115 protein-coding genes (2 of these 115 only partly in view) are annotated in these 108,411 nt (G+C 68.7%); 52 read left to right on the top strand and 63 right to left on the bottom strand.

Going from position 1 to position 108,411, the window contains the following annotated elements:
- From fliG to AC3WJT_RS05855, 6 genes are all read right to left on the bottom strand, one after another.
- Positions 1 to 646, bottom strand: partial view of a flagellar motor switch protein FliG gene (gene fliG / locus AC3WJT_RS05880; RefSeq protein ID WP_492342135.1) — the 5' portion only. It extends 386 nt beyond the left edge of the window; the window shows 646 of its 1,032 coding nt (coding positions 1–646); the start codon lies at positions 644 to 646; its stop codon lies off the left edge, out of view.
- Positions 643 to 2,307 (bottom strand): flagellar basal-body MS-ring/collar protein FliF, encoded by a 1,665-nt coding sequence (gene fliF, locus AC3WJT_RS05875; protein ID WP_492342134.1) that lies wholly within the window; start codon positions 2,305 to 2,307, stop codon positions 643 to 645. The genes fliG and fliF overlap by 4 nt, the downstream gene beginning before the upstream one ends.
- Before the next feature lie 197 nt (positions 2,308 to 2,504).
- Positions 2,505 to 2,786 (bottom strand): CtrA inhibitor SciP, encoded by a 282-nt coding sequence (gene sciP, locus AC3WJT_RS05870; protein WP_492342133.1) that lies wholly within the window; start codon positions 2,784 to 2,786, stop codon positions 2,505 to 2,507.
- Positions 2,787 to 2,951: 165 nt separating this feature from the next.
- Positions 2,952 to 4,358 (bottom strand): flagellar hook-basal body complex protein, encoded by a 1,407-nt coding sequence (locus tag AC3WJT_RS05865; RefSeq protein ID WP_492342132.1) that lies wholly within the window; start codon positions 4,356 to 4,358, stop codon positions 2,952 to 2,954.
- A gap of 35 nt (positions 4,359 to 4,393) precedes the next feature.
- Positions 4,394 to 5,071, bottom strand: coding sequence for a flagellar hook assembly protein FlgD (locus AC3WJT_RS05860; protein WP_492342131.1), 678 nt, complete (start codon positions 5,069 to 5,071; stop codon positions 4,394 to 4,396).
- 8 nt (positions 5,072 to 5,079) lie between these two features.
- The gene (locus AC3WJT_RS05855; protein WP_492342130.1) at positions 5,080 to 6,657 is read right to left on the bottom strand and encodes a flagellar hook-length control protein FliK; all 1,578 of its coding nucleotides are present in this window, start codon (positions 6,655 to 6,657) and stop codon (positions 5,080 to 5,082) included.
- Positions 6,658 to 7,050: 393 nt separating this feature from the next.
- Here AC3WJT_RS05855 and flgK point away from each other — a divergent pair, with 393 nt between their 5' ends.
- From flgK to AC3WJT_RS05840, 3 genes are read left to right on the top strand one after another with little or no spacing between them, the layout of a single operon-like run.
- The gene (flgK, locus tag AC3WJT_RS05850) at positions 7,051 to 9,168 is read left to right on the top strand and encodes a flagellar hook-associated protein FlgK (RefSeq protein WP_492342129.1); all 2,118 of its coding nucleotides are present in this window, start codon (positions 7,051 to 7,053) and stop codon (positions 9,166 to 9,168) included.
- A 3-nt stretch (positions 9,169 to 9,171) separates the two neighbouring features.
- A complete protein-coding gene (locus AC3WJT_RS05845) occupies positions 9,172 to 10,098 on the top strand; it encodes a flagellin (protein ID WP_492342128.1) in 927 nt (308 codons plus the stop codon).
- Positions 10,099 to 10,150: 52 nt separating this feature from the next.
- The gene (locus AC3WJT_RS05840; RefSeq protein WP_492342127.1) at positions 10,151 to 10,570 is read left to right on the top strand and encodes a hypothetical protein; all 420 of its coding nucleotides are present in this window, start codon (positions 10,151 to 10,153) and stop codon (positions 10,568 to 10,570) included.
- A 47-nt stretch (positions 10,571 to 10,617) separates the two neighbouring features.
- On the opposite strand, the gene AC3WJT_RS05835 is transcribed toward AC3WJT_RS05840, so the two are convergent.
- Positions 10,618 to 11,640, bottom strand: a complete 1,023-nt coding sequence (locus AC3WJT_RS05835) for an AraC family transcriptional regulator (protein WP_492342126.1) — start codon at positions 11,638 to 11,640, stop codon at positions 10,618 to 10,620.
- Between the two features lie 86 nt (positions 11,641 to 11,726).
- On the opposite strand from AC3WJT_RS05835, the gene AC3WJT_RS05830 reads away from it, so the two are divergent.
- The 3 genes from AC3WJT_RS05830 to ctrA all read left to right on the top strand — a co-directional run bounded on the left by AC3WJT_RS05830 (position 11,727) and on the right by ctrA (position 14,870).
- Entirely contained in the window at positions 11,727 to 12,539 is an 813-nt protein-coding gene (locus tag AC3WJT_RS05830; RefSeq protein ID WP_492342125.1) for a DUF2306 domain-containing protein, read from the top strand.
- 47 nt (positions 12,540 to 12,586) lie between these two features.
- Positions 12,587 to 13,759, top strand: coding sequence for a tRNA 2-thiouridine(34) synthase MnmA (gene mnmA, locus AC3WJT_RS05825; RefSeq protein WP_492342124.1), 1,173 nt, complete (start codon positions 12,587 to 12,589; stop codon positions 13,757 to 13,759).
- A gap of 415 nt (positions 13,760 to 14,174) precedes the next feature.
- On the top strand, positions 14,175 to 14,870 hold the full coding sequence (ctrA, locus tag AC3WJT_RS05820) for a response regulator transcription factor CtrA (protein WP_492342123.1): 696 nt from the start codon (positions 14,175 to 14,177) through the stop codon (positions 14,868 to 14,870).
- An 80-nt stretch (positions 14,871 to 14,950) separates the two neighbouring features.
- Here ctrA and AC3WJT_RS05815 read toward each other — a convergent pair whose 3' ends face one another.
- Positions 14,951 to 15,577, bottom strand: coding sequence for a beta/gamma crystallin-related protein (locus AC3WJT_RS05815; RefSeq protein ID WP_492342122.1), 627 nt, complete (start codon positions 15,575 to 15,577; stop codon positions 14,951 to 14,953).
- Positions 15,578 to 15,738: 161 nt separating this feature from the next.
- On the opposite strand from AC3WJT_RS05815, the gene AC3WJT_RS05810 reads away from it, so the two are divergent.
- From AC3WJT_RS05810 to AC3WJT_RS05760, 11 genes are all read left to right on the top strand, one after another.
- Positions 15,739 to 18,120 carry a M20/M25/M40 family metallo-hydrolase gene (locus tag AC3WJT_RS05810; RefSeq protein WP_492342121.1) on the top strand — a complete coding sequence of 794 codons (2,382 nt, stop codon included), beginning with the start codon at positions 15,739 to 15,741 and terminating at the stop codon, positions 18,118 to 18,120.
- Between the two features lie 81 nt (positions 18,121 to 18,201).
- On the top strand, positions 18,202 to 18,642 hold the full coding sequence (locus tag AC3WJT_RS05805; RefSeq protein WP_492342120.1) for an ArsI/CadI family heavy metal resistance metalloenzyme: 441 nt from the start codon (positions 18,202 to 18,204) through the stop codon (positions 18,640 to 18,642).
- 152 nt (positions 18,643 to 18,794) lie between these two features.
- A complete protein-coding gene (locus AC3WJT_RS05800) occupies positions 18,795 to 19,145 on the top strand; it encodes an ArsR/SmtB family transcription factor (RefSeq protein ID WP_492342119.1) in 351 nt (116 codons plus the stop codon).
- Positions 19,145 to 19,639 (top strand): arsenate reductase ArsC, encoded by a 495-nt coding sequence (locus AC3WJT_RS05795; protein ID WP_492342118.1) that lies wholly within the window; start codon positions 19,145 to 19,147, stop codon positions 19,637 to 19,639. Before AC3WJT_RS05800 ends, AC3WJT_RS05795 begins: the two co-directional genes overlap by 1 nt.
- A 1-nt stretch (position 19,640) precedes the next feature.
- A complete protein-coding gene (locus tag AC3WJT_RS05790) occupies positions 19,641 to 20,312 on the top strand; it encodes an aquaporin (protein WP_492342117.1) in 672 nt (223 codons plus the stop codon).
- Positions 20,309 to 20,713 carry an arsenate reductase (glutaredoxin) gene (gene arsC, locus AC3WJT_RS05785; RefSeq protein WP_492342116.1) on the top strand — a complete coding sequence of 135 codons (405 nt, stop codon included), beginning with the start codon at positions 20,309 to 20,311 and terminating at the stop codon, positions 20,711 to 20,713. Before AC3WJT_RS05790 ends, arsC begins: the two co-directional genes overlap by 4 nt.
- A 148-nt stretch (positions 20,714 to 20,861) precedes the next feature.
- The gene (locus AC3WJT_RS05780) at positions 20,862 to 22,295 is read left to right on the top strand and encodes a peptidoglycan DD-metalloendopeptidase family protein (RefSeq protein ID WP_492342115.1); all 1,434 of its coding nucleotides are present in this window, start codon (positions 20,862 to 20,864) and stop codon (positions 22,293 to 22,295) included.
- A gap of 193 nt (positions 22,296 to 22,488) precedes the next feature.
- A complete protein-coding gene (prfA, locus tag AC3WJT_RS05775) occupies positions 22,489 to 23,565 on the top strand; it encodes a peptide chain release factor 1 (RefSeq protein WP_492342114.1) in 1,077 nt (358 codons plus the stop codon).
- Between the two features lie 8 nt (positions 23,566 to 23,573).
- Positions 23,574 to 24,338: an MOSC domain-containing protein gene (locus AC3WJT_RS05770; protein ID WP_492342113.1), complete on the top strand. Its 765-nt coding sequence runs from the start codon at positions 23,574 to 23,576 to the stop codon at positions 24,336 to 24,338.
- Positions 24,335 to 25,201 (top strand): peptide chain release factor N(5)-glutamine methyltransferase, encoded by an 867-nt coding sequence (gene prmC / locus AC3WJT_RS05765; RefSeq protein ID WP_492342112.1) that lies wholly within the window; start codon positions 24,335 to 24,337, stop codon positions 25,199 to 25,201. The genes AC3WJT_RS05770 and prmC overlap by 4 nt, the downstream gene beginning before the upstream one ends.
- A gap of 232 nt (positions 25,202 to 25,433) precedes the next feature.
- The gene (locus AC3WJT_RS05760; RefSeq protein WP_492342111.1) at positions 25,434 to 26,384 is read left to right on the top strand and encodes a DUF4167 domain-containing protein; all 951 of its coding nucleotides are present in this window, start codon (positions 25,434 to 25,436) and stop codon (positions 26,382 to 26,384) included.
- 121 nt (positions 26,385 to 26,505) lie between these two features.
- Here the strand turns inward: AC3WJT_RS05760 and AC3WJT_RS05755 are convergent, their stop codons facing one another.
- The 5 genes from AC3WJT_RS05755 to AC3WJT_RS05735 all read right to left on the bottom strand — a co-directional run bounded on the left by AC3WJT_RS05755 (position 26,506) and on the right by AC3WJT_RS05735 (position 30,414).
- Positions 26,506 to 27,339 (bottom strand): alpha/beta fold hydrolase, encoded by an 834-nt coding sequence (locus tag AC3WJT_RS05755; protein WP_492342110.1) that lies wholly within the window; start codon positions 27,337 to 27,339, stop codon positions 26,506 to 26,508.
- Between the two features lie 104 nt (positions 27,340 to 27,443).
- Positions 27,444 to 27,866 carry a GNAT family N-acetyltransferase gene (locus tag AC3WJT_RS05750; RefSeq protein WP_492342109.1) on the bottom strand — a complete coding sequence of 141 codons (423 nt, stop codon included), beginning with the start codon at positions 27,864 to 27,866 and terminating at the stop codon, positions 27,444 to 27,446.
- Positions 27,867 to 27,934: 68 nt separating this feature from the next.
- The gene (locus tag AC3WJT_RS05745; RefSeq protein WP_492342108.1) at positions 27,935 to 28,912 is read right to left on the bottom strand and encodes an NAD(P)H-dependent flavin oxidoreductase; all 978 of its coding nucleotides are present in this window, start codon (positions 28,910 to 28,912) and stop codon (positions 27,935 to 27,937) included.
- 81 nt (positions 28,913 to 28,993) lie between these two features.
- A complete protein-coding gene (locus AC3WJT_RS05740) occupies positions 28,994 to 29,455 on the bottom strand; it encodes a lysozyme inhibitor LprI family protein (protein ID WP_492342107.1) in 462 nt (153 codons plus the stop codon).
- Complete coding sequence (locus AC3WJT_RS05735; RefSeq protein ID WP_492342106.1) at positions 29,452 to 30,414, bottom strand: acetyl-CoA carboxylase carboxyltransferase subunit alpha; 963 nt, start codon at positions 30,412 to 30,414, stop codon at positions 29,452 to 29,454. Before AC3WJT_RS05735 ends, AC3WJT_RS05740 begins: the two co-directional genes overlap by 4 nt.
- Positions 30,415 to 30,570: 156 nt before the next feature.
- Here AC3WJT_RS05735 and AC3WJT_RS05730 point away from each other — a divergent pair, with 156 nt between their 5' ends.
- Positions 30,571 to 31,356, top strand: coding sequence for an SDR family NAD(P)-dependent oxidoreductase (locus AC3WJT_RS05730; RefSeq protein WP_492342105.1), 786 nt, complete (start codon positions 30,571 to 30,573; stop codon positions 31,354 to 31,356).
- 99 nt (positions 31,357 to 31,455) lie between these two features.
- Positions 31,456 to 32,334, top strand: a complete 879-nt coding sequence (locus tag AC3WJT_RS05725) for a dihydrodipicolinate synthase family protein (protein ID WP_492342104.1) — start codon at positions 31,456 to 31,458, stop codon at positions 32,332 to 32,334.
- Here the strand turns inward: AC3WJT_RS05725 and AC3WJT_RS05720 are convergent.
- On the bottom strand, positions 32,331 to 33,140 hold the full coding sequence (locus AC3WJT_RS05720) for an acyl-CoA thioesterase (protein WP_492342103.1): 810 nt from the start codon (positions 33,138 to 33,140) through the stop codon (positions 32,331 to 32,333). The genes AC3WJT_RS05725 and AC3WJT_RS05720 overlap by 4 nt on opposite strands.
- Before the next feature lie 107 nt (positions 33,141 to 33,247).
- Here AC3WJT_RS05720 and AC3WJT_RS05715 point away from each other — a divergent pair, with 107 nt between their 5' ends.
- Both AC3WJT_RS05715 and AC3WJT_RS05710 read left to right on the top strand, forming a co-directional pair.
- Positions 33,248 to 34,618: a cytochrome P450 gene (locus tag AC3WJT_RS05715; RefSeq protein WP_492342102.1), complete on the top strand. Its 1,371-nt coding sequence runs from the start codon at positions 33,248 to 33,250 to the stop codon at positions 34,616 to 34,618.
- A gap of 42 nt (positions 34,619 to 34,660) precedes the next feature.
- Positions 34,661 to 35,476 (top strand): thioesterase family protein, encoded by an 816-nt coding sequence (locus tag AC3WJT_RS05710; RefSeq protein ID WP_492342101.1) that lies wholly within the window; start codon positions 34,661 to 34,663, stop codon positions 35,474 to 35,476.
- A gap of 88 nt (positions 35,477 to 35,564) precedes the next feature.
- On the opposite strand, the gene AC3WJT_RS05705 is transcribed toward AC3WJT_RS05710, so the two are convergent.
- From AC3WJT_RS05705 to AC3WJT_RS05690, 4 genes are all read right to left on the bottom strand, one after another.
- The gene (locus tag AC3WJT_RS05705) at positions 35,565 to 36,623 is read right to left on the bottom strand and encodes an HpcH/HpaI aldolase/citrate lyase family protein (protein WP_492342375.1); all 1,059 of its coding nucleotides are present in this window, start codon (positions 36,621 to 36,623) and stop codon (positions 35,565 to 35,567) included.
- Between the two features lie 183 nt (positions 36,624 to 36,806).
- The gene (locus AC3WJT_RS05700) at positions 36,807 to 37,025 is read right to left on the bottom strand and encodes an alkylphosphonate utilization protein (protein ID WP_492342100.1); all 219 of its coding nucleotides are present in this window, start codon (positions 37,023 to 37,025) and stop codon (positions 36,807 to 36,809) included.
- 53 nt (positions 37,026 to 37,078) lie between these two features.
- The gene (locus AC3WJT_RS05695; protein WP_492342099.1) at positions 37,079 to 37,987 is read right to left on the bottom strand and encodes a site-specific tyrosine recombinase XerD; all 909 of its coding nucleotides are present in this window, start codon (positions 37,985 to 37,987) and stop codon (positions 37,079 to 37,081) included.
- Positions 37,984 to 39,162, bottom strand: coding sequence for a hypothetical protein (locus tag AC3WJT_RS05690; protein ID WP_492342098.1), 1,179 nt, complete (start codon positions 39,160 to 39,162; stop codon positions 37,984 to 37,986). The genes AC3WJT_RS05695 and AC3WJT_RS05690 overlap by 4 nt, the downstream gene beginning before the upstream one ends.
- Positions 39,163 to 39,272: 110 nt before the next feature.
- Between AC3WJT_RS05690 and AC3WJT_RS05685 the strand changes: the two genes are divergently transcribed.
- The 4 genes from AC3WJT_RS05685 to AC3WJT_RS05670 all read left to right on the top strand — a co-directional run bounded on the left by AC3WJT_RS05685 (position 39,273) and on the right by AC3WJT_RS05670 (position 42,694).
- Positions 39,273 to 39,821: a shikimate kinase gene (locus AC3WJT_RS05685; RefSeq protein WP_492342097.1), complete on the top strand. Its 549-nt coding sequence runs from the start codon at positions 39,273 to 39,275 to the stop codon at positions 39,819 to 39,821.
- The gene (gene aroB, locus AC3WJT_RS05680; protein WP_492342096.1) at positions 39,818 to 40,930 is read left to right on the top strand and encodes a 3-dehydroquinate synthase; all 1,113 of its coding nucleotides are present in this window, start codon (positions 39,818 to 39,820) and stop codon (positions 40,928 to 40,930) included. The genes AC3WJT_RS05685 and aroB overlap by 4 nt, the downstream gene beginning before the upstream one ends.
- Positions 40,931 to 40,938: 8 nt before the next feature.
- The gene (locus AC3WJT_RS05675; RefSeq protein ID WP_492342095.1) at positions 40,939 to 42,228 is read left to right on the top strand and encodes an HlyC/CorC family transporter; all 1,290 of its coding nucleotides are present in this window, start codon (positions 40,939 to 40,941) and stop codon (positions 42,226 to 42,228) included.
- A gap of 124 nt (positions 42,229 to 42,352) precedes the next feature.
- Positions 42,353 to 42,694, top strand: coding sequence for a response regulator (locus AC3WJT_RS05670; protein WP_492342374.1), 342 nt, complete (start codon positions 42,353 to 42,355; stop codon positions 42,692 to 42,694).
- Here AC3WJT_RS05670 and AC3WJT_RS05665 read toward each other — a convergent pair.
- Positions 42,691 to 42,963, bottom strand: coding sequence for a BolA family protein (locus AC3WJT_RS05665; protein ID WP_492342094.1), 273 nt, complete (start codon positions 42,961 to 42,963; stop codon positions 42,691 to 42,693). The two genes, AC3WJT_RS05670 and AC3WJT_RS05665, sit on opposite strands and share 4 nt — an antisense overlap.
- A gap of 52 nt (positions 42,964 to 43,015) precedes the next feature.
- Between AC3WJT_RS05665 and AC3WJT_RS05660 the strand changes: the two genes are divergently transcribed.
- On the top strand, positions 43,016 to 43,672 hold the full coding sequence (locus AC3WJT_RS05660) for a J domain-containing protein (protein WP_492342093.1): 657 nt from the start codon (positions 43,016 to 43,018) through the stop codon (positions 43,670 to 43,672).
- Positions 43,673 to 43,819: 147 nt separating this feature from the next.
- Here AC3WJT_RS05660 and AC3WJT_RS05655 read toward each other — a convergent pair whose 3' ends face one another.
- Entirely contained in the window at positions 43,820 to 44,533 is a 714-nt protein-coding gene (locus AC3WJT_RS05655) for a phosphatase PAP2 family protein (RefSeq protein WP_492342092.1), read from the bottom strand.
- Between the two features lie 89 nt (positions 44,534 to 44,622).
- On the opposite strand from AC3WJT_RS05655, the gene cobS reads away from it, so the two are divergent.
- The 10 genes from cobS (at position 44,623) to AC3WJT_RS05605 (ending at position 53,347) form a co-directional block, all read left to right on the top strand.
- Positions 44,623 to 45,627, top strand: a complete 1,005-nt coding sequence (gene cobS, locus AC3WJT_RS05650) for a cobaltochelatase subunit CobS (RefSeq protein WP_492342091.1) — start codon at positions 44,623 to 44,625, stop codon at positions 45,625 to 45,627.
- A gap of 380 nt (positions 45,628 to 46,007) precedes the next feature.
- The gene (locus AC3WJT_RS05645; RefSeq protein WP_492342090.1) at positions 46,008 to 46,943 is read left to right on the top strand and encodes a ribose-phosphate pyrophosphokinase; all 936 of its coding nucleotides are present in this window, start codon (positions 46,008 to 46,010) and stop codon (positions 46,941 to 46,943) included.
- A gap of 111 nt (positions 46,944 to 47,054) precedes the next feature.
- Positions 47,055 to 48,119: a hypothetical protein gene (locus AC3WJT_RS05640; RefSeq protein ID WP_492342089.1), complete on the top strand. Its 1,065-nt coding sequence runs from the start codon at positions 47,055 to 47,057 to the stop codon at positions 48,117 to 48,119.
- A 125-nt stretch (positions 48,120 to 48,244) separates the two neighbouring features.
- Positions 48,245 to 48,853: a 50S ribosomal protein L25/general stress protein Ctc gene (locus tag AC3WJT_RS05635; protein ID WP_492342088.1), complete on the top strand. Its 609-nt coding sequence runs from the start codon at positions 48,245 to 48,247 to the stop codon at positions 48,851 to 48,853.
- A gap of 97 nt (positions 48,854 to 48,950) precedes the next feature.
- Complete coding sequence (pth, locus tag AC3WJT_RS05630; RefSeq protein WP_492342087.1) at positions 48,951 to 49,580, top strand: aminoacyl-tRNA hydrolase; 630 nt, start codon at positions 48,951 to 48,953, stop codon at positions 49,578 to 49,580.
- Positions 49,581 to 49,635: 55 nt separating this feature from the next.
- Entirely contained in the window at positions 49,636 to 50,736 is a 1,101-nt protein-coding gene (gene ychF / locus AC3WJT_RS05625) for a redox-regulated ATPase YchF (RefSeq protein ID WP_492342086.1), read from the top strand.
- Positions 50,737 to 50,777: 41 nt separating this feature from the next.
- Positions 50,778 to 51,164: a DUF6841 family protein gene (locus AC3WJT_RS05620; protein ID WP_492342085.1), complete on the top strand. Its 387-nt coding sequence runs from the start codon at positions 50,778 to 50,780 to the stop codon at positions 51,162 to 51,164.
- Complete coding sequence (locus tag AC3WJT_RS05615) at positions 51,164 to 51,910, top strand: SIR2 family NAD-dependent protein deacylase (RefSeq protein WP_492342084.1); 747 nt, start codon at positions 51,164 to 51,166, stop codon at positions 51,908 to 51,910. The genes AC3WJT_RS05620 and AC3WJT_RS05615 overlap by 1 nt, the downstream gene beginning before the upstream one ends.
- Positions 51,911 to 51,988: 78 nt before the next feature.
- Entirely contained in the window at positions 51,989 to 52,672 is a 684-nt protein-coding gene (locus tag AC3WJT_RS05610) for a dienelactone hydrolase family protein (RefSeq protein WP_492342083.1), read from the top strand.
- Complete coding sequence (locus AC3WJT_RS05605; RefSeq protein ID WP_492342082.1) at positions 52,673 to 53,347, top strand: dienelactone hydrolase family protein; 675 nt, start codon at positions 52,673 to 52,675, stop codon at positions 53,345 to 53,347.
- 34 nt (positions 53,348 to 53,381) lie between these two features.
- On the opposite strand, the gene AC3WJT_RS05600 is transcribed toward AC3WJT_RS05605, so the two are convergent.
- Positions 53,382 to 54,245, bottom strand: a complete 864-nt coding sequence (locus AC3WJT_RS05600; RefSeq protein ID WP_492342081.1) for an S-methyl-5'-thioadenosine phosphorylase — start codon at positions 54,243 to 54,245, stop codon at positions 53,382 to 53,384.
- A 57-nt stretch (positions 54,246 to 54,302) separates the two neighbouring features.
- On the opposite strand from AC3WJT_RS05600, the gene AC3WJT_RS05595 reads away from it, so the two are divergent.
- Positions 54,303 to 55,148 carry a pepsin/retropepsin-like aspartic protease family protein gene (locus AC3WJT_RS05595; protein WP_492342080.1) on the top strand — a complete coding sequence of 282 codons (846 nt, stop codon included), beginning with the start codon at positions 54,303 to 54,305 and terminating at the stop codon, positions 55,146 to 55,148.
- Between the two features lie 53 nt (positions 55,149 to 55,201).
- Here AC3WJT_RS05595 and AC3WJT_RS05590 read toward each other — a convergent pair whose 3' ends face one another.
- Genes AC3WJT_RS05590 through petA form a run of 3 tightly spaced genes read right to left on the bottom strand, consistent with a single transcriptional unit; the run spans position 55,202 to position 57,855 of the window.
- Entirely contained in the window at positions 55,202 to 56,011 is an 810-nt protein-coding gene (locus AC3WJT_RS05590) for a cytochrome c1 (protein ID WP_492342079.1), read from the bottom strand.
- Between the two features lie 6 nt (positions 56,012 to 56,017).
- A complete protein-coding gene (locus AC3WJT_RS05585; RefSeq protein WP_492342078.1) occupies positions 56,018 to 57,301 on the bottom strand; it encodes a cytochrome b in 1,284 nt (427 codons plus the stop codon).
- 5 nt (positions 57,302 to 57,306) lie between these two features.
- Entirely contained in the window at positions 57,307 to 57,855 is a 549-nt protein-coding gene (gene petA / locus AC3WJT_RS05580; protein WP_492342077.1) for a ubiquinol-cytochrome c reductase iron-sulfur subunit, read from the bottom strand.
- A 232-nt stretch (positions 57,856 to 58,087) separates the two neighbouring features.
- On the opposite strand from petA, the gene hemF reads away from it, so the two are divergent.
- On the top strand, positions 58,088 to 58,960 hold the full coding sequence (hemF, locus tag AC3WJT_RS05575) for an oxygen-dependent coproporphyrinogen oxidase (protein ID WP_492342076.1): 873 nt from the start codon (positions 58,088 to 58,090) through the stop codon (positions 58,958 to 58,960).
- 119 nt (positions 58,961 to 59,079) lie between these two features.
- Here the strand turns inward: hemF and AC3WJT_RS05570 are convergent, their stop codons facing one another.
- Genes AC3WJT_RS05570 through AC3WJT_RS05560 form a run of 3 tightly spaced genes read right to left on the bottom strand, consistent with a single transcriptional unit; the run spans position 59,080 to position 61,599 of the window.
- Positions 59,080 to 60,336 (bottom strand): CCA tRNA nucleotidyltransferase, encoded by a 1,257-nt coding sequence (locus AC3WJT_RS05570; protein WP_492342075.1) that lies wholly within the window; start codon positions 60,334 to 60,336, stop codon positions 59,080 to 59,082.
- A 49-nt stretch (positions 60,337 to 60,385) separates the two neighbouring features.
- The gene (locus AC3WJT_RS05565) at positions 60,386 to 61,033 is read right to left on the bottom strand and encodes a CoA pyrophosphatase (RefSeq protein WP_492342074.1); all 648 of its coding nucleotides are present in this window, start codon (positions 61,031 to 61,033) and stop codon (positions 60,386 to 60,388) included.
- Positions 61,030 to 61,599: a DUF1285 domain-containing protein gene (locus AC3WJT_RS05560; RefSeq protein WP_492342073.1), complete on the bottom strand. Its 570-nt coding sequence runs from the start codon at positions 61,597 to 61,599 to the stop codon at positions 61,030 to 61,032. The genes AC3WJT_RS05565 and AC3WJT_RS05560 overlap by 4 nt, the downstream gene beginning before the upstream one ends.
- 147 nt (positions 61,600 to 61,746) lie before the next feature.
- Here AC3WJT_RS05560 and AC3WJT_RS05555 point away from each other — a divergent pair, with 147 nt between their 5' ends.
- The gene (locus tag AC3WJT_RS05555) at positions 61,747 to 61,941 is read left to right on the top strand and encodes a hypothetical protein (protein WP_492342072.1); all 195 of its coding nucleotides are present in this window, start codon (positions 61,747 to 61,749) and stop codon (positions 61,939 to 61,941) included.
- Positions 61,941 to 62,831, top strand: a complete 891-nt coding sequence (locus tag AC3WJT_RS05550; protein WP_492342071.1) for a fatty acid desaturase — start codon at positions 61,941 to 61,943, stop codon at positions 62,829 to 62,831. The genes AC3WJT_RS05555 and AC3WJT_RS05550 overlap by 1 nt, the downstream gene beginning before the upstream one ends.
- Here the strand turns inward: AC3WJT_RS05550 and AC3WJT_RS05545 are convergent.
- Positions 62,828 to 63,319 (bottom strand): GNAT family N-acetyltransferase, encoded by a 492-nt coding sequence (locus tag AC3WJT_RS05545; RefSeq protein WP_492342070.1) that lies wholly within the window; start codon positions 63,317 to 63,319, stop codon positions 62,828 to 62,830. The two genes, AC3WJT_RS05550 and AC3WJT_RS05545, sit on opposite strands and share 4 nt — an antisense overlap.
- Before the next feature lie 212 nt (positions 63,320 to 63,531).
- Between AC3WJT_RS05545 and AC3WJT_RS05540 the strand changes: the two genes are divergently transcribed.
- From AC3WJT_RS05540 to AC3WJT_RS05530, 3 genes are all read left to right on the top strand, one after another.
- A complete protein-coding gene (locus tag AC3WJT_RS05540) occupies positions 63,532 to 64,791 on the top strand; it encodes an MFS transporter (protein WP_492342069.1) in 1,260 nt (419 codons plus the stop codon).
- 60 nt (positions 64,792 to 64,851) lie between these two features.
- Complete coding sequence (locus AC3WJT_RS05535; protein WP_492342068.1) at positions 64,852 to 65,769, top strand: SDR family oxidoreductase; 918 nt, start codon at positions 64,852 to 64,854, stop codon at positions 65,767 to 65,769.
- A 123-nt stretch (positions 65,770 to 65,892) separates the two neighbouring features.
- The gene (locus AC3WJT_RS05530; RefSeq protein WP_492342067.1) at positions 65,893 to 67,089 is read left to right on the top strand and encodes an acetyl-CoA C-acetyltransferase; all 1,197 of its coding nucleotides are present in this window, start codon (positions 65,893 to 65,895) and stop codon (positions 67,087 to 67,089) included.
- Here AC3WJT_RS05530 and AC3WJT_RS05525 read toward each other — a convergent pair.
- The 7 genes from AC3WJT_RS05525 to AC3WJT_RS05495 all read right to left on the bottom strand — a co-directional run bounded on the left by AC3WJT_RS05525 (position 67,086) and on the right by AC3WJT_RS05495 (position 71,714).
- Complete coding sequence (locus tag AC3WJT_RS05525; protein WP_492342066.1) at positions 67,086 to 67,385, bottom strand: hypothetical protein; 300 nt, start codon at positions 67,383 to 67,385, stop codon at positions 67,086 to 67,088. The two genes, AC3WJT_RS05530 and AC3WJT_RS05525, sit on opposite strands and share 4 nt — an antisense overlap.
- Positions 67,373 to 67,684: a hypothetical protein gene (locus tag AC3WJT_RS05520; RefSeq protein ID WP_492342065.1), complete on the bottom strand. Its 312-nt coding sequence runs from the start codon at positions 67,682 to 67,684 to the stop codon at positions 67,373 to 67,375. Before AC3WJT_RS05520 ends, AC3WJT_RS05525 begins: the two co-directional genes overlap by 13 nt.
- Before the next feature lie 78 nt (positions 67,685 to 67,762).
- A complete protein-coding gene (locus tag AC3WJT_RS05515) occupies positions 67,763 to 68,374 on the bottom strand; it encodes a GNAT family N-acetyltransferase (protein WP_492342064.1) in 612 nt (203 codons plus the stop codon).
- The gene (locus AC3WJT_RS05510) at positions 68,371 to 68,853 is read right to left on the bottom strand and encodes a GNAT family N-acetyltransferase (RefSeq protein WP_492342063.1); all 483 of its coding nucleotides are present in this window, start codon (positions 68,851 to 68,853) and stop codon (positions 68,371 to 68,373) included. The genes AC3WJT_RS05515 and AC3WJT_RS05510 overlap by 4 nt, the downstream gene beginning before the upstream one ends.
- 161 nt (positions 68,854 to 69,014) lie before the next feature.
- On the bottom strand, positions 69,015 to 69,983 hold the full coding sequence (locus AC3WJT_RS05505; protein ID WP_492342062.1) for an SDR family NAD(P)-dependent oxidoreductase: 969 nt from the start codon (positions 69,981 to 69,983) through the stop codon (positions 69,015 to 69,017).
- The gene (locus AC3WJT_RS05500) at positions 69,976 to 70,419 is read right to left on the bottom strand and encodes a MarR family winged helix-turn-helix transcriptional regulator (protein WP_492342061.1); all 444 of its coding nucleotides are present in this window, start codon (positions 70,417 to 70,419) and stop codon (positions 69,976 to 69,978) included. Before AC3WJT_RS05500 ends, AC3WJT_RS05505 begins: the two co-directional genes overlap by 8 nt.
- Positions 70,420 to 70,640: 221 nt before the next feature.
- Positions 70,641 to 71,714, bottom strand: a complete 1,074-nt coding sequence (locus AC3WJT_RS05495) for an MBL fold metallo-hydrolase (RefSeq protein WP_492342060.1) — start codon at positions 71,712 to 71,714, stop codon at positions 70,641 to 70,643.
- A 140-nt stretch (positions 71,715 to 71,854) separates the two neighbouring features.
- Here AC3WJT_RS05495 and AC3WJT_RS05490 point away from each other — a divergent pair, with 140 nt between their 5' ends.
- A complete protein-coding gene (locus AC3WJT_RS05490; protein WP_492342059.1) occupies positions 71,855 to 73,201 on the top strand; it encodes a hypothetical protein in 1,347 nt (448 codons plus the stop codon).
- A gap of 88 nt (positions 73,202 to 73,289) precedes the next feature.
- Here AC3WJT_RS05490 and hemN read toward each other — a convergent pair whose 3' ends face one another.
- The 9 genes from hemN to ccoN all read right to left on the bottom strand — a co-directional run bounded on the left by hemN (position 73,290) and on the right by ccoN (position 82,501).
- Positions 73,290 to 74,672 carry an oxygen-independent coproporphyrinogen III oxidase gene (hemN, locus tag AC3WJT_RS05485; RefSeq protein ID WP_492342058.1) on the bottom strand — a complete coding sequence of 461 codons (1,383 nt, stop codon included), beginning with the start codon at positions 74,670 to 74,672 and terminating at the stop codon, positions 73,290 to 73,292.
- 63 nt (positions 74,673 to 74,735) lie between these two features.
- Positions 74,736 to 74,900, bottom strand: a complete 165-nt coding sequence (gene ccoS / locus AC3WJT_RS05480) for a cbb3-type cytochrome oxidase assembly protein CcoS (protein WP_492342057.1) — start codon at positions 74,898 to 74,900, stop codon at positions 74,736 to 74,738.
- A complete protein-coding gene (locus AC3WJT_RS05475; protein WP_492342056.1) occupies positions 74,897 to 77,071 on the bottom strand; it encodes a heavy metal translocating P-type ATPase in 2,175 nt (724 codons plus the stop codon). The genes ccoS and AC3WJT_RS05475 overlap by 4 nt, the downstream gene beginning before the upstream one ends.
- Positions 77,068 to 77,556, bottom strand: coding sequence for a FixH family protein (locus tag AC3WJT_RS05470; RefSeq protein ID WP_492342055.1), 489 nt, complete (start codon positions 77,554 to 77,556; stop codon positions 77,068 to 77,070). Before AC3WJT_RS05470 ends, AC3WJT_RS05475 begins: the two co-directional genes overlap by 4 nt.
- On the bottom strand, positions 77,553 to 79,061 hold the full coding sequence (ccoG, locus tag AC3WJT_RS05465; protein ID WP_492342054.1) for a cytochrome c oxidase accessory protein CcoG: 1,509 nt from the start codon (positions 79,059 to 79,061) through the stop codon (positions 77,553 to 77,555). The genes AC3WJT_RS05470 and ccoG overlap by 4 nt, the downstream gene beginning before the upstream one ends.
- Before the next feature lie 9 nt (positions 79,062 to 79,070).
- Entirely contained in the window at positions 79,071 to 79,940 is an 870-nt protein-coding gene (gene ccoP / locus AC3WJT_RS05460; protein WP_492342053.1) for a cytochrome-c oxidase, cbb3-type subunit III, read from the bottom strand.
- Entirely contained in the window at positions 79,937 to 80,092 is a 156-nt protein-coding gene (locus AC3WJT_RS05455; RefSeq protein ID WP_492342052.1) for a cbb3-type cytochrome c oxidase subunit 3, read from the bottom strand. The genes ccoP and AC3WJT_RS05455 overlap by 4 nt, the downstream gene beginning before the upstream one ends.
- A gap of 11 nt (positions 80,093 to 80,103) precedes the next feature.
- Positions 80,104 to 80,847 carry a cytochrome-c oxidase, cbb3-type subunit II gene (gene ccoO / locus AC3WJT_RS05450; RefSeq protein ID WP_492342051.1) on the bottom strand — a complete coding sequence of 248 codons (744 nt, stop codon included), beginning with the start codon at positions 80,845 to 80,847 and terminating at the stop codon, positions 80,104 to 80,106.
- Between the two features lie 10 nt (positions 80,848 to 80,857).
- Positions 80,858 to 82,501 (bottom strand): cytochrome-c oxidase, cbb3-type subunit I, encoded by a 1,644-nt coding sequence (gene ccoN, locus AC3WJT_RS05445; RefSeq protein ID WP_492342050.1) that lies wholly within the window; start codon positions 82,499 to 82,501, stop codon positions 80,858 to 80,860.
- Positions 82,502 to 82,624: 123 nt separating this feature from the next.
- On the opposite strand from ccoN, the gene AC3WJT_RS05440 reads away from it, so the two are divergent.
- Positions 82,625 to 82,876 (top strand): hypothetical protein, encoded by a 252-nt coding sequence (locus AC3WJT_RS05440; protein ID WP_492342049.1) that lies wholly within the window; start codon positions 82,625 to 82,627, stop codon positions 82,874 to 82,876.
- Here the strand turns inward: AC3WJT_RS05440 and AC3WJT_RS05435 are convergent.
- A complete protein-coding gene (locus AC3WJT_RS05435; RefSeq protein ID WP_492342048.1) occupies positions 82,873 to 83,322 on the bottom strand; it encodes a hypothetical protein in 450 nt (149 codons plus the stop codon). The two genes, AC3WJT_RS05440 and AC3WJT_RS05435, sit on opposite strands and share 4 nt — an antisense overlap.
- A gap of 81 nt (positions 83,323 to 83,403) precedes the next feature.
- Between AC3WJT_RS05435 and AC3WJT_RS05430 the strand changes: the two genes are divergently transcribed.
- The gene (locus AC3WJT_RS05430) at positions 83,404 to 84,147 is read left to right on the top strand and encodes a cyclic nucleotide-binding domain-containing protein (RefSeq protein WP_492342047.1); all 744 of its coding nucleotides are present in this window, start codon (positions 83,404 to 83,406) and stop codon (positions 84,145 to 84,147) included.
- On the opposite strand, the gene AC3WJT_RS05425 is transcribed toward AC3WJT_RS05430, so the two are convergent.
- The 9 genes from AC3WJT_RS05425 to AC3WJT_RS05385 form a co-directional block, all read right to left on the bottom strand.
- Entirely contained in the window at positions 84,144 to 84,791 is a 648-nt protein-coding gene (locus AC3WJT_RS05425; RefSeq protein WP_492342046.1) for an OmpW/AlkL family protein, read from the bottom strand. The two genes, AC3WJT_RS05430 and AC3WJT_RS05425, sit on opposite strands and share 4 nt — an antisense overlap.
- A 213-nt stretch (positions 84,792 to 85,004) precedes the next feature.
- Positions 85,005 to 86,114, bottom strand: a complete 1,110-nt coding sequence (locus AC3WJT_RS05420; RefSeq protein ID WP_492342045.1) for a ferritin-like domain-containing protein — start codon at positions 86,112 to 86,114, stop codon at positions 85,005 to 85,007.
- 96 nt (positions 86,115 to 86,210) lie between these two features.
- Entirely contained in the window at positions 86,211 to 86,336 is a 126-nt protein-coding gene (locus AC3WJT_RS05415; protein WP_492342044.1) for a hypothetical protein, read from the bottom strand.
- Between the two features lie 73 nt (positions 86,337 to 86,409).
- A complete protein-coding gene (locus tag AC3WJT_RS05410) occupies positions 86,410 to 86,763 on the bottom strand; it encodes a response regulator (protein ID WP_492342043.1) in 354 nt (117 codons plus the stop codon).
- A gap of 91 nt (positions 86,764 to 86,854) precedes the next feature.
- Positions 86,855 to 87,463 carry a response regulator FixJ gene (fixJ, locus tag AC3WJT_RS05405; RefSeq protein ID WP_492342042.1) on the bottom strand — a complete coding sequence of 203 codons (609 nt, stop codon included), beginning with the start codon at positions 87,461 to 87,463 and terminating at the stop codon, positions 86,855 to 86,857.
- Entirely contained in the window at positions 87,456 to 88,646 is a 1,191-nt protein-coding gene (locus tag AC3WJT_RS05400) for a sensor histidine kinase (protein WP_492342041.1), read from the bottom strand. Before AC3WJT_RS05400 ends, fixJ begins: the two co-directional genes overlap by 8 nt.
- 56 nt (positions 88,647 to 88,702) lie before the next feature.
- Positions 88,703 to 89,335, bottom strand: coding sequence for a helix-turn-helix domain-containing protein (locus tag AC3WJT_RS05395; RefSeq protein ID WP_492342040.1), 633 nt, complete (start codon positions 89,333 to 89,335; stop codon positions 88,703 to 88,705).
- A gap of 101 nt (positions 89,336 to 89,436) precedes the next feature.
- On the bottom strand, positions 89,437 to 89,802 hold the full coding sequence (locus tag AC3WJT_RS05390; RefSeq protein WP_492342039.1) for a DUF1330 domain-containing protein: 366 nt from the start codon (positions 89,800 to 89,802) through the stop codon (positions 89,437 to 89,439).
- A gap of 120 nt (positions 89,803 to 89,922) precedes the next feature.
- Complete coding sequence (locus AC3WJT_RS05385) at positions 89,923 to 91,419, bottom strand: CoA-acylating methylmalonate-semialdehyde dehydrogenase (RefSeq protein WP_492342038.1); 1,497 nt, start codon at positions 91,417 to 91,419, stop codon at positions 89,923 to 89,925.
- Between the two features lie 136 nt (positions 91,420 to 91,555).
- Here AC3WJT_RS05385 and AC3WJT_RS05380 point away from each other — a divergent pair, with 136 nt between their 5' ends.
- The 3 genes from AC3WJT_RS05380 to AC3WJT_RS05370 are packed head-to-tail and all read left to right on the top strand — an operon-like array spanning position 91,556 to position 94,387.
- Positions 91,556 to 92,245, top strand: a complete 690-nt coding sequence (locus tag AC3WJT_RS05380) for a TetR/AcrR family transcriptional regulator (protein ID WP_492342037.1) — start codon at positions 91,556 to 91,558, stop codon at positions 92,243 to 92,245.
- Complete coding sequence (locus tag AC3WJT_RS05375; RefSeq protein WP_492342036.1) at positions 92,235 to 93,557, top strand: FAD-binding oxidoreductase; 1,323 nt, start codon at positions 92,235 to 92,237, stop codon at positions 93,555 to 93,557. Before AC3WJT_RS05380 ends, AC3WJT_RS05375 begins: the two co-directional genes overlap by 11 nt.
- Positions 93,557 to 94,387, top strand: a complete 831-nt coding sequence (locus AC3WJT_RS05370; RefSeq protein WP_492342035.1) for a DAPG hydrolase family protein — start codon at positions 93,557 to 93,559, stop codon at positions 94,385 to 94,387. The genes AC3WJT_RS05375 and AC3WJT_RS05370 overlap by 1 nt, the downstream gene beginning before the upstream one ends.
- Here the strand turns inward: AC3WJT_RS05370 and AC3WJT_RS05365 are convergent.
- Both AC3WJT_RS05365 and selD read right to left on the bottom strand, forming a co-directional pair.
- Positions 94,377 to 94,736: a hypothetical protein gene (locus tag AC3WJT_RS05365; protein ID WP_492342034.1), complete on the bottom strand. Its 360-nt coding sequence runs from the start codon at positions 94,734 to 94,736 to the stop codon at positions 94,377 to 94,379. The genes AC3WJT_RS05370 and AC3WJT_RS05365 overlap by 11 nt on opposite strands.
- Positions 94,737 to 94,807: 71 nt before the next feature.
- Positions 94,808 to 95,857 carry a selenide, water dikinase SelD gene (gene selD / locus AC3WJT_RS05360; protein ID WP_492342033.1) on the bottom strand — a complete coding sequence of 350 codons (1,050 nt, stop codon included), beginning with the start codon at positions 95,855 to 95,857 and terminating at the stop codon, positions 94,808 to 94,810.
- Positions 95,858 to 95,949: 92 nt separating this feature from the next.
- Here selD and mnmH point away from each other — a divergent pair, with 92 nt between their 5' ends.
- On the top strand, positions 95,950 to 97,014 hold the full coding sequence (gene mnmH, locus AC3WJT_RS05355; RefSeq protein ID WP_492342032.1) for a tRNA 2-selenouridine(34) synthase MnmH: 1,065 nt from the start codon (positions 95,950 to 95,952) through the stop codon (positions 97,012 to 97,014).
- 122 nt (positions 97,015 to 97,136) lie between these two features.
- Here the strand turns inward: mnmH and AC3WJT_RS05350 are convergent, their stop codons facing one another.
- From AC3WJT_RS05350 to AC3WJT_RS05340, 3 genes are all read right to left on the bottom strand, one after another.
- The gene (locus AC3WJT_RS05350; RefSeq protein WP_492342031.1) at positions 97,137 to 98,372 is read right to left on the bottom strand and encodes an acyl-CoA dehydrogenase family protein; all 1,236 of its coding nucleotides are present in this window, start codon (positions 98,370 to 98,372) and stop codon (positions 97,137 to 97,139) included.
- Between the two features lie 33 nt (positions 98,373 to 98,405).
- Entirely contained in the window at positions 98,406 to 99,212 is an 807-nt protein-coding gene (locus AC3WJT_RS05345; RefSeq protein WP_492342030.1) for an SDR family oxidoreductase, read from the bottom strand.
- A 137-nt stretch (positions 99,213 to 99,349) separates the two neighbouring features.
- Positions 99,350 to 100,489 (bottom strand): glutathione S-transferase family protein, encoded by a 1,140-nt coding sequence (locus AC3WJT_RS05340; protein ID WP_492342029.1) that lies wholly within the window; start codon positions 100,487 to 100,489, stop codon positions 99,350 to 99,352.
- A gap of 123 nt (positions 100,490 to 100,612) precedes the next feature.
- Between AC3WJT_RS05340 and AC3WJT_RS05335 the strand changes: the two genes are divergently transcribed.
- Positions 100,613 to 102,040, top strand: a complete 1,428-nt coding sequence (locus AC3WJT_RS05335; protein ID WP_492342028.1) for an aldehyde dehydrogenase family protein — start codon at positions 100,613 to 100,615, stop codon at positions 102,038 to 102,040.
- Entirely contained in the window at positions 102,040 to 102,789 is a 750-nt protein-coding gene (locus AC3WJT_RS05330; protein ID WP_492342027.1) for an enoyl-CoA hydratase/isomerase family protein, read from the top strand. The genes AC3WJT_RS05335 and AC3WJT_RS05330 overlap by 1 nt, the downstream gene beginning before the upstream one ends.
- Before the next feature lies 1 nt (position 102,790).
- Here the strand turns inward: AC3WJT_RS05330 and AC3WJT_RS05325 are convergent, their stop codons facing one another.
- From AC3WJT_RS05325 to AC3WJT_RS05310, 4 genes are all read right to left on the bottom strand, one after another.
- The gene (locus tag AC3WJT_RS05325; protein ID WP_492342026.1) at positions 102,791 to 103,207 is read right to left on the bottom strand and encodes a DUF1801 domain-containing protein; all 417 of its coding nucleotides are present in this window, start codon (positions 103,205 to 103,207) and stop codon (positions 102,791 to 102,793) included.
- A gap of 49 nt (positions 103,208 to 103,256) precedes the next feature.
- Positions 103,257 to 104,594 (bottom strand): MFS transporter, encoded by a 1,338-nt coding sequence (locus AC3WJT_RS05320; RefSeq protein ID WP_492342025.1) that lies wholly within the window; start codon positions 104,592 to 104,594, stop codon positions 103,257 to 103,259.
- Between the two features lie 34 nt (positions 104,595 to 104,628).
- Positions 104,629 to 106,974 carry a TonB-dependent receptor gene (locus AC3WJT_RS05315; protein ID WP_492342373.1) on the bottom strand — a complete coding sequence of 782 codons (2,346 nt, stop codon included), beginning with the start codon at positions 106,972 to 106,974 and terminating at the stop codon, positions 104,629 to 104,631.
- A gap of 132 nt (positions 106,975 to 107,106) precedes the next feature.
- On the bottom strand, positions 107,107 to 108,411 hold the 3' portion of the coding sequence (locus AC3WJT_RS05310) for a tetratricopeptide repeat-containing sulfotransferase family protein (protein WP_492342024.1). Its footprint extends 711 nt past the window's final position; only the last 1,305 of its 2,016 coding nucleotides appear in the window; the start codon falls outside the window, past its right edge — the gene reads right to left on this strand; it ends in the stop codon at positions 107,107 to 107,109.

Below are 108,411 nucleotides of genomic sequence, written 5' to 3'. Positions count from 1 at the left end.
CGAAGTTGTTGAAGATGTCCGCCATCATCTCGTGGCTGTCGCGCTTGGACGTGCGCGCCAGGTTGGACATGAACTCGGTGCGCAGCGTCTGCTCGATCTTGTCGAGGATCTCGCGCTGCACAGGCTCCATCCGCAGCATGCGCTGGACACACTCGAGGGCGAAGTCCTCGGGCAGCGCGGCCAGCACGCGCGAGGCGTGCTCGGCCTTGATCTTCGACAGCACCACCGCGACCGTCTGGGGGTATTCGTTCTTCAGATAGTTGGCGAGCACCGCCTCGTTCACGTTGCCCAGCTTGTCCCACATCGTGCGACCGGCGGGACCGCGGATCTCCTCCATCAGGGAGTCGACCTTCTCCGAGGGCATGAAGGCGCCGAGCAGACGCTGGGTCTGCTCGAAGCTGCCCATGATCGCGCCGCTGGACGACATGCCGGCGACGAACTCGACCAGCAGTTCCTCGACCACCGAGGCCGAGACGGTGCCCAGCGTCGCCATGGCCTGGGAGACTTCCTTGATCTCCTCCTCGTCGAGCGCGCTCCAGATGCCGGTATGGTCTTCGCCGAGCGCGAGCAGGACGATGGCCGCCTTCTCCGGCCCGTTCAGCCTGGCGGTGTCGACGACAGCCTTGGATTTGGCGCGGGGGCTCATGCGGTTTCGTGCAGCCAGGAGCGGAGGATCGAGACGGACTCGTCAGGGTGCTTCTCGACGAAATCCGAGACGCGCTTGACCGAGGAGGCGCGGACCTGCCCCTCGATGCGGGCGATATCGATGCGCTGGTCCATATCCGGCCCGGGCAGGGCCAGCGGCTCGCCGGTCTGCGGATCGACCGCGATCTGCATGGTGCCGCCGTCGGGCGTGCTGACCAGCCGGGTCGTGACCATGCCGCCGCCGGCGCCGGCCAGAGCGGGCATGGTCCCGCCGCCGGCGGCGCCGCCCGTGAGGTTCTTGAGCAGCGGCCGCACGCCGAACAGCATCAGCAGGATGCCGAGGATCGCCAGCACGCCCAGTTCGATGGCGCGCATCAGGTCGTTCTTGTCGAAGCCGGCGAGCAGGCCGTCCTTGGCCGTGACGCCGTCCAGGTTCTGCGCCTCGCGGGCGAAGCGGACGTTGGTCACGCGAACGGTGTCGCCCCGTTCGGCGTCGAAGCCCACGGCGGCCTTCACCAGTTCGTCGAGGCGCTGCATCTCCGCTTCCGTGCGGGGCGTGTAGGCGCCGGGCTTGCCGTCGGCGCCGACAGCGGTCGCGCCGTCGACGGCCACGGCGACCGACATCTTCTTGATCGTCCCGGGCTCGCGGACTTCCGTCGTGATGGTCTTGCTGATCTCGTAGTTTGTGGTCGACTCCTGCCGCCCGCTGTTGGACGAGGCCTGACCCCCGCCGCCGGCCGCGGTCGCGCCGCCGGGAATGTTGCCCGCCGCCGAGACGGTGTCGGCGCCGCCGGCGTCGCTCTCGGTGGCCTGTTCTTCACCCGTCTGCTCGGACCGCACGACCTGACCGTCGGGATCGAAGGTTTCGCGCTGCTCAGTGACGCGGGCCATGTCGATGTCGGCGGTGACCTCGACGCGGGCGCGGCCGGGACCGACGACGCCCTCGACCAGTTCCTTGATCCGGGCGGCGAGCTTCCGCTCGACCTCGCTGCGGCGGTCATCGGCCATCTTGCCGGCCATCGTGCTGTCGCCGCCGGCGGACAGGGTCTTGCCGTGCTGGTCGATCACCGCGACCTGCTCGGCCTTGAGCCCCGGCACGGCGCCCGCGACCAGGTTCTGGACGGCCTGAACCTGCTCGTCGGTCGGCTTGCGGCCGCCGACGCCGATCGTCACCGAGGCCGAGGCGGCCTGGGCGGTTTCCTCGAACAGCTGGCGACGGGGAAGATTGAGGTGCACCCGGACAGAGGTCACCCCGTCCAGCCCATGAATGGTCCGGGCCAGTTCGCCCTCGAGGGCGCGCTGGCGGTTCAGCTGCTGGACAAAGTCGGTCTGGCCCAGGGCCGAGCCCTGGTCGAAGATCTCGTAGCCGACGGAGCCGGAGCTCACGAGCCCCTTGCTGGCGATCATCAGGCGCGTCGAGGCGACCTCGTCGCGCGGCACCATGATCGTCGAGCCGTCACCCTTGGCCTCATACTGGACGCCGGCCTGCTCGAGCGCCTGAACGACCGCCGAGGCTTCCTTCAGATCGAGGTTCGAATAGAGCAGCGCCTTGGGCTGCGTGCCGATGTTCATCGTCAGGGCGACGAGGGCGGCGGCGAGGCCGACCCCGATCCCGGCCAGCGCCGCGAGCCGGCCAAGGCCGAACCCACGCAAGGCGCTCATGAACTTTTCCACCCGGGCCTGCCCCTAACGCAATGGTCGCACAACGCCGAGGTCAATCGGGCTGCTAGGCAGGAATTACCGGGTGCGTGGTAAACGGGGCCTTAAGTTCCCGGTCCTGGCGTTCAAAGGGCGACGGCCGCGTCCGGGCGGGACACGGCCGTCTGTCGCGAGCCTTTCAGGTAGGGGGGCGGAGCGGCTCAGCGATACTGTTGCAGACGGGTCGTCCGCAGGCCGGCAAGGCCGTGACGGTCGATCGACTTCTGCCAGGTCAGAAACTCCTCGTTGGTGAGCCTGTAGCGATTGCAGGCGTCATCAAGGCTGAGCAGACCTCCGCGCACCGCCGCGACCACCTCGGCCTTGCGTCGGATGACCCAACGCTCGGTGTTGGCAGGCGGCAGGTCGGACAGCGTCAGCGGCGCACCGGTTGGACCGATCACGTACTTTTCGCCCCTGTTATTTACACGCTGCTGTTGAAGCATGGCTCTAGGCCTCTCTCACCATCACTGTTGAGGAGAACCGTACGCCACCGGCGATAACGGCGCGTGAATCGCGATAGTAAAAATGTAGGTAACCACTATCGCCCCCAAGTTAATAACCGTGTTTCATCTTGAAACAGCCGAATTAAGACAAGCTGAACTTCAAGATTAGCGCTTGATGTTCAGAAGCTCTTCCAGCATCTGATCGGCCGTTGTGATGATCTTCGACGAGGCCGAGTAGGCCCGTTGCGTGGTGATCAGGCCGGTGAACTCGCTCGAGAGGTCCACCGTCGAGGCTTCAAGCGTCGAGGGTGAGATGAAGCCGGAGCCGCCGCTGCCCGGGGTCTTGAAGTTGTAGGTCCCGCTCTGCTGACTCACCCGGTAGGCATTTCCATTGATGGGGATCAGGCCGTCGGCGTTCGGGAAGGTCGCGATGGCGACCTGGGCGATCTGGCGGGAGATGCCGTTGTCGAAGATCGCGGTGACGAAGCCCTGCTCGTCGATCTCGATGTTGGTCAGGTTGCCGAACGCGGTGCCGTTGGTCGAAACCGACTGAACCAGCGACTGGCTGTCGAACTGGGTCAGACCGCCCGCCGCGCCGCCGAGGTCGAGGCGAATCTCCTGGGCGCCGACGCCCTGGCCGCTGGCCCATTTGAACGCGCCCGCGCCCGGCGCCGCGTCCGCGGAAGCGCCGAAGGCGAGGATCGGGTTGCTGGGATCGGGGAACAGGGTCGTGGCCACGCTGTCGAGTCGACCGTCCGGCGTGAACACGACCAGGCCGGTGGCCAGCTGGCCGTTGAGCAGCCCGGCGCCCGACTCGATGTCGCTGGCCGGGACCGCGCGGATTTCAGCGAACCACTCGTTGGGGTTGGTGCTCTTCAGGAAGTCGACCTGGACCGTGCGCTTGCCGCCCTTGGAGTCCGAGACCGGAACCTGGATCGAGAAGTCCGGCCGCACGCCCGTTCCGAGATCGGGATCGTACATCGCCATGGAGTTGGTGGTGGCGTCATAGGCGCCCACGTCCGCCGACAGGGGCTGGCTGGACTGCAGGTTGGCGTTGACCGTGGCGCGGGTGGTCTGCTCGGCGGCGCCGCCGACCGAGGAGACGTTGATCGACTTCAGGCGCGTGATGTCCGACGGGTCGGTGTTGATCAGGCCTTCATCGTCGACGACCCAGCCCTGCAGGTAGAGACCGGCGTCGTTGCGCAGGTAGCCCAGGTTGTCGAGCTGGAACGAGCCGGCGCGGGTGAACGACCGCACGTCCGAAGCCTGCAGGTCTTCGGCCTTCTCGGTCACCGTGAAGAAGCCCTGGCCGGAAATCGACAGGTCGGTGCTGGAGGTCGTCTGGGTGGGCAGGCCCTGGGTGGTGACGAACCGCCGGGTCTGGGCGGTCACGCCGCCCGCGGCGTAGGAGGCGTTGGCGGCGCGGCTCGTGACCAGCGTCTGGAAATTGGCCTGGCTGCGCTTGTAGCCGACCGTATTCACGTTCGCGATGTTGTCCGAAATCGCCGCGAGCGCGGAAGAGTTCGCAACCAGGCCGGTCACGCCGGCGAGCATGGCGCTGTTGATGCTCATGGGAGGTTATCCTCTTTCTTGATGACTGGGCTGGATCACGACGCGGACTGCACGCCGACGATCGAAGAGACAGGGACTTTGAGTTTGCCGATGCTGACGACGGTTTCGCCGTCGATGGTCTGAACGCCGGTGACGACGCCGCTGGAGCGCGGCGTGGCGGCGATGGTCTCGCCGCCCGAACCGGTCGCCGTGATCTTCAGGGTGTAGGCGCCGCCGTCGGCCAGCTTGTTGCCGGCCGAAGTCACGCCATCCCAGTCGAGGCTGTTCTCGCCGGCTGCGACGCTGGCGTCGGTGCGGCTCCAGACGGTGGAACCGGCCGAATTGACGATCTCGTACTTCACGCTCGTGGCGTTGCGGTCGAGATCGTAGGTCCAGTTCGCCGCGCCGTCGGCGAGCACAGCCTGACTGGTCTCGGCGGTGACCGCCTTGCCGATCAGGTTGACCGATCCCGACAGGCCCCCATCGCTCATGCCGACCAGCATCTTGAGCAGGTCGTTGGTCATGAGCTGCTGCTCGACCCCGGTCATCTGGACGATCTGGGCGGTGAACTCGTTCGAATCGAGCGGCGAGAGCGGATCCTGGTTCTTTAGCTGCGTGGTCAGCAGCGCCAGAAAGGTCTCCTCGCTGCTGGCCAGTCGGTTGCGCGAGCTGTTGAGCTTGTCGTTGAGAGACGCGCCGGCGGCTGTGGCTGTCGGGTCGATGGTGGAGGTCATGACCGGTCTCAGATTCGGATATCGACGCCGGACCGGGTCCGGCGATCGGTGGGGGATGGGGCGGTGGTCAGCGAAAGGTCGATCTCTTCTGCGCCGGCCTGCGCGCGCTGGAAGGCGCGGCCGTTCCAGGCGCGGTCCTGTTGCTGGCCGGCCTCGCGACCGCCGAAGCCGGCGCCCTGTCCGGCGAGATCGAAGGTCAGGCCGTCGTCAGCCACGTCGAAGCCGGCCTGCTCCAGCGCGTGACGCAGGTCCGCCGCGCGGCTGCCGAGATCAGCGGCCGACTGCGGCGAGTCGAAGGACATCGCGGCGGTGAGCTTGCCGTTGCGGTCGATCTCGATCGCGACGTCGACCTTGCCCAGGCCATAGGGATCGAGCTGGATATCGAAGCGGGTGTTCTGGCCATCCAGCTTGCGAACGACGTCGGCGGCGAACCGGGCGACGGTCTCCGACGTGGCGCGAGCGGCGGTCGCCTCCGCCGCCACAGCCGCGGCCTGGGTCGCGGGAATCCGCGCCTCGGCGAGCTGCGCAGGCTGACGCGTCTCCGCGGCTTCCGGTGCATCGACAACGGGCGGATCGCCGGCGGTGTCGGCATCGACTCCGCCGGTCGTGGTCTCCGCCGCGGTGAGCGCGGCCTGCTTGACCGGAGCGGCTTCGGATCTGGCGTCGGCCGGCGCGAAGGTCGCGGGTCCTGCCGCTTCGGTGCGCCGATCATGGCGGGCGGCCGAAGCCGTGCGGCGCGGCTCGCCGTCGACCAGCGTCGCGGGCGCCGGGGCGGGCTTGAGAGCCGCCGTGACCGCGGCAGGAGCCGTGGCCGCGGTGGTCGCCGTGATCGTGGCTGCCGCTGCGGCGGCGGTCTTGTCGACGACCGGCGGCGCAACGGTCTGGACCTGAACGGGCGTCGCGACCGCCATCGGCGCCGACGCGGCGGGCGCCGGCTGCGCCTGGGCGACCTGGGCGGTCGGCGGCGCGGGCGTCGTCACGGCCTTGGCGCCCTCGGGCGACGGGTGCGGCAAGGTCGACGGGGTCGCGGTCGAGGGATCGGGCGCGGCGGGCGGCGCGAACGTCCGGGTAGCGCGGGCGTCCGCAAGCAGCGTGTCCAGCGGTGCGACGGGGCGTGCGGCGTCGGCGACCGGCGCGGCCGCGTCCGTCTCCGTGGCGGCTGGAACGGCCGACATTGCGGGCTCGGATGGGAGAGAGTTCAGCGGCGCAGCGCCGGCTTCAGTCGGCCGCCAGGCCTGGAACCCGGGCACACGGATCTGCCGGGCGGCGAAGTTCACGCCGTCAGCGCCCTCGGGTCCGGTCGTCGGTATCGTCGGGAGGACGGCGATCGGCGCCGTCGCGGAGGTCCCCAGCATCAGGGCGAGGCCCGCGTCCTGGGCCGTGGCGGCCTCCTCCGGGAGCTCGGCGTCAGCCTCCGGCGCGAGGAACCCGCCGCGCGTCGATCCGGCCTCCGCGCCGCCAGGCGCCAGCCCGGCGAGCAGCGCCTCGAAGCCGGTGGCGCTACCCGTCGACGCGGCGCCGCCCGACCCCCTGGGGATCGTAACGCCGGGCAGAACGGACGGCAGACTGGGCGCAGGCACGGTCATGGAGGGCGAGGACGCCTTTGACGTGGAGGGGAAACGCTCGGCGCCTGCTGCGCCCGGATCATTCGGAGGAACCAAAGCAACGGCTGGGCCAGTTTCCCGGAATGGCCATAACCGTTTGTTTTAATTCATGTACCGGGCCGCGCGGCGCAACAGGGCGTTCAGCGTCACGGTCGGAATTTGCCGGGCCGCAATCGACCGCAGGGGCCTGATCTTGCCGCCCGGAACCGTCTGGCGCGGCTCTTGCGCTTGGTTAATTCGAAGATCCGATGGCCGAATGCCAAATGCCAAATATTTCAACAGGTTAGTATTTGTCTACGCGAGCGCGTCCGCGTTCGCCCGGCAAAAAACGCCAGAAAACGCGTCAGGCTTTGCCGGGCGCAAGGCAAAGAACGCATGAGCCTGACCAATATCATGTCGTCGGCGACGACCGGTCTGATGGCCGCGCAGACCGGTCTGCGGACGGTCTCCGACAACATCGCCAACATCAACACCGCCGGCTACGTCCGAAAGGTGGTCAACCAGGCGCCGCTGGTGTCGTCCGGCATGGGCGTCGGCGTCGACATCACCGGCATCAGCCGGGCGGCCGACGCCTTCCTGCAGCGCGCCTCCCTGACCGCCAAGGCCAGTTCCGCCCAGGCGGGGGTGCTGGCCGACGCCTTCGACCGCGCCCAGGCCCTGTTCGGCGACCCTTCCGGCTCAAGCTCCTTCTTCAGCCGCCTGGACGAGGTCTATGCGGCCTTCGCCGCCACGGCGGGCGACGCGGCGTCCTCGATCCAGCGCGGCGCGGCGATCGACAGCGTCACCGACTTCCTCAACGAGGCTTCGCGCATCTCGAGCTCGCTCAAGAGCCTCGGGGCCGAGGCGGACGCCCGCATCGGCGGCGCCGTCGACCGGGCCAACCAGCTGCTCATCCAGATCGACTCGCTCAACACCGACATCAGCCGCGCCCAGGTCGAGGGCCGCGACTCCACGGGCTCGGAGAACATCCAGACCCGGCTGATCGACGAGCTTTCCGGCCTGATCGACGTCAGCATCAGCGGCCGGGCCAACGGCGGCTCGGTGATCCGCGCCTCGGACGGCACGGTGCTGGCCGGCGCCGGCGGCGCGGCGACACTCTCCTATGTGCGCGCGGACGGGGCGTCGGGCGAGATCGCCGTCACCCTGCCCGGCGCCAGCGGCCAGGCTTCGCTGCGCGCGCGGCTGACCTCCGGCGAGATCCGCGGCCTGCTGGACCTGCGCGACCGCGAACTGCCGGCCATCGGCGACCAGCTGTCGGAGTTCGTCACCAAGGCCGTCGACGAACTGAACCGCGCGCACAACGCCTCATCCAGCGTGCCCGCGCCCGCGACCCTGACCGGCCGCAACACGGGCCTGGACCTGCCGACCGCCGTCGCCGGCTTCAGCGGCCAGACGACCATCGGCATCGTCGCGGCCAATGGCTTGCTGCAGCGGCAGGTGGCCGTCGACTTCGATACGGGCACGATGAGCGTCGACGGCGGCGGGCCGACAGCCTTCACGGCCGGCAGCTTCCTCACCACCCTCAACACCGCGCTCGGCGGCTTCGGCTCGGCCAGCTTCAGCAACGGCGCGCTGAGCCTGACGGCCAACGGCGGCGCGGGCATCGCCATCGCCGATGACGCCACCAACCCGGCGACCAAGGCCGGCAAGGGCTTCTCGCACTTCTTCGGGCTGAACGACCTGGTCACCTCGACCGGCTTCCCCTTCTATGACACGGGCCTGGCCGCCACGAGCGCGCACGGCTTCACGGCGGGCGACACGATCAGTCTGCGTGTGGCCGACGCCGACGGCGTGCGGGTCAAGGACGTCACCGTCGCGGCGCCGGCGGGCGGCACGATGGCGGACCTGCTGAACGCCCTGAACTCGAACACCTCGGGCGTGGGCCTCTACGGCGCATTCAACCTCGACGCCGAAGGGTCGATGACCTTCACCGCCAACGCCCGGGGCGCGAGCCTTTCGGTGCTCAACGACGACACCGAGCGCGGCGCCGGCGGTCCCTCGATCTCCGAGCTGTTCGGCGTCGGCCTGGCGCAACGGTCGGCCCGGGCCGAGCGGTTCGAGGTTCGCACCGACATTGCCGCCAACCCGTTGAAGCTTGCCCTCGCCTCGCTCGACCTCAGCCAGGCGAGCGCCGGCAAGCCGGTGCTGGCGGTGGGCGACGGCCGCGGTGCGGCGGGTCTGGCGCAGGCGGGCGAGAGCTTCGCCGGCTTCGACGCCGCCGGCGGCCTGGCCGCCTCGACCATGACCGTCTCGCGCTACGCCTCGGAGCTGGCCGGGGCCATCGCCCGCAAGGCCGACGCCGCCGCCTCGCGCCAGACCATCGCCGAGGCGGTCGCGTCCGAAGCCGACACCCGCCGCAGCTCGGCCGAGGGGGTCAATCTCGATCAGGAGCTGATCAGCATGACCACCTACCAGCAGGCCTTCAACGCCTCCGCTCGCCTCGTCCAGGCGAGCAAGGACATGTACGACATCCTCATGACGATGGTGAGATAAGCCATGAACCGCGTCGCCACCGGCAACAGCTACTCCTCGGTCCTCAACGACCTGATGCGCGCCCAGGTGCGCCAGCAGGAGGCCAACGCCCAGGTCTCCAGCGGCAAGGTCGCCGGCAACCTCAAGGGCTTCGCCCGCCAGGCCGAGACCCTGCTGGCCACGCGCTCGATCCAGACCCGGGTCGACGGCTTCCTGACCCAGGGCAAGACCCTCGGCTCCAAGCTGGAATCGCAGGATCTGGCGCTGAACCAGACCGCCGACGCCGCCGCCGGCGCGCGCCAGGCGATCGCAGAGGCCCTGGCCACCGGCCATGGCGACGCCCTGATGAGCGAACTGTCGAACTGGTTCTCCTCCGCCTCGGACTCCCTGAACGCCCGGTTCGGCGGCCGGTACCTGTTCGCCGGCGGCCAGGTCGACACCCCGCCGGTCAGCGCCGGCGCCATGGCCGAGCTGACCAGCCAGCCGACCGTCGACGCCTTCTTCCAGAACGACAACCTGGTCCCGACCAACCAGCTGGACGAGTCGACGACCATCCAGTCCGGCTTCCTCGCCGACCAGCTGGCCGGCGGCCTGTTCGACGCGTTTCGCCAGGTGCAGGCCTTCGTCGACACCAACGGCGACTTCACCGGCCAGCTGACGACCGCCCAGGAAAGCTTCCTGCAGACGATGCTGGACGATTTCGAGACCGCCCGCAGCGACCTGACCGACGCCACCGCCCGCAACGGCCTGATCCAGAACCGCGTCGACAAGACGATGGAGACCCAGGAGGCCCGCCAGGCGATGCTCGAAACCATGGTCGGCGGCATCACCGACGTCGACATGGCCGAGGCCATCAGCCGCCTGCAACAGGCCCAGACCACCGTCCAGGCCAGCGCCCAGGTGTTCAACACACTGAGCCAGAGCTCCCTGCTGAACCTGCTGCAGTCGTAGGGGCGCGGCCGGGCGGGATTGCCTCCATAGCCCTCCTTCGGAGCGAGAGGAGATGACCTTGCCCCTTGATGCAGAGGACCAGAAGAAGAGCGGCCCGGTGTGGAGGGTCGAACTGGCCTGTGATCACGCCAGCGGGACGTTCCGCATGGCCGATATTCCACACCTCCCCATCGGGACCTATGAGGTGCAGGCCGTCGGCGGCGGGCCCTATCCGGCGTGGTCAAACGTCCGGGCGGATACGCAGAGCGGCCTGCCCTGGTTTCACAAGGTCTGGATCGTGACCGTTGAAGGCGTGAATGCCCATATCAAATGCCTTGGTGTCGAAGAGGGCTATTGCACCCCCGCCGAGGCTCTGGCCGCGGCCCGGCCTCACCGCTTCGAGGTGCGTAACCACCAGATTGTGATCCTGTGCATCCGCGACAGCGGCCAGGACAATCGCGGCGGACTGACCCTCAGGATCACGCCGGTCTGAAGGTTTGAGGGCTCAGACCGATTGCTCCGCAATCGGAACATGTCCCCCTACCCCGCCGCCCTCGCCGGCTGGACGTCGCGGGGGCTTTTGCCGGTCCAGCGTTTGAAGGCGCGGGAGAAGGCGGCGGGTTCGGAGAAGCCGACGAGGTAGGCGGTTTCGTTGACCGAGACCTTGCTGGCCGTGAGATAGCGCAGCGCCATCCGGTGGCGCAGGGCGTCGAGCGTCTGTTCGTAGGTGGCGTCTTCGGCCTTCAGCTTGCGGAACAGGGTCTGGCGGCTGAAGCCCAGGGTGCGGGCGACCGCGTCGGCGCTGACCTCGCCGGTGTGCAGCAGCGGCAGGAGCACCGCCTCGACGCGGCCGCGGACGGTCTTCTGGTCCTCCAGCGCCTGCAGCAGGTCGTCGGCCTTCTGCGTCAACACGCCGAACACGTAGCGGGGCTGCAGCGCCACCGGCCAGGTGGCGATGCGCGGGTCGAGCCGCATGGCGTTCCAGCCGGCGGAGAAGGTCACCGGGCACTGGAAGATACGGTCATACTCGGCGCGGTAGGCCGGCGCAGGGTGGGAGACCTGAACCTCGAGCACGTGCGGCTCTGGCAGGAAGCGGCGCGGGCCGCAGACCAGCCGGGCGAAGGCGCCCTCCGTCAGTTCCGGAAAGACGTCCGGGTCAGCGCGGTTGTCGACCATCCACGGCCGGCCGTCGCGCACAACGATCTCGAAGCGCGGCCCGTCGCTCAGGCCCTCGGTCTCCAGGGTGAGACGGCCGAAGCGCTGCATCTGGGCGAAGGCGTCGCCCATGGTCGCCGAGGCGTTCATGATCAGGCCGACGATCGACATCTCCGCCAGGTCGACCGCCTCGCCGAAATGCAGGCCGAGCGCCGGGTCGCCGCAGAGGTCCTGGGCCGCGCGCATCAGGGCGATGTAGCTCGCGAACGGCAGGCGGGCATCGGGGTCGTCGAGGTCGGCCGGGCGCAGGCCGGCCCGGGCCAGGAGCGCCGTGCGATCAGCGCCCTGCCGGACGGCGAACGCGATCAGGCCAGCGGCGACTCCGGCTGACGTGGTCAGGGTCGACATCTCCACGCTCCCCGGTGTTACGAACGATCATGCGCGCGCTACGCACGGTCATGGCGCCCGCCGGGCTTGTCGACAAGAAGGAGCCCATGACACTGCGGATTCCCGGAACACCCGTCCTGCTCGCCATCGCGGGCGCACTGCTGCCCACCGTCGCGCTGGCGAACAACCTGGAGGCCGGGCCCGGCGATCCGGTCTGGATGCATCTGGGGGCGAACGCGCTGCTCTGGGCGCACATCACCGGCGGGGCGATCGGGATGGTCACCGGCGTCGTGGCGCTGGCCTCGCGCAAGGGCCAGCGGGTCCATCGCGCGGCGGGGTCGGTGTTCTTTCTGGCGATGTTCATGGCCTACGCCATCGGCGCGGGCGTGGCGCCGTTCCTCGACACCGGGCAGCGGCCCAACTTCGTCGCCGGGATCATGGCGCTGTACCTGCTGGTCAGCGGCGCGATGGCGGCGCGGCGACGGGAGGCGACGGCCGGCGCGCCGGAGATCGTCGGGCTGCTCGTCGCGCTGGGCATCACCACCGCCGGCGTCGTCCTGATGCGCATGGGCGCAGCCAGCCCCAGCGGCACGGTCGACGGCTCGCCGCCGCAGGCCTTCTTCCTGTTCACTATCGCCGGGGCCTTCGCCGCCGCCGGGGAACTGCATGTGCTGGTGCGCAAACAGCTGTCCAACGTCTCGCGGATCGCGCGGCACCTGTGGCGGATGTGCTTTTCGCTGTTCATCGCCTCGGGCTCGTTCTTCCTCGGCCAGCAGCAGGTGTTTCCGGAGGCGCTGCAGGACTCGGCCCTGCTGTACGCCGTCGCCCTGTCGCCGCTGCCCGTCATGCTGTTCTGGCTGGGCAAGGTGCGGTTCGACGACTGGCGGCGGCGGCGGGTGAAGGCGGCCGTCGCGGCCTGAGGGGCGTGAGGTCGCAATTTTCGCCCCGACCCTCTACATAGCGCGGCATGACCGCGCTCCTGCCCATCACCGATATCGCCGACGACGTCGTGCGCGCGGCCGTCGGCCTGCCGACCGGCTCGCGGGTGGTGGCGGCCATGTCCGGCGGGGTGGACTCGACGGTCACGGCGGCGCTGCTGGCGAAGGCCGGCTACGACGTCGTCGGCGTGACGCTGCAGCTCTATGACCACGGCGCGGCGATCCAGAAGAAGGGCGCCTGCTGCGCTGGCCAGGACATTCTCGACGCCCGGCAGGCTGCCGAGGCCATCGGCATTCCCCACTACGTCCTCGACTACGAGAGCCGGTTCAAGGAACAGGTGATCGAGGAGTTCGCCGACGCCTATCTGCGCGGCGAGACGCCGATCCCCTGCGTGCGCTGCAATCAGACGGTCAAGTTCCGCGACCTGCTGGACGTGGCCCGCGACCTGGGCGCCGCCGCCATGGCCACCGGCCACTATGTGCGCCGCGAGGACGGTCCGAACGGCCCGACCCTGCACCGCGCGGTCGACGCCAACCGTGACCAGAGCTATTTCCTGTTCGCCACCACGCGCGAGCAGCTGGACTTCCTGCGCTTTCCGCTCGGCGGCCTGCCCAAGCCCGCGGTGCGCGGCGCGGCGGCCGGGATGCAGCTGGCGGCGGCCGACAAGCCCGACAGCCAGGACATCTGCTTCGTGCCCGAGGGCAAGTATCACACCGTCATTGACCGTCTGCGCCCGCATGGCGCCGAGGCCGGCGACATCGTGCACCTCGACGGCCGCACGCTCGGCCGCCACGAGGGCGTAACCCGCTACACCATCGGCCAGCGCCGCGGCCTGAGCATCGGCGGCACGGGCGATCCGCTGTTCGTCGTGCGCATCGATGCCGACGCCCGGCAGGTCATCGTCGGCCCGCGCGAGGCGCTGCTGACCCGCGCCCTGACGCTGAAGGAAGAGAACTGGCTCGGCGACGAGGCGACCATTCTGGACGCCGCCGCCGCCGGCCGCCCCGTGCTGGCCCGGGTCCGCTCGACGCGCGAACCGGTCGCCGGACGACTGGCGATGATCGACGGCGGGGTGGGTGTGGCGCTGGACACGCTGGAAGAAGGCGTGGCCCCCGGCCAGGCCTGCGTCCTGTACGCTCCGGAAGCGCCCAGCCGCGTCCTCGGCGGCGGCTTCATCGCGAGCGCGGTGCGGGCGGGCTGACCGCCAGGCGGCGCGGACGCCAAAGTATGAACAGCCGCGCCGCGGCGGGCGCGTGGCGGCGGCGCCCGGCTTGAGCAAACCGCGTCATCTTGACTCAGTCGCACCCCGAAACCGTCGGAAACGCCGACCCGCCGCCCTGGATCGGACTCCATTCCCCCACTGTCACAAGGCTTCGCGGAATCCCCCCGGATTCACTGGGGATTCCGCGATCACGAAAGAGTCATCCCCGCTGCGACTCGACGCTGCGCGATGGCCGCTTGCCGCCGATTCGCAAATCGGCTTAACGATTCTTTCCAACGGGCGGTTCACCATTAACCAGTCTTAAAGCAGCTTAATTCCAATGTCGGAGTTGAGCTTCGGGAGCGGATTCCGCTCCCCCTGAATTGTTGCCGCGGCCGCCGCGTGGAGGGGATCGATGCGCGTTCTTTTGATTGAGGATGACAGCGCCACAGCGCAGACCATCGAGTTGATGCTGAAGTCCGAGGGCTTCAACGTCTACACGACGGACCTGGGCGAGGAAGGCGTCGATCTGGGCAAGATCTACGACTACGACCTCATCCTGCTGGACCTGAACCTGCCCGACATGAGCGGCATGGACGTCCTGCGGACCCTGCGGAACCACAAGATCAACACCCCGATCATGATCCTGTCGGGCTCGGCCGAGATCGACACCAAGGTCAAGACCCTGGGCGGCGGCGCCGACGACTACATGACCAAGCCGTTCCACAAGGACGAGATGGTCGCCCGGATCCACGCCGTGGTGCGCCGCTCCAAGGGCCACGCCCAGGCGGTCATCCAGACCGGCGAGATCGCCGTGAACCTGGACGCCAAGACGGTGGAAGTTAACAACCTGCGGGTCCACCTGACCGGCAAGGAATACCAGATGCTGGAGCTTCTCTCGCTTCGGAAGGGCACGACCCTGACCAAGGAGATGTTCCTCAACCACCTCTACGGCGGCATGGACGAGCCCGAGCTGAAGATCATCGACGTCTTCATCTGCAAGCTGCGCAAGAAGCTGGCGACGGCCTCCGGCGGCAACCACCACATCGAAACGGTCTGGGGCCGCGGCTACGTGCTGCGCGATCCGCAGGAAGCCGTCGTCGCGGCCTGACACCCGCTTTCAGTCGCCCAAACGTAACAACGCCCGCCGGTTCATCCGGCGGGCGTTGTCGTTTCAGACGGGTCGGACGCCTACCGTCCGATCGGACGGGCCGACGAGATCTGGTTGCTCAGCTGCCAGGCGCCCAGGTCATAGACGCTGTCGCCCATGATCTCGCAGCGGCCGCCGTAGTTGATCTTCGTGCAGACCTGCCAGCGGCCGCGGCCGCGGATCTGGACCGACTTGGCCTTGTCGCCGAACGACCAGGGCGCGAAGCTCGGCGTCGGTCCGCGCAGGGTGATGCTGGAGCCGCGATAGCCGGGCTGGCCGTACAGCGTGATGCTGGCGGACATCCCCGGGCCGCCGGGGCCACCGGGCCCGCCGGGTCCGCCCGGTCCCCACGGACCGCCTGAACCGCCCGGGCCGCCCGGTCCGGGTCCCGGAGGCGGGCTGGTGCGGCAGGTCAGCTGGCCGTTGATGTTGGCGATGTCGCCACGACACTCGTCGAACCGAAGCCGGCTCTGCATCTGCGTGCCGTTGGCGGCGCGGCAGAGGGCCGAAACCACCCGTCCGCCATTGGGGCCGAGCCAGGCGTTGATGTTGGTGCAGGTGGCCCGGTAGCTGCCGGCCGGCGGCTGGACCGACTGGGCCCAGGCGGCGACAGCGCTGGCGGACAGCGCCGTGGCCGCGGCCATTGCGACGATTGTTGCAGTCTTCATGGCGACTCCTGAGCCCGAAAATTCCCGACGGGTCGAAACGCTAACACCGGCCAGCCGGGACCGCGACGCAAAAAAGACCGACGATCGTCGAACCGGTTCCACGTTGCGCGGCGGCCCGTGGCGTGGCTCCCTGCCCGTTCGGCGGTTCGGGGAGGAACGGCATGGGACGGATGATCGCGCTGGCGATGGCGCTGGCGGGCGCCCTGCTTCTCGGCTGGCTGGGAACGAAGACGCCGACGCCCGAAGGCGCGCCCGTCCCGGCCGGCGGCGGCTTCCACACACCGTTTGCAATGGCCGACATCCAGAAGATCGCGGCCCGGCCCCACCCGACCGGATCGGCCGCCAACGCCTCGGTCCGCGACTATCTGATGGGCCGCCTGACGTCGCTGGGCCTGCGGCCGTCGATCCAGACCGGTCTGGGCGTCCGCAATGAGTCGCCCTGGATCCTCGCCGGGCAGATGGAGAACATCGTCGGCGTCCTGCCCGGACGGGATCGCGGCCTGCCTGCCCTGGCCCTGATGGCCCACTACGACAGCGTGCCCGCCTCCCCCGGCGCGGCGGACGACGCGACCGGCACAGCGGTGATCCTGGACGTCATCCGGGCGCTGAAGGCGAAGGGAACACCCGCGCGCGACGTGATCGTCATCCTGACCGACGGCGAGGAGGCCGGACTGCTGGGCGCCGAGCTGTTCTTTGCCGAACACCCGCTGCGCAAGCGCATCGGGCTGCTGATCAACCTCGAGAGCCGGGGCGGCGGCGGGCGCGCCAACATGTTCCAGACGGGCTCGGGGAACGGCGCCCTGATCCCGGCCTTCGCGAAGACGGCGGTCAGTCCGATCAGCAACTCGCTGGCCGTCTTTCTCTATGAGACGATGCCGAACGACACCGATTTTACCGTCTCGAACGCGGCAGGGATCCGTGGCCTGAACTACGCCTTCATCGGCCGGCAGTTCGACTACCACTCGCCGACCTCGACCCCGGCCAATCTCGACCAGGGCTCGGTGCGCCACATGGGCGAGCAGACGCTGGCCGCCGCCTCAGCCCTGGCCTTCGCTGACAGCCTGCCGGGCGCGGCGCCGGACGCGGTCTACAGCCAGACCTTCGGCGACCATGTGCTGGCCTATCCTGCCTGGGGCGGCTGGATCGCGCTGCTGGTCGCGGCGGGCCTCATCGCCCTGGCCCTTGTCCGGGGGCGGCGGTCGGGCGAAATCCGGTTGGCCGACGCCGCGCGCGGGGCGGGGGCGGCGCTGTTCCTGCTGCTGGCCGGCGCCCTTCTGCTGCATCTCGCCCGGCTCGCGACCGGCGTCGGCTTCGGCTTCATGGAGCAGCGGCCGCTGCTGGCGCGATGGGGTTTGTGGGAGACGACCCTGGCGACGCTGGGCCTCGGCTTGCTGCTGCTGGTCCCGGGCCTGCTGGCCGGAGCGCGGACGCGGCTGTGGCTGGCCGGCGCGGGTCTGATGGGCGCACTGTTGTGCCTGGCGTTCGGCGGCTGGAGTCCGGTCAGTGTCGGCCTGGGTCTGGCGACAGCCGCCGTCGGCTATAGCGCGTTCGGCAAGCCGGCCGCCCTGCCCGGCGCCTGGCTGGGCGTGCTGCTTACAGGGCTGGCGGCGGGGCTGGCCCTGCAGATCTTCCTGCCCGCAGTGGCGTTCCTGGTGGTCTGGCCGCTGGCGCTGGCGGGTCTCGGCGCGGCGATCAGCCTGATGGGGACGCGACTTGACGCGTCGCGGACGGCCGGCGTGGCGCTGCTGGCGGCGCTCGGCGGCGGCTGGCTGGCGGTGTTCTTCCACGTCGTGTCGCAGGGCCTCGACCAGCCGATGATCCTGGCCCTGTTCCTGTGGCTGGGAGCCTTTCTCGTCTGGCCGCTGGCCTGGACGGCCGCGACAGCGCGGCTGTCGCTGGCTCCGGCTGTGGTTCTGCTCGCGATCGGGCTGGCGCTGGTCGGGGTGGTGCGATTCAGCGACCCCTGGAGCGCGCGGCATCCGGAGGCGACGGTGGTGCTGCATGTCCAGGATGCGACGACCGGCAAGGCCTGGCGGGCGGCCATGACGCCGGACCTCTCGCCCTGGGGCCGCGCGGTCCTTGCCGCCGACGGCGGGCCGATCAGCAAACAGCCGCTGCCCCCGCTGACCCGCTCGGACGTCTGGACCGCCCCCGCCAGGGCCGTAGCGCCGGGCGCAGCGCCCGTGACCCTGACCATGGGCGCCGAGAACGCCGCCACGATCAGCCTCCCCGCCTCCCGGATCATCGTGGTCGACATCCGGTCGGGACCCGGCCTGACCGGCCTCAGCATCAACGGGACGTCCGTTCAGACGGACTTCAAGGCAAACACCTGGACTCGCATTCGACTGGTCGGGTCGACTGCCCCGGGCCGCATCGAGGTTCGATCGAAATGGCGCGGACCAAAACTCGACGTCCGCTACGCCGTCTTCGACGAGCGCTGGCCGGTCGAAGCCAGGCCGCTCCCGCCGCGGCCCTCCGATGTCATGCCATTCGATCTTTCGGACTCCAGCGTAACGACGGGAACGCTCTCGGCAGCGTTCTGACGCCGGGACACTTCTCGTGCGCCGCTTGACTCGCTCCATTATTTCTATATTTCTCGAATAATAGATTTATTGGAGACCCCCATGAAGCGCCTGCACCTGCACATCGCCGTCGAAGACCTGGATCGGTCGATCGGCTTCTATTCCACCCTGTTCGGCGCGCAGCCGTCGGTGGTGAAGGACGACTACGCCAAATGGATGCTGGAGGACCCCAGGGTGAACCTTGCGATCTCCCAGCGCGACCGGGTTTCCGCCGGCGTCGACCATGTCGGCGTCCAGGCCGAAACGGCCGCAGAGCTGGCCGAAATGGCCACCCGCCTGAAGGCCGCCGGCGAGACGACCTTCGACCAGGAGGCGACCACCTGCTGCTATGCGAAGTCCGACAAGAGCTGGGTCACCGATCCCTCGGGCGTGCGCTGGGAGACCTTCCACACGTTCGGCGAAGCGACGACCTACGGCGAGGATGAGGCGATCCCGGCGGCGGTTTCGGCGGCGGATGTGGCGAAGGCGAGCTGCTGCGGGTAGGCCCTGCGTGGTTCGAGACGCGGACCTGAGGGTCCGCTCCTCACCATGACGCACATCATTGGTTCGCCGCCACTCGTCATCCTGAGGAGCGAGCCTCAAGCGAGCGTCTCGAAGGACGCACATCTGTCACAAAATTCGGCTATTCTCGAATCATGGAACAGACTGACGCCGTCGCCGCCCTGTCGGCCCTCGCCCATCCCGGCCGGCTGGCGGTTTTCCGCCTGCTGGTGAAGGCCGGCCCCGAGGGACTGCCGGCCGGGCGGATCGCCGAGGCGACCGGCAGCCTCAGCAACACCCTGTCGACCAACCTCAACATCCTGACCCAGGCGGGCCTGGCGCGCTCGCGGCGGGATGGCCGGCAGATCATCTACACGGCCGACTACGCCGTCATGCGCGGACTGCTGACCTTCCTGATGGAGGATTGCTGCCAGGGCGAGCCGGCCATCTGCGGGCCGCTGGCGGGACTCGTCAGCGCCGATTCCTGTGAGGCCAAGACCTGCTGATGACCCACACCGTCCTCTTCCTTTGCACCGGCAATTCGGCGCGCTCGATCCTCGCCGAGTCGATCCTCAACCGCCTCGGCGCCGGCAGGTTCATCGCCTTTTCGGCAGGCTCGATGCCGACCGGAACGGTCAATCCGCACGCCATCCGCCTGCTGGAACGGTTCAACTATCCGACGGACGGCCTGCGCTCGAAGTCGTGGGAAGAGTTCGACCGGGCGCACAACCCGGATGCGCCTGACCTGAACTTCGTCTTCACCGTCTGCGACAACGCCGCCGGCGAGGTCTGTCCGTTCTGGCCGGGCCAGCCGATGACCGCCCACTGGGGCGTGCCCGACCCGGCGGCCGTGCAGGGTACTGACGCGGAGATCGCGCTGGCGTTCGCCGACACCTACGGCCGCCTGCACAACAGGCTCGAAATCTTCGTCAACCTGCCGATGGCCAGCCTCGACCGGATGTCACTGCAGGCGCGTCTCGACGGCATCGGCAAGGCCTGACGTGACCTTCGCCCCCCTGCGCCGCCTCGTCGCCGAAACGCTCGGAACTGCCCTGCTGCTGGCCGTGGTGATCGGCTCCGGGGTGATGGGCGAGACCCTGTCGGGCGGCAATATCGCCGTCGCCCTGCTCGGCAACACCCTCGCCACCGGCGCGGCGCTGGTCGTGCTGATCACGCTGCTCGGACCGATCTCCGGCGCCCATTTCAATCCGGCGGTCACGCTGGTGATGGCTCTGCGGCGCGACATCGGGCCGACGCTCGCGCTCGGCTATGCCGCAGCTCAACTGGTCGGCGCCATGCTCGGCGTCTGGATGGCCCACGCCATGTTCGCCCTGCCCGTCCTGCAGGTGTCGGAAAAGCTGCGCGACGGCCCCGCCCAGGTGTTCAGCGAGGCGGTGGCGACCTTTGGCCTGATCGGCACGATCCTCGGCGTTTCGAAGTTCAGGCCGGATCTGACCGCCGTCTGCGTCGGCCTCTACATCACCGCCGCCTACTGGTTCACGGCCTCGACGTCGTTCGCCAATCCGGCGGTGACCATCGCGCGATCGCTGAGCGATACCTTCGCCGGCATCGCGCCGGTGTTCGTTCCAGGCTTCATCGGCGGACAGATCGCCGGCGCCCTGATCGCCCTGCTTGTCTTTGGCTGGCTCCTGAAGGAGAAACCCGCCCCATGACCATCACCATCTTTCACAACCCCGCCTGCGGCACCTCGCGCAACACCCTGGCGATGATCCGCGCCTCGGGCGCCGAGCCGACCGTGGTCGAGTATCTGAAGGCTGGCTGGACGCGCCCGCAGCTTGAGAGCCTGCTGGCGGCGATGGGCAAGACGCCGCGCGACATCCTGCGCGTGAAGGGATCGCTCGCCGAGGAGCTCGGCCTCACGGCCCCCGAGGCGACCGACAGCGCGATTCTCGACGCCATGGTCGCTCATCCGGCCCTGGTCGAACGGCCGATCGTGCAGTCGCCGAAGGGCGTCGCCCTGTGCCGGCCATCGGAGCGGGTCTTCGATCTGCTGGACGGCGCCCCGGCCGAATTCGTCAAGGAAGACGGCGAGCGCGTGGCGCCCAAGCGTTAACCCGCACGTGACAAAAAAGCCGAAGCACCGAATATTACTTGCGTTTCGGGGGCGTCCGGCGGCAGAAAACGGGCGCGCCAATTGCTGGGCAGTATCCCGGCCGTGCCATTCTGACGCGCGTACGGCATCGTAAACTGAAGGGGGAACGATGCAGGAATTCGATCCCAGGCGTTCGACGGTTCGTTTCGCGCCCAAGGTTCTCACCGCTGTGGCCGGTCTGGGCGTTCTGGGCCTGTGCTGGAATCTGACCGCCGGTCCGGCCACGAGCGTGGTCAAGCCGCTCGATCCCGCCGCGCTCACCGCCCTGCAACACATCGCCTTCGCCCGCGCCGAAGCCCAGCCCGGCTTCAACCAGGGCCAGAACATCAACGTCGAGGTCCGCCCGGGCGAGACCCTCGAGGCGGCCGTGCTGCGCAGCGGCGTGGCGCCGACGGACGCGCGCCTCGCCGTCCGCGTCCTGGCCCAGGCCATGGACACCGTGAACATCCGCGCCGGCATGGATTTCGTCGCCTCGGTCGCCCGCCCGCGGGACAGCCGTGGCCCCGCCCGGCTGATCGGTCTGTCGATGCGCACCGGCGCCGCCAGCACCCTGACCGTGTCGCGCACCTTCGACGGCGCCCTGCGCCTGCGCGAGCTGGAAGAAACCGTGAAGCCCGAGACCGTCGCCGCCTGCGGCCGGATGCAGGGCTCGTTCCACGAGAGCGCCAACGCCATCGGCGCCAGCTCGGCGGTCGTCGCCGAGGCCTCCAAACTGTTCGCCCACAAGATCGACTTCTCGCGCGACATCAAGGCGGGCGATCCGTTCTGCCTGGTGTTCGACCGCAAGGTGACCGAGAGCGGCCGGACCATCGAGGCCGGCGGCCTGCAGTACGCCGAGGTCAAGGGCCAGCGCTTTTACGGCTTCACGCGAGCCGACGGGAAGCGGACCTTCCTCGACGCCATCGGCAAGAGCATCAAGGGGTTCCTGCTGCGCACGCCGGTCGACGGCGCCCGCATCACCTCGCGCTTCGGCCTCCGCCGCCACCCGATCCTCGGCTACAACAAGATGCACCAGGGCATCGACTTCGGGGTCGGCACGGGCACGCCCGTCCTTGCCGCCGGCGACGGCGTGGTCGTCGAGGCCCGCCGCTGGGGCGGCTATGGCAACTGGGTGCGGATCCGCCACGCGGGCGGCTACGAAACCGGCTACGCCCACCTCTCGCGCTTCGGCAAGGGCCTCAAGGCCGGCATGCGGGTGAGCCAGGGCCAGCTGATCGGCTACGTCGGCTCGACCGGCGCCTCGACCGGCCCGCACCTGCACTACGAGGTCTGGCTCAAGGGTCGCCGCGTCAACCCGATGACCAAGATCCAGTCCGGCGTCAGCGTCGACCCGCGCGACGTGGCCTCGTTCAACGCGACCAAGAAGCGGATCGAGACCCTGATCGCCCCGCGCCGCACGGCGCTCGGCATCCCGGCCCCGGTCGCGACGCCCGCCAAGGGCGCCACGGTCGCCGCCGCGCCGGAAGAAGCCATCCCCACCAAGAAGCTGGCCCGCACCGATTTCAGCGCGCCCAAGGCCGGTCTCAAGCCCCGCGCCGGGTAAGGTATGCTCCCCCATCGGGGGAGCTGTCAGGCGCAGCCTGACTGAGGGGGTCACCCGAAATCTGAGCGGACCCCCTCCGTCCCGGCTCCGCCGGTCCACCTCCCCCGATGGGGAGGATCAGACAACATCGACACGGCACGCCCGCTCGCTGTAAACAGCGGCCCCTTCCCGCCGCTGCTTCCGGATTACCCCCGTGCGTCTCCCCCAGGCCCGTCTCGACCAGGTGCTCGACCGCTTCCGCGAGATCGAGGCCCGCATGGGCGCGGCCACCGAGGGGCCGGAGATCGTGCGCCTGTCGAAGGAACACGCCGAACTGAGGCCCGTGGCCGAGGCGGTGCGCGCGCTGGAAAAGGTGCTGGCCGAGAAGCCCGAGCTTGAGGCGATGGCCGCCGACGCCGATCCGGACATCTCCGAACTGGCCCGCGACGAGCTGGAACGGCTCGAGGCGAAGCTGCCTGACATGGAGCGTGACGTCGCCCTGCTGCTGGCGCCGCGCGACAAGGACGAGAACGCCTCGGCGATCCTTGAAGTGCGCGCCGGCACCGGCGGCGACGAGGCCGCGCTGTTCGCCGGCGACCTGTTCCGCATGTACCAGCGCTATGCCGCGAACCGCGGCTGGCGGGTGGAGATCGACAGCATCTCCGAGGGCGAGATGGGCGGCTTCAAGGAAATCATCGCCTCGGTCACCGGCGACGGCGTGTTCGGCCGGCTGAAATTCGAGAGCGGCGTACACCGGGTGCAGCGGGTGCCGGCCACCGAGGCCCAGGGCCGTATCCACACCTCGGCCGCCACGGTCGCCGTGCTGCCCGAGGTCGAGGACGTCGAGATCGAGATCAACGACGCCGACCTGCGCATCGACACCTACCGCTCGTCCGGCGCGGGCGGCCAGCACGTCAACAAGACCGACTCGGCCGTGCGCATCACCCACCTGCCCACCGGCATCGTGGTGACGAGTTCGGAAAAGTCGCAGCATGAGAACCGCCGCAAGGCGATGAAGAACCTCAAGGCCAAGCTGTACGACATGCAGCGCGAGGCGCTGGACACCGCCCGGTCGGACGCCCGCAAGAGCCAGGTCGGCTCCGGCGACCGCTCCGAACGGATCCGCACCTACAACTACCCCCAGGGCCGGGTCACCGATCACCGCATCAACCTGACCCTCTACAACCTGCCCAAGATCGTCGAGGGCGAAGCGCTGGACGACGTCATCGACCCCCTGATCGCCGAGGACCAGGCGGCAAGGCTGGCGACGCTTGAGGACAGTTTCGGCTAGGCCATCCCATGCAATCCACCGTCGCCGCCCTGTTTCGCCACCCCGTAAAGGGCTTCACGCCCGAACGGCTGGCCGCGGCTGATCTGGCCGTCGGTGCGACCCTGGCGCACGACCGGATGTACGCCGTCGAGATCGGCGACTGCGGCTTCGATCCTGCAGCGCCCGCCTTTGTGCCCAAGACGAAGTTCGCCGTGCTGGCGCACATCGCCGACGTCGCGAAGGCGCGCACGCGCTACGACGACGCCGCCGGCCTGTTCCATGCGAGCGCGCCCGGTCATCCTGATTTCGCCGGCGACCTGACCGGCGAAGCCGGCCGCGACGCTTTCGCCGGCTGGCTGACCGGCCTGCTCGGCGAGGAGGCCCGCGCCCCCTTGAAGGTGCTGCAGGCGCCCGGAGCCTGGCGGTTCACCGACCACCCGCTCGGCCATGTCTCGATCGTCAACCTGGCCAGCCTGCGCGATCTCGAATCGCGTGTGCGGCGGCCGATCGATCCGTTGCGCTTCCGCGCCAACCTCTATGTCGACGGCTGGCCGGCGTGGATCGAGAACGACTGGGCCGGCCGCACCCTGTCGGTCGGCGGCGCGACCGCGACGGCGTTCAAGCCAATCGTCCGCTGCGCGGCCACCCATGTGAACCCCGAGACCGCCGAGCGGGATCTGGACGTGGTGGCGGCGCTGTTCGAGAACTACGGCCACACCCTGTGCGGCCTCTATGTGCAGACCACCGCCGCCGGCCGTGTGGCCGAGGGCGATGTCGTGGAGCTGAAGGCGTGACCACTCTTGTGAAGGCCTGGAAGGCCGGCGGCGAACGCCTCAAGGCCGTCGGCATCGACCAGCCGGCGATCGACGCGCGGCTGATGCTCGAGGCCGCCGCCGGCGTCAGCCGTCTGGAGATCGTCACCGAGCCTTATCGCGAGCTGACCGCCGACCAGCAAGCGACCTACGAGAGCTACCTCGACCGGCGCGGCCGCCGTGAACCGGTCAGCCATATCCTGGGCCGCAAGGGCTTCTGGAAGATCATGCTCAACGTCAACAGCGCGGTCCTGACCCCGCGCCCGGACACCGAGGTGATCGTCGACGAGGCGCTGAAGGCCTTTCCCGAGCACATGGCCTTCAGCCTGCTCGATCTGGGCGTCGGCTCGGGCGCGATCATGCTGGCGATCCTGGCCGAGCGGCCGGCCGCGAAGGCGCTGGGGGTCGATATCTCCGAGGACGCCCTGGCCGTGGCGCGGGAGAACGCCGCCAACCTCGACCTCGACGGCCGCACGGTGCTGCTGCGCGGCGACTGGACGTCCGGGCTCGGCGACGCGGGCTTTGATCTGGTGGTGGCCAACCCGCCCTACATCCCCACCCACGTCATCGAGACGCTCGACCCCGAGGTGCGTGACCACGACCCCAGGCTGGCTCTCGACGGCGGCCCCGACGGGCTGGGCCCCTACCGCGTGCTGGCCCCGGAGATCCTGCGGGTGCTCAAGCCCGGCGGGATGTTCGCCGTCGAGATCGGCTACGACCAGAGCGCCGACGTCGAGGCGCTGTTCCGTCAGGCCGGCGCCGCCGATGTCCGCACGATCAAGGACCTGGGTCTGCGCGACCGGGTTGTCGCCGGCTCCAGAAACCCCTTGGAAACAGGGTCCTGAGGCGTTACATCTGACTCGTTCCCACTCAGATCGCCGTAGAGATTGATCGCAATCGACGGCGGGCGCGCGAGGTCTCAAGAGGACCGGGTCGCCGCGCTGAAAGCGGGCGGGAACAAAGAACAGCGTCTTTTTCGAAACAACAAAAGCGGGCGGCAAGCCCGAACCAGTATCCAGAACCGGCCCGCGCGAACGACCGCTGTGTCACGCGCCCGCCGGCAGGTCGAAGGGTAAAATGAGAGATTTCAAGGGTATGAAGCGTCAGCGCGGCCGCAATCGCGGCAGTGGCGGCAACAACCAGGGCGGCAAGCCCCAGCACAACGCCAACCGGGCGTTCGACTCCAACGGTCCCGAAGGCATCAAGGTGCGCGGCGCCGCGCAGGGCGTCTTCGAGAAGTACCAGCAACTGTCCCGCGACGCCGCGTCCGGCGGGGACCGGGTGCTGGCCGAGAACTACCTGCAACACGCCGAGCACTATTTCCGCACCCTGCGCGCCATGCAGCCGCACCGTCCGGTGTCCGATATCGTGGGCCGTGAGCAGTTCTCGTCGGGCTTCGACATCGACTTCGAGGCCGAACCGGGTGAACCGCCGGAGGGCGGCTACGTGCCCGAGACCGAGGGTGGCGAGGGCGACGGCCAGCGCGACAACAACGGCAACGGCAATCGCGACAACAATCAGGGCGGCCAGCGCTTCGACAACAACCGTCCGCGTGACGGCCAGCGCTTCGAGGGCCGCGACCGTCAACGTGACGACCGGCCGCGGGACGACCGCCCCCGGGATGATCGCCCTCGTGACGAGCGCCCGCGCGATGACCGCCCCCGCGACGACAAGCCCCGCGAGGAGCGCCCCCGTCAGGAGGGCGAGACCGGCGGCGGCCGTCGCGACCGCTGGCGCGAGCGTGACGAACGCCGGGACCGTGAACGCGCCGAAGCGGCCGCCCGCGATCCGCTGGCCGTGGTCGAACCCCAGGCCGCCGCGCCGCTGGCGCCCGAGCCCGCGGTCAGTGAATCCCCCCGCCTGCGCGGCCAGGACGGCGCCGTGAGCGAACTGCCCGCCTTCCTCGGCCGCCCGGCCGCGGTGAGCGAGGAAGCCCCCGCAGAGGAAGCCAAGAAGCCCCGCCGTCGCCGCGCCCCGCGCAGCTTCGAAGGCGGCGAGGACGCCAAGCCGGAGACGGAAGAGGCGTAAGACCAAGATGCTCCCCCCTTGGGGGAGCTGTCCGCGAAGCGGACTGAGGGGGGCCCCCGAGATCTGAGCGGACCCCCTCCGTTTCGCCTGACGGCGAGCCACTTCCCCCGATGGGGAGGATCTATTTCTCCGCCATCCCCGCCGCCGTCTCGATCGCGCCCACAAGCGCCGGGACGCAGCAGGCGTTGAGGAAATGGTCGCCGCCGGGGACCACGACCAGCGTCGTGGGCGTCGCGCCGCGACTTTGCGCCAGAGCGCGGGCCGACGAGAGCGGCACGAAGGTGTCGGCCTCGCCATGCAGCACCACGACCGGTTGGGCGAGGCCCGCGAGGGCCGCCCGCGCCGCGGGCAGTTGCGGCGCCTGGCCGCGCACCTCGGCGATGGCGTTCTTCAGGTCCCGGGGCAGCATCGGGCGCACCATGCCGCCAAGGCCGGTGAGCCGCCGCGCGGTCGCCCCGCGCTCGCCGTAGAACGGACTCATAAGCACCAGCGCCTGCACCCGATCCGGATAGCTGGCGGCCATCAGGGTCGCGATCGGCGCGCCATAGGACTGGCCGACGAGGATCACCTTCTGACCGGGCGCGACGTCGAGCAGGGCCGACAGCGCCTCGGCCTGGTCGCTGATCGAGCCGACCACGCCGGCCGGCTCGCTGAGCGCGAAGCCCGGCCGGTCGGCGACGACCATGGTGTAGTCTTCCGGCAGCGCCGCCAGCACCGGCGCCCAGAACTCCGACCACGACGGCGTGCCGGTGATCACCACCACCTTCCAGGGCGACACGCGAGGCGTGCGCAGGGCGGACAGGGTCCACGGATGGCCGGCGGCCTGGACCGCCACCCGCTCCATGGTTCCCGCCGGGTAGTCCTTCGAGGTCGGGTAGCGCTCGACCTCGGCCGACATGCAGCCGGACAGCGCAATGGCGGCGGCGGCGGCGAGCGGTCGGACGATACGGGGCAAGGCGAACTCCTTCGGCCCCCTAGCTACGCGCGCTGTGCGACCGAATGAAGTTAAGCCTTGGTCATCGATCCCGCCCGGACCCGGATCGGCCTGCTTCGCCGCCCCTAGTCCAGATCGAACTCGTAGAAGGCCGCCAGGACGGCCTCTTCGCCGAAGGTCTCGTAGAGGCGGCGCGCCGGGACGTTGTCCTCCTCCGTACCCACCCACCAGTCCTCGCAGCCCAGCGAACGGCCCAGGTCGAGCATCGTCTCGATCAGGCGCCGGGCGATCCCCTGGCGGCGGAAGTCCTCCGCTACGCCCAGGTTGTCGACGTAGAGTTCCGTCGCCTGGTCGGGATGGCGATGGATGCAGGCGGCAACCTGGCCCACGACCAGTCCGTCGGCTATCGCCAGGAACATAAGGTTCGTCTCGTGCGCCAGATAGGCGGCCAGCCGCGCGGGAACGATGTCGGCGTCGAAGACATCCTCCGCGACATTCTCCAGCAGAGAGGTGTTGTCGGCGGAAAGCCGGATGATCTCGATGGTCATGGGTCGTCCTCCGGGCGACAGGCTATCCAGTCCTCGAGAACAGGAAAACCGGCGCCCGGAGACCGTCCCTAGCGGACCATCCCGGACAGGCGGCCGCGGATCAGGTCCTCGGCCTCCGAGACGATCCGGTCGACCAGTTCCTGCACCGTCGGGATGTCGTGGATCAGCCCCTGCACCATGCCGGCCGACCAGATGCCGCCCTGGGTGTCGCCGTTGGCCAGGGCGTCGCGGCCGCGTGTGCCGGCGACCAGGTGCTGGACGTCCTCGAACTTGGCGCCGCCGGCGCGTTCGATCTCGACCACGGCCTGGCTGACCTCGTTGCGCATCACGCGGGCGGTGTTGTGCAGGGTGCGGAAGATCAGGTCGGTCTGGCGCTCGTCGTTGGCGACCATCTGTTCCTTGAAGGCCATCGGGATCGGCGCTTCCTGGGTGACGCAGAAGCGGGTGCCCATGTTGATGCCGTCCGCGCCCAGCGCCAGAGCGGCGACCAGGCCGCGCGCGTCGGCGATGCCGCCCGAGGCGAGCATCGGGATCTTCACCTTGTCGGCAGCCGCGGCGATCAGGATCAGGCCGGGGATGTCATCCTCGCCCGGGTGGCCGGCGCACTCGAAGCCGTCGATCGAGATGGCGTCCACGCCCATCCGTTCGGCGCTCAGGGCGTGCCGGACGGCGGTGCATTTGTGGATCACCTTGATGCCGTGGGCCTTGAAGTCGTCGACGTGTTCCTGCGGCTTGTAGCCGGCGGTCTCGACGGCCTTGATCCCGCTCTCGATGATCGCAGCGCGGTACTCGGCGTAGGGCGGCGGCTTGATCGCCGGCAGGATGGTCAGGTTCACGCCGAACGGCTTGTCGGTCAGATCCCTGGTCCGCTGGATCTCCTTGGCCAGCTCTTCCGGCGTCGGCTGGGTCAGGGCGGTGATGAAGCCCAGCGCGCCGGCGTTGGCCACGGCGGCGACCAGTTCGGCCTTGCCGACCCACTGCATGCCGCCCTGGGCGATGGGGTGCTCGACGCCGAACAACTCGGTGAAGCGGGTCTTGATGGCCATGGGGTTCCTCTCCCGAACGATTGTTTGAGAGAGACTGGGCCATGTCACGCCACGTCAGGCAAGAGGGCGGGCGTCAGCCGTTCAGGGAACGGTTCCGACCGTTCCGGGCGGATCTTCGCTGTCGGCCGGCGCCGAGAGATCCGGGAGGAAGGCTTCCAGCTCCAGCGTGCGTTCGACCGTCCGCTGCACCATGCACATGTTGGAGAAGACGTTGGAGATCGTGCCCCAGTCCTCGCTGGCGCGGGCGCGGCAGTCGGCGTCACGGAAGGCGATCCAGGCCCGCTGGGCCTTCTTGAGCCCCGCCTTCTGGTCTGGCGTCATGTCGGCGATCAGGGACCGGTAGGCGGCGTTCAGGGCGGCGTCCTGAACGGCGAACTCGGCGCCGATGCATTCGATCATCCCGAGGGTCGTCTGTCCCTCGTCCGTCGCAAGGCACGCGTGAAAGGCCGGGGTGTAGCGCGCCTTGACCGCCGCGCTGTCCATCGCTGCGGCGGGCGTGGCCAGCAGGGCGGCGGTCGCCGCGAGGACCAGGGCCGCCCTCACGCCACGCCCGACCGGCCGATGGCGTAGTAGCGCTCGGCCCGTTGCGACAGCAACTGGTCAGCGTCGAGGCTCGCCAGCAGGGCCAGTTCTTCCTCGATCGCGTCGCCGACGGCCTTGATCGCGGCCTCGGGATCGGAGTGGGCGCCGCCGGGGGGCTCGTCGATGATGCGGTCGACGACGCCGGTCTTGATCAGGTCCTGGGCGGTGATGTGCATCTGCTCGGCGGCGTCCTTGGCCCGGGCGCCGTCGCGCCACAGGATCGAGGCCGCGCCTTCCGGCGAGATGACCGAATAGATGGCGTGCTCGAGGATCAGCACCTTGTTGCCGGCCGCGATGCCGATCGCCCCGCCGCTCATGCCTTCGCCGGTGATGGTGGCGATCATCGGCGTCTTGAGGGTCAGACAGCGCTCGGTGCCGCGGGCGATGGCCTCGGCCTGGCCGCGCTCCTCGGCGCCTAGGCCCGGATAGGCGCCGGCGGTGTCGATGAAGGTCAGCACCGGCAGGTTGAACTGCTCGGCCATGTCCATCAGCCGGACCGCCTTGCGGTAGCCCTCGGGTCGGGCCATGCCGAAATTGTGCTTCAGGCGGGTGGTGGTGTCGTGGCCCTTCTCCTGGCCGATGACCATCACCGGCTGGCCGCGGAAACGGCCGAGGCCGCCGATCACCGCCTGGTCGTCGGCGAACTTGCGGTCGCCGCGCAGCTCGACGAACTCGTCGATCAGGGCGGCCAGATAGTCGACGAAGTGCGGACGCTCGGGGTGGCGCGCGACCTGGGTCTTCTGCCACGGCGTCAGCCGCGAATAGGACTCCTTGCGCAGCTCGCCCAGACGCGCGCGCAGGGCGTCGATCTCGCTGTCGAACGATCCGGCCCCGGCGGTATCGGAGAGCTTCGACAGCTCCTCGATCTTGCCTTCCAGTTCGGCGATCGGCTTTTCGAACTCGAGATAGTGCTGAACCATGAATCGCCTGACCGGGACCGCCCCTTGAGAGCCGTCGAAACTAGAGGTTGGCGAAAAGCGGGGCAAGGCGGAGCGCGCGGACGTTGCGTCACACCGCCCGGTCATGCTCCATTGCCTCAAACAACCGTTTGAACTTCCGGACAGGGAAACAGCACCATGGGCAAGCTCGCAGGCCGCGTGGCCATCATCACCGGCGCGGCCAGCGGCATCGGCCGGGCGGCGGCGAAACTGTTCTCCGAAGCCGGCGCCTATGTCGTCATCGCCGACCTGTCGGACAAGGTGACCGAGACGCTCGCCCAGGTGACCGCGGCCGGCGGCAAGGGCGAGGCCATCGTCGGCGACGTGGCCTCCGGCGAGGTCGTCGACCAGCTGATCGCGGCGGCGGAGAAGCAGGGCGGGCTCGACGTGATGTTCGCCAACGCAGGCGTCTCGGGCGGCCTGCCCGGCCTGATGGAGCTGACCGCCGAGCATTGGAACAACGTGCTGCGCATCAACACCGTCGGCGTCTTCCTGGCCGTCCAGGCGGCGGCGAAGGTCATGGTCCCGCGCGGCAAGGGCTCGATCATCTGCACCGCCAGCGTCGCCGGCATCCGGTCGGGCGCGGGCGGCATGCCCTACAGCGCCTCCAAGGCGGGCGTGATCAGCATCGTCCAGACCGGCGCCAACCAGCTGGCCGGCAGCGGCGTGCGGATCAACGCCGTCTGCCCCGGCCTGACCGAGACCGGCATGACCCAGTTCGTCTTCGACCGCGCTCGTGAGCGCGGCACCGAGGGCAAGATCGGCCAGCTCAACCCCCTACGGCGCGGCGCTGTCCCTGAAGAAATCGCCCAGGTGGCCCTGTTCCTCGCCTCCGACGACGCATCCTACGTCAACGGTCAGGCCATCGCGGTCGACGGCGGCCTGTCGAGCTCTCACCCGGTCGTTCCGGGGAAGATGGCGTAGGCCGCGCCTCCACCGGACGCTGACACAATCCGAAGCGGAACATGACTTGAGCCGCCGAGCGGGCGGGAGCTGTATGCGCCCGCATGTCGGAGGAACAGCATGTCGCCCTTTGCCGGTCTGTCGGCCTTTCCCATCACACCCGCGACGCCGGACGGCCGGGTCATCGCGGCCGATCTGCGCGGCGTCCTGCAGCGAATCGCCGAGGGCGGCGCGGACTCTGTCGGCCTGCTGGGCAGCACCGGGACCTACATGTTCCTGGACCGTGATGAGCGGCGGCGCGCCGTGGCCATCGCCGTCGAGACGCTCACCTCGACGCCCGTGATTGTGGGCGTAGGGGCGCTGCGGACCGACGAGGCGCAGCGGCTGGCGAAGGACGCGGCGGCCGAGGGCGCGGCGGGTCTGCTGCTGGCGCCGGTCAGCTACACCCCCCTGACCGAGGAGGAGGTGTTCCGGCATTTCGCGGCCGTGGCAGAGGCGACCGACACGCCGATCGTGATCTACAACAACCCGTCGACGACCAGCTTCACCTTCAGGCCGGGGCTGGTCGCCCGCCTGGCGGACGCGATCCCGAGCATCGCCGCCATCAAGCTGCCGCTGCCCAAGGACGACATCGCCGGGGACCTGAAGACGTACCGCGAGGCCGCCCCCCGGCTGGCGATCGGCTACAGCGGCGACTGGGGCTGCAAGGACGGCCTGCTGGCCGGCGCCGACGCCTGGTTCAGCGTCGCGGGCGGGATGTTCACGCCGCGCGCCGCCGCCCTGACCGCCGCCGCCCTGCGCGGGGACCGGGTCGAGGCGGACCGGCTGGACGCGGACTTCGCGCCGCTGTGGGAGGTGTTCAAGCTCACCGGAGGCATGCGGGCGATGTACGCGGCCGCCAACCATCTCGGTCTTACCGCCGCCCAGCCGCCGTTGCCGGTGCTGCCGCTGGACGGCGCGATGCGCGCGAAGCTCGTCGGCGCGATCGCCGGCCTCTAGCCCTCGCGCACCCGCACGATCACGGTCTGGCTGGCCACGGCCATCAGCTCGCCGGTCTCGGCGAAGAGGTTCATCGCACCGTGGCCGACGCCCGCGTGGATGCCGCTGATGGCGATGTCGACCATGACCCAGCGGGTCGGCACGATCTTCAGGACGCGCAGGGTGTTGTCGAGGCTGTTGCCGCCGGCCCAGACGCCCAGCGCATGGCCGAATCCGGACGGGACATAGTCGGCGAACACGGCCAGCAGTGCGGCGTCGACCGGGACGTCCTCGACCGTGCGCAGCCACATCTGCATGCGGCCATCGTCGCTGATCTCACCCTTGCGGTTCTTCAGGTCGTAGCGGCCTTCCGGCGCGCGGCGCTCGATACGGCGGTTGAGATTGTCGCCGTCGTCGGACCACAGCATCACCGGCAGGCAGTCCTCCGGCGGCGGGATGTCCGGCATCTTCGGCCATTGATAGTCGCGCGTGTCGGGCCGGACGCCGAGCGCCGCCATGACGCTGACCACCTCGGTCTCGCCGACGTGGGCCGTGACCCGGGCCTGGGTCGTGTACTTGCCGGCGTTGGAGATCCAGACGTCGAAGTCCACCACCGACGGCGGCCGGGCATAGGAGAGATACTGTGCCGTCGCCCAGACCACCGGCCGGCCGCAGGTCTGTTCCAGCGCCGAGATCGAGGCCGCCAGCCCGATGCCGCCGTACATGAACAGATGCTCGGGCGGGCCGACGCAGATCGGCGGCGTCAGCGGCATGTACCAGCGATGCGGATTGTGCGAGGCGCGCAGGTCGAAGAAGGGGGCGGTCATGCCGCTCTCATAGACCCGCAACGCCGCGCGTCGACCTGATTTTCGCTGCGACGCAGCATCAGGAATGCTAAACCGCCGGTCGGCCACCCAGGTCTGCCGGAGTCCCCATGGACGCCCTCGCCCGCCCGATCATCCCGCCCGCGCCCTACGTGCATCCGCAGGACCTCTCGACGCCACGGCTGGTGGTGGCGACGCTGGGCAACACCCTGGGCAACTGGTCGAAGAACGCCTTCGAGATCCCGTACGGCCGCCGCGTCGTGCTCGGGGTCGACAGCATCCTCGTCAACGACCCGGTCGGCATCCGGCAGGTGATGCAGGGCAATATGGCCGTCTATGCCCGCCCGCTGGCCGCCGTGCGGCCCGTGCGGCCTCTGGCCGGGGCCGGGGTGCTGCTGTCGGAAGGCGCCGAGTGGAAGCGCCAGCGCAAGATGCTGGCGCCGGCCTTCACGCCGGGAACGGTCGAGTCGCTGCTCCCGCATTTCCACGCCGCCGCCGACAATCTGGCGGCGCGGCTGACCGGGCAGAGCCGCGCGAATCTCGCCGACGCCTTTCACCAGGCCACGCTCGAAGCGGTGCTGCGCTCGCTGTTCTCGCTGCCGCCGGGCCCGGAGCAGTCCGAACTGGCCGTCATGGCCCGCGACTATGTCGCCAGCGCCGGCCGCCCGACCTTCCTCGACGGTTTCGCGCGGGCCGAGACCGACTTCGCCTTCGCCGGCGGCGCGCGGCGCAAGTTTCAGAAGCGCTGGTTCGCCGCCGTCGACCGGATCGTCGCCGCCCGGCGCGCGGGTCCCGCCGGCGCGGACCACGCCGATCTGCTCGACCGGCTTCTGGCCGTTCGGGACGCCGATACGGGCAAGCCCTTGTCTGACGCAGAGGTCCGCGACCAGTGCGCGACCATGCTGTTCGCCGGGTTCGAGACGACCTCGCGGCTGCTGTTCTGGGCGACGTATCTGCTCAGCCTCGACGGCGCTGAACAGACCCGCCTGCGCCAGGAGGTCCGCGCCTTCCCGCCCGAACGGCTGACCACCCTGGAGGACCAGCACCACTGGCCGCGCCTGCGGAACGTCCTGCTGGAAGCGATGCGCCTCTATCCGCCGGTGCCGATCATCATGCGCCAGGCCATCACCACCGACGTCCTGTGCGGCGAGACCATCGGCAAGGGGTGCCTGGTCTGGATCAGTCCCTGGGTGCTGCACCGGCACACGGCCTACTGGGAGAACCCCACCGCCTTCATGCCGGACCGCTTCGCCGGCAAGGCGACGCCGTGGATCAGCGAGCCCGGCTACATGCCATTCGGCGCGGGCCCGCGCATCTGCATCGGCGCGGCCTTCGCCCTGGCCGAGGCCTCGATCATCCTGGCGACGGTGCTCGAGCGGTTCGAGCTGTCGATGGAGAGCGACCGTGCCGTGCTCCCGGTCGGCGGGGTGACGACCGCGCCGGATCACGAGCCGTGGTTCCGGGTTGAGCGCGTCGACTGACCGCTTTCCTTCCCCAGCGGGAATCTGCGCATTTGCCGCGCCATGGGACGCTTTCACGAAGACACCGCCGTCGCCGAGATCGACGGCGTCCTGACCGCCAATCTCTCGAAGGACTGGGAGATCTGGGGGCCGAATGGCGGCTATGTCGCCGCCATCGCCCTGCGCGCCGCCGGGACCCTGGCGCCGGAGGGGCACCGCCCGGCGAGTTTCTCCTGCCAGTATCTGTCGGTCGGCGCCTTCGGGCCGGCCCAGGCCGAAGTGCGGGTGCTGAAAGCCGGGCGCTCGGCGGTCTGTATCGCCGTGGAGCTGTCGCAGGCCGGCAAGGTGTTCCTCACGGCCCAGGTCTGGACCACCAACCGCGAGGGAGGGCCTGAGGTCGATGCGACGCCCCGTGTCGCCGCGCCGCCGCCGGCGGAGCTGAAGCCGAACGAGCACTACCTGCCGGCGGATGCGCCGAAGCATCCCTTCTGGGCCAATTTTGAGACCCGTCCGCTGGTCTGGATTCCCTGGGGCGAGCAGCTTGAGCCGGGCGCGCCGATCCGCCAGTGGCAGCGGTTCCTCGACTTCGAGCCTGTCGACGTGTTCGCCGACTGCGCCCGCTCGCTCGTGCTGATCGACACCATCCTCTGGCCCGCGCATCGCCGGTCCCAGCCGCCAGAGGCCGACTACATCGCGCCGAGCCTGGACCTCGCCGTCTGGTTCCACGAGCACCCGCAGGGGTCGGACTGGCTGCTGGTCGACGCCCGGTCGGAGAAAGCCCACGGCGGCCTGATCCACGGCAGCGGCCAGGTCTGGAGCGAGGACGGCCGCCTGCTGGCCACCGGCAACGGCCAGATGCTGCATACGCCGAGGCGGTAGTGGGGGACATGTACCGAAGGTACGTGTCCCCCAATCCAGCGACCGGGATGATTAGGGGACACGTACCTGCGGTACATGTCCCCGGCGATCAGAGCCCGTAAAGCGCCGCGTATTCCGGGTCCTTAGCCGCGATCTGCTTCGCGCAGTCGACCATGACCTTGGCCTGTTTCCAGGTCGCGTCGTCCTGCATCTTGCCGTCGAGCATCACCACGCCGGTGCCGTCGGGCATGCCTTCGAGGATGCGTTTGGCGAAGGCGATCTCGCCGGGGTCGGGGCTGAAGACGCGCTTGGCGATGGCGATCTGGTTCGGATGCAGGCTCCAGGCGCCGGCGCAGCCGAGCAGGAAGGCGTTGCGGAACTGCTGCTCGCAGGCGTCAGCGTCCGAAATGTCGCCGAACGGGCCGTAGAACGGCTTGATGCCATGGGCGGCGCAGGCGTCGACCATCTTGGCGAAGGTGTAGTGCCAGATGTCCTGCTGGGCGCTGAGGCGCGGCTGGCCGTCGTCGCGCGGGTCTTCCATCACCTTGTAGAACGGGTGGCCGCCGCCGACGCGGGTGGTCTTCATCTGGCGGCTGGCGGCCAGGTCGGCCGGACCCAGGCTGATGCCGTGCATGCGCGGGCTGGCGGCGCAGATGGCCTCGACGTTGTTCACGCCCTCGGCCGTCTCGAGGATGGCGTGCAGCAGGATCGGCTTCTTCAGGCCGTGCTTCGCCTCGAGGATCGCCAGGAACTGGTCCATGTAGTGGATGTCCCAGGGTCCCTCGACCTTGGGCACCATCATCACGTCCAGCCGGTCGCCGACGCCGGCGACGATGTCCTGCACGTCGTCCAGATGCCAGGGCGAGTTGAGGCAGTTGATCCGGGTCCAGAGGCCGACGCCCAGGGCGGCGAAGTCGGTCGCGTTGGCCATCTCGATGAAGCCGGCGCGAGCCGCGTCCTTGGCGTCGGCGGGGATCGCGTCTTCAAGGTTGCCGAGGATGACGTCGACGGTCGGGGCGATCTCGGGGACCTTGCCGCGGACCTTTTCCAGATGGGTCGGGACGAAGTGGATCATCCGCTCGACCCGCACCGGCAGGTCCCGCAGCGGCGCCGGGGCGCCGATGGCCAGAGGCTTGAAAAACCCGCGCGGCGTCTTCATCGGCCTGATCCCTGTTCGGCTTTTGCGATTGCGAACGGATGTTTGAAGGTCGTGCTGCGGTGCGTCAAGGATGTGCGTCCTTCGAGACGCGATCCCGTCGGATCGCTCCTCAGGATGACGAACAGAGGCGGACCGCACAGTCGCCCGTCATGGTGAGGAGCGGACCCTCAGGTCCGCGTCTCGAACCACGCCCTACGCCTTCTTCACGAACTCCGTCCGCAGGACGAGACCCCGCACCTTGTCGACGTTGGCCTCGATCTCGTCGGGGTCGCCGGTCAGGCGGATCTTCTTCACTAGCGTCCCGCGCTTCAGAGTCACGCCGCCCGAACCCTTGACCTTGAGGTCCTTGACCAGGGTGACGCTGTCGCCGTCCGCGAGGATGGCGCCGTTGGAGTCGCGGGTATCCGACATGGGGGAGGTGTCCTGTGGGCTGGCTGCCGAGTCGGCAAAGCCCCTACCATATGTCAGGGCTTTTTCGCGAGCGGATGCTTGGTTCGCACGACCTCGGCGAGGCGCTCGCCCGCGACGTGGGTGTAGATCTGGGTGGTGGCGATGTCGGCGTGGCCCAGCAGGGTCTGGACGACGCGCAGATCGGCCCCGCCCTCCAGCAGATGGGTGGCGAAGGCGTGGCGCAGCACGTGCGGGCTGACGCGCGCCGGGTCGATCCCCGCGCCGGCGGCGGCCTCTTCGAGCAGCTGCGAGAACCGCCGGGCCGTCAGCCGCCCGCCCTTGCCGCGCGACGGGAACAGCCAGGGATTGGCGGCGTCCCCCTTGGGGATGAACTGTTTGCGGACCTCCAGCCAGGCCTTCACGGCGGTCCGCGCGGCGGCGTTCAGCGGGGCCAGCCGCTCCTTGCCGCCCTTGCCCTTGACCATCAGGAAGGCCGGATCGCGCGCCAGCGCGGTCAGCGGCAGGGCCAGCAACTCCGAGACTCGCAGGCCGGACGCGTAGGTGATCTCGATCAGGCAGGCGAGGCGCAGGCCCTGCGCGCCGTCCCTGGCCGAGGCCGCCGCGATCAGCCTTTCGACCTCGTCGCGGGAGAGCACCTTCGGCAGCGGCCGCCCCTGCTTCGGCGCCTCGACGCGCCGGGAGGGATCATCGGTCCGCCAGCCCTCGCCGAGCACGAAGCGGTAGAACTGGCGCACCGCCGCCCGCCGCCGTGCCGCCGTCGCCGGCGACAGGCCCGCTGCGCCCATGGCCGCGAACCAGGCCTCGATATCCTCTGAGGTGGCGCCGGCCAGATCCTGTCCGCGCGTCTTCAGGAAGCCGGCGGCGTCGACCAGATCCTTGCCGTAGGCGGTCAGGGTGTTGCGCGCCGAGGCCCGCTCGACCGCCATCATTTCGAGAAAGGCCTCGGTCCAGCCTTCGCTCATTTGGCCGGGACCAGCAGACCCTCAATGGCGAAGGCCTGGGCGGCGTCGGCAAGACCGACCCGGCGAAGGGCCCCGACGATCCGGGCGCGATCCAGCGGCGGCGGACCCGCGGATCCCGTCTCCGACGCGATCGCCAGCGCCAGCAGGGTCGCCTCGCCCTTGAGGCCCTGCCCGGCGGCCCGGTCGAGCGCCAGCAGCAGCATCGGCGAGGCCACGCTCTTGCCGGCATCCGCGCGCGCCAGCCGCGCCCGGGCTTCCGGCCCCGGCTGACCGCCCATCGCTTCCAGCAGCAGGATCCGCCCGACCAGCACCGGCCGGGCCTTGGGCGTGGCGGCGTCCGCCTCGTCGAGCAGCATGTCGAAGAGCCGGGGCGTGGTCGCGGCGCTGGCGATCAGCGACCGGGCGACGGTGGCCTCTTCGGTCTCGTACGTCGGCGTCGCGGGCCAAAGCGCCGCCGCCACCGCGGGCGAGGCGCCCGTCCGGGCGGCCTGCAGGTCCAGCGCCAGCCGTCGGGACAGCGCGAACTCCAGCCCATTGCGCAGCGAGGCCGCGCCGGGATCGCCGGCGCCGGCCAACATCGCGCCCATCAGCCGGGCGTAGACCGGATCGCGGCCTTTCTCGCCCGCCAGGGTGAAGGTCAGCTGCGCCGCATCCGTCTGCCCGGCCCGCGCCTGGCAGTAGGCCCGCAGCCGCAGCCAGTAGAGCTCGCCCCGGCCGACAGTCAGTTGGTCGGAGACACGGCAGGCGACGTCATCCTGCCCGGCGATCAGCGCGGCCTCGGCGGCCGCCTGGGCCAGATCGGCGTTGGTCGGTACGTTCGGCGCCCGCTCGACGGCGGCCCAGGCCGTGCGGCCATCGCCCAGCGCCAGCAGGGCCTGCACCCGCGCGGCGGCCACATCCGGATCACGCCCCGCGCCCTCCGGCCCGGCCACGCCAGCGCCCAGCACGGAGATCGCTAGCGCCGCCGCCGCCGGACTGAGCGGCTTGCGCCCAACCAGCGGCAGCATCTCCCGCGTGACCTGCGCCGACGTGCCGGCCCACAGGTCCTGCGGCATTCCGCTCTCGCGATCCCCGAGCGAGAAATAATCCGGCGGCGCCAGCGAAGACACGGCCACCTGCGCGGCGGCCGGCGCGGCGAGGAGGGCGATGGCGGCGGCGAACGTCACGATACGCATTGGGCCACCTTAGCACCTCTCCATTCGAGGGGCAGCGGGTTCCACTCCTGCCTGTAATTCGGGACAGCGCTTGGCTCCCCCCGCCTCTGTCGTGTAAGCCAAGCACGGCCATGACCGCCGACCCCCGCCTTCGCCGCAAGACTATCGCCCTCGTCGGCCTCATGGGCGCGGGCAAGAGCAGTATCGGCCGCCGGCTGGCGACCGTGCTCGACCTGCCGTTTCGCGACGCCGACAGTGAGGTCGAGGCGGCGGCGGGACGGACAATCTCCGAGATCTTCGAAAGCTTCGGCGAAGAGGCCTTTCGCGACGGCGAGCGCCGCGTGATCGCGCGCCTGATGGACGAGGGCCCGCATGTGCTGGCCACCGGCGGCGGGGCGTTCGTCAACGCCGGGACGCGGGCGCTGATCAAGGACCGGGCCATCTCGATCTGGCTGAAGGCCGATCTGGAGCTGCTGGCGCGCCGCATCGGCCGCAAGGACACCCGGCCGCTGGTCCGCGGCAAGGACCCGCTGGAGGTGCTGACCGCGCTGGCGGCCGAGCGGAACCCGCTCTACGCCCAGGCCGACATCATCGTCGAAACAGGCGACACCCCCCACACCGAAGCCGTCGAGGCCGTCGTACGCGCCCTGACCGCCCATCTGGCCGGAGCCGAGCCGTGACCCGCAGCTATCCCGTGGCCCTGGGCGGCAGGGCCTATGACGTGGTCGTCGGACCCGGCCTGATCGATCGCGCCGGCGAACGGATCGCGCCGCTGCTGAAGACGAAGCGCACAGCCATCGTCACCGACAGCAATGTCGGCGAGCACCATGGCGAGCGCCTGTCGGTCTCTCTGGAGAAGGCCGGGGTCGCAGTCGATGTGATCACCGTTCCGGCGGGCGAGGAGAGCAAGAGCTTCGAGGGGCTGGCGGACCTCAGCGACCGGCTGCTGGAGCTGCGGCTGGACCGGGGCGACGTCATCGTGGCGTTCGGCGGCGGCGTGGTCGGCGATCTCGCGGGGTTCGCGGCGGCGATCTACAAGCGCGGCATCGACTTCATCCAGGTCCCGACCAGCCTGCTGGCCCAGGTCGACAGCTCGGTCGGCGGCAAGACGGCGATCGACACCCCGCGCGGCAAGAACCTGATCGGCGCCTTCCATCAGCCCAGGCTGGTGCTGGCGGATCTGGATGTGCTCTGCACCCTGCCCGCGCGGGAAATGGCCTGCGGCTACGCCGAGGTCATCAAGTACGGCATGCTCGGCGACGCGGCCTTCTTCGCCTGGCTGGAAGCCAACAGCGCGGCGGTGCTGGACCGCGACATCGACGCCCTGGCCCATGCCGTGGGCCGGTCGGTCGAGATGAAGGCCGAAATCGTCGCCGAGGACGAGACCGAACAGGGCCGCCGCGCGTTGCTCAACCTCGGCCACACCTTCGGCCACGCCCTGGAGGCCGAGACCGGCTACGGCGAAACGCTCAAACATGGCGAGGCGGTCGCCGCCGGCTGCGGCCTGGCGTTCCGCTTCTCCGCGGCGCTCGGCCTGTGCGACCCCGACGACGCCGCGCGGGTCGAGCGGGCGCTGAAGGCCGCTGGTCTGCCTGCCGGCATGGCCGATGTTCCCGGCCATCCGTTCAGCGCCGACCGCCTGATCCATCACATGGGTCAGGACAAGAAGGCGCAGGGCGGCGCGCTGACCTTCATTCTCGCCCGCCGCATCGGCGAGGCGTTTACGGCGAAAGGGGTCGATCCTGACACCCTGCGCCGCTTCCTGATCGAACAAGGAGCCATGCCGTGATTGCGGCCATGATCGCGACCCTCGCCCCCGCCCTGATCATCCTGCTCGGGATCGGGGCGCTCATCTCGGCGGCCGAGACCTCGATGACGGCCGCCAGCCGCGGCCGCATGCACCAGCTCGAGCGCGACGGGGACCGCGCGGCGGCCCGGGTCAACCGGCTGATGGGCGACCAGGAGAACATGATCGGCGCGATCCTGCTGTCCAACAACGTGGTCAACATCGGCGCCTCGGCCCTGACGACCAGCGTGCTGGCGGTAGCCTTCCCCGGCCCGGTCGGGGTCGTCGCCTCGACCGTGATCATGACCGTGCTGGTGGTGGTGTTCGGCGAGATCCTGCCCAAGACCCTGGCGATCACCCGGCCCGAAATCGTGGCCCGTTTCCTCTCGCTGCCGACCTACTGGACGGTGCGCATCTTCGGCCCGCTGGCCCGGGGCGCGCAGTGGATCGTGCGCCAGACCCTGCGGCCGTTCGGGATCAACCTGTCGATGGAGACCGACGTCCTCGCGGCCCACGAGGAGATCCGCGGCGCGGTCGAGTATCACCACTCCGAAGGGGTCGTCGAAAGCCGCGACCGCCGCATGCTGGGCGGGGTGCTGGACCTGTCGGAGATGGACGTCTCGGAGGTCATGGTTCACCGCAAGTCGGTCGAGATGCTCGACGCCTCGCTGCCGCCGCGCGAACTGGTCCGCCAGGCGCTCGACTGCGGCCACAGCCGCCTGCCGCTCTGGCGCGACGACCAGGACAACATCGTCGGCGTCCTGCACGTGCGGGACCTGGTCAAGGTGATGGCCCAGACCGACGTCGACCTCGACGTCCTCGACGTCATGGGCCTGGCGCGCAAGCCGTGGTTCACGCCCGAGACGACCAAACTGAAGGACCAGCTCAACGCCTTCCTCAAGAAGCGCAACCACTTCGCCCTGGTCGTCGACGAGTACGGCGGCCTGCAGGGGGTGGTGTCGCTGGAGGACATTCTCGAGGAGATCGTCGGCGAGATCGACGACGAGCACGACGCCACGGTCGAAGGTGTGAAGGTCCAGCCCGACGGCTGGGTCGAGACCGCCGGCACGGTCACTGTCCGCGACCTGAACCGCGCGCTCGACTGGGACCTGCCGGACGACCAGGCCGTGACCATCGCCGGACTGCTGATCCAGGAGGTCGAGAAGATCCCCGAGGAGGGCGAGACCTTCGCAGTGTTCAATCACCGGTTCGAGGTCGCCCGCCGGCGCCGCAACCAGATCACCGAACTGCGCATCAGCCCGCGGATGGACGCCGACGGCGGATGGATCGAATCCGGCTGATTTGCCTGGAACCGGATGGCCGCCGGCGCGTTTTCGCACGATCGGTCGCATTGCGATTGATTGGGGGACCGGCGTGTGACGCCGGCAGGAAGGGTAGGCTGTGACGGACAGGGCGTTGACCGGCATGCGGGTGCTGGTGGTCGAGGACGAGATGCTCGTCTCGATGCTGCTCGAGGACATGCTGGCCGATTTCGGCTGCGACATCGTCGGCCCGGCCGCCTCGATCGCCGAGGCCCTGCCGCTGGCCACCGACGCGCAGATCGACGTGGCGGTGCTCGACATGAACCTCGGCGGCCAGCCGGTGTTTCCGATCGCCGACGCCCTGAAGGCCCGCGGCGTGCCCTACATCTTCGCCAGCGGCTACGGTCAGAGCGGTCTCAGCGACGACCACCGCGGCGCGCCGCTGCTGCAGAAGCCCTTCCGCCAGGCCGACCTGGAAAGGGCGCTGAACGGGGTGCGGGGCTAGCCTTCCCCCGGCGCCAGCGCCTTCAGCGACAGCGCGTGCACCGGCCCGGCCAGCAGGTCCGACAGCACGCCGTAGACCTGCCGCTGACGGGCGACCTTGTTCAGCCCGGCGAATACATCGGCCTCGATCAGGACGTTGAAATGGCTCTCCCCGCCCTCCCGCGCGCCGGCGTGTCCGGCGTGCCGCGCGGAGTCGTCGACCACCTCCAGGCGTGACGGAGAAAACGCGTCGGTCAGTTTTTTGCGGATTGAGTCCGATACGGAGGTCATTTTTCGAAGGTCAATTCTTGAATGAGAAAGGTTGAGCCTCATACTTCGGCTCATGGCGAACGCCTTTCAATACCGTCCCAGATTTGTCGACATCCGGGTCCGCCCTCCCAAGCCGGGGGAAGCGGAGGCGGAAGCCGACGTCAACGCCCTCAAACCGGGCGAGCGTCGCTGTGAGCATTCCGACTGCCTGAGCGTGGCCACCGCGCGGGCGCCGAAGTCGCGCGACATGCCGGGGCAGTTCTATCATTTCTGCCAGTCGCACGCGGCCGAGTACAACAAGCAGTGGAACTTCTTCGCCGGCATGACCGACGATGCGATCACCCGCGCCCAGGCCGAACGCGCCACCGGCGAGCGGCCGACCTGGAGCTTCAAGGCGTCCAACCGCTCGCGTGAGGCCGCCGCCCAGGCCAAGGGCCCGATGGGCTGGAACGACCCGTTCAGCCTGTTCGGCTTCGGCCGCGCCGACCGCTCTGGCGTCGACGCCCCGGCCGCCCGCGCCGACGGCCGCACGCTGGGCAAGCTGGAGCGCGGCGCCCTCGCCGACCTCGACCTGCCCGACACCGCCGACCGGGCGCTGATCCGCACCCGCTACACCGAGCTGGTCAAGAAGTGCCACCCCGACTCCAACGGCGGCGACCGTAGCGCCGAGCACAAGCTGCAACGCGTGCTGAAGGCCTGGAAGACGCTGAAGAAGGCGGGCCTGGCCTGAACCTTCCTCTCCGCGTAGCGGGGAGGGGGACCATGCGGAGCATGGTGGAGGGGCGGCGCCGGACTCCCCGGACAGACCGGAGTTCAGGATCGCGCCGCTCACCCCCGCGCCGCCCCTCCACCGCCGTCCCGGCGGTCCCCCTCCCCCTCAGCCTTCGGCTTCCGGGGAGGAGCGGGCGCCCACCGGCCTCCACCGGTCCAGCCCCTGCGCGGCCAGCCACCAGGCCAGCGCCCAGGCGCCGCCCAGCGACCAGCCGGCCAGCACGTCCGACGGCCAGTGGACGCCGAGATACACGCGGCTGAGCCCGACCAGCAGCGCGATCGCCGCCGCCCCGACAAGGCCGAACACCTTGACCCGCCGGTCCGTGGCGAACCTTGCGACCAGCGCCCCTAGCGTCAGCCAGACCACCGCCGACAGCATCGCGTGACCGCTCGGGAAGCTGGCGTTGATCGCCTCGACAAGATGCAGCGCCCCGTCGGGCCGGTCGCGGCCGAACAGCGCCTTCAGCCCCTGGCTCAGCGCCACGCCGCCGAGGGAAGCGGCCAGCAGCACCCCGGCCTCACGCCAGCGCCGCAGCGCCGCGAACAGCCCGGCGACGAACAGCACCGCCAGCCCCAGCACCGTCACCGAGCCCAGCGCCGTCACGTCCATCGCCGCCGTGGTCAGCCAGGCCGGCCCCAGCGGCACGGAGGGATCCGCCCCCGACCGCAGGCTCATCAGAATCGCCAGATCGATCCGCCGCGTCTCGCCCTCGGCCACCTCGTCGGCGATGGCGAGGAAGGCCTGGACCGCGATCGCCAGCCCCAGCAGTCCGGCCAGCAGACCGACCTCGCGCCGGGCCCAGGCCAGCCACGCACCCATCCTTCGCCCGTCAATCATGTCGTCGGCGCCATTTTTTCCTCGAACGATTGTTTGCTGAACGCTGATAAGGCGCTAATCGATCAATCATCATGGCTGATCAGATCGACACCGCTTCCGACCCCCTGCTGGGCCTCGTCCCCGACAAGCAGGTTTCCATCCGCGACGTCTTCGGCGTCGACTCCGACATGCTGGTCCCGGCGTTCAGCCATCGCGACTCGCACGTGCCGGACATCGACGAGTCCTACCGGTTCGATCCGCAGACCACGCTGGCGATCGTCGCGGGCCTGGCCTTCGACCGCCGGGTGATGATCCAGGGCTATCACGGCACCGGCAAGTCGACCCACATCGAGCAGGTCTGCGCCCGGCTGAACTGGCCGATGGTCCGCGTGAACCTGGACAGCCACGTCAGCCGCATCGACCTCGTCGGCAAGGACGCCATCGTCCTGAAGGACGGCAAGCAGATCACCGAATTCCGCGAAGGCATCCTTCCGTGGTGCCTGCAGCGCCCGATGGCGCTGGTGTTCGACGAGTACGACGCCGGCCGTCCGGACGTGATGTTCGTGATCCAGCGCGTGCTGGAAGCCGGCGGCAAGCTGACGCTGCTGGACCAGAACCGCGTGATCCGCGCCAACCCCTATTTCCGCCTGTTCTCGACGACCAACACCATTGGTCTGGGCGACACGACGGGCCTCTATCACGGCACGCAGCAGATCAATCAGGGCCAGATGGACCGCTGGTCGATCGTCACCACGCTTAACTACCTCGACCACGACTCCGAGGCCGAGATCGTGCTGGCCAAGAACCCGAAATACGCCACGCCCGAAGGCCGCCGCACCCTGGCCGCCATGGTCCGCGTCGCCGACATGACCCGCAACGCCTTCATGAACGGCGACATCTCGACCGTCATGAGCCCGCGCACGGTGATCACCTGGGCCCAGAACGCCGAGATCTTCGGCGGCGACCTGGCCCTGTCGTTCCGGATGACCTTCCTGAACAAGTGCGACGAACTCGAGCGCCCGACGGTGGCGGAGTTCTACCAGCGGGCGTTCGGTGAGGATCTGCCGGAGAGCGCGGCGCGGGTGAAGGTGGCCTAGGGGCTACCTTTCGGCCCATCGCTCCGCGACGCGCAGCGCCCTTGAGTTGAGGAGCTACGGCGAGATCTTCGCGCCGTATGCGGCGGCCACTGGCCGACGCCGCGACGAAACTGGACCGACCGGCGATCGTCCTGGCGTGAGATGAAGGCCTACCTCTCCCTCTTGGGAGAGGGGGACCACCCGAAGGGTGGTGGAGTGGGAGGCGGGGTGGTGGCCGGGATGGCCGTGCTTCGATGATTCACCACCGCGCATCCCCCTCCACCATGCTCCGCATGGTCCCCTCCCCCAAGTGGGGAGGAAGAGAGTAGAGAATCCGCCTTGCCCCTCGCGTCTCCCCTGCTAGAAGCCGCCCAACGTTCCCAGCGCGAAGAGTCGCCGCCATGAAGCTGCTAGCCGGCAACTCCAACAGGACGCTCGCGACCGCCATTGCGGAATACCTCGACGTCCCCCTGACCCGCGCCCAGGTGCGGCGGTTCGCCGACAACGAGGTCTTCGTCACCATCGACGAGAACGTCCGCGGCGAGGACGTGTTCGTCATCCAGTCGACCAGCTACCCGGCCAACGACAACCTGATGGAACTGCTGATCTGCATCGATGCGCTGAAGCGCGCGTCGGGCCGGCGGATCACGGCGGTGCTGCCCTATTTCGGTTACGCCCGGCAGGACCGGAAGACCGGCGGTCGCACGCCGATCTCGGCCAAGCTGGTGGCCAACCTGATCACCCGGGCCGGCGCCGACCGCGTGCTGACCATGGACCTGCACGCCGGCCAGATTCAGGGCTTCTTCGACATCCCGACCGACAACCTGCTGCCCGTGCCGCTGCTGGCCGAGGATATCCGCGCCCACTACGGCAAGACCGATGACCTGCTGATCGTCTCGCCGGACGTCGGCGGCGTGGTGCGGGCCCGTGCGCTGGCCAACCGCCTCAGCGCCGACCTGGCCATCGTCGACAAGCGTCGCTCCGGTCCCGGCGAGAGCGAGGTGATGAACATCATCGGCGAGGTCTCCGGCCGCCGCTGCATCCTGTTCGATGACATCGTCGATTCCGCCGGCACCCTGTGCAACGCCGCCAAGGCGCTGAGTGACGCGGGCGCGGTCGAGGTCTCGGCCTATGTCACCCACGGGGTGCTCTCGGGCGCCGCCGCCGACCGGGTCACCGCATCGGTGCTCAAGGAGCTGGTGGTCACCGACTCCATCGAGCTGTCGGACACGGTGAAGGCCTGCAAGAAGATCCGCGCTGTCTCCTGCGCCCCGCTGATGGGCGAGGCCATTCGCCGGATCGCCAATGAGGAATCAGTGTCGAAGCTGTTCGACTAGCCGCTGCCGTTATTCCCCCGTAAAGTGCGCCTTAAGCTCCGGCCGTCACATTCTCGCCGTCCACGCGCGTTGTATTGACGAGGTTGGGGTGTGACGGGGAAGCTGCGTATCATGAGATCTTTCCTTCCTGCGCGTATCGCGCCGGCGCTTGCCGCCTTCGCCCTGGCCGCCGTCCTGGCCGGCTGCGGACCCGAACAGCCCGCCCCCTACATGCCGCCGCCCCCGCCGCCGGCCCCGCCGCCGATCACCCTGGCGCCCAGCCTGATCCAGGAAGCCAGCGCCTGGCGCGGCTATATGGCGCGCGCCAACGCCATCTCGCCCGACTTCAAGAACGGCGAGGAAATCCAGGTCTCGCTGCGCACCGCGGCGGCCTATGAGCCCAAGCAGTTCCTGCGCGGCGCGGTGGCCTACGCCGCGATCGTCGCGCTGCAGGATCCGGTGTTCGTCGCCGAGCTGCGCAAGGTGGCCGCCGACCCGGCCCAGCGCATCGCCATGCGCGACCAGCTGATCTCCAATCCCAACATGGCCACCATCCTGCCCGGCGCCGACAGCGCCGCGGGCCTGATCCTGCAGGCGCTCGGCAACGAGGGCGCGCGGATGGTCGTCAACGGCCGCGCCGTGAAGCAGTCCGCCTATTCGGTGCAGCACAGCGCCTGGTCCAAGATCGCCGTGCCGAACCGCGAAGCCCGGCTGATCCTCGCCAAGTCGCTGTCGGCCACGCCGATGACGGGCGAGGCCGCCGACGTCATGCTGATGCAGCAGGCCAGCACCGGCCCGTCCGCGGCGACCCCGCTGGGCCTTACGCCCGGCGCCACGCCCCCGCCCTGGTCGCCGCTGGTCGTGCGCGGCCTGACGCTGGCCGCCCTGGCCGCCATCGGCGAAGCCGGTGACGCCAACCTCGCCGCGATCACCACCCTGTCGGCCGAGCCGAACGCGGCCTACTGCCTGAACATGGCCAAGCTGAACCTCTATCAGTGCCTGGCCGTGTCCAAGCCGCACTACGAGGACATCTTCTGCCTGGGCCAGCACATCCTGATCGACACCGGCGCCTGTGTGGTGAAATGGACCGGTGCGACGATGCCGCCCGAGCCGATCCGGCCCGTGGTCGCCCCCGCGCCCGCCCGCAAGAGCACCGCCGCCGCCGCGCCCGCGAAAAAGCCGCCGGTTCGCCGCTAAGAGTCTCAGCGGGCGGCGTTGCGCCGTCCGCTGAAAGCGTGTATCGAGCGCCACCCTGAATTCACCGACCGTCGCCGCGCGGAGTTCTTCTGCCGCGGCGACGTCGTTTTGAGAGCCGCAAGACCATGGCCGAGATCGTCCTCAACGTCGAAGTCCGCGACCGCACCGGCACGGGCGGCGCCCGTGAAGCCCGCCGCGCCGGCAAGGTGCCCGGTATCCTGTACGGCGGCCCCAAGGGCCCCGTCGCGATCTCGGTGAAGGTCAACGAGTTCCGCAAGTCGCTCTACACCGGCCAGCTGCACGGCCACCTGGTGACGCTGAAGTACGGCGAAGAGAGCCAGCCGGTCATCGCCAAGGACATCCAGTTCCACCCGGTGACGGATGAGCCGATTCACTTCGACCTGCTGCGCGTCGAGGAAGGCTCCACCATCCGCATCGCCATCCCGGTTCACTTCAAGAACCAGGACGTCTGCCCCGGCCTGAAGCAGGGCGGCTCGCTGGAAATCGTGCGTCACGACGTCGAGCTGAACTGCCCGGCCGACGCCATTCCGGAAGAACTGGTGTTCGACCTGTCGAACAGCCAGCTGGGCGACACCATCCGCATCGGCGACATCGCCCTGCCCAAGGGCGTCACCCCGTCGATCGCCGACCGCGACTTCGTGCTGGCGACCCTGAAGGTCTCCTCGGCCGGTATGTCCGAAGCGGCCGCCGCGGACGGCGACACCGAAGCCTGATCGGTCTCGCGACCCTGATCTGGATGCGGGCGGGCCGATGGCTCGCCCGTTTTCGTTTGAGCCCGTCGCCGTCTGAGGCCCTCGCAGGGAGATCGACATGACGCTGATCCTCGCCGGCCTCGGCAATCCCGGCGGCAAGTACGAGAAGAACCGCCACAACGTCGGCTTCATGGCCATGGACGCCATCGCCCGCCGCTGGGCCACGGCCCCCTGGCGCGCCCGCTTCCAGGGCCTCGCCTGCGATGGCCAGGTCGAGACCCCGGACGGCCCGGTCAAGCTGCTGCTGCTCAAGCCTCAGACGTATTACAACGAGACCGGCCGGTCGGTCGGCGAGGCGGCGCGCTTCTTCAAGCTCAAGCCCGCCGACGTCATCGTCTTCCATGACGAGATCGATCTCGCGCCCGGCCGCTTCCGGATGAAGACCGGCGGCGGCGCGGCGGGCAACAACGGCATCCGCTCGATCACCGCCCAGGTCGGCGCCGACTTCCGCCGCGCCCGCATCGGCGTCGGCCATCCCGGCGACAAGGACGCGGTGATGCACTACGTGCTGGGCGACCTGCACAAGGTCGACCGGGTCTGGCTGGACCCGATGCTCGACGCCATCACCGACGCCCTGCCCTTCGCCGCCGCCGGCGACGACGAGCGCTACCAGGCCGAGGTCATGCGCCTGGCGCCCGCCCCGAAGGCCGACCCCCGCAAACAGGCCCGCGACGGCGGCGAGGCCTGACGACAATCCCGCGCCAATCGGCTATAGGCGCGCCACCCTTTCGTTCGAGATCTCCATGGCCCTGAAAGTCGCGATCGTCGGCCTGCCCAACGTGGGCAAGTCGACCCTGTTCAACGCCCTGACGCAGACCGCGTCGGCCCAGGCGGCCAACTACCCGTTCTGCACGATCGAGCCGAACACCGGTGACGTGGCGGTGCCCGAGCCGCGTCTTGAGGTGCTGGCGAGCATCGTCGGCTCCAAGGAGATCATCCCCTCGCGGATCAACTTCGTCGACATCGCCGGCCTGGTGCGCGGCGCGTCGAAGGGCGAGGGCCTGGGCAACCAGTTCCTGGCCAACATCCGCGACTGTGACGCCGTGGCCTTTGTCGCGCGCTGCTTCGAGGACACCGACATCACCCACGTCGAAGGCCGGATCGATCCGCTGTCGGACCTGGACATCATCGAGACCGAGCTGATGCTCGCCGACCTCGAGAGCCTCGAAAAGCGCAAGCCGAACGTCGAGAAGAAGGCCAAGTCCGGCGGCGACAAGGAAGCCGCCAACACCCTGCGCCTGATCAACGTCGCGCTGGAGCAGCTGAACGCCGGCCGCCCGGCCCGCGCCGCGGACATCAGCAAGGACGACTACAAGGCCTGGCACATGCTGCAGCTGCTGACCGCGCTGCCGGCGCTGTACGTCTGCAACGTCGATGAAGGCTCGGCCGACAAGGGCAACGCCTTTTCCGACAAGGTCGCCGAGCGCGCGAAGGCGGACAACGCCAAGAGCGTGGTGATCTCGGCCCAGATCGAGAGCGAGATCGCCCTGCTGGATCCGGCCGAGCGCAGCGAATTCCTCGAGACCCTCGGCCTGCACGAGCCGGGCCTCAACCGCCTGATCCGCGAGGCCTACGCCCTGCTGGGCCTGCAGAGCTACTTCACGGTCGGCCCCAAGGAAGCCCGCGCCTGGACCATCGAGGTCGGCTGCACCGCGCCCCAGGCCGCCGGCGTGATCCACAACGACTTCGAGAAGGGCTTCATCCGCGCCGAGACCATCGCCTTCGACGACTTCGTCGCCTTCAAGGGTGAACAGGGCGCCAAGGACGCCGGCAAGATGCGCTCCGAAGGCAAGGAGTACATCGTCAAGGACGGCGATGTGATGCACTTCCGGTTCAACGTCTAGCGGCATTGGCCGTCATGGCGTTGGCGTATTAGGCTTGGGTCATGAGCTCTGATCACGCCGCCGCCATCGCCGCCGCAGAGGCCGTCCTGGACGCCTTCATGGCGGCGTTCAACGCCCGCAACCTGCCCGCCTGGGAAGAGACCTTCAACTTCCCCAGCGTGCGGTTCGCGTCGAACACCATGACCATCATCGAGCCCGGCTATCACAGGCCGGAGATGTTCGATCAGGGCGCGCTGAGCGACTGGGACCACTCCGCCTGGGAACGTCGCAAGGCGATCCACGCGGGCGCAGACAAGGTTCACTTCGACACCCGCTTCAGCCGCTTCCGCGCCGACGGCAGCGTCATCGGCGGGTTCGATTCGATCTACGTCGTCACCTGCGAGAAAGGCCACTGGGGCGTGAAGGCCCGCTCGAGTTTCGCGCCCTGATGAGCCGGCGCGGTGAACTGGCACGGATGATCGACGAGGCCCGGCGCGTGGTGGTGTTCACCGGCGCCGGCATGTCGACCGAGTCGGGCATCCCGGACTTCCGCAGTCCCGGCGGGGTCTGGTCGAAGATGAAGCCGATCCAGTTCCAGGACTTCGTCGCCCGCGAGGACATGCGCCGCGAGGCCTGGACGCGGGTGTTCAACGGCACGGCCGGCTGGGTCGGTCGCGCGCCGAACGCCGGCCACGACGCGGTGGCGCGGATGGTCGCCACGGGCAAGGTGATGAGCGTCATCACCCAGAACGTCGACAACCTGCACCAGGACAGCGGCATCCCCGACGAGCGGATCATCGAGCTGCACGGCAACGCCAGCTACGCCACCTGCCTGACCTGCGCGCTGCGGCATGAGCTGCATCACCTGAAGGCGGCCTTCGTCGAGCGCGGCGAGATCCCGGCCTGCCGGTCGTGCGGGGGTCTTGTGAAGACCGCGACCATCTCGTTCGGCCAGCCGATGCCGCAGGACCAGATGCTGCAGGCCGAGGAGGAGACCCTGGCCTGCGACCTGTTCCTGGTGCTGGGCTCGTCGCTCGTGGTGTTCCCGGCGGCGGGCTTTCCCCTGCTGGCCAAACGCAACGGGGCCATGCTGGCCATCGTCAACCGCGAGGCCACGGACATGGATCGCTACGCCGACCTGGTGCTGCACGACGAGATCGGCGCCGTGATGACCGAGATCGCGCCGACGCTCTAGACCTCTCCGCGAGGGGAGGATTGCTGAATGCGCCGGCGCCGGGCACTACTTCCGCCGACGAGCAGAGGACCCACCGCCATGGCCGACACCATCAAACTGACCTCCGGCCATGACGGCTTCGCCTTCGCCGCCCTGCATGGCCAGCCTGCCGGTCCGCGAAAGGGCGGGGTCATCGTTATTCAGGAGATCTTCGGCCTCGACCAGTTCGTGCACGAGGACGTCGCCCGGTGGGAGGCGCGTGGCTTCGAGGTGCTGGCGCCGTCGATGTACGACCGGCAGCAGCCCGGCTTCACCGCCGCGCATGACGATCCGGCCGAGTTCCAGCGGGCGGTCCAGCTGGCCATGGCCAACGGGCCGGACAACGCCATGAGCGACATCCAGGCCTGTATCGATTTCCTGGCGCCGCGCGGGCCGGTGTTCATCGTCGGCTACTGCTACGGCGGGACGATGGTCTGGCTCGCGGCATCGCGCTGCAAGGGCCTCAGCGCCGGCTCCAGCTACTACGGCGGTCAGGTGGCCGGGATGGCCGCCCTGCCCCTCTCCTGCCCCGTGGAGCTGCATCTGGGCCGCAAGGACGGCCATATCCCGGCCGACGACGTGAAGGCCAAAGTGCAGGCCGCCCATCCGGAGGTTCCGGTGTGGATCTACGAGGCCTCAGGCCACGGGTTCAACAACGACGGACGGCCCGAGTCCGACCTTGCTGACGCCGAGCTGGCCCGCCGGCGGACGGTGGCCCTGTTCGAGGCCAACGGGGCCGGCTGAATGGGTGAGCGGATCGCCCTGGCGACAACCGGCGGCAAGCCCTTCGCCGCCTGGCATGCGCAGCCGGGCGAGGCCCGTCGCGGCGGGCTGGTGGTGCTGCACGCGATCTGGGGCGTGACGCCGCACATCCGCGCCTTCTGCGACGGGCTGGCGGAGCAGGGATATGACGTGATCGCGCCCAGCCTGCTCGACGGGACGAACGCTTTCCCGGACAGCGACACGGACTTTTCGATCCTCGACGAGCGTCTGGCGCTCGGCGAGGCCGCGGGCTGGGGCGCGGCGGCGATGGACGTCGTGCAGGCCGCGATCGATGCACTGGACGGGCCGGTCTACCTGCTCGGCTTCTGTTTCGGCGGCACGAGCGCCTGGCTGGCCGCCTGCCGGTGCGAAGGCCTGAAGGCCGTCGCCTGCTTCTATGGCGGCAGGATCATCGACCATGTCGACGAGACGCCGCGCTGTCCGACGATCCTGCATTTCGGGACGCAGGACGAAACGATCCCGGCCGCCGACGTCGCGACGATCACCGCCGCCCACCCTGACCTGCCGGCATGGCTCTATCCCGCCGGCCACGCCTTCGTCGCGCCGAGCGGCTACCATGAGGACAGCGCGAAACTGGCGATGCTTCGCACACTGCAGCTGTTCCACCGCAGCGGCGGCGCGAAGGGCGAGGTTTAAAGTCGAACTCCTCCCCACGCAGTGGGGAGGATGGTCACAGCACCCGACCGGCCACGGCGTCGAGTTTCGCCATCATCGCCGGGTCGCGCGCCTCCGCAGCGGTAATCAGCGCCCAGTCCAGACAGGTGTCGATCGGCGAGGCGGGGCGCTCCATCGGCAGGGACAGCGCCAGCTGGTTGACCAGCGCCCGGGCTTTCGCGGTGTTGGCGTGCATCACTTCAAGGATGTGCCCCACCTCGACAGCCGCCTCATCTTCTCGCCAGCAGTCGTAGTCAGTGACCATGCAGACCGAGGCGTAGGGCAGCTCCGCCTCGCGGGCCAGCTTGGCCTCCGGCATGTTCGTCATGCCGATCACGTCGCAGCCCCAGGCGCGGTAGAGGTGGCTCTCGGCCCGCGTCGAGAACTGCGGTCCCTCCATCACCAGATGCGTTCCACCCTCGACCACCGTCGCGCCCGTCTGTCGCCCCGCCTCGGCGGCAAGGCCGGCCAGGCGCGGGCAGACAGGATCAGCCATCGAGACATGGGCCACCAGTCCCGGCCCGAAGAAGCTCTTCTCCCGGGCGAAGGTGCGGTCGATGTACTGGTCCACCATAACGAACGTGCCCGGCGGAAGCTCTTCGCGCAGGGAGCCCACGGCCGAGATCGACAGGACGTCGGTGCACCCCGCCCGCTTGAGGACATCGATATTGGCGCGGCTGTTCAGCGCGCTGGGCGGTATCGCGTGACCGGCGCCGTGGCGCGGCAGGAAGACCAGCCGCGTGGTCCCGATTCGCCCCGTGACCAGATCGCTCGACGGCGCGCCGAACGGACTGTCGATCCGCACGGTGGCGCGATCCTCCAGTCCCGCGATGTCGTAGAGACCCGAACCGCCGATGACCCCGAGCGTCCAGCCCGCCATGACTTTCTCCCCCTCAGGAACGGTGACCAGAGGTCCGACAGATTGGCGACGTTGTCCATGTCGAACCTCCGCCCGGACTTCAGGCTTGGCGTTCTGTTGAACGCGGGTCACGCTCTGCGGGTGAAAGCATCCTCGCCTCTGTTGCTGGCCTTCGCCCTGGGCCTCAGCCTGCCCGTCGCGGCGCAGGCAGGGGACAGCGCCTGCTGGTTCGAGAACGGCGCCGTGGTCGTGCCGGCGGAGATCGGCGGCGTGGCCGGCGACTGGTTGCTGGACCCCTCGGCGGCGCACACCCTGCTGCATGAGACGCGCGCGCAGATGGAGGGCCTGCCCGCGACGTTTTCGGCCCGCGCCCGGCTGGCGGGCCAGACCTTCGAGGGCGTCGACGTCACGGTCGCAGACCTTGATGACCGCGCACCGGGATTCCGAACACCTATCGCGGGCGTCATCGGCGCCGACCTGCTGCGCCGGGTCGTGGTCGATCTGCGGTTCGCCCCCTGCCGTCTGCGGCTGACGACAGGTCCGGCGGGGCGCCCGGCCCGGGGCGCGCGTCCATTGCGCGTGCTCGAGGCGGCGGGGGTCCCGGTCGTCGAGGCTGCCGTCTCGGACGACCGCCGTGCCCGCCGGGGACTGTTCGCCATCGATCTCAGCGCCCGGGCGTCGGTCAGGCTGACCGCCGCCGTGTTTCAGCCCGACAGGGTCGGCGCTGCGACCGCGCCGCGCAGTCAGGCCCCGGGTCATCTGCGCGCCCTGTCGTTCAGGGGCGAGCTCTATGAGCAAGCCTCGGCCGCCCTCGCCCCGGACCTCGACCCGGCGCTGGCGGGCGCGCTCGGCACGGATCTCTGGTCGCGCTGGCGGTTGCGGCTGGACATCGCGAGCGGCCGGCTCTGGCTCAGCCCTGAATGAAAAAAGGCCCGGGACTGCTCCCGGGCCTTCAATTCAGATCGGTGCGGGAGAGCCTAGTGGCTCTCGTTCTTCCACACCCGCCGGTAACTGGCGTAGAGCAGGCCCGAGAACAGGACCAGGAAGATCAGGACCGAGAAGCCCATCTTCTTGCGCTCCTCCATCTTGGGCTCGGCGGCCCACATCAGGAAGGCGGCGACGTCTTCCGCCTGCTGCTTGACGGTCGACTTGGTGCCGTCGTCGAACGACACCTTGTCCACCGCGAGCGGCGGCGCCATGCCGATGATCCCGCCGGGGAAGTACTTGTTGTAGTGCTGACCGGCAGCCAGGGTCACACCGTGCTCCGGCGGCCCGTAGCCCTGCAGCAGGCTGGCGATGTATTCCGGACCGCCCTCGCGCGCCTTGGCCATCAGCGACAGGTCGGGCGGCACGAGGCCGCCGTTGCTGGCCTTGGCCGCGATCGCGTTCGGGAACGGCGACGGGAAGCGGTCGGCCGGGATGCCGGGACGCTGGATGGGATCGCCGGTTTCACTGTCCAGATCAGGGATCTGGGTGTCAGCGGCCAGCGCCTTGACGACGGGGTTGTCGTTCGAGGTCAGACCCTTCTCCGCCGAATATTCCGGATCGAAGAACGGACCGCTCGGGTCGCCGAGGTTGCGGAACGCCAGCAGGCTCATGCTGTGGCAGGCCGAGCAGACCTCGCGATAGACCTTATAGCCCCGCTGGAGCTGGACCTGGTTGAAGCGGCCGAACGGGCCCTCGAAGCTGAAGGCGACGGGCTCGGGCTCGTGCGCCTTGGCGGCCGCCATGGCCGGACCGCCGACGAGGAGCAGCGCCGCCGCGAGCAGGGTGACTTTGCGCAGCATCGGGGCTCAGTCCTTGTGTTCGCCGCCGAGAACCGGCGAGGAGATGGTTTCAGGCGTCGGCAGGGGCTTCTCGAAGAGGCCCAGCATCGGCATGACCACCAGGAAGTAGGCGAAGTAGTAGAGGGTCGCCACGCGCGACAGCCAGACGAAGCTGTTCAGATCGGAGTCGACCAGAACGAACGTGGTCAGGCCCGGGATCACCTGGTCATCCGGCAGCTTGGCGCCGCAGAAGCCGAGGATCACGCACACCACCAGGAAGATGAAGAAGTAGAGCCGGGCCTGCGGCCGGTAGCGCATCGACTTCACCTTGGACGTATCGAGCCACGGCAGAGCGAAGATGCAGGCGATCGAGCCGAACATGGCCAGCACGCCGATCAGCTTCTCGGGAACCGCGCGCAGGATCGCGTAGAACGGCAGGAAGTACCATTCCGGCACGATGTGCGACGGCGTCACCAGCGGGTTGGCCGGGATGTAGTTGTCCGCGTGGCCGAGGGCGTTGGGCATGTAGAAGAGGAACACCGCGAAGAGGATCAGGAAGACGCTCATCGCAAAGCCGTCCTTCACCGTCGCGTACGGGGTGAAGGGCAGGGTGTCGGCCTTGGACTTGGGATCGACGCCGGTCGGGTTGTTCTGGCCGACCACGTGCAGCGCCCAGACGTGCAGCACCACGACGCCGGCGATCATGAACGGCAGCAGATAGTGCAGCGAGAAGAAGCGCTTGAGCGTCGGCTCATCGACCGCGAAGCCGCCCCACAGCAGGGTCGTGATCGCTTCACCCACGATCGGGAAGGCGCCCAGCAGGTTGGTGATCACCACCGCGCCGTGGAAGCTCATCTGGCCCCAGGGCAGGACGTAGCCCATGAAGGCCGTGGCCATCATCAGCCCGTAGATCACGCAGCCGAGGAGCCAGAGCACCTCGCGCGGGGCCTTGTAGGAGCCGTAGTAGAGGCCGCGGAGCATGTGGATGTAGACGGCGATGAAGAACATCGACGCGCCGTTGGCGTGCATGTAGCGCAGCAGCCAGCCGTAGTTCACGTCGCGCATGATGTGCTCGACGGAGGTGAAGGCGGTTGCGGCGCTCGGCGTGTAGTGCATCGCCAGCACGATGCCGGTGATGATCTGGACGCCCAGGCAGAGCGACAGGATGCCGCCGAAGGTCCACCAGTAGTTCAGGTTCCGCGGCGTCGGATAGTCGACGAAGCTGTCCCAGACGAGGCGACCGACGGGCAGGCGCGCGTCAAGCCATTTGGCGAAACCGTTGCTCGGTTGATAAGTCGAATGTCCGCTCATCTCGATCAGCCGATCTTGACCTTGGTGTCGGAAAGGAAGGCGTATTCGGGCACCACCAGGTTCAACGGCGCCGGGCCTTTGCGAATGCGGCCGGAGGTGTCGTAGTGCGAGCCATGGCAGGGGCAGAACCACCCGCCGTAGTCACCGCCGCCGACCGTGGGCACGCAGCCAAGGTGGGTGCAGGACCCGACCAGGACCAGCCACTGGGCCTTGCCCTCCTTGTGGCGCTCGGCGTCCGTCTGCGGATCGCGCAGGGCGGCGCCGTCGTCCTTCACCGCGGCCGCGATCTGCTCGGGCGTGCGGTTGCGGATGAACAGCGGCTTGCCGCGCCAGTTGATGGTCACCTGCTGCGCCGGCTCGATCTTGGTCAGATCGTATTCGACGCTGGCGAGGGCCAGGGTGTCGGCCGCAGGATTCATCTGCGCGACGAACGGCCAGACCGCGGCGAGACCCCCGCCGGCGGCGGCGGTGATGGCGGCGATATGGATGAAGTCGCGCCGGGAGGGATCGTCTCCGGCTGCGGGATTCGTTGCGTCCACGGCGGTGTGGGCCACCTTGAGATCACCCTTCGAAAAAGGCCGCGCCGGAAGCGAGGCTCGCAAATCCTTGCGGAGCATTCTGGAAGCGGTGCGCTTGTCTGACCCGATCTGGGTCGGCGTCGCCCCGAAGAAACCCCGTTGGCAGGACCGATTAGTGCGCGTCTCGTCCTTTTTCAACTGACCATGTGGGGAATATGGATATCCGCGCTGCATGGACGCACCGATGAGAGGCTGTAAAAGCCCGTTCATGACCGATGCAGCCCTTCTCGACGACCGCAAGGGCCAGGCGCGAGCCTGGTTCGAATCGCTCCGCGACCGGATCCTGACCGCCTTCGAGGCCCTCGAGGACGCCGCGCCCCCCGACCTGTATCCGGGCGAACCCGGACGGTTCGAGCGCAAGCCCTGGGTCCGCGAGGCGGGCGGCGGCGGCGTCATGTCGATGATGCACGGCCGGCTGTTCGAGAAGGTCGGGGTTCACACCTCGATGGTCTTCGGGACCTTCACCCCCGAGATGGCCGCCAACATGCCCGGCGCGCAGGAGGACCCGCGGTTCTTCGCCACCGGCGTCAGCCTTATCGCCCACATGGTCAGCCCGCGCGTCCCCGCGGTGCATATGAACACCCGCTTCATCTGTACGACGAAGGGCTGGTTCGGCGGCGGCGGCGACCTGACCCCTGTGCTGGACTACCAGCGGGACCAGGCCTTTCCGGACACCGCCGCCTTCCATGCGGCGATGAAGGCCGCCTGTGACGCCCACGACCCGGCCTGGCACGCGAAATACAAGGCCTGGTGCGACGAGTATTTCTACCTGGCGCACCGCAAGGAGCCGCGCGGTACAGGCGGGATCTTCTACGACCACCATGACAGCGGCGACTGGGACCGCGACTTCGCCTTCACGCGCGATGTCGGCGAGGCGTTCCTCGATATCTATCCGAAGATCGTCGCCGGCCGGATGGCCGAGCCTTGGACGCCGGAGGAACGCGAGGAACAGCTGATCCGGCGGGGCCGCTACGTCGAGTTCAACCTGCTCTACGACCGCGGCACCACCTTCGGCCTGAAGACCGGCGGCAACGTCGAGTCGATTCTCAGTTCGATGCCGCCGGCGGTGAAGTGGCCGTAGGGAGGCTCCCCAACGGGGGAGGTGTCAGGCCATAGGCCTGACTGAGGGGGTCACCCGAGATTTGAGCGGACCCCCTCCGTCCCGGCTTCGCCGGGCCACCTCCCCCGATGGGGAGGACCTCAGAACGCCATCCCCTGCGCGACCGCCTTCAGCCGCTCCGCCGCCGCCATGCGGTCGTCGAGGAAGTCGAGGTCGATCCACCAGTCCTCGATCTCGCGCAGCACCTGGCCGACCAGCGGCCCGCGCGGCACACCGGCGGAGACGACGTCCTCGCCGGTCAGCGGGAAGGCCGGCGGCGTCCAGGTCTCGGCCAGTGGAATCAGCGCCCGCCATTGTGTGGCGGCCGCCGGACGATCCGACGCCGCCCAGGCGAGCATCACACGATCGGCGAACACGCGGCCGCCGAGCCGGTAGACGGCGCGGCGGGTCTCGCGCGGGCTCATCCAGGAGACGACGCGCGGCTCGCGACCGGCGGCGGCGATCAGCCGGTCCTTCAGGGCGTTCGACAGGCGCAGCCGCTCGGCGGTGTCCTGCGCCACCCTGGCGTCGTCGGGCAGCAGGCTGGCCAGGCGAAGCTCCGCGTCGATGTCGAAGAAATGCTCGGACTCAATGGCGACCAGACGCTCGAACCGTGTGAGGGCCTTCACCTGCGGCAACACGGACGACAGCACGCTGGTCGCCGCCATCAGGCGCAATGCGGCGCGGGGATCGGGCGCCGCCAGCAGCTTGAGCAGCTCCTTCTGGGTCCGCTCGGCGGCGCGGCCCGACAGCATTCCTTTCAGCGCCTTGCAGGCCGCGAGCGCCGCCGGATCGGCGTCGCCCTTGCCGTACCAGGCCTGGAACCGGAAGAATCGCAGGATCCGCAGGTAATCCTCGCGGATCCGGGTCATGGCGTCGCCGACGAACACGATGCGGCCCGCTTTCGCGTCGGCCACACCCTCGCCGGTCGGATCGTAGACCCGTCCCTCGGCGTCGCAGTAGAGGGCGTTCAGGCGGAAGTCGCGGCGCACCGCGTCCTCCTCCCAGTTCTGGGTGAAGGCGACCACCGCGCGGCGGCCGTCTGTCGAGACATCGCGCCGCAGGGTGGTGATCTCGTACGGCCGGCCCTCGGAGATGGCGGTGACCGTGCCGTGGTCGACGCCGGTCGGCACGACCTTGATTCCAGCCGCCTCCAGGGCCTCGGTGACCTGGTCGGGCGTCAGGGTCGTGGCGATGTCGATGTCGTCGATCGGCTGACCCAGCAGGGTATTGCGCACGCACCCGCCGACGAACCGGGCGCAGCCGGCGTAGCCGCGCGCTTCGAGCGCCCCCATGACCGCGCGGGTCGCGGGCAGCTCCATCCAGGGCCGAACGCCGATACTCTCTGTCGATGACATGGCGCAGGACTTAGGGCGCCGCACCGGACCTGCAAAGCCCACGTTTTCGTCAGGCGATCGCCGCGCCGTAGAGGCGCTCATACAGCGCCCGCAGCATCCCGGCCGTGGCGCCCCAGATCAGCTGGTTCTCCCAGGTCATGGCGTAGAAATGCCGCCGCTGGCCGTCGGGCATGTCGTAGTGCCGACGCTCGTAGTTGGCCGGGTCCATCAGGAAGCCGAACGGCGTCTCGAAGATCTCCGCCACCTCATGGGGGTTCGGCGTGAGGGCCAGGTCCGGGGGCACGAACCCGACGACCGGGGTCACCAGATAGCCCGTGCCGGTGCGGTAGGGCGTCGACAGGCCGGCCAGGGTGACGTGGTGCGAGCCCAGACCGATCTCCTCGTCCGCCTCGCGCAGGGCCGCCTGCTGGACGGTCTCGCCGGGGTCCATCCGGCCGCCGGGAAAAGCCACCTGACCGGTGTGCCGGCGCAGGCTGTCGGAACGTCGGGTGAGCAGCACCGACAGACCCGCCTGGCGTTCGACCAGAGCCACCAGCACGGCGGCGGGCTTGACCGGCTCGGGCGCCGCCGGCGCCATGTCCGGGTTCATGTCGAAGTCCGACATGTGCGGCCGGCTCGAGCCCTGGGCGTCGTCCAGCGGGTCGAGGCGCCCGGCGATCCAGTCGCGCAGCTCGTCCGGCGAGGCTTTCGGAGTCACAGCCTGTGCGCCCCGGCCGGGCCGATCGGAAACCAGGCGCCGTTGGAGGTGACGCCGAGCGCCGGTCCTTCCGGCGTATCCCCCTCGCCGGCCATCTCGACCAGTTCATAGAACACCGGCCGGGCGATCAACGCCTCCAGCCCGCGACGAACATGCAGATAGGGCCGCGGCTCGCCCGTCTTCTCATCCATCTCGACGCGGATGGCGTTGTCGGCGCCCGCCTCGACGGTGTCGCCGACGTTGGTCTGGAAGACGAGGGCGTCCCCCTCCCGGTCGACGCGGATGGCGATGAACGGCGCGTCCTCGACGACGATCTTCATCTTTTCGACCGGCGTCACCAGGTGGAAGCCGTCCGGATCCTTGCGCAGGACCGTCGAGAACAGCCGGACCAGCGCCTCGCGGCCGATCGGCGTGCCTTCATGAAACCACACGCCGTCCTTGCGGATGCGGATATCGATCTCGCCGCAATGCGCCGGGTTCCACAGATGCACCGGCGGCAGGCCGCGCCCCGGCGCCTGCCTGGCTGCCGCGATCACACTGTCCAGACCGGGTTTCGGATCACTCATGCCGCCAATGTAGACGCCCCTCGCGCCGGGGAAAGCAACAAGCACGCCGGCGCCCGACTTGCCAAAAATGACGCGTGTGTCAGGTTTGGTGTCGGGGAGCGCTTCGACGGACCGGTCGGAGCCTGGCGAACAGGGATCGGATCACGCATGCGCAAGGTGCTCGGCGGCCTGTTCAGGGTCATGCCGTTTCTGTTCGGTCTGGGCTTTATTGGGCCGCTCATCGCGCAGGTCGCGACCCTGGCGGGCTGGACCCTGCCCGGCGACGTCGCGCCGCTGGCCGTCGGCATGGTCGTCGGCGGCGTCTGGGGCGGGATCGCCACCCTGACGGGACGGTGGCTGTGATGATCGCTGTTCCTGACGCCACCGCGCTCGGCGCGCTCGACCCGAAAGCCCTCAACCGTCTGGAAAAGGACATCGCCGACCAGTTCATGGGCGGCGTGCCCTGGGGCTCGGTCGCCTGGGGCCTCGCCAATCTCGCCGTCTGGCTCTCGCTCTGGCCGCTGACGCTCCTGGGCGTCCTGCCGCTCTGGGCGGCCTTCCCGATCGCCGTCCTGAACGTGATGCTCTGCTACCTGCCGTCGCACGAGGCGCAGCACCGGATCATCGCCCGCGAGGGCGAGCCGCTGTTCTGGCTCAACGAGCTGGTCGGCTACGTCTCGACCATTCCGCTGGTGCTGCCCTACCAGGTCGCCCGGCTGACCCACTACGAACACCACACCCACTGCAACGACCCTGAGCTCGACCCGGACATCAGCACCAAGGCCGACGGCCCCTGGCAGGCGATCGGCAACAGCCTTCGCAGACGCCAGCCCGGGTCGAAGGCCCAGGCGGCCTACGGCGAATGTCTCGCCCGCCTCGGCACGCCGGAGGCCCAGGCCGCCGGCCTTCAGGCCGTGGCCGCGCAGCTTGGCTATCTTGCGGTCCTGTTCGCCATGGCCTGGACCGGCCATGCGCTGGAAGCGGCGCTGCTCTGGTGGCTGCCGCGGCATCTGGGCCAGACCTACATCCAGTTCTTTCTCAGCTGGGCGCCGCATCACCCGGCGACCGGCCGAGGCCGCTACAATGACACCCGGGCCTTCCGCAGCGCGGTCGGCAACATCGGCTCGATGGGGATGCAGTTCCACATCATCCATCACCTGTATCCGCGGATCCCGCTGATGCGGACCCCGGCGGCGTACCGGGCCCTTCGGCCGATCCTCGAGGTGCGCGGCTGCGACCTGGAGCGGCTCTAGGCTCGCGCCACCGGTCCCGCCAGCCCGTCCGCCCCGCCGTTGCGCAGCGGCTTGAGCAACACCCGGCGCTGGTCGACGGGGCCGGGCATGCGAACGGCCTTCGCCGGCGCGGCGTCGAACCCGGTCCGTCCGAAGTAGGGCGCGTCGCCGACCAGCAGCACCGCGCGCCAGCCGGCCTTCGCGGCGGCGTCACAGGCCATTTCGACCAGGGTCTGGCCGATCCTGTGCTTGCGCAGGTCGGCCTCGACCGCGATGGGCCCCAGGAACACGACCGCCTCGCCGCCGACCGTGACGGGCCAGAGCCGCACGGACCCGACCAGCGTATCGCCGTCCCAGGCGGTGAACGACAGGTCGGCGATCAACCGGTTGCCCTCGCGCAGGCGGTCGGCGGCCTTCGCATGACGGCCGGGACCGAAGGCGCGGTCGATCAGGGCGGTGATGAGCGGGGCGTCCTCGGGACGCTCGGAGCGGTAGGTGATCTGGGTCATGTCAGCCTGGAGGCGATAGGGGACGAAGCCCCGGACCTCACGGCCGGGGCGGCCTAGGCGCGCGCTGGTCCAGCGCGGCGGATCGTTCGTCGGAGGCCGCGCATCGCGCCCACGTCCCTTGTCGCCACAGAGGGCCGCGACTTAGGGCCGCCGTCCGGCGACGTCAACGGCTGTTGCAGGGCCGCCGTCGAGCGGCGAAGGTGGCGCGCCTCATGTCCGACTCTCCCGACTCCCCGCCCGACGACACCTCGATGCGCGCCCTGCTGGGCCAGACGGACTACGTCCGCTTCTGGCTCTCGCGGTGGCTGGCGGTGCTGGGCGTGCAGATCCAGTCGGTGGCGCTCGGCTGGCATATCTACGACATCGCCCGGCAGACCATGGACGTGCCCCGGTCGGCCTTCATGGTCAGCCTGATCGGTCTGGTTTCGTTCATTCCCGTCCTGCTGCTGGCTCTGCCCGCGGGGGAGACCGCCGACCGTTACAACCGGCGCCGTATCCTGCTGGCCTGCTACGGGGGGGAAATCTTCGTCGCCGCCCTCCTGACCGCCCTGGCGCTGATGAACCTCGCGTCGATCCCGATGCTGCTGCTGTCGGCAGGGATGTTCGGCGCCGCGCGCGCCTATTTCGCACCCGCCAGTTCCGCGCTCGGGCCGATGCTCGTGCCCCGCGCCCTGCTCCCGCGCGCCATCGCCTGGAACAGCCTGGCCTGGCAGAGCGCCTCGATCGCCGGTCCGGCCCTGGGTGGCTTCCTCGTGGCGATCTCGCCGGGCCTGTCCTACGGGGTCGCCCTCGCCCTCTATCTCGCCGCCGCCGTCAGCGTGGCCCTGATCCGCGGCAACGCCCAGCCCGAGGTGCAGCCCGGCTCCCGCTGGGCGCTGATGAAGGAAGGCCTGTCCTACGTCTGGACCAACAAGATCGTCTTCGGCGCCATCTCGCTCGACCTCGCAGCCGTGATCCTTGCCGGCGCCACGGCCATGCTGCCGGTCTACGCCCGGGATGTGCTGCATGTCGGGCCGGAGGGTTTCGGCTTCCTGCGCGCGGCCTCGGCGGTCGGCGCCACGGCGATGGCCCTGTGGCTCGCGTCCTTCCCGGTCACCCGCAAGGCCGGGCTGATCATGTTCGTCTCGGTGGCGATCTTCTGCATCGGCACGGTGGTCTTCGGCCTGTCGACGCTGTTGTGGGTGTCCGTGGTCGCCCTCGCCGTGGCGGGCGCGGCGGACATGATCAGCGTCTATGTCCGCCAGACGCTGATCCAGCTGGTCACCCCGGACAACATGCGCGGTCGGGTGGCGACGGTGTCCTACCTGTTCATCGGCGCCTCGAACGAACTCGGCGAATTCCGCGGCGGTCTGGTGGCCCGTTTCCTCGGCCCCATCATCGCGGTCGCCGGCGGGGGTGCGGCGGCGCTTGTCGTCACCGGCCTCTGGGCGAAGCTGTTCCCGGACCTGCGCAAGGCCGACAGGCTTGCCTAACGCCACGTCCGGCGCTTAGACGGCTGCAAGACTGAAAAAATCATCCAAGGGAGACCCGCCATGGGCGTGCTTGAGGGCAAGGTTGTTCTGGTTACCGGCGCCGCCGGCGGCATCGGCAAGGAGTGCGCCCTGCTGGCGGCCCGCGAGGGCGCCAAAGTGGTGGTCAACGACCTGGGCGGCAGCGTTTCGGGCGGCGACGAAGGCGACGCCGGCCCCGCGCAGATCACCGCCAACGAGATCAAGGCGGCCGGCGGCGAGGCCGTGGCCAACTCCGAGAGCGTCACCTCGATGGCCTCGGTCAAGGGCATGATCGAACAGGCGAAGGACACCTTCGGCGGCCTGCACGCGATCATCAATCCGGCCGGCATCCTGCGTGACGGCATGTTCCACAAGATGACCGACGAGGACTGGGACAAGGTCATCGAGGTGCATCTGCGCGGCGCCTACAACGTTTCCCGCGCCTCGGTGGAGCTGTTCCGCGAGCAGCAGGAAGGCTCCTATGTCCACTTCACCTCGACCAGCGGCCTGATCGGCAACATCGGCCAGGCCAACTACGCCGCCGCCAAGCTGGGCGTGATGGGCCTGTCGCGCATCCTGGCCATGGAAGGGGCGATCAAGAACGTCCGCTCCAACATCATCGCCCCCTTCGCCTGGACCCGCATGATCGCCTCGATCCCGATCAAGGACGAGGCCAGCGCCCTGCGCGTCGAGCGGATGAAGAACGCCATGCGCGCCGACCAGGTCGCCCAGCTGGCGGTCGCCCTCGCCTCGCCCGAGTCGAAGGACGTCACCGGCCAGATCTTCGGCGTGCGCGGCAATGAGGTGGTGCTGTTCGACCAGCCCCGCCCGATCCGCTCGATGGCCAAGGTCGAGGGCTGGAGCCCGCGCTCCCTGCTCGACGTCGCCCTGCCGGCGATGAAGAACAGCTTCTTCGACGCGGGCGCGTCGGCGTCCGTGTTCCCCTACGACCCGATCTGACCCCCCTCCCCGTCATCCCGGACGGCCGCAGGCCGGTCCGGGACCCAGGGGCCACCACAAGAAAGACTGGGTCCCGGCTCTTCGCTTCGCTACCGCCGGGATGACAGCTGAGAAGGAAGTCCCATGCGCCGCGTCGCCATCGTCAGCCCCATCCGCACCGCCGTCGGCAAGTTTCAGGGCGGTCTGTCCAGCATGACCGCCGGCGACCTCGGCGCGGTGATCCTGCGCGCCCTCGTCGACCGCACAAAGATCGATCCGGGCCGCGTCGACGACGTGATCTTCGCCCAGGGCTACGGCAACGGCGAGGCGCCCTGCATCGCCCGCTGGTCGCTGCTGGCGGCCGACTTCCCGATCAGCGTGCCGGGCTACCAGCTCGACCGCCGCTGCGGCTCGGGCCTGCAGGCGATCATCGACGCGGCCATGATGGTCCAGACCGGCGCGGCCGACGTGGTCATCGCCGGCGGCGTCGAGAGCATGAGCAACACCGAGTACTACAGCCTGGACATGCGCAACGGCGCCCGCGCCGGACCGGTGACCATGCACGACCGCCTGGCTCGCGGCCGGGTGATGAGCCAGCCGATCAGCCGCTTCGGCGTGATCAGCGGCATGATCGAAACCGCCGACAACCTCGCCCGCGACTACGACATCACCCGCGAGCAGTCCGACGAATACGCTGTCATGAGCCACCAGCGCGCGACCAGGGCCTGGGCCGAGGGCAAGTTCGACGACGAACTGGTCAAGGTGGCCGTGCCGCAGAAGAAGGGCGACCCGGTCATCTTCGAGAAGGATGAAGGCTTCCGGCCCGACGCCACGATGGAGAGCCTCGGCAAGCTGCGTGCGATCGAGAAGGACGGCGTGGTCACCGCCGGCAACGCCAGCCAGCAGAACGACGCCGCCGCCGCCTGCCTGGTCGTCGCCGAAGACAAGCTCGCCGAACTGAACCTCGATCCGATGGGTTGGTTCGTCAGCTGGGCCGCCGCCGGCTGCGACCCGTCCCGCATGGGCATCGGCCCCGTGCCCGCCGTCGAGCGGCTGTTCAAGCGCACCGGCCTGGGCTGGAACGACATCGACCTGGTCGAGCTGAACGAGGCCTTCGCCCCGCAGGTGCTGGCTGTGCTCAAGGGCTGGGGCTGGGACGACCGCGACAAGCTGAACGTCAACGGCAGCGGCATCTCGCTGGGCCACCCGATCGGCGCGACCGGCGGCCGGATCCTCGCCAACCTGCTGCGCGAACTGCACCGCCGCGACGGTCGCTATGGCCTCGAGACCATGTGCATCGGCGGCGGCCAGGGCATCGCGGCGGTGTTCGAGCGGGCCTAGGTCCCGCCGACGGCGTTCCGCGCCAGGCCGGCGCGGATCGCGGCGTCCATGTCTTCCTTGCCGCGCCCGGTCATGGCGGCCCAGTCCTTGCGGGTCATGCACTTCTTGGGCAGCTGGATGCGCGTGCCGCTGACGTCGACGCGCTTGCAGACGATCTCGAGGTCAGGATCGACCTTCGCCGGCGCGGGGGTCGGCGCAACCGCCGGCGCGACGACCGGCGTCTGGGCCAGGGCGCTGGACGAGACCGCGAGGCCCAGGGTCAGCGCGAGGACCAGCCGCCCGATCACTGTCCGCACGCCCCGCCCGGCTGACCGACGCAGTTGCGGGTCAGGCCATTGCGCGTCAGGGCGTCGAGCCCTTCCTTGGCGCCGGCCGACTTGGCGGCCCATTCTTCCTTCGTCAGGCAGATTTTGCGCTGCGGCACGCGGCTGCCGGTGACGACCAGAATCTTGCAGATCTTGCCGTCCTTGGTCGTCGCCGTCTGGGTCGGCGCAGGGGGGCCGTCCGAGGCGGTAATCGTGTTCACGGGCTGCGCCGTGGCGGCGGTGGCCAACAGGCCGCTCAGGGCCGCAGCGGCGATCATGGATCGGATCATTGATGTTGCTCTCCATCAAACGGACGGAGCGTGATCCGGCTTTCCCGCGCTTGCAACCCGAAACTGCGGCTCCCGGATCTACCCCCAGCGCGCCGTCCAGGCGTCGCGCGTCACTTCCCAGTAGAGCGACACCCGTGTCGAACCGTCGGGGCGGATACTGTCGCGGGTTCCCATCCGCACGAACCCGGCCGCATCGATCAGCTTCGCCGACCGCACATTGTCGAGCGCCGCCGTGAGCCCCATCAGCCGTACGCCGAGCGTGGCGAAGATCCAGCCGAAGGTGTGCAGCGCGCCTGCCCCACCCTGCCCGCCGCTCTGGCGGTCCGCACGCAGGGCGCCGGCCAGCTCCGCCGCCGACCGTTCCGGCCAGACGCTGACGCAGCTGTAGCCGGCGATCCGCCCTGTCTCGTCGCGCGTGAGGATCAGCAGCCGCCGCCCCTCCTGCCGCAGCGCCTCGGACTCGGCGATCCAGCGGGCCATGGTGTCCCCGGTAAAGGGCCGGGGCAGGTCATAGATGGCGTCCGATACGCGGGGGTCCGCCAGGAAGTCCGCCAGGTCCGCCGCGTCCTCCGCCCGCGCCAGGCTGCGGCCCGGGCCGAGGGTGTCCAGATCCGCCGACAGCACCGCCCGACGGATCGCCGCCGCTTCCTCGGCCGGGACATCCAGCACGGTGACCGGCGGCGCGCTCACGGATGGCCCGCCAGCCGGTCAAGCGCCTCGCCTGTCAGCCGGCGCGTGGTCCAGCCATCGAGCGCCCCGGCGCCGAGCGAGTCGTAGAAGGCGATCGACGGGGCGTTCCAGTCGAGCACCGCCCAGTCCAGCCGCGGCAAACCCTCGTCCCGGCAGCGCCGCGCGAGGCCGGCCAGCAACGCCTTGCCGGCGCCGTGCCCGCGGGCGGCCTCGTCGACAAACAGGTCCTCCAGGTAGATCCCGTGCCGCCCCCGGAAAGTGGAGTAGCTGTAGAACCAGACCGCGAATCCGACCGGCGCGCCGTCCAGGTCCGCGATGTCACAGAACACCCTGGGCGCCGCGCCGAAGAACGAGGCCTCCACATCGGCCAGCGTCAGGTCCGCCTCGTGACGCAGCTTCTCGTACTCGGCCAGCGCATGGATGAACCGCAGAATGGTCGGCGCGTCGGCGGGTTGGGCGGGTCTGATCGTCAGGGTCATGAAATCGAGTCTAGCCCTCCCTCACCCTGATGGGGAGAGTGCGTCCTTCGAGACGCTCGCTTGAGGCTCGCTCCTCAGGATGACGTCGAGGGTGGGCTACACTTCTCTTCGTCATGGTGAGGAGCGGGCCCTCAGGCCCGCGTCTCGAACCACGCTACGCTTCACCCCGCGCCGACCGTCTCGACCGAGATCGCCCAGAGCCGCTCGGCGTCTTCCGGATCGAGCGCGTGCGGCAGGACGCCGGTGAACGGGGACTCCTTGCTCCAGGGCAGGGCCTGGCCGCAGTTCTCAAGATAGAGGCCGCCGACGCCTTCCAGCTCGGGACCGACCGCCGCCCAGACGCTGGTCGAGGCGCCCTGCTCGGGCGTCTTGAAGCCGTCGCGGATCTTGCCGGTTTCCGGGTCGATCCAGCCCATGGCGACCATTTCCTCGTGCTGCATATGGCGCTGCAGCGGGGTCATGATGCCGCCCGGCATGACCGCGTTGGCGGTGACGCCGCGATCCTTGAAGCGCTTGTGGAAGCCGACCGCGAACAGGGCGTTGGCGGTCTTGGCCTGACCGTAGCTCTCCCACTTGTCGTAGGGGCGGGTGATGTAGTTGGGGTCTTCCCAGTTGATGCCGGACCGGCGGTGGCCGATCGACGACAGGCTGACCAGCCGCGCGGGTTTGCCCTGCTGCCGCGCGCCGACTTCCAGCGCCGGGGCGAGCAGCACACCGAGCAGGAAGTGGCCGAAGTGGTTGGTGCCGATCTGCATCTCGAACCCGTCATGGGTGCGGTCGAGCGGACAGGCCATGACAGCCGCGTTGTTGATCAGGATGTGCAGGGGCGCGGTCCCCCAGCGGCCGGCGAACGCGCGGATCGAGGCCAGCTCCGAGAGGTCGAGCATCTCGAAGCGGGTCTTGCCCGGGGCGGTCCTGTCGATGTCGGCGATGGCGGCGGCGGCCAGGTCCGGCTTGCGCGCGGCGATGACGACGTCGGCGCCGGCCTCGGCCAGGGCGCGGGCGGTCTCGATGCCGATGCCGGTGGCGGCGCCGGTGACGATCACGGTCTTGCCGCTCAGGTCATGGCCGGCCACGACCTCGCGGGCCGGTGTGAAAGCCCCGAAGGGCGAGGTGATGCGGTCAGTCATGAGTCAGGTCCTCCCTGGAGAATTTTCCGGCGACGGCTTCCAGCCATCGGGCGACGATCGTTGCGTCCTCCGCCGACAGGCCGTCGCTCATGCGCTGGTTGAGATCATCGAGCAGGGCGACGGCGCGCTCACGCGCCGACCAGCCCTGCTCTGTCAGATAAAGCCGCTGCCCGCGGCCATCGGTCGGGTCCGGCCGGCGCTCGACATAGCCCGCGCGCGTCATGCGATCGACCAGTCCGGTCATGGCCGAGGGGGCCACGTCCAGCGCCTCGGCGGCGTCGCCGATGGCCGCGCCGTCGGATCTGCCGAGGAACAGCACCAGCCCGGCCTGCGCCGCCGTCACGCCCTCGATCTGAGCCGCCTCCGCCTCCACCCAGCGCTCGACGCGCTTCTGGGCGGTTTTCAGCAGGGCGTAGAAGAGAGGGCGCTCAGTCATCGAACGCGACTATATGCTTCACATGCGAAACATCAAGTTCACATGTGAAGTAAAACCTTCCTCTCCACGACGTGGGGAGGGGGACCATGCGGAGCATGGTGGAGGGGTCACCGCGAACACGAGTTGCCCATCCGGAATTCCGACCTTTCCGGCCAGCCCGGAGTCGCCCCTCCACCAGCCTTCGGCTGGTCCCCCTCCCCGCTACGCGGAGAGGAAGGTTTTCAGGCCGCGCGGTACCAGATGACCCCGTCGGCGTCGGTCTCGGCCACGGCCTTGCCGCGTTCGATCAGGCAGTTGATGTGCGCCAGCCCCTCGCCGGTCGCCATGCCCAGCAGGTCCGGGCCGATGGGGCGGGCGAACAGCGCGCCGAACACGTCCACCGCACGCTTGGGCGCCTTGGTCAGCAGCGCCTGCAGCCGGCCGAGCGAACGCTCGTGGCCGGCGATCAGGTGATCGAGCCGCGCGTGCAGGCCGTGGAACGGGTCGTTGTGCGCCGGCAGCACCAGCACCTCGTCGGGCACCTCGCGCTTCACCTTGGCGCAGGAGACCATCCAGTCGGTCAGCGGATCGGCCTCCGGTTCAGTCGGAAACACCGAGACGTTCGACGAAATTCGCGGCAGCACCTGGTCGCCGGAAATCAGCAGCTTCAGCTCCGGACAGTAGAGGCAGGCATGGTCCGGCGAATGGCCGCAACCGGTCACGACCCGCCAGGTGTGGGCGCCGATCAGGAACTCCTCCCCGTCGTTCACCCGTCGATAGCTGTCGGGCAGCTGGTAGATCGCCTTGCCGAAGCCGCCGAAGCGCGTCCGGTAGTTTTCCAGCGCGTCCTCGTCCCAGCCTGCCGCCTTGTAGAAGTTGATGCCGTCCTCAGGCGCCTCGCGGCCGGTGTCGGCCACCAGCATGCGGCACTGCAGATATTCCAGTCGCGTCATCCACAGACGGCAGTCGAACTTGCGCGTCATCCAGCCGGCCAGGCCGATGTGGTCGGGGTGCAGGTGGGTGACGATCACGCGCGTGATCGGCTTGCCCTCCAGCCCCTCCTTGAAGGCCGCGCGCCAGGCCTGGGCGGTATCGCGGGTCTGCATGCCGGTATCGACCACGCACCAGCCCTCGCCGTCAGCGATGGCCCAGACATTGATGAACTGCAGCGCCCCGCCAAGCGGCATGCGCAACCACTTCACGCCGGGTGCGACATCCAGCGCCTCGCCCGTGCCCGGAGTCGGTCCCGTCTCGAACGGATAGTCCAGTTTGGGACGCCGGATCTCGGTCGCCGTCTCTTCAATGCCGTCCCGCAACGTGCTGCACCCCTGATGAATGGCGCCATCATCGGCCGTTCAGCCCCGCGCCGCAATTCCGCCAGTGGGTTGCGTGATCTTGACCCTTGAAAAAAGCGCGCGTTTAAGTCCGCGCGAGGAACCTGCCAGGAGTGCACGATATGAAGATCATCGAGATCGGCCTGGCGGCCGCTCTTGCCCTGTTTGTGGCGGCCCCCGCCACAAGCGTGATGGCGGCGAAGAAGCCCGCCGCGGCCGCTGATGGTGTGGACGCCAAGTCGCGGGAAAAAGGCATGGCCGAAGCGCCGGCTCTCGTGACCGCGAGCGGACTGAACTGCGCCGTGGCCGACGCCCGCTGGATCGGCGCCGATTCGAAGACCAAGCAGGCCTACTATGAAATCGCCTGCAACCCCGGCCTCGGCGGCGTGCTGATCACCGGCAAGGACGCCGCGACCCCGCCCGCCTACTATCCGTGCCTCGAAACGGGCAAGCCGACCGCCGATGGCAAGCCGGGCCCGCTGGCCTGCAAGCTGCCGGGCAACGTCGATCCCGTCCAGGCCCTGGCCCCGCTGGTCGCCAAGTCGGGCGTCACCTGCGCCATCGACAAGGCCCGCTCGATCGGCGCCAGCACGAAGAACACCTTCTTCGAGGTCTCCTGCGCCGACGGCCCCGGCTACATCCTGGTCGCCTCCTTCCCGGCCGACGCGGCCAAGGAGGTCAAGGCCAACACCTGTCTCGCCTATGAGCCGGGTGGCAACCTGTCCTGCGAACTGACCAGCCGCGAGGCCCAACTGGCCATGGTCGACACGCTCGCTGCCGCTTCCGGCAAGAACTGCGTCGTCACCGACAAGCGCTACATCCTGTCGGCCCTCAACGGCTCGATCTACTTCGAAGTCGCCTGCCAGGACGGCAAGGGCTACGTGCTCGAACGCGCCAGCAATGGCTCGCTCGCCCGCGCCATCGACTGCGCCAACGCGCCGGGCGGCGCCGAATGCACCCTGACCGACGCCCGTGAGGCCAAGACCGAACAGGCGGGCCTCTACAGCCGCCTGGCCGCCAAGGCCGGCTTCCCCTGCAAGGTCGAGAAGTACGCCCTGTTCCCGGCCCGCGTCGCGCGTCAGGAAGTGGTCGAACTGAAGTGTTCGGACCGTCCGGACGGCGGCGTCGCCGTGTTCGACGCCGACGGCGCCGGCAGGGTCTACAACTGCATCGTCGCCGAACTGCAGGGCTACGGCTGCTCGTTCACGCCCAAGGCTGCTTCGGTCGTCAAGATCAGCAACGACCTGAAGGCGCTGGGCAAGGGCTCCTGCGTCGTGTCCGACGCCCGCATCATCGGCAAGACCGACGCGGGCGACGGCTACATCGAAGTGGCCTGCTCCGACGGCCTGCCGGGCTGGGTGCTCAACTACGCGGCCAAGTCCGACACGCCCAAGGAAGTCCTGAGCTGCCGTCAGGCCTCGGGCGTGGGCGGCGGCTGCAAGCTGCCGACGAACAAGTCCGGCGCCTGACGTCCGGACTGACCTGAAACGGAAAGGCCCGCCGGAGCGATCCGGCGGGCCTTTTTCGTTTCGGCGCCACGCTGCGGCGTGGAGGCGCCTACAGAACCCGGGAGAACCGCGACGCCGCGCCGCTGCGCCCGTCGAATACGCGGGCCACAGAGCGGATCAGGGGCTCGCCCAGGGCGGTCATCTCGACGGCCCCGCCGGACAGCGTCACGACGCCGTCCTCGGCCATGGCCTTCAGAGCCGCCCGCTCGGCTTCGAGGTCGTTCAGAGACCGTCCGTGGCGGGCGCAGACCGTCGCCAGATCGACCGCCCGCTGACACATGAGCGTTTCGATCACATCGCCGCGGAAGCGGTCTTCGTCCGTCAGGCCGACGCCTCGCGAGACCGGCAGCCGCCCTTCCTGGACCCGCCGCCGCCATCCCAGCTCGGTGGCGTCGTTCTGATAGAAGCCCTGCGGCAACCGGCTGATCGACGACGCGCCCACGCCGATCAGGGTCATGTGGGGGTCAGCGGTATAGCCCTGGAAATTGCGGCGCAGCCGGCCCTGCTTCAGGGCGACGGCCAGAGGATCGTCGGGCACGGCGAAGTGGTCCAGGCCGATGCGGACATACCCTTCGGAGATCAGCTTCTCCCCCGCGGCCTCGTTCTGGTCGAGCCGTTCGGTGGCGCCCGGCAGATCGGACGCATCGATCAGCTTCTGGTGCGGCTTGACCCAGGGCACATGGGCATAGCCGAACAGGGCCAGGCGTTCGGGGCGCAGGGTCAGCACCTTGTCGAGGGTGGCCAGGACATCTTCGGTGCGCTGGCGCGGCAGCCCGTACATCAGGTCGAAGTTGATCGAGCTCAGGCCTGCCTCGCGCAGCCAGCCGACGGCGCGCTCGACGACGGCAAAGGGCTCGTGCCGGTTGACCGCCTCCTGCACGTGGGGCGACAGGTCCTGGACCCCGACGCTGACGCGGCTCAGGCCGTGGAAGGCCGCGGCGGTCACCCAGTCACGGGTCAGAATCGCCGGGTCCAGCTCGGCGGCGATCTCGGCGCCGGGCGAGACCTTGAAGACATGGCGCAGGGCGCGGAACAGGGTCCCCAGGTCATCGCGCGAGAGCTTGTTGGGCGTGCCGCCGCCGAGGTGGATGGCGCCGGCGGTCGGCCGACCCGGCAGCGCCTTTTCGATCAGCGCCAGTTCGTCGGCCACACCGGCGACATAGGCGCTGACAAGATCGGGATTGCGAACCGCGCGCGTGTTGCAGCCGCAGTACCAGCAGAGGCGCTCACAGAACGGAATATGGACATAGACCGACAGGCGCTCGGCCAGGTCGATGTCGCCCAGCCAGCCGGCCGCGACGTCCTCGTCGACCGCGCTCGAGAATTCAACGGCGGTTGGATAGCTGGTGTAGCGCGGCGCATTGCCGTCGTAGCGGGCGAGCATGGCGTCCCGCGGCGAGGCGGAAACACTGGAAAGGGCTGTGGCGGTCATGGCGAAGTCCTGCGAGCTTGACGCCACTCTGGCCAAGCCGATCCACCCTCGCCGTGATATGTATCAAGGATTGCTGTCGGGGCCGTCCGCCAGATGATCATCGAGAATCCGGGCCGCGTCCCCCTTGGGGTCCGCGTATTGACCGTCCCGGATGGTCCACCAGAAGGCCGCCAGGCCGGTCAGCGCAAGCAGCAGCGAAAAGGGTGCAAGCAACAGGACGATGGTCACCGCCGGCCTCCCGTCAAATTCATCCGCAGGGCGTTGAGCGTCACCACCAGCGACGAGCCCGACATCGCCACGGCCGCCACCAGCGGATTGACCAGGCCGAAGATCGCCGCCGGCGCCGCGACGACGTTGTAGAGCGCTGAAAAGGCGAAGTTCTCCATCGCCCGACGACGCGCGGCGCGGGCGACCCGGATACTGAAGGGAATCGCTTCCAGACCCTGGCCTGAGAACACCAGATCGGCCGCGCTCTGGCTGGCGTCGACCGCCGAACCGGGCGCCATGGAGGCGTGGGCGCGGGCAAGGGCGGCGGCGTCGTTGAGGCCGTCGCCGACCATCAGGACCTTGCGGCCGGACTCCTTGAGCCGGTCCAGCACGGCGACCTTGTCGAACGGGGTCAGGCCGGCTGTCCAGCGATCGACGCCGGCCTCATGCGCGGCGCGCGCGACCGGACCTGTGACGTCCCCGGAGAGGACCTCGACCGTGAGCCCGAGCGCCTTGAGCTGCGCAATGGCGGCGGCCGCGTCCGGCCGAAGCCGGTCCTCGAAGGTGAAGCGAACGCGAGTGTCGCCGTCGAAGCCGAACCAGAGTTCGGTGGCGTCCGCCTGGCGCGATTCGACGCCGAGAAAGGCCGCGCGGCCGAGGCGCGCGCGACGGCCATCGATGACCCCCTCGACCCCCATGCCGGCGACTTCCTTGACCTCGGTCGCGGGATCGCCGCAGCCGGCAGCTTCCGCCAGGGCGCGGGCCAGGGGGTGGCGCGAGGCGCGCGCCAGCGGCGCCGCCATGGCCAGAACCTGGGGCGGCGCGTCCAGCAACATCGGGCGGCCTTCGGTCAGGACGCCGGTCTTGTCGAACACCACATGATCAACCTCGGCCAGCCGCTCGAGCGCCGCGCCGGTCTTGACCAGGACGCCCTTGCGGAACAGGCGGCCCGAGGCGACGATCTGGACCGCCGGAACGGCCAGGCCCAGGGCGCAGGGGCAGGTGACGATCAGGACCGCGGCGGCGCGCAGCAGCGCTTCGCGCGGGCCAAGGCCGAGGGCCCAGCCGCCGGCGAAGGTCAACGCCGCAAGCGTATGAACCACCGGCACATAGAGCGCCGCGGCCTTGTCGGCGAGCTGGACGTAGTTCGAGCGGCTCTGGGCGCCGGCCTCCATCAACCGGGCGATCGCCGCGATGGCGGAATCTTCCGATCGGGCCAGAACCCGAAGAACCAGCCGACCCGACAGGTTCAGGGCGCCGGCGTTGACCACCGCGCCCGGGCCGACGATCGCGCTGGCCGTCTCGCCGGTGATCAGGGCGTTGTCGATATCCGAGCTGCCGGCCTCGACCTGGGCGTTGACCGGGATCCGGTCGCCGGGGACCACGACGAGGGCGTCGCCGACCTCGACGTCCCCGACGGGAACGATCTGCTCGCCGCCGTCGGCCAGCAGGCGGGTCGCCACCGGCGCCTGGAGCGCCAGCAGGTCGCGGGCAGCACCGCGCGCCTTGGCCCGCAGCTTGTGGTCCATGTAGCGGCCGATCAGCAGCAGGAACAGCAGCGTCACGGCGGCGTCGAAGTAGGCGTGCGGCCCCTGCTGCAGCGTCTCGGAGAAGCTGACGATCAGGGTCAGGATCACGCCGATGGAGATCGGCACGTCCATGTTCGCCTTGCCCTTGCTCAGCGACGCCCAGGCCGACCGGAAGAACGGCACGCCGGCGAACAGCGCGCAGGGCGTCGCGACGGCCGCGGCGAACCAGTACATCAGCTGGCGCGTCGACGGGTCGAGCTCCTGGCCGAAGAAGCCGGCCCAGACCGGCACGGTGAACATCATCGCGTTGCCGGCGCCGAAGGCGGCGACGCCGAGCGCGAGGGCCAGGGTGCGGCCTTCCTTGTCGTGCGCGGCCTCGGCCTTGCCCGGGTCGAACGGGGTGGAGGGATAGCCCTCCTTGTCGAGCGCCTCGATGATCAGGCCCGGATCGCCGTCGTGGCCGAGAAACCGCACCGCCAGCTTGCCGGTCGTCAGGTTGAAGCGGGCCGAAGCGACGCCCGGCGCTGCGCCGGCGACCCGCTCGATCTTCGACATGCAGGCGGCGCAACGCGCGCCGGTCACCAGCAGCTCCACCCGTCCCTGGTCGCTATCGTCGTGCGTGACGAAGGCCGACAGGTCGCGGTGGTTCAGCGCGATCGTCACGGGCGCACCAGCCGGCGCTGCGCCTCGAACAAGGTCTCGCCCGGCCCGCGAATCGTCACGCGCAGATCCCAGGCCCCGTCGAGCGGCGCGGTGTCGGCGCGATAGAGGCCCGGCCCTGCGCTCGCAAAGCGCACCGTGCGCTTGCCGCGCGTCGTGGCGGGGCGTTCAAGCTCCCCGGTGACCGTGAGTCCCTCCAGAGCGGCGCCCGTCCTGTCCGCCACCCGGACCTGGACGGTGTCGCCGGCGGTTTCCTCGATGGTGGCGGTCCAGCCCAGGGCCGCTTCCTGACGGCGCTGGGCGAGGGTCCGGTTGTAGAGCAGGCCCGTCTCGTAGGGATTGGAAGCGGCTTCGCCCGAGAAGGTGCGATAGGCCAGCGAGACAAACACGATGTCGACGGCGATGATCACCCCGAAGAAGGCGATAAACGCGGCCAGCACGTGCCAGCCCTTGATCGTGAAACCCGTCGTCGTCGTCATCTCGGTCATCGCGCGTTCGCCTCTCCTGAAAGGAAGACCGTACGCTTCTCGGCCGATCCCGACTTTGATCTAATCGAGAAAACGACCGGCATGCTGGTGGCCGGAAGCGCGCCCTTCGGAGCGCTGACGAAGACCCGCATGGCGCGCACCTCGTCGGGCTGGACCAGGACGGTCAGCCGGTCGGCGGAGGCCGACGCACCCGGCGTCTTCAGGACAACGCCCTTCAGACCGGTGAACCCGACCTCGAAGGTCTGCGGCACGAAGCTGCGGTTGGTGATCTTCAGCGTGTAGGCGTTGCGTATCGATCCGTCGTGCAGCCGGATGAAGGTCGGATTTCGGTCGCGAAGGACGTTGAGATCGACCGGCGTCCGCTGCAGGAAGCCCCACAGCATGATGGAGCTGACGAGGCCGAGCGCGACCGTGTAGTAGATCGTGCGCGGGCGGACGGGCTTGTAGACGACCGACTTCTTCTCGACGCGACTGACCACGGCATGGTCCGTGTCGTAGGCGATCAGGCCCTTGGGCCGACCCATCTTGACCATGATCTCGTCGCAGGCGTCGACGCAGAGACCGCAGTTGATGCACTCGAGTTGCGAGCCGTTGCGGATGTCGATGCCCATCGGACAGACGATGACGCACTGGTTGCAGTCGACGCAGTCGCCACGGCCTTCCCAGGACTGGTCCTTCTTGTGCGGCCCGCGCGGCTCGCCGCGGTCGCGCAGATAGGTCACCTGGAGCGAATGCTCGTCGAGCATCGCGCCCTGGATTCGCGGCCAGGGGCACATGTAGGTGCAGACCTGCTCGCGCATGGTTCCGGCCAGCGCATAGGTCGTGGCGGTGAGGATGGCGCAGGAAATGTAGGCGGTCAGGGGCGCGGCGCCGACCCAGAAGGTCCGGATCAGGGTCGGAGCGTCGTGGAAGTAGAAGATCCAGGCGCCGCCGGTGCTGAAGGCGATGCCCAGCCAGACCGCGTGCTTGCCGCCCTTGCGCCAGAACTTGTTGAACGACATCGGCGACTTGTCGAGCTTCATCCGTGCATTGCGGTCGCCCTCGAAGGCGCGCTCGACAACGATGAACAGGTCGGTCCAGACGGTCTGGGGGCAGGTGTAGCCGCACCACAGGCGGCCGAACAACGCCGTCACCAGGAACAGCGCCAGGGCCCCCATCACCAGCAGGCCGGTGATGAAATACACCTCCTGCGGCCAGAGCTGGATGAAGAAGAAATAGAACCGGCGGCCGGTGAAATCGACCAGCACCGCCTGGTCGGGCAGCAGGCCCGGACGCTCCCAGCGGATCCACGGAACGATCCAGTAGAAGGCCAGCGTCGCGATCAGCATGGCCCATTTGATGGTGCGCCACTTGCCGTGCACCAGCTTGGGATAGATCGGGACACGCTTCTTGTAGAGACCGCCGCCCTGATCCGCCTTGCGACGGGCCAGAGCGGCGGCACTGACCGGACCCGGGCTGTTGTCAGCCGCGCTGGGGGGCGTGGTCCGGTCAATTACGACGGTCATAATGGTACTCTACTGACCTGAGTTGGCATGGATGTAGACGGCGAGAGCCTTGATGGTCTCGGGGCTGAAGCGGTGGCCCCACGCCGGCATGACGCCGCCGCGACCGTTGTTGATCTGGCTGGTAATCGAGGCGCGATCCGAGCCGAACAGCCAGTCGCTGTCGGTGAGATCGGGCGCGCCGACCGACTGCATGCCCTTGCCGGCAGGCCCGTGGCAGCTGGCGCACTGCTCGGCGAACAGCGGCGTTGCGCGGGTCACCGCCGCAGCGGCGGCCTGACGACCGGACAAGGCGACGACGTACTCGGTCAGGTCGGCCACCTGGGCCGGCTTGAGCAGCTGGTCGCGGCCAAAGGCCGGCATCTGGGACATGCGCGCCTGATCATCGCCCGAGCGGATGCCGTAGGTGATGGTCTGCTGGATGTCTTCCAGGGTTCCGCCCCACAGCCAGACGTCGTCCCGCAGGTTGGCGTAACCCTTGGCGCCGCCGCCGCCCGCGCCGTGGCAGGTGGCGCAGTTGTCGCCGAAGATCGAGGTTCCGACCTGGAGGGCGTACGCCTGCAGCTCGGGGTCGCTTTCAATCTGCGCCAGCGAGGCCGTCTTCAGCTTCGCGGCGCCGGCCCCGCGGACGGTCGCCAGGTCGCTGAGCGCCCGGCTGACCTGGGCCCGGTCGGACTGACCCAGCAGGCCGTGGGTGTAGTTTGTCAGGCCCGGCCAGGAGGGCATCAGCACCCAGTAGCCGATCGAGTAGGCGATGCAGGCGTAGAACACCCAGAGCCACCAGCGCGGCAGGGGATTGTCCAGTTCGCGGATACCGTCCCATTCATGGCCGGTCGTCTCGACACCGCTGTGTTCGTCTTTTTCGCGAACGGGGTGGGTCATTGATCGTCCTCCTCGAGAGGCAGCTGTGCGGCGCGAGCGAACTCTTCCCGGTTCCTTGGCCAGAAGGCGTAGGCGCAACCGCCCAGGAAGATCAGCCCGAAGTAGATGAGCCCGCCCTGCTGGGCGAAGGTGGCGACGGATTCGTAGGTCATCGTCACCGCTCCTAGCGCTGGTTCGCAGGCGCGTCGGCCTGGTAGGTGCTGAAGTCGACCATGGTGCCGAGCATCTGCAGGTAGGCAATCAGCGCATCCATTTCGGTCAGACGCTCCGGGTCGCCGTCGAAGTCGCGGTTGACCACCTTGGCCCCGTAGCGCTTGCGCAGTGCGGGCGCGTCCGAGGAGAAGGGATCAGCCTGGGCCTGCACATCGGTCAGGGTCTGATCGATCTGCTCCTGGGTGTAGGGCACCCCGACCGCCGTCATCGCCTTGACCCGGGCCTGGAGATCCAGGGTCCGCAGGTCCTTGGTCGCGAGGAAGGCGTACGGCGGCATCAGCGATTCCGGCACCACCGAGCGGGGGTTGACCAGGTGGTCGCGGTGCCAGTCGTCCGAGTACTTGCCGCCAACGCGGGCCAGATCCGGCCCGGTGCGCTTGGACCCCCACTGGAACGGGTGGTCGTACATGCTCTCGGCGGCGAGGCTGTAGTGGCCGTAGCGTTCAACCTCGTCCCGCAGCGGGCGGATCATCTGCGAGTGGCAGGTGTAGCAGCCCTCCCGGATGTAGATGTCCCGGCCGGCCAGCTCAAGGGGCGTGTAGGGGCGAACCCCCTCGACCTTCTCGATCGTGTTCTTGATCCAGAACAGCGGCGCGATTTCGACCAGGCCGCCGATCGAAACGACGACGACGATGCCGATGATGAGGAGCAGCGAGTGCCGCTCCAGGTTTCCGTGATGTTTCCACAGGCTCATGGCGCGATCCTCAGGCAGCTGCCGGGAGCGGCGCGGAAAGCGCGTCGCTGGTTTCGACGGACGGCAGCCTGACCGTGCGCCACAGATTGTAGATCATGACGAGGGTGCCGGAGAGGAACATCAGGCCGCCAACCGTGCGGATGATGTTTTCCACGTGCTTGGCCGAGACCGTCTCGATGAAGCTCCAGGCGAGGAAGCCCTGCGGCGTGTATTCGCGCCACATCAGGCCTTCCATGATCCCGGACACCCACATCGCGCAGATGTAGAGAACGATGCCGGTGGTCGCGATCCAGAAGTGCCACTCGACCAGGGTGTTCGAGTAGAGCCGGTCCTTCTTCCACAGCCAGGGCACCAGGCAGTAGATGGCGCCGAAGCTGATGAAGCCGACCCAGCCCAGCGCGCCGGAGTGCACGTGGCCGATGGTCCAGTCGGTGTAGTGGCTCAGGGCGTTGACCGCCCGGATCGACATCACCGGACCTTCAAAGGTCGACATGCCGTAGAAGGCGATGGCCACGACCATCATCCGCACGACCGGGTCGGTGCGCAGCTTGTCCCAGGCCCCCGAGAGGGTCATCAGGCCGTTGATCATGCCGCCCCAGCTGGGCATCCAGAGCATGATCGAGAACGTCATCCCGAGGGTCTGCGCCCACTGCGGCAGGGCCGTGTAGTGGAGGTGGTGCGGGCCGGCCCAGATGTAGATGAAGATCAGGGCCCAGAAGTGCACGATCGACAGGCGATAGCTGTAGATCGGCCGCCCGATCCGCTTGGGCACGAAGTAGTACATGATGGCCAGGAAGCCGGCGGTCAGGAAGAAGCCGACCGCGTTGTGGCCATACCACCATTGGGTCAGGGCGCTCTGGACACCGCCGAACAGCGGAACGCTGCTGTGGTTCAGGATGCCGACCGGCACGACCAGATTGTTGACGATGTGCAGCAGCGCGACCGTCACGATCATGGCCAGGTAGAACCAGTTGGCCACATAGATGTGCGGCTCCTTGCGCTTCCAGATCGTGCCCAGGAAGGTGAACAGGTAGCCGACCCAGACGACCGTCAGCCACAGGTCCACAACCCATTCCGGCTCGGCGTATTCCTTGCTCTGCGTGATGCCGGCCAGATAGCCGACCGCCGCCAGAACGATGAACAGCTGGTAGCCCCAGAACACGAACCACGGCAGCACGCCGCCGAAGAGGCGCGCGCGGCAGGTCCGCTGGACCACATAGAAGGAGGTGCAGATCAGGGCGTTGCCGCCGAAGGCGAAGACGACCGCCGAGGTGTGCAGCGGGCGAAGGCGTCCGAAGTTGAGCCAGCCGAAGTCCGAGAAATAGAAGATTTCCGGCCAGGTCAGCTGCGAGGCGACGACCACCCCGACCAGCATCCCGACCGCCCCCCAGAACATGGTGGCGATCACCCCTGCACGGACGACGCCGTCCATATATTTGGACGCGTCATTGTTCAGCAGGCCGCCGCTCATCGCCGCATTCAGCGCGAACCCGCCGACGACCGCGGCCGCGACGAAGATGTAGGCCTGCAGCTGGAACAGCGGGTCGTCGGACATCGCCGCGCCCACTGCGAACAACAGTCCGATAAAAACGGTGCTGATCAGCAGGATCGGCCCGTCGAGCGATCCTCCGCCCGGCTTCGATACATGTGTCATGTTTTAGCCCCAAGCTATCTTGTTGTTCAGCTAGGGCCGCGACAGGGGAGTCGCGTTGATCTGCATCAAGGCCTTGGGCGCGCCCGCGGGGAAAAGAAAGCGGTGCAACATCAGGAGTCGAAGATGTCCGTCCGCGCCTTGGCCAAATCCGCCCAGCTCGAGCTGGTCACCCTGCACGCAACCATCGGAGCCCTGGTGCTCTGGGTCGGTGTTCTGGTCCGCGAGTGGCCGCAGCTGGTCACCTATGGCCGCCTGTGCGGCGAGCCGCAGAGCCTGTTCGGGCACTGCCCCATGTGCTGGCCGGCGGCGGCGCTGACGGTCGTGTCCATGGCGGGTCTGACGTTGCTGGCCGCCCGCGGCGACCGGCGCGCCTAGACCGTGGCGCTTAACAGCGTGGACCGTGCGCTGTGGCGCCCCCGGCCGAGCGCCTGGAGCAGCGCCGTATCGCCGGTCTCGATCTGTACGGTGAGGCCGCGACAGCCAAGGGCGCGGGCGACCTCGCGGAGGCTCTCCGCCAGCGCCCTGACCACCGGCCGGCCGTCGAGGAGGGCGAAGGACGCCACCTTCTCGACCCACAGGCTGCGACCACCCTGCAGATTTGTGCGCACGGCGAACGGCGCCAGTCCGACGAGCCGACCGGCGGCGTCGCGCGCCAAGAGCGCGCCGGCAGCGCCTGCCGGATGCGCCGTCCATCGGCGGGCCGTGGCGCGCCACCGCGCCGGCGTCAGATCTGGAAACGTCAACCGCGCCAGCCAGAACGCCTCGTCGATCTCACCCGGTGAGAGACGTGTGATGCTTACTTTGTCGAGACGTGTGTTCATGCTGGAAGCGAGGCTCGCAGCCTCGACGCTCCGGATCGTTGATCTGCGTCAAGCTGTTGATTCTACCCGGAGTCCCCGCCCATGATCGCGCATGTCGAGGCCTGTCCCAACGAGGGCCGGGCCAATCCCTGCAGCCAGTGCAGCGCACGCCGGCTGAGCGTTTGCGGCGTGCTGGCCGACGAAGGCCTGCAGCGGCTGTCGGCCATTTCGGAGCACGACACCTTCGAGACCGGCGACATCCTGGTGCGCGAGGGGGACCCCGCCACCAACCTGTTCAACATCACGGCGGGTTCAGTGCGCGTCTACAAGCTGCTGCCGGACGGCCGCCGCCAGATCGTCGGCTTCCTGTTCGCGGGCGACTTCCTGGGCCTGGCGACGGGGGATCGCTACGCTTTCTCGGCTGAAGCGCTATCGACAGGCTCGGCCTGTCGCTTCCACAAGAAGGCCTACCGCAAACTGCTCGGCTCGCTGCCGGATCTGGAAACGGCCCTGCTCGACCGTGCGTCCCACGAGCTGCAGGCGGCGCACAACCAGATGCTGCTGCTGGGCCGCAAGACGGCGGTGGAGCGGCTGGCGTCGTTTCTGATGGATCTGTCGCATCGCGACCGGCGGGCGGGCGGTGAGGGCCGGATCATCCTGTTGCCCATGACGCGCGCCGAGATCGCCGACTACCTCGGTCTCACGACTGAAACCGTCAGCCGGGTCACCTCGCGCCTGAAAGTGCGCGGGGTGATCCGGCTTTTGACGTTGCATAGCCTCAGCATCGAGAAACCGGCAGAGCTTGCGACCCTGGCCGGCCTCGATGCGAGTGACGCGTCAGTCTAGAACTTGCGTCCCAGGCCGACCGAAACGACCATCGGATCCAGCGTCACCGAGGAGCGCAGGGCTCCGTTGTTGATCCGGGCGTCGGTTTCGAAGAACACCTTCTTCACATCGACGTTCACCGACCAGGGGCCGGTCAGGGCGATGTCCGCACCCGCTTGCAGCGAGTAGCCGAAGCCGTCCTCAAGATCGACCTTGAAGCCGTTCAGGTCTTCACCGCTGTAGAACAGCATGTAGTTCAGACCGGCGCCGATATAGGGGCTGAACCGGGCCGCGGGCAGCGGATGATACTGCACCGACAGGACAGGCGGCAGGACCCAAGTTTCATGCACGGCCGTGTCGGTGGGGGCCGTCGTGGCCGAAACCGTGTGCTGCGACGTGCCGAGGATCAGCTCGACGGCGACCTTGTCGGTCAGGAAGTAGGAAATCCCGAGGCTCGGGATGGTGTCGTTGTCGACCTTGACGTCCAGGCCCGTGTCGACGCCGGCGGCCGTGAAGATCGCGCCGGACTCGTCCGGGGCCACCGAGGTGGCGCGGAAGTCGACCAGCCAGGTCCCGGCGGTCTTGGGCTGGAATTCCTGGGCCGCGGCGACGCCGCCGGCGGACAGGACAGCGGCGATGACCGCAGTGGCGACCATGTTTTTCATCTTGGTATCCCCTAGCTCTTGGTCCGGCGCTGTTGTTGTGCAGGACATGATCTTCAATATCCGACCTGGCGATCGAAGCCCTGACGTGGATCAATTGAGCGTTCGACGTCGCCGAATTCTTCAACCCGCCGCCTTGCGGATGACGGCGCGCAAAAAGAGGCCCCCGCGCCGGAGGAGCTCGGGGGCCTGAAGTCGGAGGTAGAGGTCTAAAGACTATTCAGCGGCCATCAGGCGGGGCGTGACCGGCAGGGGCTTTTCGAGCGTCGCCCAATCAATGAGTCCGTCGTGCACTTCGTCCTCGAACCGCAGCACGCCGAGCGCCTCGAACTTGGGCCGCACCGTCTCGGTCAGCAGACCGATCCGCTTGAGATTGGGGATCATCCGCGCGAACAGGAAGTCGCGGAACGCGCCGCCGGCCATGGCCTTGTGGTTGATCTCGCGCGCTTCCTCGAGCGTGAAGCCGTACTCCTGTGGGACGTCCACGCTGAACAGGCGCTCGCGCATGATCACGCAGGCCTCGTAGGCGAACTGGGCCCGCTCCTCGATCTCATGCTCGGGCAGCGCCCGGATCCAGTCCTCGAGATAGTTGACGCCGAACGCCACATGGCGGCCCTCGTCGCGCTGGACCAGCTCCAGGATCTGCCTCAGCAGCGGATCGCGAGTGCTCTGCGTCATGGCCTGGAAGGCCGCCAGGGCGAGGCCCTCGATCAGCACCTGCATGCCGATGAACTTCAGGTCCCAACGCTCATCGGTCAGCACCTTGTCGAGCAGCAGCTTGAGGTTCGGGTTGATCGGATAGACGATCTTGCAGCGCTCGGTGAGGTACTTGTGGAACACCTCAACGTGCCTGGCTTCGTCGAACGTCTGCGACGAGGCGTAGAGCTTGGCGTCGTAGGTCGGGGCGCAGCTCACCAGCTGGCTGGCGACCAGCATGGCGCCCTGCTCCCCGTGCAGGAACTGCGACAGGGTCTGGGCATGGCTCCGCCAGGCGAAGTCGAGCTTCTGTTGCGGGGTCAGCGCCTCATACTTGGGGTGCCCGGCGAAGGCATTGCCGGCGGGATCGTTCGGCGTCTCGCTGTGCGGAAACGGCGTGTCCCAGTCCACGTCCAACTGGGCGTCCCAGTTGAACCGCTTGCCCAGTTCGTAGAGCTTGCGGATGCGGGCGTTGGCGTCCTGGTAGTCCCAGTTGTAGGAGCCGGTGAGGGGCGTGCGGAAGATCTCGCGGATCACCTGCACGTCGTCCGACGTCAGCTTGTGGGTCAGTTCGTTGTCGAACTCGCGGACGTCCTGCGGCGGTCCATCCACCAGCGTCACGTTCAACATGGCTTGTCTCCCCAATGACCCGCACGAAAGTGACGGGGGCGTCATTTTTGACTTGTGAAAAACGCCGGACGGGACATCCCGGCCGGCGTCTGGCGATCAGCGCGAGAGATTGGTCCAGGTCGACACGACGCCCAGCGTCAGGCCGAAGGTGATAAAGCCGACGACGACCATCACCAGATAGGCCTGATGGGTGGTTGGCAGTGTCGAAATGGTCTCAAGCATGGTCTGGCTCCCGATTGAACGGAGCCAGTAAACGCTCCGGCGGGCGAGCCGATCATTGACCTGGATCAACGCTCTAGCGGCGGAGGGCCGCGCGGATCGCGGTCACCAGGGTGTCGCCCAGAAGCGGCTTTTCAATCAGCGTCGCGCCCAGGGCGCGCGCGCGGGCGCGGACCTCGCCGCTGGCGTGGCTTGTCACCAGAATCGCCGGCAGATCGATTCCATCGGCGATCAGCCGGCCAAGCAGGTCCAGCCCGTTCGCCGTCGGCAGGCGATAGTCCAGCACCAGGCAGGCGTCGCGGGTCGGCAGACGGTCCGGCAGGACGGTGTCGGCGGATCGGTGGGTGATGACGCGCAAGCCGTCGAGCTCGAGCGAAAACCGCAGCGCCTCAAGCAGGTGTTCGTCGTCATCGACGACGATCGCAGTCAACTGGCCAGCGGACACAGTTCCGCGCTTCGCATCCATGCGCGGAAGGATCGAGGGGCGGGACGGGCCCGGCCTTGATCTATCTCAAACGGCTTCAGTATCCGGCGATCAGCGCCATACGGACCAGTTCGGACAGGCTGGCCGCCTGCATCTTGGTCATCAGGTTGGCGCGGTAGACCTCGACAGTGCGGGGACTGATGCCCAGGTCATGGGCGATCACCTTGTTCTGCTTGCCGCTGATGACGCCGCGCAGCACCTCCCGCTCGCGCGGCGAGAGCTCGCTCAGCCGCACGGTGATCGCCTGGCGCTCGGGGTCGCCTCCCGCGGCCGTCGCCGTATTGCGGTCCAGGGCGATGGCGATGGCCGCAAGCAGGGTCTCGTCGTCGAACGGCTTTTCGATGAAGTCGATCACGCCGGCCTTCATGGCCTCGACCGCGAGCGCAACATCGCCATGGCCCGTGATGACGATGACAGGATAGTCGTGCCCGGCCGCCTTGAGCGCCCTGACCAGATCCAGACCGGTCATGTCCGGCATGCGGATGTCCGTGACGACGCAACCCAGCGCCGGGTCGGGAATGGTCTTCAGGAAGGCCTTGGCCGAGGCGCTGGAACGCGCGCGCAGACCGGCCGTGTCGAGCAGGAACACCAGCGAGTCCCGCATGGCCTCGTCGTCATCGATGATGTGCACCAGACGGTCAGTCATGCTCGCCAAGGTCCTCCGGGCGCACCGCGCGCAGGGTGAAGCGGAAGATCGCCCCCGCCTTGTCGCCGGATTCGACCCAGATCCGCCCGCCATGCGCTTCAACAATGGTTCGGGAGATCGACAATCCCACACCCATCCCCTGCGGCTTGGTGGTGAAGAACGGTTCGAACAGTCGTTCGACGACATCCGGATTGATCCCGGGTCCCGTGTCGCTGATGGCCACCTCGACCATGCTGTCGCCGGTCGGCGCGGCCGATACGGTCAACTCGCGCCGGTCTGAGTGCTGCATCGCCTCGATGGCGTTGCGCATCAGATTGACCAGCACCTGCTGGATCTGGACCTTGTCGGCGAGCACCAGATCAACGCCGCTGTCGATCCTGTTGCGGACCCGAACGCCACGCTCCGCCGCGCCGATCAGCGCCAGGACGCCGGCTTCCTCGATGATCTTGGGCAGGTTCTCGATTCGGGGCTCGGACTCGCCGCGGGCGACGAAGTCGCGCAGCCGCCGGATGATCTGGCCCGCGCGCAACGTCTGGTCGGCGGCCTTTTCCATGGCGTCGCGCAGTCGCGGGAGATCCGGCGTATCGGACTCCAGCAGGCGCCGGCAGCCCTTCAGATAGTTGGCCGCCGCCGACAGGGGCTGGTTCAGCTCGTGGGCCAGGGCCGACGCCATCTCGCCCATCGCCGTCAGTCGCGAGACATGGACCAGTTCCGACTGCAGATCCTGCAGACGGCGCTCGGTCTCCTGGCGCTCGGTCAGATCGCGCACGAAGCCGGTGAAGTAGCGCCGGTCGGCCGATTTCATCTCGCCGACGGCCAGCTCCATCGGGAACGTCGAGCCGTCGCGGCGTTCGCCCACCACGACACGGCCCAGGCCGATGATCCGCCGCTCGCCCGTGGCGAGGTAGCGCGCCAGGTAGCCGTCATGGGCGTCGTGATAGGGCTGCGGCATCAGCATGCTGACGTTCCGGCCGACGGCCTCGACCGGCGTCCAGCCGAACAGGCGCTCGGCCGCGGCGCTGAACGACTGGATGACGCCATGTATGTCGATGACCACCATCGCGTCCGGCACGGTGTCGAGAATGGACTGCAGATGCGCTTCACGCTCGCGCAGCGTCGTCAGAGCCTCAAGGGCCTGCTCGGGGGTAACTGTCGGATGGGTGATGTCGCTGCGGTCGGTCATGGTCGCCTGACCCGACTATACCCTCGCGGGTCGCCGGGTCGAGGCGCCGTGAGCGATCAGGCGGCCAGACGCGTGATCGCCTGCTGATTGCGGATCCGGAAATGGCGCAGGGCGTCGAATTCCACCACCGAGTCGGCCTGCAGCTGGCTGAGCATGCGGGAGACAGTCTCGATCGTCAGACCGAGGTAGTCCGCCATGTCCTGCCGGCTCATCGGCAGATTTCCAACGCCGTTCGTGCGGCCGACGATATCGAGCAGGAAGCTGGCCACCCGCTCGCAGGCGGTCTTGCGGCCCAGCATCAGGACATGTTCCTGGGTCCGGTCGAGTTCGCGGACCGTCGCGTCCCAGATCATCCCCCGCAGCGCTTCTTCCGCCACGTCGCCGCGCAGGGCCGAACGCTTGACCGAGAGAACTTCACAGTCGGACAGGGCTTCAGCCGAATACCGGTGGTCGGGGCCGGTCTCCAGGCCGAACACGTCGCCGGGAAAGTAGAACTCGCCGACCTGGCGGCGGCCGTCGCTGAGCAGGCGGGTCGTGCGCACCGCGCCGCGGATGACGCGATAGACGCGTTCGACCGGCTCGGCCTGACCATAGATTTCCGCGTCCTTGGCGAACGCTTCCCGCGCTCCGAGACGCTCGATCGCGTCGATCGCAATGGCGGGGTTTTGAGTCGCTGAAACTTCAAACATGTGAGACGCCCCTCAGGATGCAGAAGGAGTAGGGCGTCTCTTCGGACCCCGACATTCGGGTCCTTCACCTAAGGGATTCTACGTAGTCGCGAGGACTTCGCCTAACCCTTCACCGTCTCGATCAGCAGCTGGCCCTCGAGGCCCGCATCGCGGTGGACGTGGATCGCTGCATAGTCCGGCGACGAGGTGATCGCCGCCATGGCCTTGAACGACGGGTACATCATGATGCCCACGGCGTCCCAGACGCCCTCGACCTCGCCGATCAGCAGGCCGCGGACACGCCCCGAATAGATCAGCGTACCGCCGGCTTCGGCGACGAGCCTGGACATCGCGCGGCCGTACAGCGTGTAGGCCTCCCGGCCGGTCAGGGTGGTCTCCCGCCCGTCGGCGTAGACCGCCTTCTCCCGGAACTTCAGGAGGTTCACCATGTAAATCGGCTCGCCGTCGTCGCGCTCAAACGCAGCCATCTGCTGGTCCCGGGTCGGACCGGGTGCGTTTGCGACATGCATCGGGAGATCTCCTGAAGTGAGACCCCAGATTATCGCCGCCGCACAGATTATGGCAACCACCGTGCCGTTAGTTTTCCGTCAGGCCATCGTCGGGATGACGAACGACGAGTCGCCGACCTCACCCTCGGGCCAGCGGGCGGTGATCGTCTTGACCTTGGTCCAGAACTTCACCCCTTCCATGCCGTGCTGGTTGGTGTCGCCGAAGGCGCTGCGCTTCCAGCCGCCGAAGGTGTGGTAGGCGACCGGCACCGGGATCGGCACATTGATGCCGACCATGCCGACCTGGACCCGGCTGGCGAACTCGCGGGCAGCGCGGCCGTTGCGGGTGAAGATCGCCACGCCGTTGCCGTACTGGTGCTTGCTCGGGAGTTCGACGGCTTCCTCGAAGCTCTCGGCGCGGACCATCTGCAGCACCGGGCCGAAGATTTCCTCGTGATAGGTCTTCATGCCGGGCTTCACGCCGTCGAAGAAGCTCGGGCCGATGAAGAAGCCCTGCTCGAAGCCCTGCAGTTTGAAGTCACGGCCGTCGACGACCAGTTCGGCGCCTTCGTCCTTACCGATCTGGATGTAGTCGGCGATCTTCTGGCGGTGGGCGGCGGAGACGACCGGGCCGTACTGGGCCTCCAGGTCATTGCTGACGCCGACCTTGAGCGTCTCGATCTCCGCGACCATCCGCTCGCGCAGCTCATCGGCGACCTTCTTGCCGACCGGGACCACCACGGGCAGCGCCATGCAGCGCTCGCCGGCCGATCCGAAGGCCGCGCCGGACAGGTCCTTGACCACCTGATCGAGGTCCGCGTCGGGCAGGACGATGCCGTGGTTCTTGGCCCCGCCCATGGCCTGGACGCGCTTGTTGTGCAGCGTGCCCTGCGAATAGACGTAGTGGGCGATGTCGGAGGAGCCGACGAAGCTGACGGCCTTGATGTCGTCGTGCTGCAGGATCGCGTCCACGCTGACCTTGTCGCCATGGACGACGTTCAGCACGCCGGCCGGGGCGCCGGCCTCCATCATGAGCTCAGCCAGGCGGACCGGGACCGAGGGGTCCTTCTCCGAGGGCTTCAGGATGAAGGTGTTGCCGACCGCGATGGCCACGCCGAACATCCACATCGGGATCATGGCGGGGAAGTTGAACGGGGTGATGCCCGCGACCACGCCCAGGGCCTGGCGCATCGAATAAACGTCGATGCCGGGCCCCGCGCCCTCGGTGTATTCGCCCTTCAGCACATGGGGGATGCCGCAGGCGAACTCGATCACCTCCAGGCCGCGCTGGATGTCGCCCTTGCTGTCGGCGATGACCTTGCCGTGCTCGCTGGAGAGCAGCTCGGCGAGGTCCTGCATGTTGGCTTCGACCAGCCGCTTGAACTCGAACATCACCCGCGCGCGGCGCTGGGGATTGGTCGCCGACCAGGCCGGGAAGGCCGCCTGCGCCGCCGCGACCGCAAGGTCCAGCTCCGCCGGGGTCGCCAGCTGGACCCGCGCCTGGACCTCGCCGGTGTTGGGGTTGAACACGTCGCCGAAGCGGCCGGACGAACCGGTGAACGTCGCGCCGTTCACGAAGTGGCTGATGTCACGCATGGCGGTCTCCCTGTTGCCGCCGGGGTATCATCCGGAGCCGGTCCGTCCAAAGCCCGAAAATGCGTCCGATGGTTCCAGACCCCGGTCCTCCGGCCAGAAGATTGACACCCTGTCATTATTGACATTATGTCATTTGATGGATCCTTCGCCCGCTCCCCCGGCCTTCGACAAGCGCGCCCGGACGCGCGACCGGCTTCTCATCGCGGCCCAGTTGCTGCTCGCCGAGCAGAGCGCCGGCGCGCTGGGCATCCGCCAGATCGCGGTCAAGGCGGGCCTCGTTCACGGCAGCTTCTACAACTACTACCCGGACGTGCCGGCGCTGATCGAGGACCTGTCGGCGTTGCTGTTCGCCTCGCACGCCGCCCTCGTTGCGGGCCTGCGGAACGTCGCGGACGACCCCGCGGCGACGTTCGCCCGGGTCACCCGACAGACCCTCCGGCTGATTCCGGAGGGCGATGGCTACGGTCGGCTGCTGTTCGACGCCGGACTGCCGGTGGACCGGTTCGTCTCGGGCCTGCGCGCCGCCATGGGCGCCGACATCGCGGCCGGCGTTCGGCGCGGGATATTCACGGTCGACGATCTCGATGTGGCGATCAGCCTCGTCGCCGGCGGCATCCTGGGCGCCGCGGTCGATCTGCACCGGGGGGCGCTTCCTGTCTCGGCCATCGAGCCGCTCACCGCCCGTCTGCTCGAAAACCTCGGCCTGCCGGCGGCGGACGCCCGCCGCCTGGCCTTCGCCGACATCGCGTTCATCGCGCCGCCGCCCCTGCCCCTTCGCTGGCAGGACGTGCCGTCGCCGTTCCGGGAGGCGCTCCGTGCCACATGACCTGATCGCCTTCCGACGCGGGGACCTCGGCTACGAGGCCGCCCGTCGCGCCGCGTCCTTCAACGCCCGTCTGCCGGACCGCTTCCCCGAGATCATCGTCCAGGCCCGTGACGAGGCGAACGTCGTGGCCGCCGTGACCCTGGCCAACGCCAACGGCTGGACGATCGGCGTGCGGTCCGGAGGTCATAGCTGGGCGGCCAACCACATCCGCGACGGCGGCATGCTGCTGGACGTTTCCCGGCTGAACACGGTCGAGGTCGACGCCGGGGCGATGACCGCCCGGGTCGGTCCCGGGTGCGAAGGCAATGCGATCAACAGCCTGCTGGCGAAGAAGAAGCTGTTCTTCCCCGTCGGCCATTGCGAGAGCGTCTGCCTCGGCGGCTATCTGCTGCAGGGCGGATACGGCTGGAACAGCCGTGTACTCGGCAACGCCTGCGCCAATGTCATCGGCGTCGACTATGTCGGCGCGGACGGGATCGCCCGGCACGCCAGCGCGGAGGAGAACCCGGACATGTTCTGGGCCGCGCGCGGCTCCGGCCCGGGCTTCTTCGCGGTCGTCACACGGTTTCACCTGAAGCTTGCGCCCCGGCCACGGGTGATCGGCGCGAAGGCCGCCTTCTACGGCATCGAGCATCTCGAGACGCTGGTCCGCTGGGCGCACGAGGTCGGGCCGCGCGTGCCGGACTCGATCGAGCTGATGATGCTGGTGTCGCGCAAGACCGACTTCGTGAAGGGCGCGGGGATCACCGTCGTGGCCCCCGTGTTCGCCGACAGTCTGCGGCAGGCCTGGCGGGATCTGGCCTTCATGAAGACCCTGCCGCCCGGCGCGAGGCGGAAGACGCCGTTCCTGCCGACCACCGTCAAGGCGATGACCCGGCAGGTCATGGGCCACTATCCGGCAGACTGGAACTACGCCGTCGACAACATGTGGACGCACGCGACCCCGGACCAGTTGCTGCCCGGCATCCGCCGGATCGCCGAGACCCTGCCGGTCGCGCCCTCGCACATGCTCTGGATGAACTGGGCGCCGCCGCCCGGCCGACCCGACATGGCCTATTCGCTGGACGACCAGACCTACATCGCCCTCTACGGCGTCTGGAAGGACGAGGCAGACACGCTGAAAGCCTCGACCTGGGCACGCGACAACATGGCCGCCATGTCGCCGCACTCGACCGGGGTCCAGTTGGCTGACGAGAACCTGGGGGCCCGGCCCGCGCCGTTCCTCGCCGAGGCCAACATGGCGCGGCTGGACGCCCTGAGGGCGAAGCACGATCCGGCGGGCCGGTTCCACCCCTACATGGGACGGGTCTGATGGCGCTTCATCTCGGCTGGAGTGAGAACGATCTGGCCACCCTGCCCTGGGCCAGGTTCTGGAATCCGCAGCTGGCGCCCCTGCCTGAACGGGCGCGCCGCGCGCTGGAGCGGGGGCAGCTGGCCCCGCCGATGCTGACGCCGCTCGCCGAGGCGGGCCCGGGCCTGATGGGCGATGGCGAGGGACTCGAGGACGGCTACGCCCTGACGCCCGACGGCGGCATGAGAGTCGCCATCCTGACCGAAATGCCCGGCGTCACGCCGGCGATGATCGACTGGTGGTTCGGCTGGCACGGCGATCAGGCGGCCAAGTACAAGCTGTGGCATCCGCAGGCGCATGTGCATGTCGCCTGGCAGGACGAGCCGCCCGCAGGCCGTGAGGGACGGGCCCGCTATGTCGGCCAGACCTCGATCGTCGACGAGTACATCGGCAGCCGGCTCCTCAAGGGCGCGATCCGGTTCGTCGATCCGGCAAGCCTGGGGTTCACCGATGCGCGGCTGGCCGACCCCGAACAGGCGACGATCGTCTGCGCCCGCACAGGGCTCGCGGGCGGTCCGCTGGACATCGGATGGCTGGCCCACAGCGTCGTCCGGACAGGTTCCGGCAGCGTCATGCGCTCACGCTTCTGGTTCGGCGGCGGCCATATCGCTTCGCGCGGGGGTCCGGGCGGGTGGATCGCGCAGGCGATGGCCAAACGGTTCCTGCGGTTCAGCGAGAGCGAAGCGCGGGCGCTCCTGACTCACTGCGCCGAGGAGATGCAGCACCTGGCGAGCTTCCTGCCGGCGCTTTACGCCGCCGAAGCGGGCGCGGCGTCGACCGCTACTGCGTGACCGTGTAGCGGCTGGTCCCCCCGGCGGCGACGTTCATCCGCTGCTTGGCGTCACCGACGCCCATGGCGCCGGCGGCCACGTCCCAGCATCCGGCCGAGACCTGGAACTGGTAGCTGCGGCCCTGCGGGATCGACACGCCGTCCGGCAGCCGGTTCAGGCCGTAGGTCGAGGCGTTGCAGTCGGAGATCAGCACCACGCCGAGCGGCTGGCGCGTCTGGTTGACGACCGAGATCACGCCGGTCGGCTCGCCGGGCCGGATCAGCGGCCCTCCGGTGATCATGCCGGCGCAGCCCGAAAGCAGGGCGGCGGCGGTCGACAGGGCGAGCGTCAGACGAGCGATACGGATCATGGCAGGGACCTCCCGGGTTTGCCCCAGCGTGGGCCGCCTCCGCCGCCTTCACATCCCTTGAAAGGGGGTAGTCAGCCGGCCGAGACGCGCACCTCGGCTGCGCCGCTGACCAGCCGTCCGACCGTCCGCGACGCCGAGAATCCGGCCGCCCTGACCTGGGTCAGCACCGCCTCGGCCCGGTCGGCGGCGACCGCGATCAGCAGTCCGCCGCTGGTCTGGGGATCACAGAGGATATCCCGCCGCCAGTCGGGGAAGCCGTCCGGCAGCCGCACGGCCTCACCATAGCTGGCCCAGTTGCGCGTCGAGGCGCCGGTCCGAACGCCGCCGGTCGCCAGCGCTTCGACACCGGTCAGCAGGGCGGGAGCGTCAGCATCGACCTCGGCGGCGAGACCCGCGCCACGGCACATCTCCAGCAGGTGGCCCAGCAGGCCGAAGCCGGTGACGTCGGTGACGGCATGGACGCCCGGTGTCGCGCTGAGCGCCGCGCCGACAGTGTTGAGCTGGGTCGTCGAGGTGATCATCGCCTCATAGCCGCCCGCCGGCATCCGCTCCTGCTTGAAGGCGGCGCTCAGGATCCCGACGCCGAGCGCCTTGGTCAGGATCAGCACGTCGCCGGCCTTCGCGCCGCGATTGGTCAGCACCCGGTCCGGATGCACCAGGCCCAGGGCGACCAGGCCGTAGATCGGCTCGACGCTGTCGATCGAATGGCCGCCGGCGATCGGCACGCCCGCCGCCGCGCAGACGGAAGCGCCGCCGGCCAGGATCTGCTGGATCGTCTCGACGGGCAGCCGGTCCACCGGCATCCCGACGAGCGCGAGAGCGAAGATCGGCGTCGCCCCCATGGCGTAGACATCCGACAGGGCGTTGGTCGCGGCGATGCGGCCGAAATCGAACGGGTCGTCGACCACCGGCATGAAGAAGTCCGTGGTCGCTACCAGCGCCTGCTGGTCGTTCAGCCGCCAGACCGCCGCGTCGTCGGAGGTCTCGGTTCCGACCATCAGGTTCGGAAACACCGCCGCGGCGGGGGTCTTGGAGAGAATCTCGCGCAGCACTGCCGGCGCCAGCTTGCAGCCGCAGCCGCCGCCATGGGCCAGGGAAGTCAGTCGCACGGGTTCGGACACGGGTGGTATCTCCGGGAGGGACGCCGCTTCATATTGAACGATGGACGCGAAGTCCCCTACAGCGGTGGGCCAGAAGGCGGGAACAGGTATTCATGTCGCGCATCCAGCCGGTCCAGAGCGCCGAGTCCGCCACCCGGGCCATGTTCGGAACGATCATCGATGTGCGCAGTCCGGGGGAGTTCGCGCTCGACCACCTGCCGGGCGCGATCAATCTGCCGGTGCTGACCGACGCCGAACGGGCCGAGGTCGGGACAATTTATGTCCAGGAGTCGCGGCTGAAGGCCAACCGCATCGGGGCCGCCCATGTCGCCCGCAACATCGCCCGCCACCTCGACACCGTGCTGGCGGACATGCCCCAGACGTTCGCGCCGCTGGTCTACTGCTGGCGTGGCGGGTCGCGGTCGGAGTCGATGGCGACGATCCTGTCGCGCGTCGGCTGGCGGACCAGCCTGCTGGTCGGGGGCTACAAGACCTATCGGCGGCATGTCCAGGCCCGGCTCTATGACGAGACCTGGCCGCTCAACCTGGTGCTGCTGGATGGCGACACGGGAACCGGCAAGACGGAAATCCTGACAGCCCTCGCCGCTCGCGGCGTCCAGACCCTGGATCTGGAAGGCATGGCCGGCCACCGCGGCTCGCTGTTCGGCGGTTTACCGGGCCGGCCGCAGCCGAACCAGAAGGGCTTCGAGTCGTCGCTGCTCGTCGCCATGGAGGCGCTCGATCCGGCACGGCCCATCGTGGTCGAGGCGGAATCCAGCCGGATCGGCGACCTGATGGTCCCGCCGGCCCTGTGGGCGCGCATGCTGGCGGCGCCGCGGATCGAGATCTCGGCCGAGCGGCCCGAGCGCGCGCGCTATCTGGTGCGCGCCTACAGTGACATCACGGCCCGACACGACCTGATCGAGGCGATGCTGGAACGCCTGCCCGTTCACCCGAGCCAGAAGCGGCTGGAGGGGTGGCGCGGATGGCTATCCTCAGGCGACTACGCCGCGCTGGCGGAGGCGCTGATGGAGCTGCACTACGACCCCGCCTATCGCCGCGGCCGCCGCAAGGACGGTCGCGCGCCGATGGCGGAGATCGCGCTGGAGCGGCTGGACGGGGTGAACTTTGGTCAAGCGGCGGACCACATCACCCAGCTTGTCGAGCCGAAGTCATAAACTGTCATCCCGGCCGCAGCGTAGCGGAGAGCCGGGACCCAGATTTGGCATGGATTCAATCTGGGTCCCGGCTCTTCAGCCCGCTGATGCGGGCTTCGGCCGGGATGACAGGCATTGGGTGCCTAGAGCAGGTCCCCGCCGCAGGCGCCGGCGGTGGTGCCGGTGGCCTGGAAGGCCTTGATCACATTGCGGCCGGTGGTCCAGCGGTGGACCTCGTCCGGACCGTCAACCAGCCGCTGGCTGCGGATGTGGGTGTACCAGCGGGCCAGCGGGGTATCCATCGAGTAGCCCAGCGCCCCGTGCAGCTGGATCGCCGTGTCGACCACCCGGTGCACCATGTTGGCCAGGTAGACCTTGGCGATGCCGTTCTCCTGGCGCAGGTCCAGGCCCTTCTCCGCCTTGTAGGCGATGTGCAGCAGCATCAGGCGGGCGATGTAGATGTCCTGCGCGCAGTCGGCGAGCATGAACTGGACGCCCTGCCGCTCATGCAGCGGCTTGCCGAAGGTGGTCCGCTGGGTGACGTGAGCCACGGCCAGGTCGAGGGCGCGCTGGGCCATCGAGACGTTGTGCATGCCGTGACGCAGGCGGCCGTAGGCCAGGCGGTGCTGGCCCATGTTGAAGCCGTTGCCCTCGCCGCCGAGCAGGTTCTCGGCCGGAACGACCAGATCCTTGATCTCGACCTCGGAGTGACCACCGCCCAGGACGTGCGAGAGCGGGCCTTCAGCGGCCATCGTCTCGATGTCGCGCACGATGCGGTAGCCGGGGTTGGGCAGCTCGACGATGAAGGTCGAGAACTGCTGGTGCCGCGGCGCGCCCGGATCGGTCTTGGCCATGACCAGGGCGATGTCGGCGACCGAAGCGGCCGAGGAGAACCACTTCTCGCCGTTGAGGACGTAGTTCTCGTTGCCGTCCTTGACGGCCGTGGTCTGCATGCCCGTGGCGTCGGCGCCGGCGGCCTTCTCGGTCATCGAATAGCAGATGCGCTTTTCGCCGTTCAGCAACGGCTTGAGGAACTTTTCCTTCTGGTACTCGGTGCCGTGCGCCAGCAGGGTCATCATGGTGGCGTCGTCGGGACCCTGGGTGTTCATCGACAGGGCGCCGAGATAGCTCTCGCCCAGCTCCATCTGCACCAGGGCGTTGGCCAGCGGGCCGAGGCCCATGCCGCCGTGCTCGACCGGAATGAACGGGCACCACAGGCCCTGGGCGCGGGCCTTTTTCCGCAGCTCGCCGAGGATGGTCTTGTAGTCGCCGCCGGCCAGCAGCGCCTTTTCAGCCGGTCGGCACTCATCGTTGACCCACTGACGGACCTTTTCGCGGATGGCCTTGGCCTCCGGCGGAATCTCGAAGTCGATGGACATCGGTTTTCTCCCTGTTGTTCTTTTTTTTGTGATCTAGCTGAAGGCTGCGGCGGCGAAGTTGCCCAGGGCGTCGCCCGCGCCGTCGCCGCAGCCCGAGCCGCCGTCGACCGGCAGGATCGCGCCGTTGATGTAGCGGGCGGCGTCGGAGCTCAGGAACAGGGCGGCCTCGCCGATCTCGTCCTTCGTCCCGTAGCGGCGCATCGGCACGCGGGCCTTCACCCGCGCCTCGGCCTCCGGCGTGGTGGCCAGACGGGCCATGCCCTCGGTGTCGGCGATCGGTCCCGGCGAGATGGCGTTGACCCGCACGCCGGCGGGTCCCCACTCCAGCGCCAGACACTGGGTCAGCATGTTGATGCCGGCCTTGGCCGCGCAGACGTGGGCCTGGAACATCGAGGCCCGCGTGGCCTGGCCCGCCGTGATCGAGATCAGCGAGGCGCCCGGCTTGCGCAGGAACGCGAACGAAGCGCGCAGCACGTTGAAGGTGCCGATCAGGTCGATGTCGACGACGGTCTTGAAGCCGTTGGCCGACATGCCCAGCGCCGGGGCGACGAAGTTGCCGGCCGCGCCGGAGATCACCGTGTCGATGTCCCCGAACCTGTCGTGTGTCGCCTTCAGCGCGGCCTCGACGGCGGCGTAGTCGCGCACGTCGGCGGCGATGCCAATGGCCCGGCCGCCGTTGATCTCCGCGATCTCCGCGGCGGCGATGGCGATCTTCTCCGGACTGCGGCTGATCAGGGCGACATTGGCCCCTTCACGCGCGAAGCAGCGGGCGATGCCCAGATTGATGCCGCTCGATCCGCCCGCGACGAACAGCGTCTTGCCGGCCTGACTGTTTCCCATGGTGTCTCTCCCTGTTGCCCCAATGATGAGGGGGCGCCCCATGGGAAGACAAGCGCGAGGGTCCGCATTGACGTCAGGGATTTGAGTCCGTCGACCCGAGCGTTCCCGCGCAGGCGGGGACCCAGCAACTGAGAATGTCAGATCGGCGCGGTCCAGACTTCCAGCTGGTTCACCCGCTCCACGCGGCGGCTTGTCTTCAGCGTCGCCAGATCGGCCAGGCCGGTTTCCGACAGCAGCGCATTTAATTCATCGCTGTCGCCGATCGCATCCTGGGCCTTCTGGAGCAGCCAGAGGCGATAGGGCATGACCCCGACCTCAATGGTCTCGCCGCGCCAGTCGAACGCCACACGGCCGATCACCCGCTCGGAGGATCGCGCCAGGCCGCTGGTCCCGGGCTCGAGCTCCGGCCGCTCCGCCAGCCAGGCGTTGGCGAAGCCGACATAGGCGCGGACCTCCGGCAGATAGTCCTCGGCCACAAACCGCAGCAGGGCCTTGAGCGTGTCCGGCACGCCGTCCTCAGGAAACAGGTCGGGGGCAGGATAGCCGTACTCGCCGCTGTCGAGATCGGCGGCGTTCATTCGCTCGACCCAGCGCCAGACCCTGTGCGCCTTGCGTTTCATCAGGTCCGCCGGGAAGGGATCCCGACCGAGGTGGGCGTACAGCGGCGCGATCAGGCCGTAGTCGCCGATGGTTGGTCGCCCGCCCAGCAGGTAGGGCGAATCGGCCAGATGGGCGTCGAACAGCGCGAGGAACGCCTCATAGGCCGCCTCGACGCGCGGAATGGACGCCTCGGACACCCCGAAGCTGTTCATCGCCTTGCGCATGCGCTGGGCGGCGAACTGGAACACCGCAGCGCCTTCGGACGGATCCGCGCCCGGCGCGGCGAGACCCGCCGCGAAGTCCAGCCCGACGAACGGCTGGTTCACCGCGTCGAAATTCCAGCGGTAGTGCATCGCCGGGCGCAGCATCCCCTCCCCGCCGAACAGTTCGAAGATCTGGCCGATCAGGCGGTGGCGCGGCGTCTGCGGGAACGTCGGCCAGCGGGCGAGGCCATCGGCCTCCAGGCGCTCGATGATCGCCGACCCGTCCTGGATCAATTCGCCGTCGCTCGCTTCCAGAACGGGAATGATCCAGCGGCCGATCTTCGGGACGATTTCTTCGCGAAAGCGCGGCTCGCCGGCCGCGCGGTTTTCGAAGGGGACACCGTTCTTGATGAGCCAGCTGCGGGCCTTGGCCGTGTAGAGCGACCCCGGCGTGCCGTAGAGTCTGTAGGTCATGGCCGTTCCCCCGTGCGTTGGGCAACTTTCTGCATGCACCATGTCATTTGATCAAGCGCCCGCCGCTCTTGGCTGACCAAGGGTCAGGGAGTCATGGTGGCGACAACGAACAGGGAGCGAGCCATGTCCAGCGAGACAACCACCTACACCATGACCATCGGCGGCAAGGGCGTCGCCGGCGCCGGCCGGTTCGACGTGCTGAACCCGGCGAACGAGACGGTCATCGGGCAGGCGCCCGACTGCTCGCGCGAGCAGCTGGACCAGGCCGTGGCCGCCGCCCGCGCCGCCTTCCCCGCCTGGCGGGCTACGCCGATCGCCAAGCGCCGCGAAGCGCTGCTGGCCATCGCGGGCGTGCTGGCCGGCAATGTCGAGGAGCTCAAGCGCCTGCTGACCGCCGAACAGGGCAAGCCGCACGCCGACGCCATGGGCGACATCCTCGGCGGCGCCTACTGGTGCCAGGCGACCTCCAGCCTCGACCTGCCGGTGACGGTCGTCGAGGACACGGCCGAGCGCCGCGGCGAGACCCGTCATGTGCCGATCGGCGTCGTGGGCGCCATCGCGCCGTGGAACTTCCCGATCATCCTGGCGATGTTCAAGGTCGCCCCGGCCCTGCTGGCCGGCAACACGGTGATCCTGAAGCCCTCGCCGTTCACGCCCCTGACCACCCTGCGCATCGGCGAATTGCTGCGCGGCGTCCTGCCGGACGGCGTGCTGAACATCGTCACCGGCGGTGACGACCTCGGCCCCTGGATCACCAGCCACCCGGGCATCGACAAGGTCAGCTTCACCGGCTCGACCCAGACCGGCCGCAAGGTGATGCAGTCGGCCGCCGCGACGCTGAAGCGGATCACGCTGGAGCTCGGCGGCAACGACGCGGCCATCGTCATGCCCGACGTCGACGTCGAGAAGGTCGCCGAGCAGCTGTTCTGGGCCGCCTTCAAGAACACCGGCCAGATCTGCATCGCGACCAAGCGGATGTACGTCCACAAGGACGTCTACGAGCCGCTGAAGGACGCGCTCGTCGCCTATGCGAAGACCGTCAAGATGGGCGACGGCGCCGAGCAGGGCACGCAGATGGGCCCGATCCAGAACAAGCTGCAGTACCAGCGCGTGCTGGACCTGATCGCCGACGCCAAGGCCAACGGCTACAAGTTCCTGATCGGCGGCGAGGCATCCGAGGCGCCGGGCTATTTCGTGCCGGTGACGATCATCGACAACCCGCCGGAAAATTCGCGCATCGTGCAGGAAGAGCAGTTCGGCCCCGTCCTGCCGCTGCTGAAGTGGGACAATCTGGAGGACGTCATCGGCAAGGCCAACGCCACCGAGTACGGCCTCGGCGGTTCGATCTGGTCCTCGGACGAGGATAAGGCTCTCGAGCTGGCCGAGCGGCTGGCGACCGGCACGGTCTGGATCAACGAGAGCCAGCACCTCTCGCCGCTGGCGGCCTTCGGCGGCCAGAAGCAGTCCGGCCTCGGCGTCGAGGGCGCGCTTGAGGGCCTGCTCGAATACACCAACACCCAGACGGTGTTCCTGAAGAAGGCCGCCGCCTGATGAGCGACCTCGTCCTGCGGGAGGATCGCGGCGCCGCCGCGATCCTGATCCTGAACCGGCCCGACAAGCTGAACTCCCTGAACGTGCCGGTGTTCGAGGCGCTGGAGGCCCACGTCGCGGCGCTGGAAGCCGACCGGGGCGACGCGGCCGTGGTCGTCGTGCGCGGCGCGGGCCGCTGCTTCTCCGCCGGACACGACCTGGGCGACATCGCGGTCGGCGAAAAGCTGCCGCGGCCCAACTACCAGTCCCATGTCATCGAGCGGCTCGCGAACCTGCCGATGCCGGTGATCAGCGCCGTGCACGGCCACTGCTACACGGGCGCGCTGGAACTGGCCCTGGCCGGCGACATCATCCTCGCCGCCGAGAGCGCGAAGTTCGCCGACACCCACGCCCGCTGGGCGCTGACGCCGGTCTGGGGCCTGAGCCAGCGCCTGCCGCGCCGGGTCGGGACCTACAAGGCGCGGGAGATGATGTTCACCTGCCGGACCTATTCAGGTCGTGAAGCCGAGGCCATGGGCCTGGCAAACGCCTGCGTGCCCGACGACGGCTTCGACGCGGCCATCGACGCCTGGGCCGCCGAGATCGCCGCCAACTCCTCCTTCAGCCACGCGGCCAACAAGCGGCTGGTCTGCGAGACCGACGGCCTGCCGATCGCCGCCGGCCTGGCCCATGAGGTGTACCACGGCGAGGGCGTCGGCCCGGACATGCGCGACCGCATCGCGGCCTTTGCGGCGCGGGCGAAGAAGTAGCTCAGCGCTTCTTCGGCTTGTTCTTCTTCGAGACGTTCAGGGCTACCGCCGCGCGGATCAGGGCCCTGAACGCGGTCGCATCGAGAGTCTCGCCCTCATGGATGTCGATGGCGCGACGGAGGTTTCCCTCGAGGCTGGCGTTGAACAGGTCGGTCGGGTCCGGCAGCGACGCGCCCTTCGCGAAGGTCAGCTTCACGGCCGCCTTATAGGTCTCCCCGGTAGTCAGGATGCCGTCGTGTTCCCACACCGGCACCCGGCCCCATTTGACGGTCTCGACCACTTCCGGATCAGCCTCATGGATCAGGGCGCGGACGCGCGCCAGAGCCTCGCCGCGCCAGTCGCCCAGGGCCGCGATCTTCGCGTCGATCTGCCGGGCGAATGAACCGACGGCGCTGTCTTCCGTGTCAGGCGTCGTCATGTCGTTCTCTCCCTTGGCTTGATCGCCCAGCCGCCCTGTCGGACTCAAGTCAGTCCCGCAGCTTCACGTTCCAGAGGCTGGTGGCCAAAACGAGCGAGGCCACCGACGAGCCGACCCAGAACAGGATCGCCGGTCCGAAATCATAAACCCGCGCGCCGTCGACCATCGTCATGCCGGCCTGGATCAGCTTGCCGCTGACGTTCTCCTGGATAGCAGCGCCGATGTAGCTGAAGATTCCGACCATCCCCAGGGCCGCGCCGGCGACCCGCTTGGGACAGATGTCCGTGGCGAACAGGCCGCCCACCGATGTCACCAGACCCGTCAGGCCCAGACCGAACAGCGCCATGCCGACGCAGAGCACCGGCGTGCTCGGCGGTCCGAAGAAGATGATCAGCAGTCCGGCGACCTCGCACAGGCCGAAGATCAGGTTCACCGGCGGCCGGCGGGCGCCGAACAGCTTGTCGGAGATGGCCCCGAACGCCACCGCGCCGAGCATGCCGCCGACCGTGTTGATGGTCAGGATGCCGGTCGCTTCGGCGAGCGAAAAGCCGCGCGCCTCCTGCAGGTACAGCACGCCCCAGCTGTTGATGGCGTAGCGGGTCACGTACATCAGGGCGCTGGACAGGGCGAGCACCCAGACCGCCGGGATCGCGAACACCGACAGCTGGGTGCGCAGCAGGCTGGCGGTCGGCGGCGGCGGGGGCGGCTCGCCGCGCCAGGCGGCGACGTGGGGCAGGCCCAGCGTCTGCGGCCGGTCCTTCATCAGCGCCAGGCTGGCCAGCGCCACGATCACGCAGAGGACGCCGGGCCCCCAGAATCCGGCTCGCCAGCCGAGCGCGCCGACGAGCGCGCCGGTCGCCAGGAAGGTCAGGCCCTCACCGAGCGCATGGGAGGTGCTCCAGACGCCGTAGTAGAAGCCGCGCTCCCGATTGGAGAACCATTGGGTCATCGAGACGACGCTGGCCGGGGCGCCGAAGCTCTGAAACAGGCCGTTCAAACCCCAGAGGAAGACCGCCGCGCCGAGAAGGGTCGAAAACCCCATGCCGATGTTGCAGAGCGCGGACAGCAGGATCCCGGCGGCGAGAAACGCCCGCGGGCTGACATGGTCGGCGAGGAAGCCGCTGCCCAGCTTGCCGATGGCGTAGCAGTAGAAGAAGGCCGAGCCGATCAGGCCCAGCTGATCCGGCGTGAAGACGCCGGCGTCGATGAGCGGCTTCTTCACGACGCCCAGCGCCAGCCGGCAGGTGTAGGCCAGACCATAGCCGCCCGTGACGGCGATCATGATCAGCAGCCGCTGACGCCGGAACAGGGCGTCGATGCGTCCGCTGTCCTGGAGCGGACTCGCATCAGGACCGGGCGCAAACGCCCTGAGGACGCCGCCGATCACAGCGGCGCCTCAGCAGCGATGACGATCACCGAGCCTAGAACTTCCGGCCGAGCCGCAGGCCCAGGGTCCGGGGCTGGTTCGGCACGGTGTAGACCGCGCCGCCGCAGACCGCCTCGGCGCACTGGGCGTAGCGATAGAGGCTGGCCCGTTCGTCGGTCAGGTTCTGGACGAAGAACTCGGCGCTCCAGGCGTCCCGCTCAACGCCGGCGGCGAAGTCGAACGCGCTCCAGCCGTCCTGCTTGCCGATAATCGCCCGTTCGACCAGGCGCAGATCGGTCCAGCTGCTGGTCTGGGTGACCATGGCGCCCTGGATGTGAGCGTCGTACTCGCCGAGGGTGAACTCGTAGCGGGCGACCAGGTTGGCCTTGAACCGCGGCGTCACCGGCAGCTGAGTCCCCTTCGGGGCCTGCGGCGTGGCGCACTGGGTCACCGGCACGCCGGTCGCGGTGGTGAAGCCGCAGTAGTTGGCGGTCAGCTCGGCGTCGGTCCAGGCGGCCCCGGCGGTCAGCGTCAGACCTTCGGTCACGCGCCAGGCGACGTCGGTTTCAATGCCGCGGATGCGGGCCTGGGCGGCGTTCTTGATTTCCGTCAGGCCGTTGGCGCCGAGGATCGAGAACTGGAAGTCGTCCCAGCGCTCCTGATAGATCGCGCCGTTCCACCGGACGGACCGGTTGAACCACATCGTCTTCCAGCCCAGTTCCATGTTGGTCAGGAAGTCCGAGCCGTAGGGCGGCAGCGTGCCGCGACGGTTGATCCCGCCCGGCCGGTAGCCGGTCGACCAGGTGCCGTAGACCATCCGGTCGTCATCGACGGCCCAGGTCAGGTTGACCTTGTGGGTGAAGCCCGATTCCTCGGTGGTCTTGTTGAGGTTGGTGCAGGGGCTGCCGCTGACCACCGCAGGTCCGAAGCAGGCGGCCTCGCCGGTGGAGCCGCTGTAGCCGGCGCCGTAGCCGAAGAAGCCCTTGAGGCCGTTCTCGGTCAGGAAGTAACGCAGGCCGCCGGTCAGGGTCCAACCCGGCCTGAAGTCCCAGGCGACCTCGCCGAACAGGGCGTAGTCCTTGTCGGTGCGGAACTGTTGCGTGAGCCAGATCGTGTCCGACCAGCCGGGAACCTCGATCGCGGTCCCGATGCCATCGATCATGTAGCGCTGTTCGATGCCGTGGGTCTGGTTCTGCATGAAGTAACCGCCGACCGCGCGGAGCGGCAGGTCGGCCGGCGTCGACAGCCGGATTTCGTGGCTTTCCTTGGTGTAGCGGTCGCGGGCCTGGATGTACTGGGTCGGATCGACCGGATTGTTCAGGTCGTCGACCCAGTAGGCGCCGTAGCCGAACGGGGCGCTGTCGTAGAAGAACGAGTAGTCGGAGTAGTCCGACTCCGAGTCCACATCGCGCTTCATGTAGGAGCCGGCGTAGACGAAATCGAGGCTGCCGAGCTTGCCCTCGATCGTCATGGCGGCCTGGTACCAGTCGTCCTTGGCGCCCTCGGGCCGATAGCGGCTGATCTGCAGATCCCCGTTCGTCGGATCGAACGAGAAGTTGCCGTTGCTCTCCTCTGACTGGGCCATCAGCGACGGGGTGACGGTCCAGGTCTCGTTCAGATCGATCTTCAGCGCGACGCGGCCGCCGATGGTGGTGACGTCGTTGTAGTCTTCCTCGACCAGCGTGTTGTTGTTGATGGTCCCGCCCCAGGTCGGGTAGGTCCGCGTGCCCGCGACGTTGTCCACATAGCCGGCGTCATGCTGGTACCAGCCGACGACCCGGACAGCGGCCGACTCGCTGAGCGGGATGTTCACGAAACCTTCGACGCCGTAGCCGATGTCGCCCTCGGTGACGCTGTTGACCTCGGTGTCGATGGCGGCGCTGAAGCCGCCCAACTCGGGCTTGCGGGTGATCAGGCGGATCGTGCCAGCCTGCGAGCTGGCGCCGTAGAGGGTGCCCTGCGGCCCGGCGAGGGCCTCGACCCGCTCCATGTCATAGACGTGGACGTCGAGCGCGCCCTGGATAGTCGTGATCGGCTGTTCGTCGAGATAGATGCCGACGCTGGGCAGGGAGCCGGAGTGGTTGCCGTCGCCGCCACTGGCGACGCCGCGCATATAGACGCTGGAGAAGCCCGGCGCGGTCGACTGGAACGACACGCTGGGCAGGAACTTCACGTAGTCATTGAAGTCCGAGACCACGAGGGCCTCAAGCCGCTCGCCGCCGATCGCCTGAATGCTCACCGGCACGTCCTGCAGGTCTTCGGAGCGCTTCTGGGCGGTGACGATCACCTCGCCCACCGTCGTGTCCTGCGCGAAGGCCGTCGCGACCCCCGTCAGCATTGTGCTGGCCAGCAGCACCGACGACAGCACCGTCGCCTTGCGCGCAGCCGCGCCTGAAATCATCCGCATCATGAAAAACGCCCCGTAGGAAAACCCCGTTACATGAGGTCATTCCGTGAGGCGCCGCCTGTCAAGCGACGCGCCGGGAAATCAGTATCCGGAGGCATTGATGCCGCCGCCTGTGGCGACAATGCCTCAGGAAGACCGGTTCCAGGTCTCCAGTGAGGCCCCCAGCGCCGTCTTCAGCGGCCCCAGCCAGGGCTCGTACGATCGCCACTGGTCGACGCCGTCGGTGAAGATGGGCCGGCGGACCTGCTCGGAACTGGCGGTGCGGACGGCGCGGTCATTCTCGTAGAACTTCAGGCAGGCCGGCTCGAAAGGCAGGCCGCAGTAGTCCAGCAGCTGCCGGACCTGCCCCTCGGGATCGGCGACCATATCTTCGTAGATCACCCGGTGCACAACACCGGGCAGCACCGCGTCGTAGTGCGCCATCAGGTCCACATAGTCGGCGTAGTACCGGCCAAGCTCGGTCAGATCGTAGGAAAAGGTCTGCCCCCGGGCGAAGTGCTGCTTGAAGGCCGAGAAGCAGCAGCCCAGCGGGTGACGCCGCGCATCGATGATCTTCGCGCGCGGCAGGATCAGATGGATAAGGCCCACGTGCGCGAAGTTGTTCGGCATCTTGTCGATGAAGAATGGCCGCCCGAGCTTGCGGTGGATGTGGGTCCGCTCGAGGTATTCCGCGCCCAACGCCCTGCAGGCGTCGGCGTCGAGGCCCGTCAACATGTCCGGATAGGTCGACGGCTGGTCCCGCGTGGCCCGGCCGCCCAGCCGGCGGGCGATGGCGATTATGTCCGGCAACTCCTGGGTGCCCTCCACGGCCGAGTGGCTGGACAGGATCTGTTCGATCAGAGTCGAGCCGGCCCGCGGCAGACCGACGATGAAGATCGGGTCCGGCGCCGCGCTGCCCCAGCCCCGGCGTGCGCCGAAGAAGGCGCTTGTCAGCACGGCCTTCGACCGGGCGGCATGGGCGCTGGTGTTGTCGGCGCTGTACTCCACGGCCTTGCGCCGCAGGGCCGCGCCGTCGCGATAATGGCCGAACGACGGCTCGAACCGGCCGGCGTCCTCCAGCGCCTTGCCCAGCGCAAAGTGGAGGTGGAACCGGTCCTCGTCGGGTATGTCGGCGCGGGCCAGCTGGGCCTCCATCGCCGCCACGTCCTCGTCGCCAAAGCGGACGGTCTTGAGATTTGCCAGGCTCCACCAGGCGTCGCCCAGCTGCGGCGTCAGGGCGATGGCGCGTCGATAGGCAGCGACACTGTCCGCCTGCCTGCCGACGGTCTTCAGCGAATGGCCATAGCTCATCCACGCCTTGGGCTGGTCGGGATAGGCCTTGAGCAGCTCGTCATAGAGCGTGATGGCGCCCTCGTAGTCGCCGACACGGCCGAGCGCAGCGGCCTTGAGGTTGCGGTAGCCCGGGTGCCGCGGATCACGCCCAAGCAGCCA

The sequence above is a fragment of the Caulobacter sp. FW305-C-30-S16 genome, from assembly GCF_058783025.1.
Note: the sequence above shows the minus strand (reverse complement) of the source record. Positions and strands in the feature narration are given on the sequence as shown.

Coding starts and splice junctions, on each gene's coding strand:
- AC3WJT_RS05840 (WP_492342127.1), top strand. CDS start 10,151: ATGACCTTGCCCCTTGATGCAGAGGACCAGAAGAAGAGCGGCCCGGTG.
- AC3WJT_RS05340 (WP_492342029.1), bottom strand. CDS start 100,489: ATGACCTACAGACTCTACGGCACGCCGGGGTCGCTCTACACGGCCAAG.
- AC3WJT_RS05365 (WP_492342034.1), bottom strand. CDS start 94,736: ATGATCCGTATCGCTCGTCTGACGCTCGCCCTGTCGACCGCCGCCGCC.
- AC3WJT_RS05380 (WP_492342037.1), top strand. CDS start 91,556: ATGGATCCTTCGCCCGCTCCCCCGGCCTTCGACAAGCGCGCCCGGACG.
- AC3WJT_RS05760 (WP_492342111.1), top strand. CDS start 25,434: ATGAGAGATTTCAAGGGTATGAAGCGTCAGCGCGGCCGCAATCGCGGC.
- AC3WJT_RS05455 (WP_492342052.1), bottom strand. CDS start 80,092: ATGACCTACGAATCCGTCGCCACCTTCGCCCAGCAGGGCGGGCTCATC.
- AC3WJT_RS05490 (WP_492342059.1), top strand. CDS start 71,855: ATGAAGATCATCGAGATCGGCCTGGCGGCCGCTCTTGCCCTGTTTGTG.
- hemN (WP_492342058.1), bottom strand. CDS start 74,672: ATGACCGCCACAGCCCTTTCCAGTGTTTCCGCCTCGCCGCGGGACGCC.
- AC3WJT_RS05655 (WP_492342092.1), bottom strand. CDS start 44,533: ATGGGTGCGTGGCTGGCCTGGGCCCGGCGCGAGGTCGGTCTGCTGGCC.
- AC3WJT_RS05520 (WP_492342065.1), bottom strand. CDS start 67,684: ATGATCCGATCCATGATCGCCGCTGCGGCCCTGAGCGGCCTGTTGGCC.
- AC3WJT_RS05715 (WP_492342102.1), top strand. CDS start 33,248: ATGGACGCCCTCGCCCGCCCGATCATCCCGCCCGCGCCCTACGTGCAT.
- AC3WJT_RS05390 (WP_492342039.1), bottom strand. CDS start 89,802: ATGGCTGCGTTTGAGCGCGACGACGGCGAGCCGATTTACATGGTGAAC.
- ccoO (WP_492342051.1), bottom strand. CDS start 80,847: ATGAGCCTGTGGAAACATCACGGAAACCTGGAGCGGCACTCGCTGCTC.
- AC3WJT_RS05700 (WP_492342100.1), bottom strand. CDS start 37,025: ATGTCGGATACCCGCGACTCCAACGGCGCCATCCTCGCGGACGGCGAC.
- AC3WJT_RS05675 (WP_492342095.1), top strand. CDS start 40,939: ATGATCGCGACCCTCGCCCCCGCCCTGATCATCCTGCTCGGGATCGGG.
- AC3WJT_RS05805 (WP_492342120.1), top strand. CDS start 18,202: ATGAAGCGCCTGCACCTGCACATCGCCGTCGAAGACCTGGATCGGTCG.
- AC3WJT_RS05835 (WP_492342126.1), bottom strand. CDS start 11,640: ATGTCGACCCTGACCACGTCAGCCGGAGTCGCCGCTGGCCTGATCGCG.
- AC3WJT_RS05385 (WP_492342038.1), bottom strand. CDS start 91,419: ATGCGTGACATCAGCCACTTCGTGAACGGCGCGACGTTCACCGGTTCG.
- AC3WJT_RS05570 (WP_492342075.1), bottom strand. CDS start 60,336: ATGTCATCGACAGAGAGTATCGGCGTTCGGCCCTGGATGGAGCTGCCC.
- hemF (WP_492342076.1), top strand. CDS start 58,088: ATGACCGATGCAGCCCTTCTCGACGACCGCAAGGGCCAGGCGCGAGCC.
- AC3WJT_RS05685 (WP_492342097.1), top strand. CDS start 39,273: ATGACCGCCGACCCCCGCCTTCGCCGCAAGACTATCGCCCTCGTCGGC.
- AC3WJT_RS05330 (WP_492342027.1), top strand. CDS start 102,040: ATGAGCGACCTCGTCCTGCGGGAGGATCGCGGCGCCGCCGCGATCCTG.
- AC3WJT_RS05665 (WP_492342094.1), bottom strand. CDS start 42,963: ATGACCTCCGTATCGGACTCAATCCGCAAAAAACTGACCGACGCGTTT.
- AC3WJT_RS05555 (WP_492342072.1), top strand. CDS start 61,747: ATGCGCAAGGTGCTCGGCGGCCTGTTCAGGGTCATGCCGTTTCTGTTC.
- AC3WJT_RS05470 (WP_492342055.1), bottom strand. CDS start 77,556: ATGACCGAGATGACGACGACGACGGGTTTCACGATCAAGGGCTGGCAC.
- AC3WJT_RS05435 (WP_492342048.1), bottom strand. CDS start 83,322: ATGAACACACGTCTCGACAAAGTAAGCATCACACGTCTCTCACCGGGT.
- AC3WJT_RS05800 (WP_492342119.1), top strand. CDS start 18,795: ATGGAACAGACTGACGCCGTCGCCGCCCTGTCGGCCCTCGCCCATCCC.
- AC3WJT_RS05620 (WP_492342085.1), top strand. CDS start 50,778: ATGAGCTCTGATCACGCCGCCGCCATCGCCGCCGCAGAGGCCGTCCTG.
- AC3WJT_RS05815 (WP_492342122.1), bottom strand. CDS start 15,577: ATGAAGACTGCAACAATCGTCGCAATGGCCGCGGCCACGGCGCTGTCC.
- AC3WJT_RS05735 (WP_492342106.1), bottom strand. CDS start 30,414: ATGGTTCAGCACTATCTCGAGTTCGAAAAGCCGATCGCCGAACTGGAA.
- AC3WJT_RS05865 (WP_492342132.1), bottom strand. CDS start 4,358: ATGAGCATCAACAGCGCCATGCTCGCCGGCGTGACCGGCCTGGTTGCG.
- pth (WP_492342087.1), top strand. CDS start 48,951: ATGACGCTGATCCTCGCCGGCCTCGGCAATCCCGGCGGCAAGTACGAG.
- AC3WJT_RS05415 (WP_492342044.1), bottom strand. CDS start 86,336: ATGCTTGAGACCATTTCGACACTGCCAACCACCCATCAGGCCTATCTG.
- flgK (WP_492342129.1), top strand. CDS start 7,051: ATGAGCCTGACCAATATCATGTCGTCGGCGACGACCGGTCTGATGGCC.
- ccoP (WP_492342053.1), bottom strand. CDS start 79,940: ATGACCCACCCCGTTCGCGAAAAAGACGAACACAGCGGTGTCGAGACG.
- AC3WJT_RS05420 (WP_492342045.1), bottom strand. CDS start 86,114: ATGTTGAACGTGACGCTGGTGGATGGACCGCCGCAGGACGTCCGCGAG.
- AC3WJT_RS05430 (WP_492342047.1), top strand. CDS start 83,404: ATGATCGCGCATGTCGAGGCCTGTCCCAACGAGGGCCGGGCCAATCCC.
- AC3WJT_RS05855 (WP_492342130.1), bottom strand. CDS start 6,657: ATGACCGTGCCTGCGCCCAGTCTGCCGTCCGTTCTGCCCGGCGTTACG.
- ychF (WP_492342086.1), top strand. CDS start 49,636: ATGGCCCTGAAAGTCGCGATCGTCGGCCTGCCCAACGTGGGCAAGTCG.
- AC3WJT_RS05595 (WP_492342080.1), top strand. CDS start 54,303: ATGTCGAACCTCCGCCCGGACTTCAGGCTTGGCGTTCTGTTGAACGCG.
- AC3WJT_RS05690 (WP_492342098.1), bottom strand. CDS start 39,162: ATGCGTATCGTGACGTTCGCCGCCGCCATCGCCCTCCTCGCCGCGCCG.
- AC3WJT_RS05730 (WP_492342105.1), top strand. CDS start 30,571: ATGGGCAAGCTCGCAGGCCGCGTGGCCATCATCACCGGCGCGGCCAGC.
- mnmH (WP_492342032.1), top strand. CDS start 95,950: ATGTCGCGCATCCAGCCGGTCCAGAGCGCCGAGTCCGCCACCCGGGCC.
- AC3WJT_RS05600 (WP_492342081.1), bottom strand. CDS start 54,245: ATGGCGGGCTGGACGCTCGGGGTCATCGGCGGTTCGGGTCTCTACGAC.
- AC3WJT_RS05810 (WP_492342121.1), top strand. CDS start 15,739: ATGGGACGGATGATCGCGCTGGCGATGGCGCTGGCGGGCGCCCTGCTT.
- arsC (WP_492342116.1), top strand. CDS start 20,309: ATGACCATCACCATCTTTCACAACCCCGCCTGCGGCACCTCGCGCAAC.
- AC3WJT_RS05780 (WP_492342115.1), top strand. CDS start 20,862: ATGCAGGAATTCGATCCCAGGCGTTCGACGGTTCGTTTCGCGCCCAAG.
- ccoN (WP_492342050.1), bottom strand. CDS start 82,501: ATGACACATGTATCGAAGCCGGGCGGAGGATCGCTCGACGGGCCGATC.
- AC3WJT_RS05345 (WP_492342030.1), bottom strand. CDS start 99,212: ATGGGAAACAGTCAGGCCGGCAAGACGCTGTTCGTCGCGGGCGGATCG.
- AC3WJT_RS05500 (WP_492342061.1), bottom strand. CDS start 70,419: ATGACTGAGCGCCCTCTCTTCTACGCCCTGCTGAAAACCGCCCAGAAG.
- AC3WJT_RS05720 (WP_492342103.1), bottom strand. CDS start 33,140: ATGACCGCCCCCTTCTTCGACCTGCGCGCCTCGCACAATCCGCATCGC.
- AC3WJT_RS05350 (WP_492342031.1), bottom strand. CDS start 98,372: ATGTCCATCGACTTCGAGATTCCGCCGGAGGCCAAGGCCATCCGCGAA.
- fliF (WP_492342134.1), bottom strand. CDS start 2,307: ATGAGCGCCTTGCGTGGGTTCGGCCTTGGCCGGCTCGCGGCGCTGGCC.
- AC3WJT_RS05640 (WP_492342089.1), top strand. CDS start 47,055: ATGAGATCTTTCCTTCCTGCGCGTATCGCGCCGGCGCTTGCCGCCTTC.
- AC3WJT_RS05695 (WP_492342099.1), bottom strand. CDS start 37,987: ATGAGCGAAGGCTGGACCGAGGCCTTTCTCGAAATGATGGCGGTCGAG.
- AC3WJT_RS05425 (WP_492342046.1), bottom strand. CDS start 84,791: ATGAAAAACATGGTCGCCACTGCGGTCATCGCCGCTGTCCTGTCCGCC.
- AC3WJT_RS05395 (WP_492342040.1), bottom strand. CDS start 89,335: ATGTTTGAAGTTTCAGCGACTCAAAACCCCGCCATTGCGATCGACGCG.
- AC3WJT_RS05860 (WP_492342131.1), bottom strand. CDS start 5,071: ATGACCTCCACCATCGACCCGACAGCCACAGCCGCCGGCGCGTCTCTC.
- AC3WJT_RS05590 (WP_492342079.1), bottom strand. CDS start 56,011: ATGCTGCGCAAAGTCACCCTGCTCGCGGCGGCGCTGCTCCTCGTCGGC.
- AC3WJT_RS05750 (WP_492342109.1), bottom strand. CDS start 27,866: ATGACCATCGAGATCATCCGGCTTTCCGCCGACAACACCTCTCTGCTG.
- AC3WJT_RS05325 (WP_492342026.1), bottom strand. CDS start 103,207: ATGACGACGCCTGACACGGAAGACAGCGCCGTCGGTTCATTCGCCCGG.
- AC3WJT_RS05510 (WP_492342063.1), bottom strand. CDS start 68,853: ATGACCCTGACGATCAGACCCGCCCAACCCGCCGACGCGCCGACCATT.
- AC3WJT_RS05610 (WP_492342083.1), top strand. CDS start 51,989: ATGGCCGACACCATCAAACTGACCTCCGGCCATGACGGCTTCGCCTTC.
- AC3WJT_RS05585 (WP_492342078.1), bottom strand. CDS start 57,301: ATGAGCGGACATTCGACTTATCAACCGAGCAACGGTTTCGCCAAATGG.
- mnmA (WP_492342124.1), top strand. CDS start 12,587: ATGACCGCGCTCCTGCCCATCACCGATATCGCCGACGACGTCGTGCGC.
- AC3WJT_RS05560 (WP_492342073.1), bottom strand. CDS start 61,599: ATGAGTGATCCGAAACCCGGTCTGGACAGTGTGATCGCGGCAGCCAGG.
- AC3WJT_RS05710 (WP_492342101.1), top strand. CDS start 34,661: ATGGGACGCTTTCACGAAGACACCGCCGTCGCCGAGATCGACGGCGTC.
- AC3WJT_RS05530 (WP_492342067.1), top strand. CDS start 65,893: ATGCGCCGCGTCGCCATCGTCAGCCCCATCCGCACCGCCGTCGGCAAG.
- AC3WJT_RS05400 (WP_492342041.1), bottom strand. CDS start 88,646: ATGACCGACCGCAGCGACATCACCCATCCGACAGTTACCCCCGAGCAG.
- AC3WJT_RS05615 (WP_492342084.1), top strand. CDS start 51,164: ATGAGCCGGCGCGGTGAACTGGCACGGATGATCGACGAGGCCCGGCGC.
- ccoG (WP_492342054.1), bottom strand. CDS start 79,061: ATGACCGTCGTAATTGACCGGACCACGCCCCCCAGCGCGGCTGACAAC.
- AC3WJT_RS05535 (WP_492342068.1), top strand. CDS start 64,852: ATGGGCGTGCTTGAGGGCAAGGTTGTTCTGGTTACCGGCGCCGCCGGC.
- AC3WJT_RS05635 (WP_492342088.1), top strand. CDS start 48,245: ATGGCCGAGATCGTCCTCAACGTCGAAGTCCGCGACCGCACCGGCACG.
- AC3WJT_RS05550 (WP_492342071.1), top strand. CDS start 61,941: ATGATCGCTGTTCCTGACGCCACCGCGCTCGGCGCGCTCGACCCGAAA.
- AC3WJT_RS05505 (WP_492342062.1), bottom strand. CDS start 69,983: ATGACTGACCGCATCACCTCGCCCTTCGGGGCTTTCACACCGGCCCGC.
- AC3WJT_RS05660 (WP_492342093.1), top strand. CDS start 43,016: ATGGCGAACGCCTTTCAATACCGTCCCAGATTTGTCGACATCCGGGTC.
- cobS (WP_492342091.1), top strand. CDS start 44,623: ATGGCTGATCAGATCGACACCGCTTCCGACCCCCTGCTGGGCCTCGTC.
- AC3WJT_RS05770 (WP_492342113.1), top strand. CDS start 23,574: ATGCAATCCACCGTCGCCGCCCTGTTTCGCCACCCCGTAAAGGGCTTC.
- AC3WJT_RS05745 (WP_492342108.1), bottom strand. CDS start 28,912: ATGGCCATCAAGACCCGCTTCACCGAGTTGTTCGGCGTCGAGCACCCC.
- AC3WJT_RS05370 (WP_492342035.1), top strand. CDS start 93,557: ATGGCGCTTCATCTCGGCTGGAGTGAGAACGATCTGGCCACCCTGCCC.
- sciP (WP_492342133.1), bottom strand. CDS start 2,786: ATGCTTCAACAGCAGCGTGTAAATAACAGGGGCGAAAAGTACGTGATC.
- AC3WJT_RS05795 (WP_492342118.1), top strand. CDS start 19,145: ATGACCCACACCGTCCTCTTCCTTTGCACCGGCAATTCGGCGCGCTCG.
- AC3WJT_RS05830 (WP_492342125.1), top strand. CDS start 11,727: ATGACACTGCGGATTCCCGGAACACCCGTCCTGCTCGCCATCGCGGGC.
- AC3WJT_RS05315 (WP_492342373.1), bottom strand. CDS start 106,974: ATGATTTCAGGCGCGGCTGCGCGCAAGGCGACGGTGCTGTCGTCGGTG.
- AC3WJT_RS05725 (WP_492342104.1), top strand. CDS start 31,456: ATGTCGCCCTTTGCCGGTCTGTCGGCCTTTCCCATCACACCCGCGACG.
- AC3WJT_RS05845 (WP_492342128.1), top strand. CDS start 9,172: ATGAACCGCGTCGCCACCGGCAACAGCTACTCCTCGGTCCTCAACGAC.
- fixJ (WP_492342042.1), bottom strand. CDS start 87,463: ATGACTGACCGTCTGGTGCACATCATCGATGACGACGAGGCCATGCGG.
- ctrA (WP_492342123.1), top strand. CDS start 14,175: ATGCGCGTTCTTTTGATTGAGGATGACAGCGCCACAGCGCAGACCATC.
- AC3WJT_RS05440 (WP_492342049.1), top strand. CDS start 82,625: ATGTCCGTCCGCGCCTTGGCCAAATCCGCCCAGCTCGAGCTGGTCACC.
- AC3WJT_RS05670 (WP_492342374.1), top strand. CDS start 42,353: ATGCGGGTGCTGGTGGTCGAGGACGAGATGCTCGTCTCGATGCTGCTC.
- AC3WJT_RS05645 (WP_492342090.1), top strand. CDS start 46,008: ATGAAGCTGCTAGCCGGCAACTCCAACAGGACGCTCGCGACCGCCATT.
- AC3WJT_RS05335 (WP_492342028.1), top strand. CDS start 100,613: ATGTCCAGCGAGACAACCACCTACACCATGACCATCGGCGGCAAGGGC.
- AC3WJT_RS05540 (WP_492342069.1), top strand. CDS start 63,532: ATGTCCGACTCTCCCGACTCCCCGCCCGACGACACCTCGATGCGCGCC.
- AC3WJT_RS05605 (WP_492342082.1), top strand. CDS start 52,673: ATGGGTGAGCGGATCGCCCTGGCGACAACCGGCGGCAAGCCCTTCGCC.
- AC3WJT_RS05545 (WP_492342070.1), bottom strand. CDS start 63,319: ATGACCCAGATCACCTACCGCTCCGAGCGTCCCGAGGACGCCCCGCTC.